The sequence below is a fragment of the Paenibacillus sp. J5 genome (assembly GCF_054955055.1).
Genome location: NZ_JBUEDD010000003.1, coordinates 1 through 115,343, shown reverse-complemented (window position 1 = coordinate 115,343; position 115,343 = coordinate 1). Strand labels below are relative to the sequence as shown.

Here is a 115,343-nt window from a genome sequence, read left to right as displayed (position 1 = left end):
TTATATTTTTTCTCATCGGGCTGATGATTCTTCCATAGTTTCGTCAGTGTCTGCTCGTCGAAGCCCGGTCCGTTGTCGCTCACCTCAATCATGATGCTCCCCTCCGCCTCTGCCGCACGAATGGCAATATGTCCCTTGTCCTTCATCGGCTCGATGGCATGATAGAGGGCATTCTCCACAATGGGCTGTACAATCAGCTTCTGCGTCATATAATCCCTCAGCTCTTGCGGCAGCTCAATCTCATAATCGAATTGATCCTCAAACCGGAACTTCTGAATGTTCAAATAGTGCCGCACATGCTCCAGCTCCATGCGGAGCGGGATCAGCTCCTTGTTCTCGCTGATGCTGATACGCAGCAGCTTGCCTAGCGAGATAACCATGCGGCTAATATCCTTGTTCCCCTGCAGGACAGCCATCGAGTTAATCGACTCCAATGAGTTGTAGATAAAATGCGGATTAATCTGCGCCACCAGCGCCTGGAGCTCAGCCTCCTTCTTCATCGCCTGCTCCCGCTCCACCTGCTGCAGCAGCTCGCTGATCTGCTTGCTCATCCGGTTGAAGCCCTCAACCAGCAGATTCGATTCATCATCCACCTGATCCTGGCGCGGGATGGGGATGAAGATGCGCTGCTCCACCCGCTTCATGCCGTTGACGGCGCTAATGATGGTGCGAACCAGACGTGTCACGAAGAAACGGTCGAACAATATCGCCGATAGGAGTGAGAACACGCCCAGCAGCAGCGCCATGTTGCGGATCGACAGCGATTCGGCCTGCAGCAGCTCATTAGGCGTAATGGCGACCAGGAACCATTGCTCGTTGTGTGAGGGCAGGAACGTGATGAGCGATTTGCTGTCTTGATACGTATCGACATAGTAGTTCTTCTCCTGCTCGTATTGGCCGGACAGGAACGGGAAATCCACCCGCTCGCCAATATGCTCGCCGGACTTGTTGAAGACGATGGAGCCCTGCTTGTTCACGAGCAGAATGTCGCCCTTATTCAATGTAGCCGCTTCCCAGAACACCTGGTCAAGCAGCTCAGGCTTAATATAGACCACCAGCTCGCCGATATTTTCCAGGGAATAGTAATCCTTGATGACCCGCGCCTGCACAAGCACCGGACGGCCGTCAACGGCCGAGCCATTCTCCCCTGGCCCCGACCAGACAGGGCGTCCCTGTGCCTCCTCCATCCGCTCGTACCATACGGCCTGCTCCAGAGCAACATCCGATGCCGAAGCATTGTATCCGTAGACCAGCTTGCCCTTCGCATACAACTGAAAGGACAGAATCATCGGGTGATTGATGAACAGGTTATTGATCTCCTGCCGCTGATCGTAGGTGAGCATGCGCTCAGGCTGCTTGAGCGACTGCTGGATGACAGGCTGAGTCATGGCGGAGCTGGAGATGGTCGTAATCTCATTGAGGGCGAACTTCAGCTTGCGATCCGTCTCCAGCAATGAGATCCAGTAGAAATCGCTCGACTTCTTCTCAATCGCACTGGAAAAATTAAAATAGCTCATCCCACCCATCGTCAAAACGGGGATGAACACGAGCAGAATGTTGGCCCATAATATTTTGCGGCGAAGCTTCAAGAGGTTCACTCCCCATGCTGAATAATGATGGCTGTGAGCGGCTGGCAATGCTCTGCTTAGGAGTGCCGAAGCCGCTAACGGCCATGTGCCATTGCCGGTACCATCTCGTGAGCTTAATATAGGTATTCAGCACAGGGATGTAAAATCCTGTATCCGGTATGCAAAAGAATCAGCTTTTGACGGCACCAGAGGTCAGGCCGGCAATAAACCAGCGGCTGAACATCAGGAACACGATCAGCAGCGGCAGCGTCGCGGAGAAGGTCGCCGACATAATCATGCCGTAATCCAGCCCGTCGCGGTTGGTGAAAAGCTGCTGCAGCGCGATCTGGATCGTGAAATGCTCGCTTTGCTTCAGTACGACAAGCGGCCAGAAGAAATCATTCCATGTGTTCATGAAGGTAAAGATGCCGAGCGTCGCCATCGCCGGCTTAATAACCGGAATGACGATATTCCAGAAGATGCGGAAATGGCCGCAGCCGTCCATCCGTCCTGCCTCCAGCAGCTCCGAATGCACCGAGGTGCTTATATACTGCCGCATCCAGAAGATACCGAAGGCATTGACCATCGCCGGCACGATCAGTGCCTTGAAGGAGTCGATCCATTGCAGCTTGGCCATAATGACGTAGGTCGGCAGCACGCTCAACTGCTGCGGCACGAACAAGGTTCCGATGACCAGCGCAAACAATATATTTTTGTAGGGAAAGTCGTATTTCGCAAAGGCATAGCCTGCCAGTGTACAGAAGAAGATGACGGATAGCGTCACCATCGAAGAGACGAACAGAGAGTTGCCAAGTGCCGCAAAAAACTCTGACCGCTCCAGTACACGCTCGAAATTGAGAAAGAACTGATCGCTAGGCGTCAGCAGCGGCGGAACATGAAACACACCGCTCCGGTCATTGGTCGCGATGACGAACATCCAGTAAAACGGGAAGACAGAGATCGCCGCTCCAATTGTCAGAAGAATATGATATGCCCAGCGTCCCGCCCGGCCATTGCCTGCTCCTTGTATAGGTGCTGTCTTCATGCTTTTTTACCTCCTGTATCTCCACCCATTCGGTTCGACACCCACATATTCAGCACCGAGAAGATGATGGTAATGATGAACAACAGCACCGCCGCGGCAGCCGCTGTACCGAAGAAGGAGTTGCGGAAGGCTTCGCTGTACAGATAGATCACCATCGTGATGCCTTCCTCACGTGTCGAGCCTGTTCCTGTCTGCCCAAGAAAGACATAGGGTTCGGTGAAGAGCTGCAGGCTGCCGATCGTCGACAGCAGCACAGTGAAGATAATGAACGGCTTGAGCAGCGGCAATGTAATATAGCCAAGCTGCTGCGAACGGCTCGCGCCATCCATGCGCGCCGCCTCATACAGATCCTGCGAGATGCTCTGCAGGCCCGACAGATAAATGATCGTATTGTAGCCGGTCCAGCGCCACATGATCATCGTCGCAATGGCGATCTTGACGCCCCACCAGCCCGAGTTCCACGGAACACCCTCAAGCCCCAGGATGCCGAGCAGCCAGTTCGCCATTCCGTTGTTGCCGAAGAAGGTGCTGAATAGCAGTGTGACGGCAACGATGGATGTAATATTAGGCATAAAGTACAAGATACGAAACCCCTTCTTGAAGCGGGTTAGCGTCGAATTGAGCATAACAGCCAGCAGCAGCGCCACGATTAACTGTGGCACAGTGCCCATCAGGCTGATGACCATCGTATTCATGAAGGAGATCCAGAAGGTCGGGTCGCTGGTGACCAGATCATAGTTTTTCATACCGACATACTTCATCGGCCCCAGAGCATCCCACTTGAAGAAGGACAGATAGATCGTGAACAGAATCGGATAGAGACCGAAGATGGCAAATAGTAAGAAGAAGGGAGAAATGAATAAATAGGCCGTGATGTTGCTGCGCCTGCGCTCTGTCAGCACAGGTCTTGACAGTCGCACCGGAGCCTCGGCTGGTATAGGCTTGGGCATTGTCGCACCTCCACAAGCGCCAACGCTGCGGCCGCCCCGTGGACGGTGAAGCAGCGTTCCGCTACTCAAGTAGTGTTGAGATAAATACTTCTAATTCGCAAGGAGCTCCCTGCGAATTAGAAGGTGTATGGTTGCCGGCAATCTCGCCGGCATGTGGCGTCATCCGGGGCAGACTGCTGCTGGCAGCCTGCCGCCGTCTGGTGAGCGCTAGCCGGGCTAAGCCTGAGCGAAGCCCGGGAGAGCCCGGCTGGTATAGCAACCCGGGCTCCTGTTACGCTTTAGCTGCGCTCTGCCAGCTTCTTCGCTTTCTCGACAGCCGCTTTCCATTCCGCTTCCGGATCTGCTTTTTTCTCCATGACATTCTGCAGGGCATCCTTGAAGTACGTATCGGTCTGGTCGTGCAGCGGGCCGTAGTAGACCGGCTTGACGCGGTTAGCTGCCTTGCCGAACTCGACCGCTGTTGCCTGACCGCCGAAGAATTCATCCTGGAAGCCAGTGAACGCCTCATCCGTGTACAGCTCTGGGATCGAAGGCATCAAGCCTTTGGTCTTGAACGATACCAGTTGATTCTCCTTGCCTGTAACCCACTTGATGAACTCGAACGCTTCCTTCGGATGCTTGCCTTCCTTCGGCAGTGTCAGGAATGCGCCACCCCAGTTACCGGAGCCTTCTGGAAGCTGGGCAATTTTCCATTTGCCCGATGAATCCGGGCCGTTGCCCTTAATGTTGCCTGCCATCCAAGCTGGTCCAAGCATGACGCCGAAGGCGCCGTCATTTGTCGCTTGACCCCACTCTGGAGACCATAGCGCCCAGTTGCCGATCCAGCCTTCCTGGATACCCTTGACCGTGAAGTCATAGGCTTTGCGGACTTGAGGATTGGTGTCTCCGATGAAGGAGCCATCTTCCTTACTGAAATAGATGACGTCAGTGGCCTGATCACGCAGCGCGTTGAAGGTCAGATCCTTCAGATCAGCGAACGGCTTGCCTGTCTTCTCCTTGAACGCCTTACCGACCGCAGCGAATTTGTCCCACGTATCGATCGCAGCGCTGAACCCATCAGGATCAACCGGCAGGCCCGCTTGCTCAATCTGATCCACACGGTAATAGGCAACTGTCGGGCCAATGTCAGTCGGCAGGCCAATCTGGAAGCTGCCATCGATCGAGGACGCTTGCTTCCACTTCCAGTCCAGGTATTGGCTCTGCAGATCCTGAGCGCCCAGCTCATTCAGGTTGTGGAATTTATCCTCAGCCGTAATGAAGCGCTCCATGAAGCCGATCTCCAGCATGAAGATGTCTGGTGCGCCGGAGTTGGCAGACAGCGCTGTCGTCAGATTGTTATGATGCGCCGTCTGGTCGCCCGTGGTTTGGTACTTGATCTGCACGTTTGGATGAGTTGCATTCCACTCCTTCACGAGATCCTCGTACCCCGGAGTGCCGAGAATCCAGAAGGACAGCTCGATCTTCTCGTCGCTCCCCTTGCTGCCCGTGTCATCTGTCTTCGGTGTATTGGTGTCTCCGTTAGCAGGCGGTGTATTGGTGCCTCCGCCTCCGCTGCCGCTGCTGCATGCAGCGAGACCGAAGATTAACGTCAGGCTCAGCAGCATGACTAGCCATGGTTTCTTTGTTTGCATGAATCGTAACCCCTTTTCCGATATGATTTCGCTTTCAGTTACCACTTTAAAGGAAATCGGCCGCAATGATGAGGAGGCAATATTACGAATTAAGGTGGAAATTATTACGGTAGGAAATGGAATTCATGGATTAGAACTGAAATCATAGCATGATTGTCTACCATGATACGCGTTAACGACGTTGTTGAAATATTAACTGTCATGTATATTATTTATATGAACCTTAATGTTGGAGGGTCGTATGAAAATTGATATTTCCCAGCACTCGCTCCCTGTCTATGAGGCGCTGGCAAGCAATGTACGGATCGAGATGATTCGGCTGCTCACTCATAAGCAGATGAACATCAAGGAGCTTGCCGATGCGCTCAAGCTGAGCAGCGCAATCATGACGATGCATGTGAAAAAGCTGGAACGGGCGGGCATCATCAAAACCTCTATGCGGCCGGGCAAGGGAGCCGCACGCAAGGTATGCACCCTCGTCACCGATTATATCGAGATTATATTCCCGCCCAAGCTGGAGACGCTGCCGCGCGAATGCCATGTCACGGAGGTTTCTGTCGGCCATTATACCGACTTCGAGGTCGTGCCGACCTGCGGCCTGGCAACTACGGTCAAGGTCATCGGCATCTTCGATGAGCCGCGCTGCTTCCTGGAGCCCGAACGCTTCAATGCCAAAATATTATGGCTGGGACAAGGGTATATCGAATACAAAATACCGAACTATCTGACACGCAATGAGGAGCCGCAGGAATTGGAGATTACGATGGAGATTTCATCGGAGGCGCCGTTCGCCAATGATAATTGGCCATCGGATATTACTTTTTTTCTCAATGGCATCCGGCTCGGCACCTGGACAAGCCCTGGCGACTTCGGAGGGGGCAACCGCGGGCGCTACACGCCCGATTGGTGGTGGGGAGAGATTAACCAGTATGGGTTGCTGAAGATGCTCAAGATTAACCATGAAGGCACCTTCATCGATGGACAGCGGATCTCGGATGTGACGCTCGGTCAGCTCCAGATTGAGAACAAGCAATGGACGTTCCGGCTGGGCGTGCTGAAGGATGCGGAAAACGTCGGCGGGCTGACGATCTTCGGCTCCGGCTTCGGCAACTATAATCAGGATATAGTGTTCAAGCTCTATTATGAGAAGCGGCAAAGTGGCGAGGAAGAGGCGTGAGGGATGTAACAGGGGCAGGCAGGGCAGTGGGCAGTACAGTGCTTTGTCTTGTCTGCCCTGTCAAGCCTTAGCCAAAACATTTCATTCTAATGCCCCTGTATAGGACACCCCGGTTTATACCTTTAACCTTCAATTTTAGTAACAACTTCAGATTTGATCTGTTCCAAAACAACGTCGAATTTCAATCCACTAATTCGGTCATCAATATGAAGCGGTTCAGCAATAAATAGCATACTATCCCCATTGTTAGCTTTAATTGTTTTGTTCAGATCAGCCATGTTATACATCAACTGAACACTTCGATCTGCTTCAATCTCGATTTGGAATGGGGCAGAGGATGGGGAATAAATATCTGTTCCTGGAACTTTCTTTAGGAACAAGACATATTGTTTATTGGGATCAGGCTCCAAGTAATGGGGCTCATCTATGTCCGCTTGAAATGCAATTCCTTGAACGGTCGCTGTGTGCCGGGAGAAATGGGGAATATATACTTCGATTGCGGCAGGGGTTGAACCTAGAAGATTGTCTTCAACTACGAATCGGTAGGTGTTTCCTTCTGAATGGTAAGTCCCACTTTCGTTTGTGTTTCTAATCGTTTGAACCTGGTTTTCATAGTGTCCACTAACAACAAAATCTGAAATTCCGACAAGTCCCTTCAAATCCCCAAAGGTAGCACGGTCAGCAGTGATTGTAGTGGAGTAGTGCTGGGAGACATTCTGCCCCGAATTCATTTCAGAATTATAGTAGAAGAGTAGTAGGATAGCTACACAAAGGATGCCAACGGCCATAATCCCTTTTTTGTTTTTCAACTGTGTTACCATTACCTTTCCCCCTTCAGAATGCGTAGATTGCATTGACGCCATTAATATCATCAGACTTCGGGGTATAGATGGAAGTCCGATCCCGATTGGAACTCATGAGATAGGCAATAACGACAACGGAAGTATGGTCAAGCCCTAACCCATGACCCAATTCGTGCCCGGCGGTGCTCCTCCTTACCGTAGCATTTGTATCAATGTTGTCGTTATAAGCATTTAATCTAGCCTGGATGCTTATAAATTTGTTATTACTATTAAATGAGTAATTGCATCTGCCATAAAGGGACTGATCATAGTCGCCAAACGTCCCCACTACATTTGGAGACAACGTATTGGAAGGAGAAAGATTGAATTTGATTTTGGACTGGGCAGCATTCCAGTCTGCAACAGCGGTATCAAAGGCGGTGTTATATTTGGTTTTACCGGATATTTCGTAGCGTAGCTTCACCTCAGCCGCTACCCCAATACTTTTTGGCCAACTGATCCCAAGGGTGTTGTACGCGGTTACCGTATCAAACGGAATGGATGACAACAATGTTGCAGCAAGGATGGTAAAAAATAACACCTTTTTCTTTAATACCAATCTCATCTTTTCCCCTCCCATTTTAGTCTATTAGTAGATTAACAATAAAAGTAATTTTTGTAAATAAATTATTTATTGCGCCAGTACGAACGCCCTATCTACGGAAGCTTCTTCCCCCATAACGCACTGCCCTCACTATCCAGACCAGTAAACACCAACGTCGGGCGCTTCAGCTCCCAATCCCAGGCAGCCAGCACCTGCACCTCCACTGGCGACTCATGCGCCGATCCATCGGCAGCTTCCCCCTGCATCGATAAGGACAGCGTTCGCTTACCGTCATAGCTCCAGCTCAGCTCCCCGTACTCGCTGGCGGCGCCGCCAGCCTCATGCAGCGTGACCTTATAGGATGGGACGACCCCGTCCATATACTTCGCATGGGCTACCAGCTCCCAATCTCCATATAGCTCCTGCTCCGGGATGTCCTGCTCGCGCTCCCCGGCATAGCGCTCCGGCGATACAGTCGGCCAGCCATCTGCTGTCCAGACCAGCTTGCGCACATGCAGATACATCCAGTTCTTATCCGCCTCAGGACGGGCATGATGAATCAGATAATCTGCGCCATTCTCATCCTGCAACACCGAATTATGTCCAGGAGCCAGCCAGACATCTCCAGCAGAGAAGCGATAACCGCCGATCAGCTTATTGCCAATCTCATACTGCGGCCGATAGGCCACATCCTTCATATCCCGACCTGCCGCATCCAGGTACGGCCCGGTTATCTGCTCCGAGCGCCCGACGCGCACGTTATAATCCTGATAGAGCGAATCATAGGAGACGAAGAGATAATAGTATCCCGTATCTTCATTATAGATAATATACGGCCCTTCCACTGCGCCTTCCTCTGTTGCACGGTCGCGGGCGGCAATCTGTATGCCCACCCCCTCCTCCTTCAGCTTGCCTGTACCTTCATCAAGCGGCGCAATATGGATACCACCGAAGAAGGAGCCGTATACAAACCAATAGCCGCCCTGTGCATCGCGCACGATGTTCGGGTCGATGGCGTTAGGGCCATCCCCAGGCGCTGTCTTGATGACAGCTCCCTGGTCCGTCCACGGCCCTTCGGGCGAAGCGGAGGTGGCAACACCGATATAGGAGCGATTCGTACCGAAGGTCGATGCTGAATAATACAGATAGTAAGTATCGCCCAGCTTGGCAATGTCTGGCGCCCATAGATTGGTCGCCCCCGTCCAGTCAGCCGCCTCCCGCGGCACGCCCTCCAGTGCATAGCCCACCCACTCCCAGCGAATCAGATCGGCCGACTTGCGTACCATGATGCCTGCGCCGGGCGAGCCGCCCACCTTGACATCGGTTGAATAGAGGTAGTACATCTCTCCATCCTTGAAGATCGACGGGTCGTGGACATTACTGATCTTCCATTCCGTCTCCGTATCGATCGCAGGCACGTCAAGCATGGCATAGTCTGGCGGTGGATCAGGATACTGCACCTGAATCTGCGCTTCCATCTGTCCCCTCTCTCCTCCCTGGAACGAGCAGGCCGGCAGCAGCGCAATCACTACACATAATACCAGCAGCAGCCGCGCTCTGCTCCAGCCTGCACCCTTCCTGTAGCACGACGCTGCCCATTGCTGATGCTCCGCAGCCTGAAGGAGTGCGCCCCCACATTCGGCCGGGCGCTCTGCTCTCAAGCCCCTTTGATTGTTCTTCATTACTTCTCGCTCTCTAGTCATCCCCATCATCCCTTCACCCCCGAGATGGCGACCGACTCGATGATCCGCCGCTGGAAGACGAGGAAGACGATCAGCATCGGAAGCAGCGCAATGATCGACGCAGCCATTATGAGGGGATAATCGGTCTGGATGGCATACATGGCATTGAAGTTGGCGATGACCAGTTGCAGCGTCTGCTTGGTGGGCGTGTTCAGATAGATGATGGGGGCAAGATAATCGTTCCAGATCGCCATGAACCATAGAATGACCTGAGCCGCTACTGCGGGCGACATGAGCGGCAGGGCGATGCGGCTATACAGCCCAAAATAAGAGGTGCCGTCAATCTTGGCCGCTTCAATGATCGCATCCGGCACGCTCAGCAGATACTGGCGCAGGAAGAAGATCATGAACACATTGCCGAAGAAGCCCGGCAGGATCAGCGGCCATAGCGTATCCACCCAGCCCATCTCCGAGAACAGGATGAACTGCGGAATCATGACGACCGGATAGGGGATCATCACCGAGCCCAGCAGCCCGAGAAAGATGGCATTCTTATACGGAATACGCAGCTTGGAGAAGGAGAAGGCCGCCAGGCTGGAGGTGAACGCGCCAACCACGGTAACCGAGACGGCGACAATCAGACTATTGACGATTCCACTCAGCAGCGGTCCCTTCTCCCATATTTCCTGGTATTTGACCATAATGAACGGATCGGGAATCCATTCCGGGGGCAAGGCGAACACAGCCTCTCTCGTCTTGAAGGAGGTCGACAGCATCCAGGCCAGCGGCGCAATCATGAAGATCGCTCCCAGCGCCAGCAGCAGGAAGATGATCAGATGGGACACACGATATTGGGCTTTCATCCGTTCTACTCCTCTCCTGTCACCCCAGATCGCGGGATGAGCGCTCGTTCATTCTGAACTGTATCAATGTGACGATAAAAATAAACAGCCCCAGGATGACAGCCATCGCAGAGGCATAGCCCATCTGCAGGTTGCCGAATGCCTTTTGCCAGACGTAAAATACGACACTCGCAGAGCTGTACTCCGGCCCGCCCGTCGGGGTCATAATATTAATCTCGGTGAAGATCTGCGAGCCTCCGATAATATTGGTCACGATGATGAAGAAGGTAACCGGCCTCAGCATCGGCCAGGTGATCCGCCCAAGCACCTGCAGCGACCCCGCCCCATCCAGCTCGGCAGCTTCATAATAATCCTTAGGCACACTCTGCAGCGCTGCCAAATAAAGCAGCATCGTATAGCCGAGGTTTTTCCATACCATCATGATGATTAGAGCGGGCTTGACCGTATGCTTGTTCGCCAGCCAGTTCGGCCCCTCGATGCCAATGAGCTCCAGAAATTGATTCACCAATCCATAGTCGCCGTTATATGCCCAGCTCCACAGGATGGAGATCGCCGCCAGCGATGAAATGACGGGAATGTAGTAAATCACCCGAAAAGCCGTGGTTCCCGGTATCCCTCGGTTCAGCCCCATCGCCAGCAGCAACGCCAGCGCAAGACCGACCGGAATGCCCAGCATGAGATAGAAGGTGTTATACATCGCTCTATGGAATTGGTCATCTCCTAGCAAATCCGCATAGTTCGCCAGTCCGATCCCATCCATCCGCCCCAGTCCATCCCAGTCAGCAAAAGAGCCATAGAAGGAATACATCGCCGGGAACAAGCCAAATAGTAGAAAACCCAGAACCGGAGGCAGAATAAATAAATAGCCATATCGTGCTTCCTTCCGGTACAGATTGGACTTCGTCTTCATCGTCCACCTCGCTTACCCTTGTTCAGCGCGAGCAGTCAGCCGTGACATAGGGAGCCCTTCGCAATCCCGCCGCCCCCTAGTCATCTTCACTCTACTCGCCTGCATGCCTGTTGTCCGCACGCCTACCCTGCGACCCGCTCGGGGGCGTGGAGCTCGCCGCTATTTCTTCGCGCGCTTCTCCTGCTCAATCGCCTTGTCCAGCAGCGCCTGCATCTTCGGTTGCTGCTCCTTAACGTATTCCGCCGCCGTCTTCTTGCCATCCAGCACCGGCTGGATGTCGGTGAAGAACAACTGATACCATTCGCTGTTGTATGTAAGCTGTCCCGGCAACGCGCGGCCGTACTCATTGACGATCTGCAGGAATTCCTCCTTGTTCGCCGGCCTCGTGGAGCTGTCAGCCGCCCATTGCTCTGCCATATCGATCAGATTCGGAATCTGCACCTTGGCATCCACCAGCGCCTTCATGCCTTCCTCCGATGCAGTCAAGTAATAGACCAGCTCCGCCGCTTCCTCAGGGTGCTTCGTATTGGCCGATACGCCGATGCCCAAGGAGCCAGTCCATGTCGCTGACTTCCCTGTCGATCCCGCAGGATACGGAATCAGGTCATACTCGAACGGCAGTGTCTCATAGGTGCTCATATCCCATGGGCCTACCGGGAAGAAAGCCAGCTCCCCCTTCATCCAGCGCTGATACGTATCCAATGTTTGTGCGTCCTCGATGGACGGCGTAATCTTGTATACATTTTGCAGATCCGCGAACCACTGAAGCGCCTCTGCAAACTTGGGGTCGTCGATAGTCACCTTCGTTCTCGTCTCGTCGAGCCAATCCGCGCCATTGCTCCATACAAAGGCCTGCAGCGCCCAATTGACGTTAAAGCCCGTGCCATACTGGTCGATCTTGCCATCGCCGTTCGTGTCCTGTGTCAGTTGTTGATTGACCTGGACGAATTCCTCCCAGGTATACGGCTGATCCTTATCCGGCAACGGAATGCCCGCCTGCTCGAACATCGTCTTGTTGTAGCCGAGTGCGAACGGCCCCACATCCTTCGGCAGACCGTAGATGCTGCCCTGCCCGACCTTATCTCCGTCATAGCGGTAGTAGTTCACCCCATACGGCCAGATATTATCCAGGTTGAGCCTGCTATTGCCCTCGATGTAGCTCGTCATGTCAAGCAGCACGCCGCTCCCCGCATACGCTTTCAAATCGCCGGGCTCAAAATAAAATACGTCTGGCACATTCTTGCCCGTAATCGCCGCCTTCAGCTTGGTCGCATATTGATCAGCGGCAGTCACGATGATGTCAACCTTCACATCTGTACGCGACTGCTCGAATTGCTTGACCACGCTCTCATAGGCCTTCTGCTCATCCGGCCCGCCTCTGAACATGAAGGTCAGCTTCTTCTTCGCTCCCGTGTCCCCGGAGCTGCCGCTGCCTCCCGTGCTGCCATCTCCTCCGCTGCATGCGGATACAGCCCCTATCAACGCCAGCCACATCGCCCATACAGGCAGCCATCTTCTTGCTCTCATCCTCGCATCCATCCCCTCAATAAAATTCAGTTCCCCTACAATGGAGCCACCATGAGGCATGCCGCTCCCATATGCTCCTGCATCAGCCCTATCACACGGATGCCCCAGCACGTCAGCCACCCTGCGTGAAACCGCATACATTATACCGCTTGATATAGCCGCCCAGATTGCTTCGACAGCATGAAGCGCCTGCTGTCTGCTTCATACGCTCCCCTATCTTCTGGCACGGCTATTTTAGGTAGTATAAATATTATTAATTAATATCAATATTAACGTTAATCATATAGATAACCGTTTTCCTTGTCAACCCTTTTTATTCCTTTTTATCTTGAATGTGTGTCTGGCAGAGGGCGCCCAAATACCGGCATCCCATGCTCATCCCAGACGAATGTCTTGGCCCGCGCATGACGGTTCGGATCATACAGCGAGTCGCCGTCGATTTCCTTATAGCTTCTGGCGTGATACACGAGTACATCGGTCTTGTCATCCTCCGCGACTGTGAAGCAGTTATGTCCTGGCCCATACTGCCCGTGCTCCTCATCCGAGACGAATACCGGCTCCGCCGCCTTGCTCCATGAGGCCGGATCGAGCAGATCGCTGTTCTCATCCGCCCATAGCAATCCCATGCAATAATTATGGTCGGTTGCGCTGCCGGAGTAACTGATGAAGATGCGTCCGCCATGCCGAACCACGGCCGCCCCTTCATTCACCTTATATCCGATTCGTTCCCATGGGTACTCCGGCTTGGATAGCAGCACCTGCTTGCCGCCAAGCGTCCACGGGTTGCTCATCGGTGCGATATACAGGTTGGAATTGCCCTCGATGGCCGGGTCATTCTGCGCCCAGACCAGATAGTGCACTCCCTCGTGAACGAAGCTTGTCGCATCCAGGGAGAAGGACTCCCAATCCGTAACAATCTGCCCCTTCTCCTCCCATGCGCCCTCCAGCGGGTTGGCAGAGCTGTTCTCCAGCACATACATCCGGTGATCGAATATCCCCTGCTGTGTCTCGCTCGTCCATGCTGCCGCGAAGTAAATATACCACTTGCCCGACACATAATGAATCTCCGGAGCCCAGATGTTGGCGCTCATCTTGCCTATCTCATGCTTGCGCCAGCATACGACCGGCTCCGCCTCCGCCAAGCCATTGAGCGTCAGAGAACGCCGCAGCTCGATACGGTCATACTCAGGAACCGAGCCAGTAAAGTAATAATAACCGTCTGTATGCTTGTAGATCCAAGGGTCAGCGCGCTGCAGCACGAGCGGGTTGGAATACGGACTCTGTTGTGCAATAGGTGATCTTTTCATGGTTACCTCCAGCATATAGTTAATTAAAGTGTTATCCATTAATATATTAATTAATAATACTAGCGGATGGCCTTTTCTGCAAGAGCCGAATAACGGGGCAGTACACCTTCCAGCTCGCCGGTATCACAATTAAGATTCATTTAAGAAAAGGGCTTTACGATAATACACAGATAGCTCAACCTACCAAAAACATCCGAAGGAGGAAAACATGAACGTAAACAAATGGCTTAAAAAAACCCTTTCCGTCACCTTGGCACTTACCATGGCATTTGGCTTCGTTCCCGGCTTGGCCCGTCAGGAGGCAGATGCGGCAGCGAACGGAATTACACAGGCGTATGAGGAGGTGTTTGCAGGAGATCGAATTATCGATATCCATGTGACCGTCTCCGACGAGGATTGGGCAAGTATCTTGTCTAGTCCGCTGGATAAGGAATACAAAACTGCAACCGTAGAAATAGACGGGCAAACCATCGAAAATGTCGGCTTCTCGACAAAAGGCAATCTGACCCTGCGCTCTGTGGCGGCCATGAGTGATTCCGACCGGTACAGCTTCCGCTTAAAGTTCGACAAGTATGATAAGGAGCAGACGTGGCTGGGGCTGGATAAGCTGTCGCTGAACAACGGCTTCTCCGATCCCTCCTATTTGCGAGAGTATTTGCATTATGAAGCGCTAAGGGAGATCGGCATGGATGCTCCGCTTACAGTGTTCGCCAATCTATACATTAACGGCGAGCTGTTCGGCTTCTACACAGGCGTAGAATCGGTTGATGACAGCTATCTGGCCCGTACTGTAGGCGAAGATTACAGCACAGGGGTCTTATACGATACGGACGCCGGCAGCACGCTGCAATATGTCGAGGGCAGTGACTATGATACCATTACACGCGATCTGGGCATTAAGGATAACAAGGCTTCGCTCAAAAACTTCATCAAGGTGCTGAATGATATGCCTGACGGAGAAAAAGGCGATATTGAGGAGGTGCTGGATGTTGACTCCGCGCTGAAGTACATCGCTGCCAACTTTGTGTTTGGCAACTATGACAGCTACAATGGGGACAAAGCGCAAAACTATATGCTGTACGGGGATGCCGCAGGCAAATACACGGTCATTCCTTGGGATTTCAATATGTCCTTCAATGGCTACACTCCGATGAGCGGCAGCAATACGACCGCTGTAGCTGCACTGCTGGATGAGCCTGTGCTAGGCATCTCCATGGAAGACGCGCCGATGATCAACAACCTGCTAAAAGTGGCCGAATACAAGGAGCGCTACTTGGATTATGTCAATCAGCTTGTGGACTACCTCGAAAACATCGAAGACCGTGTTGGCGAGCTGGCAGATCTGATTCGTCCGTATGTGGAGGCAGATCCGACGAAGTTTTACACTATGGAGCAGTTCGAGGCCAATGTATCCTATTCCTCCGATAACAATGCAGGAGGCGGTAATGGCGGCGTAATGCCTGGAGACGGCACTGAGCCGGGGCGCACTCCGGGAGAAGCACCGCCGGATGGAACGATCCCGGACGGCGCGGCCCCTGGAGCGACTCCTCCCGAGGGTGTCGAGCCAGGCAGCATGACGCCGCCGGACGGATCGCCACCGGGGGGACAAGGCCCGGCGCCAGGCGGCAATGGCGGCGTAATGGCATCGAATTCGCTGCTGACCTTTGCCCTGAACCGGTTGGTGAATCTGCAGGAGCAGTTGGGACGCGACCTATCTGCACTGCCTGAGCCAAGCGGTTCCGAAGAATCGCCAGCTTCAGGCTCAGACAGCACAGATTCGACGGGTACAGATTCGGCAGGCACAGAGTCTTCCGGAGAGACAACGACATCACCGACCACGACGACCATCTATTATCCTTCTGCGCCTGTTGCAGCTACAGAATCCGATACGGAAACAGCGACCACGGTTGATTCAACCTTGGCCGGCAGCACAACGAGTACAACTGCAGCAGGTACAACAGCAACAACGACAACGACCGCAACAAACACAACAACGGCGGTTGCTGAGCCCTCTGCCTCTGCCCCGTCCAATTCCGGCGAGATTAAAATTATGATGAATGGCAGCATCATCAGCTTCAGCGATCAACAGCCGATTATGGACAACGGGCGTGTACTCGCCCCTGTGTACGGCATTGCACGGGCGCTGGGGGCAAAGCTGCAATGGGATGAGACCCGCCAGCAGGTCACCCTTACCGCAGGAGAGACGACCGTCGTTCTGACCATTGGCAGCAACACCGCCTACGTGAACGGCAAGGCAACACAGCTCGATGTAGCGGCCAAAACAGTGCAATATCGCACTGTCGTACCCGTTCGTTTCCTGGCTGAATCGCTAGGACTTCAACTGAAATGGCTGCAGAGCACGACTACAGTGCAACTGGCCAGCTAGGGCGTGTATGCAGACCCGCATAAGGGCATCTATCCCTGCCTTTTCGCCCCCTGCTGCGTAGCTTTTCGCAGATGCACCCCCGGTACGCCTGCGAAAAAGCGCCTGGCATGGAACGAAATTCGGCAACATCTGCTCCTCGGAGTTTGCATACACACCCTAACACAATCCCCCCAATGTGTGCCCATGCAGACATTGGGGGGATTACTTGTTAGGCAGCAGCACGCCTTTGTACCTCGCGCAGCTTCCATGGCGTCGTGCTCTAGTCCATGACGAAGACCGGTTGAACCAGTCGCTCCCCCGACCCGCTTAACGCTCAGCCGATCATAGCAGCGGCCTGGCGTTCAAGCTGCAGCAGCTCATGACGCACTCGAACCACCTCGCCAATTACGATCAATGCCGGGTTGTCAAGCCGAACCGCTGCAGCCAGTTGATGCATCGATTCCAGCACCCCTGTATAGACCCGCTCCTTGCCGGTTGTCCCGCGCTCGATCAGTGCGATCGGCGTCGAAGCAGGCTTGCCGTGCTTCAGCAATTCCTCGCCAATCTCCCGGATCTGGCTGACTCCCATATAGATCGCCAATGTATCGACACCGTGCGCCAGCAGATCCCAGCGAACCGGCTTCGTGCTGCCATGACATCGACTGCCTGTGACACAGGCGAAGGAGGCGGCATAGCCGCGATGCGTAAGCGGAATCGACGCCGATGCCGCAGCGCCTGCCGCAGAGGTAATCCCCGGTACAATCTCGCACAGGATGCCATGGGCAGACAACGCCAGCGCTTCCTCGCTTCCGCGCCCAAAGATAAGCGGATCGCCGCCCTTGAGCCGCACGACGTCCCGACCCTCCAACGCGTAGCTGACGAGCGTCCGATTGATCTGCTCCTGAGACATCGCATGGTGCCCCGGCGCCTTGCCGCAGTAGACACGCAGCGCATCTCCCCTGGCATACTGGAGCAGCTCGCTATTAACCAGCCGATCGTATAGAATGACATCTGCCCGCTCGATACAGCGCAGCGCCTTGATCGTAATCAATTCGGGATCGCCCGGGCCGGCGCCGACGATACTGACCTTGCCCGGTGCTACACTCGCCGATGTATCCGTTCCTCCAAGTCTCGCATGTTCCGTCCCTCCGAAACACGTCTGTTCTGCCCCTTCCACGCCCATAATCCGCACGATCGGCTTCAAGGTCCCCTGCCCCATGTGCATGTGTTCTCCACCGCCTCTCATAGGCTCTTCTCCACAGCCTGGAGCGGCTGCAGCGACTCCGTCTTGCGCCCCTCCTGACTGCTGCGGGCAATGGTCGCCGTCTTCGTATTATGGGACAGATAGAACAGCATACCTGTGAACAGCATGCCGCCGATAAAATTGCCCACCAACACCGGAAGCTGATTCCACAGCCACCAGTCGCCCATCGTAACATCCGCTCCGAGCATCATGCCTGCGGGGATGACGAACATATTGACCACCGCGTGCTCGAAGCCCTGAGCGAAAAAGGTGAGAATCGGCAGCCACATGGCTACAATTTTGCCTGCGGTAGACTTGGAGGTCATCGCCATCACAACGCCGAGCGTCACCATCCAGTTACATAGAATCGCCTTAATCACTACCAGCCCCATGCCGCTTGCCCCCATCGTCTTGTAGCCAAGCGTCTTGGTCTCGCTGATCTGGATCAGCATCTGAACTAGCGGGTGGCTCATATCCGTGCCCATCTTTGTAATCGTCAATCCGTACAGCACCGCATATACAGCGCAACCCAGCAGATGGCCGGCGATGACCCAGAAGTAGTTCGCCAGCATGCCGCCAAGCGATGCCCGGCGCTCTATCACAGCCAGCGGGATGAGCGCGAAGCTGCCGGTCACCAGCTCCAGGCCGAGGAGGACGATCATGACGAACCCGACCGGGAAGATGACCGCCCCCGTCAAGCCGATCGAGGTCTGGCTTGTCGCCGTAAAAGCTAGTGTGGTGGCACAGGCCAGAATGGCACCGGCCAAAAATCCCCGGACGAGCATCTGCTTCACGCTAAGCGCTGCCTTGCCGCCACCTGCCTCGATCATGGTGTCTAATAGCTCGGTTGGCTTAACATAGTCCATATCCATTCATCCCCTTGACAACAATGTATGAGGCCTTGAGTAGGTTACAGCTTGATAAATACGCTGCCACTAGCACGATCCACTTCAGTAGGGTACGTGGGAACACAGCCTTCATCCGGCTCATGTACCTGTCCTGTATGCAGATCGATACGCCAATCATGGAGCGGACAGTGCACCGATGAGCCGCAGACCATTCCCTCCGACAGCTTGCCGCCCTTATGCGGACAACGATTTTCCACAGCCCGAATGGTGCCGTCGCTTAAGCGAAATACCGCCAGCTCTGTATCCCCCACGTGCAGGATGCGTGCGCCCTTTGCGTCAATGTCCCCGATGTCTCCAATCTTCACCTTGTTACTCATGAGCGGCCTCCTAACCTGTCACTGGCTGCACATCTGCCAGCGGCTCGAAATTTTTACGCAGATGTTCGTGTTCAATAATTTCCCGCCATGGATCGCGCGTATGGCTCAGCGTCTTCTCGATGCGTGCTACCAGCGCAGCCCGGTCCTCTGGCTTCTCCAGCGCCGTCTTCACCGCATCGAGTCCGACACGCTCCACCCAATGCGCCGTCCGCTCGTTCCAGCTCGCATTCTCCCGGTAATATTGCAGGAAAGCTCCGGTCCATTCCACCACCTCATCCTCGGTCTTGACGGTGCAGAGCAGCTCTGAGGCTCTGACCTTGATGCCGCCATTGCCGCCAATATACAGCTCCCAGCCGCCATCGATCGCGATGACCCCCAGATCCTTGATCGTGGACTCCGCGCAGTTGCGGGGACAACCGGACACTGCCAGCTTCACCTTCGCCGGCGCGTCGAGACGCTCGAATGCCTTCTCCAGCCGTATGCCCATCCCGATCGAGTCCTGCGTTCCGAAGCGGCAGAACGTGTTGCCAACGCATGTCTTGACGGTACGAAGCATCTTACCGTAGGCATGCCCCGAAGGCATATCCAGCTCCTCCCATATCTTCGGCAGGTCTTCCTTCTTCACACCGAGCAGGTCGAGGCGCTGTCCCCCGGTGAATTTGACCATCGGCACATCGTATTTCTCCGCGACAGCCGCTATCTTCTTCAGATCGCTCGGAGAGGTCACACCGCCATAGATGCGGGGCACGACCGAGTAGGTACCGTCCTTCTGAATGTTGGCATGGTACCGCTCATTCGTGAATCTGGATTCCTTCTCATCCTGGTACTCACCCGGCCACAGCATACCCAGGTAGTAATTCAACGCCGGACGGCATTTGGAACAGCCCTCAGCAGTCCGCCATTCCATCACATGTATAACTTCCTTGACGGAGCGAAGCCCCATCGACTGGATGCCCTCCACGATCTCCTCGCGAGTATGCGTCGTACAGCCACAGATTCCCTCCTTCATCGGCTCGCCAGCCGCATCGCCGGCATAGAGCTGGAGCAGCCCCTCCACCAGTGGCTTACAGCCCCCGCAAGAGCCTGACGCCTTCGTACAAGCCTTGATGTCCGCCACCGTGTTGCAGCCCTTCTCCGTAATCGCCCCGGCGATCGCCGCCTTGGCGACCCCGTTGCAGCCGCAGACGATCTCGTCGTCTGGCATCGCCGCCAGCCGCGCTGTCATAGAGCCGCCGACATTGCTTGAACCGCCGCCATAAGCCGCGCCAAGCAACAGCTCCTGCTCGCGCCCCTCCACAGACTCGCCGCTGCGTATGAGCGAGAACAAGGAGGCGCCATCTGTGGTATCTCCGAACAGCACAGCCCCCATCAGCTTGCCGTCCCGCAGCACAAGCTTCTTATAATAGCCGTTCACTTCATCCTGGAACCGCAACGAGCGCGTTCCCGGCGCATCCCCATATTGTCCTGCGGAGAAGACATCGACACCGGACACCTTGAGCTTGGTTGAGGTGACCGAGCCTTTATAGCCAGCCGTCTCCACGCCTGCCAGCCGCTTGGCCAGCACCGCGCCCTGCTCATACAGCGGAGCAACCAGGCCATAGGAGATGCCGTTATGCTCGGCGCACTCGCCTACCGCATAGATATGAGGCTCACTCGTTTCCATGAAATCATTGACTACGATTCCGCGCTGAACCTCAATCCCTGCAGAGCGAGCCAATTGAACATTGGGCCGGATGCCGACTGCCATGACGACCAGATCGCAAGCGAGCTGACTGCCATCCTGAAACTTCAGCCCCTCCACGCGCTTCTTGCCTATGATGCCTGCCGTCTGCTTCTGCAGGAGAAACTTCATGCCCTGCGCCTCCAGCTCCCGCTGCAGCATCAGCGCCGCTGTCTGGTCAAGCTGCCGCTCCATGAGATAGGGGTTGATGTGAATAACGCTGACATCCATACCCAGATGAAGCAGGCCACGGGCTGCCTCCAGGCCAAGCAAGCCTCCGCCGATGACAGCCGCTCGCTTGTAGCGGCGCGAAGCCTCCATCATCGTCTCGCAGTCCTTGATGTCACGGAAGCCGATCACCCCTTCCTTATCCGCGCCGGTAATCGGCAGCATGAACGGATTGGAGCCTGTGGCAACAATTAACTCGTCATATCGCACCTCGCGACCGCGCGCAGAGCGCACGATTCGGCGGCCCTTGTCGATCTCAGTCACGGCATCTCCCGTGTACAGTTGGATACGGTGCTCCTTATACCAATCCCAATCGTTCATAATGATTTCCTGCATATTCGCGCCGCCTGCCAGTACGGAAGACAGCATAATGCGGTTGTAATTCGGATGAGGCTCTGCCCCAAACACTGTTATTTCATAAGCTTCCGGAGCCAGCTTGAGTACATTCTCCAGCATGCTGATTCCCGCCATCCCATTGCCTACCAGCACCAGTTGTTTCGCCATTCTCGCTTCCTCCCCCTCGTTGAAGCGTCCCGCTCTGCGGTACGTCGTCTCTGACTTCCTTCAGATATACAGCCTCAAGCACGCAAAAAGCCTGCTTCGCACACGGAACTTCATCATCCGCAGTGCTCGAAACAGGCTTCATTGCCAGTTCACCGGGCACGCCATTGTGCCCGTGAAGCTATGTGGTTAAAGTGGATGGCTTAACTATAATACACACCAAAACAATATGTCAATATATCTAACATTAAAAATCACTACCTATTCAAAAAACTGTGATTTGTGTTATATTAACTAACAAATACAATGGAGCTTCTGCGCTCCACGCTGCCGCCGCGATGCCACGCATCAGGCAGAACGCTTGCAGGTTGAGGAGGCTTGATTTCTTATGCGTTCTTTGTTTATTATACATCCACAGGACCAGGAAGCCACAGCCAGTCGGGATCAGACATCACGAGCAGAGCAGCCCGAGCACCGACTGGCAGCCTTCGGCTACCATGTCGTCATCTCCCGGAACGGAGCAGCTCTGGAACCGGCATCGCTTGATGCGGATGCTGTAATCCTGCATCTGCCGCTCGGGGAGATCGGCGCATGCAGCGCCAAGCTGAATGCATTACGTCCTCTTCCATTGCTATGGTGGTGCTCTTCTGTCACTGCCGCCGCCTCGGCTGCATTTTGCGAGGATGAGCTGCTAATAGACGGCATTCTGGCTCCCACAATGGGCGAGAGCGAGCTGCATTGGGCGCTGCATCTGGGCGCCAAGCACTTCATGCAGCGCCAGCAATGGGCACAAGAACGCACCGAGCTGCTCTCTCGGCTGGAGGAACGCAAATGGATTGATATGGCGAAGAGCATTCTGTGCAAGGTGAACGGCATTTCCGAGGCTGAAGCCTACGATATGCTGCGCAAGCGGGCCATGAACGACCGCAAGCGAATCGTCGATGTAGCGACCGCCATCGTGCAGGCGCATCACATATTAAAGGCCTAGTCGGTGTGATACGATGATATAGTAGAGAAATAAGGAGAGAAACAAGGAGGTCGGACATATGATCCACTGGCTCAAAGAGATCGGGCGCGGCAAGCGTGGCGCTCGTGATTTAACCTATGATGAAGCGTTGCAGGCTGCAGATGCCATCCTGACCGGCAAGGCTACCCCGGCGCAGATCGGCGCCTTCTTCCTCGCGGAACGCATCAAGATGGAGAGCGTCGAGGAGCTGGCAGCCTTCGCAGACATCTGCCGCAGCCATGCGGCGCGCACTGTTCACCCCGGCAGCCTCGACTGCGCCGGCCCTTACGATGGACGGGCGAAGTCCTTCATGGCCACATTCGCCACCGCCTTTGTGCTGGCGGCTGCAGGACAGCGCGTGACCCTGCACGGTATGCCCTCGCTTCCTCCCAAGTGGGGCGTGACACCTGTCGATTTGCTGCGCGAATTGGGCGTAGACGCCGCCACCTTGCCCATAGAGCAGGCAATACGCACAGCTACAGATACCGGCGTGCTGTTCGCATCCGCCGAGCAATGGTGTCCGCCGCTGCTCAGCCTGCGGAGCATCCGGGAAGAGCTGGGTATGCGTACCGTGCTGAATACAGCAGAAAAACTGGTCGATTACGGACAATCCCCCTACATCGTATTTGGCGTGTTCCACAATACGGTGTTCGAGCGCATGTCATCCCTGATCAGCCGACTCGGGTACGAGCGCGGGCTGATTGTGCAGGGCGCAGAAGGATCAGAGGACCTCTTCATCCATCGTCCGACGCGCACCTACCGGGTCGAGAACGGCGAGGCGCACCTGCAGGTCATCAACCCGGAGGCATACGGGCTGGAGCAAGAGCCGCCGGAGCTGGCGTGGGATGCGCCGCTGCAATTGGCGACCACACGGGAGGTACTGCAGGGGACAGCCCATATGGCGTTCGTCCATCAGGTGCTGCTGAATGCCGCCGTCCGCCTGGAGCTGACCGGGCGAGCCAGCTCGGTCGAGGAGGGCATCTACACATGCAAAGCACTGCTCGACAGCGGCGAGCCCTGGCGACTGTTCCAGCGTTGGCAGCAATCGCTGCAGCCCAAGACGGCGGCAGATGGTGTCGCACAGCAGGCGCTTCAACCGTAACTACCTAAGCGCCATAACGCTATTCGTTTCTTGGAGCGCATCATACCTATGCCTGTATACCGGGGACGGAACTCTAACACTGATTGTTGCCTGCTTTGATCCGCAGCCGACTGCACTGCCCTGTAGGGGCGATACAAGAACCCGCTTCACCACAGCATACGAAAGGCCGGCCAGAACGCATAGACTGCGATCCGTTGCCGGCCTTTCATCATGTGGTTATCGTGATGGGGACGGACTCGCTTGACCCTCCCCGGAGTAGCTCATACCCAGACCGCAATAGTCGCACTCGGTTACTTCGCCCGGGTGCAGCAGGCGCTGGGCTCCGCAGCCCTGACATTTCTGGATGCGCGGCGCCGCTGATTGTCCAGGCGGGCGCGACGCCGCGCCTGCCGCAGCACCTGCTCGCACACCTGCTGCTGACGCCTCCCCGGACGAATCGGTCGCTGCTGCGTTCTCTTCCTCCCCGGCATAGGACTCCGCTCTTGAACCGGGAGCGGATAGGCGTCCCATCCCTTCATCCTCCCCGAACAGCCCTACGACCTTAACTTCTGCATCCACATAACCCGGGGGGAGAAGTCGATGAAAAAACATGTAGCGCAGCTCGTGAATTACCCTCCATTCCCGTTCCACGCTCATTGATGCTTCCCCTGTCAGCTCACGCAAGGACACTCTGCCCCGCTGCAGCAGAACCTCCTCGAAGTGTATGGCCGCCCCCTCCAGCTTCCGATGCTGCTGCCTGGCAAGGACGAACAGCGCGACTGCCACACCCATCGCAAGTCCATAGACAGTCAGCACTCCTCCCAGGGCATCTCCCATGCGATAGCTATTCAGACTGAATAATGTGAACGTGACAATAACCATATACCCTAGCGTCCGCCAATCCTCCATGCGCAGATAGCTATATCTCCGATTGCTCAGGAAGCGTATTACCCAACCGACCAGCCCAACAGGGAAGATTAATAAAACCAGCAGCGTAGTTGACCCATTCTGCGCCTTGAGCACCGCCGTTGATAGTCTGCCGCGTCTAGCAGCGCGGTCTTTCTTATTCTGGACGGCGCACAGCGTACCATCGGGCTCGCGTTGCAGCCATACCTGATGCTCCTCCACTTGAATGGAGCAAGGAGGAAGCATACGCGCTACCGCCATATACTCCAGCTCATTCAAGAGGCGAATCGAGTTAGACTGGCCGCAAGCAGCCAGCCTGGACAGCGACACCCGCTCGTGTGCCTGAAGCAAGCGTGCATAGCTTTCTGCCCGCTTGTCTATACCGTGGTCCTCCCGCACACTGATTACGATCATGATCAGGCCGACCGCCAGATGAATCATCGGATCAAAGGCGGGCTCTAGAGGGAATGCCCTGTTCGTGTAGCCGAAGCTCCATACGAATACGATCAACGCGCCTACTGCCCAGTCCTTCGCTCTTAGATGCGGGTAATTGCTGCTATGCAGCAGCCGCAGCACCCACAGTCCAGCAGCAACCGGCGCTGCGAAGATCGCGATTATAGTAAGCAGCCATCCAGGAAGCCACGTCCGTACACGACGCACATCCTTCACATGAGTATCTGGTCTCACATGCCTCCTCCGTTCTTCCTCGCGGCATTTCTCTCGTTGGCAGCCTTATCCGCTATAACTTAGCTCCATGCCACAATACTCGCATTCCTTCACGTCGCCAGGATGGAGCAGCCGCTTCGCTCCGCAGCCCGGACATTCCTGATGGCGCGGAGCACGCGCGGCACCACCGCCGTTCGCTGCTCCCTGCGCCTCGGATGTGCCTTGCACACGTGGTGCATCCTGTCTGGCTCGATCTGAGCTGGCTGCCGTCTGTTCCATCTCGCTATTGTCGTACAGATAAGCCACCATTCGCGAGCTATCCACCTCTCCGACTGGAAGTAGCTGCCGCTGAAACATGTAATACAGCTCATTCATGACCGCTTCCGGGCTCATCTGCACTCGATTCCCCATCGCCGCAAGGCTGGGATAGGTCTCCTGTTCGAACATCTCCGCATATACCTTACTGCGGCCAATCAGCGCCTTCTCCTCCACCTTGGTTCTCCAGAACAGCAGTCCTCCCGTCCCTACTACCACAATGAGCAGGATGATCGTACCAACCATTGCAACATTGGCGATCAACATATACAAGACTGCTGCTGCTGCTGAGATGGCGGTTCCCATTCTGAGGTCTTGAATCTGTAGATAATTCCGCTTGTGATTCAACAGATAACGAGCGATGCACAAAATAATCGCAACTGGCCATAAGAAGAACAACAGCAGGATGATCGTATTCGAGAGGTTCTGATCCTTGACGACAGCCTGAGATTCACGAGCTCTGTTCACAGCACGCCCGCTCTCTGGAATCATCTGACTGCCCGGCTGGGAGAAGGCCGTGTCCAGCTCCACCCATGCCCGATCCTTCCGAAAATGAATAAATCCCCTCGGCAGCTTACCCGAGGCGAATAAATGCTCCAGTTCGTTCATCAGGCGCGTCATGCTGTATTCCCCATACTGGCTTAGCTCAGCGAGCGAGGCGCCTCCGCGCTCGGCTAACAGGTTGTAGTAGGACTTCACACGCTTCTCGTTCTCACTCTTCTGAATGATTCCCCTTAGCACCAACACGATGCCCAACGCAATATAGAGCCACATCGGGGCAATCAGCTTGTCGCCCATATCCATACTGGTATACGAGGCTCCCCAATAAATCAGAATGACGCCGCCCCAGATCCAATCCGACGCTCGCAGGCTTGCGTAGTTGCTGCTGCCGAGCATGCGCAGCACCCAGACCCCGAAGGCTACCGGTGCATAACCGATGGTCAGAATGATAAAAATCCAATGCAGCCGCCGACGTATATATCGAGCATCCTTGATAATCATGACTTTGCACCCTTCAATTCCATATTGCGCTGCGTCAAGCTGTGGCTGATGTCTTCAATCAACCCGTAGATATGTTGCATCGTCGGGTCTGGGTCCTCCTTGGTTGGCAGCAAGCGCACACTGTCGGATAGCAGACTGAGCTGCTCCAGCATGCGTCGCTCCGTGTCAGCAACGGCCGGATGGGAGATCGGATCGCTGAAGCGCAGCTCCTCCTCCAGCTTCGTCAGCCGCAGCCGCAGCGGCTCATGGGACGGATGCCTCCATGTATCGAGACTTTGCTTCACCTTCAGCACACTGAGCTGCATCTGCTTCCAGTCCTGCAGCGCTGCGCGCGTCTGCCCTTCGCTGCCTGCGGTATGCCTAGTGAACAGCCCGGTCACAATCAGCAGGATGACCGCTCCAATCAGGGTGATCAGATGAACCAACAGATACTTCATCGCAGACAGGTCAAGCCACAGGCCAAAGAACAGGATGTGGAACAGCACCACACCCCCATACAGTACGATGACCGCGCCTGAAGCCGCATAGCCAGGAACCATCCTCCCTGCTTGTCCGCCGCGGGCAAGCAATGTTAGCGTATAGAGCAGCGCCATCGTCTCCACTGCCCCCATCGCGCCCAGTGACAGCCACCATTGCGGCAGCAGCCACGCTTCCCTGAACAGCAGGAATACCCCCGTTGTCATCGCAAGCAGCAAGCCGTAGATCACCAAGACCCACAGCGCAGCATTCCCCCTCTTTTGCATCTATGCCCCTCCTCATCTCTCCATCTGGCTTTTCATCGCATCCGTTTCCGTTAGTCGAGCTTATGTCCACATTCCAGGCAGAATTTCTGTCCTCGCTGCACCTCATGTCCGCAAGCGCTGCAGCCCAGTTGGAGGCTTGAGCCGCACTCGATGCAGTGCTTGCCGCTATGCGTGATTGCAATGCCGCAGGATGGGCAGCGCACATTCAGCCCGCGACCGCACTTGGAGCAGCTTGCTGCCGATTCCGCATTATCGGTTCCGCAGCCGGGACAGGGATGGTACCGGTCGCCACAATGTCCGCAGAACTTGGAACCAGCCATCAATGGCTGACCGCAGTTGCTGCATGGATTCGCAGGCGGAGATGCCGCCTGCAGCGTAGTGCCGCAGCCGATGCAGAAGCGTGCCCCCTCCGGGTTGGACATCTGGCAGGAGGGACAGGGCCGTACAGGACGTCCCGGGTCCATCGACCCGGACAACTGTCCCATAGCCGAGCCGAATGCCCCGCCGACGCCATAGCCCATCCCCAGACCAAGCCCCGCCCCCATGAGCGCCGAGCTGCTGCCGCCTTCATTGCGGGCGGCTCCCTCCAGCGTATCGAAGGTACGCTCCTGTTGGTACGTGTAGCCGAGAATATCCATCTCCGCCCGCTTCGCCAGCGCATCCCGCAGCCTGGCCGTTCCCGGATCATCCTCTGGCGTATTGATCGACTCCACGTAGAAATGGGTGAGACGAATACCGAATTCGGCAAATGCCGGAACGAGGCGCTGCTCAATGTGCCGGGATATTTCTCCCATATATGCGCTGATCTCAAGCAGGCTGATCTGTCGATGAACGAGATAGCCTGAGATATACTCCAAAATATTGGACATCAGCACCCCGCGGAAATGCTTCACAATCGCGGAGGTATCGAATTGAGGGAGCGTGCCGTTCAGCTTGAGCAGAAACTTGCGCGCATCCTCTACCTGGATGCCGAATTGCCCGAAGGAACGGACAGAGATCATAATTTTGTAACGCGGGTCCTGAAGCTGCAGAGGCTGAGCCGTCCCCCATTTCACATCCAGATTGACCGCCTTGTTAATGAACCACACCTCTGCGGCAAAGGGCGAATCGCCCCCAAACGGCAGATTGACGAGGTTCGATAATATCGGTATGTTGGCTGTGCTCAGTGTATGCCGCCCTGCTGCCAGCAGGTCCAGCGCCTGGCCGTCCTTGAAAAACAACGCCTCCTGCGTCTCATTGACGATTAACTGCGTCCATGTGCCCAGCTCCGTCTCGGGATATTTCCAGGCTAGCACATCCGGTGCTCCATCATATTTCACCACTCTGATTATCGCCATGATAACTCCCCCATCTATATGTATTTACACGTATACAATCCTACTGTAATTCCTGTGAACACGCGGCTCTTAGGCCTATGCCCTTCTCACTCATGCCATGCTTGCCCTTGACCTGAATCGGACAGACCATCCATTCATCTTCTAATAAGTACGAATCTTCAGGATATAGGATTCATTTACTATTTCGAGACGACACCAGACTTTTCCTTTCGACATTATTCTTTTTGCAATCGCCCCCTGCCTCATCCCGCATGACCCACTACCTGTGCTTGTCCGTGTGCATCCAAATGGAAAGCCCGAGTCGCAACGACTCGGGCTTTCACCGTACAACAGGTCTTCCAGAAACAAGACGCTTCCATCCACAGATAACATCCATCTTCAACATCCGGGTGGTGCTCTGCCACAGACAAAGTCCCTTACCCCGTCAGCATTACCGCCTCATCCATTATGAGGGTCTCCTTTACGCTCTTGCGTCCAGCTTCGCATGACGCCATATCAGATCACTATCCAGACGACTCGCCGCATCGATAATACCGATATGGAAGGAGCCGCTCCCCCGCCCCGCAGACGCCTCCGCTGCCAGCTCTCCGGCGATGCCCATCGCCATAATCCCGCCTGCCGCCGCCAGAAGCGGATCATGCTCTACCGCGCAGAATGCACCGACCAGCGTCGAGCACATGCAGCCTGTGCCGGTAACCCCCGACAGCTCCGGCACACCGTTGCGGATCAGCACGGTGCGGCTGCCATCTGTAACCACATCGACCGGCCCCGTCAGCCCGATCACGCACCCGAGCTGCCGCCCCGCCAGCTCAGCCGACTCACGCGCCGCTGCCGCACTGCGAGCCAGGTCTGCCTCGGAGGCATCCACCCCTGCGGCCAGCGACTCCAGCCCCGCCGCGAAGCGGATCTCCGACAGATTGCCGCGCAGCACGCTAATCTTCACCTCTCGCAGCAGACGCTCCACCGTCTTGCCGCGCAGCGCCGAGGCCCCTGCTCCTACCGGGTCAAGCACGACCGGAATGTTCCGTTCATTAGCATACTTGCCCGCCAATAGCATCGATTCAACAGTACGATGGTTCAAGGTGCCCACGTTCAGCACGAGTGCGCCGGCAAGCGAGACGATGTCCTTCATCTCATCGGCCTCATCGGCCATGATGGGCGATGCGCCAATGGCCAGCGCGATGTTGGCGCAGTCATTTACCGTCACATAGTTGGTAATATGATGCACAATCGGCTTGGATGCACGCAGCGTCTCCAGAGAATGGGCAATGGCAGGTACGATATTCATATGCAATCCTTCCTCTCTCCTTAACTAGTGTCCTTCGCGTACCACATGACTGTACTCCATGTGACACCTATAGAACACGATAACTATCTATAGCATAGCGGGTACGAGCCCTATGTGACAATGATGCGCCGCACACCTCTTGAACATGCTCCTGCGAGCGAACAGCCGCGCAGAAATGACGAAGAGGAGCACTCCGCGCTGCGGATGTGCTCCTCCCATTCAAGCAAACTGACGGCCGAACCATGCAGCCGATGCGGCCACCTCGGATGCGGTCAGACGATGCCCCGCCGATTCCCAATGCACCGCCACCTCCGCGCCAGCTCCAGTCAGCAGCGTCGTCAGCTCCTCCGTCTCTGCCGGGGAACAGATCGGGTCATTGGTACCCGCCCCGATGAAGATCGGCACGCCGTGGAGCTGCGGCAGCTCCAGCCCTCTGAGCGGCACCATGGGATGATGGAGGATCGCACCAGCCAACGCATCGGCATAATGGAACAGCAGGCTGCCCGCAATATTCGCGCCATTGGAATAGCCGACGGCGACGAAGCGGCTGCGATCCAGGCCGTATTCTACAGCGGCCTCATCCAGGAATTGCTTCATCTCCCTGGTGCGCAGCTTCAGATCCTCGATATCGAATACCCCCTCCGCCAATCTGCGGAAAAATCTCGGCATCCCGTTCTCCGACACATTGCCCCGGACACTCAGCACCGCCGAGGACGGAGACAGCTCCTGTGCCAGCGACAGCAGATCACGCTCGGTGCCACCCGTCCCGTGGAACAGGACGAGCACCGGCGCCTGGACATCCCCAGGCTGATAGATATGCTTATGATTCATCATTGATCCCCCTCCAATACCCGTACCTCGAATGGCTCCAGATTGCTGACAATCGCCGCCCGTTGCGGCTCATACCACGGCGGCAGCATCAGCTTCCCGCCCAGTGTCTCGCTTGGCTCGTCACGGGCAAAGCCCGGCGGGTCAGTCGCAATCTCGAACAATATGTCTCCGCCCTCGCGGAAGTAGAGCGCATTGAAATATTGCCGATCAACAATTGGCGTTGGCTGCAGTCCGCCTGCTTGAACATGCTCCCGCCAAAGCTTATGGTCAGCGTCGTCCACCGCACGCCATGCGATGTGATGCACCGTACCAGCTCCGCCTACGCCGCGTGGCACCGGCCCCAGCTTGACATCAATCAGATTGCCCAGCTCTCCCGTGGCTCTGAAGCGTAGCATGTCGCCTTCCTCTGCTGTCCGCTCCAGCCCCATCACCTGCTCCAGCACGCGAGCCGTCTCCTGCGGAGCCGAGCTATACAGAATCGCGCCACCGAAGCCTTTGATCGCCTTGTCTGCGGGCACTCCACCGAAGGCCCATTCGCTAGCGGCTCCCTCCGCCCGTTCAACCAGCTCCAGTTGCAGACCATCCACATCCTCCAACTGTATATAGTGCTCGCCGAAGCGCTCCGACTTGCGGAACGTCACGCCCAGACGCTGCAGACGCTCCTCCCAGAAGGGCAGAGCCCCTACCGGAATCGCGTAGGTCGTAACGCCGACTTGACCGCTGCCTACCCTGCCCTGACGGGAATGAGGCCATGGAAAGAAGGTAATAATCGTACCCGGGCTGCCCGCCTGGTCGCCAAAGTACAGATGGTACACCTCCGGCGCATCAAAATTGATGGTCTGCTTCACCAGACGAAGCCCGAGAATACCCGCATAAAAATCTGTTGTTTTCTGTGCGCTTCTAACAAAAGCCGTAATATGGTGAATACCTGCTGTACGTTTCGTCATCGTATATTCCTCCCTGGAATGTGAATATAGCTGCTATCTTCTATCTTCTATCTTGCCCTCGGGCAGACATCAAAATGAATTGAAGCTGACAAATTCACGAGTCGGCTTGCGGTAGCCGCGAGGACGCTGGCTCGCCGTGTCCTCCTTGCCGAGTGCGATAATCAGAGCCGGAACGTAGTTGTCCGGTATATGAAGAGCCGCGCGCAGCGCCTCCGGGTCGAATCCGATCATCGGACAGGTGTCCCAGCCTCTGTCCTTGGCGATCAGCATGAACAGCATCGCCGACAGGCTGGCGTTGCGTATCGCTTCCTCACGCTTGAATACGTCGCCGCGCTGCTCATAGAATTGCTCGACCGAGCTGACCGTCATGTCGTACTCCTGCTTGTTGAGGATGCCCAGATGCATCAGACCCTCATTAATTCGGGCCGCATCCTTGTACGCTTCGGTGTTGCCGAGCACCACGATTACCGCCGATGCGCTCTTTACCTTATACTGCTTGCTGGCCGCCTCATACACCTGCAGCTTGACTTGCTCATCCTTCACCACCAGGTAATGCGCATGCTGCAAATTGAAGGCTGAAGGCGCGAACTTCGTCAAGCTTAGCATGTCCTCTATTTCCTTATCTGGTATCTCAATACCCGTAATAAATTTCGCGGCCGAACGGCGTCCCCGTACTAGCGTCTCAAAGCTGGATTCGTTAGAGATGGTCATGTCGATCTCTTCCTCTCATGAATGGAATGTGCTGAAGTGCAGGTGTTGAATGAAGGTATGGAACAAATGATTGTTCTGATGCGCGTGTATATTTTTGAGAATCTTAAAATTAAGATATAAGGCAAATGGTAGCGTCTATCGCCAGTCCTGCTGCAAGTGACTGCTTGCATGTCAGGCCAGCGATGCGCCTGCAACGACCGCCAGACTAGAAGCTCTCCTGCGCCGACTTCCCCAGCTTCTTGAGCAGCTTAGCCGCCTCCTGCTGCTCCTGCTCCGTCAAGCCAGATACCGCGCGCTGGATAATGTCCACATGGCCGGGGAATACTTCCTCAATGAATTGCTTCCCCTTCTCCGTAATCTCCGCATACGTGAGGCGGCGATCCACGGTACAGGCTCTGCGGCGGGCAAGCCCCTTGTTCTCCAGCTTATCGACCACATACGTAATGTTGCCGCTGCTCATCAGCACCTTCTCGCCGATCTGCTGTATGGGCTGCTCCCCCTTATGATACAGAAGCTCCAATACGCCGAATTCAGTGCGGTTCAGACCCATACTTTTAATGTCGCGGTCGACATGGGCATTCACCCACTGGCTGGCGCGGGACAGAGCAATAAACAGGCTCAGCGCTTCATTTCTGCTAGTCTCCACGACCACACCCCATTTCATTTGTATCATCTCGAATTGAATTATCTTGATTTAAAGATAAATCATTTCAAGACATATGTCAACCCCTAAATTTGCAATCCGGCAGTGACCTCGGCCGAATTACCGACTACCTCCTTGATTTGTTGAGTTGAATTAATTTAAACTTAACTCATCGATATTATTGGATATTAAAAGGAGAATCGAACGATGCTGCTTGCCATCGCTCGGGAGGCCGTCAGCCATAGCTTCTGACTTACGTTCCACTCGGTGTATGCTGTGCAGCAGGGTGGTAGCCTTACGCGAATGCCGCTTCGCAAAGTGTTCATAAGTCGACCGGATGTTCGAGACATCCGTGCGGAAGCACTTGCTGCGGATCAGGGGAAAGGAGTACGATGGTAAGGAAGGCAACGGCCTGGGGAATGAATCACAAAGCATGAAGGAGCTGAAGCGAATGTTCACGAAAATTGTCGTCGCGATTGACGGATCGGAAATGAGCCATAAGGTGCTGGATACCGCCTTTCATCTGGCTAAGGAGCAGCAGTCGGAGCTGAACGTTGTCTATGTCGGCAAGGAGGCGGGCGCGAGCACAGCGGCCTTCGTAGGCATGACGTATGTACCGGAGGATTATTTTACAACGATGATCGAGGAGCTAAAGCGGGAGGGCGAGCAGATTCTTCACCGGGCAGCAGCACTGGCGGAGCAGTCCGGCATCCAAGACCTCCGCACCTACTACATGACCGGGGACCCCGCTCAGATGATACTCGATTTCGCCCAGCAGCAGAGCTGCGATCTGATCATCGTCGGCAGCCGTGGTCTGAGCGGCATCAAGGAGCTGATGCTCGGCAGCGTCAGTCATAAAGTCTCTCAATATTCTAAATGTCCGGTGTTGATCGTAAGGTAACGATCTGTTCAATGGGGAGGATGGCTGAAGCGCCATTCTCCTTTTTGGCATGGACATCGAAAGGGCGTATCCTTACGTATCCCTCCCTTCCGGCTTGAATGTCAATGTCACTCGACAATAATTGCACTCGCCCATAGGAAAATATACCCATTCATTAATAAAACATAGTATAATACTACCATTCTACTGAAATGGAAAGGGTGTCCTTTACTTGAAACGTATTATAGCGCTATGTGTGGCTTGCTGTATCCTGTTAGGAGCGGCAAGCACCCTCCCAGCAACATCCGCCCAAGCGGCGGGAAATCCGGGAATTGTAGATATTGTGGATGACGAGAACATTCTGCTGAAGGATGGGAGCGTATGGATGAGTGTAGCCAACGGCTCCAAACTCAATAACGAGTTCAAACTCGTCGATATTGAGCCCGGCCTAAGAGGTTATCTCGGGCTGACTGAGGATGGCAAGATTGTGCAATGGGGCTCCAACACGGAGGGCAAGCTAACACTTGTACCCGGCGCAACTGGCGTCGTTCAACTGGCAGAGGGGTACTGGTTGAAATCAGATGGTACGGTCTGGACGGTGGAGGGTCAGGTGAAGGAGCGCAGCAACATTGTACGTATTGCGTCTTCGCACAACATTCTGCTCACGATTGATCGTGATGGTGCACTGCGCCTCGGCGGCTGGAAGGAGCCTCTAGGCCACATCACAGATTGGAGCAGCATTACAATGGCGGCTGTCAGCTGGGATGGGTCAAATCCCAGTGCTGCTATATTAGACAAGAACGGTGAAGTCACTCTGTATGATCCATTAAGTTTTGATGATAACCTGAAGGTTAAACCGAAATTGATCGCCTCCGGCATCAAGAGCATAGTGTATTCAGGACGGAATTTAATCCTGCTTAATAACGACGGCACGCTGTCCAAAATATCATATTTTGATCCAATAGAGCCTCTGGAAGGTATCGTTGGCGCAGAGAAGCTCGTATCACCTTATTACTATCGGTCTGAATATAACGCCGACTATTATTTTTTCTTGAAGCTCAAGAGTGGGCAATGGAAAATCGTAAGCAGCAGAGGTTCGGCAGACGTAGATCTCCCACATATATCCAAGTTTGAATTTTCTGTTGATACCGATCATATCCGCGTTGGGGGCAAAACTAAAGCAACCATCTATTTCTACCCATCCAACGGTTCCAAGGAACAGCTCCCGTTATCACAAGCAGATATCCGTATAGAGAAGCCGCATCTGTTCAAGGCGAATGCAGACGGCACGCTGCAGGCGACCGGGGTTGGGCAGAGCCAGGTAACCGTCATGATGGGAGGGTTGTCCCAAACCGTCACATTGACTGCGAGCCTTGACACCCCCCTTGATGGTGCCAAACAAATCAGCGGCGTCACCTACCTTCCACTGAAGAGCGTGTTTGAAGCGCTGGGCGGGAAGATCGCCTACAATGCTGCCAGCAAGTCGTTCCAAATCAAGGTAGGCAAGGACACGATCGTGCTGACTACGGGGAAGGCATCCGCCCAGGTGAATGGCAAGACCATCACGATGAACGGTGCTGTCCGAGTAGAGGACAGTCAGACCGTATTTCCCGCAGCATTGCTATCCAAGGCGCTCGGCGCCAAGCTGAAATGGGATGCATCATGGCATACTATGGAAGTGTCGATGGGGAACGGAAGCCTGTTGGTGTACAGCGACAAGACCTACCGACTGATCAAGCGGAAGGAGCAAGGCGACCTGTACAACTGGATTGGCAAAACGTTCTGGGCGAATCATTTTGAGGACAGGGAACGCTTCAGCAAGCTCACCATTACCGATATTGAACCCAACTACCGGGGACTATTCCAGATCATCTTCAAAACCGGCGGCGGCTACACGGTAGTGAGCGATCAATACAGCGAATCGTATATTACCAGCATGCTGAAGAGCAGCTACTACTTCCTTAATTACGATCCTTATAAGACATACAACTGGTCTAGCTCTACCTGGGCCACAATTAGAGCAGAAAAAATCTCTATCGGCATGACCAAGGAGCAGGTCAGGTTATCCTGGGGAGATCCGTACACGACAAGCGTGGCAACCTCCTCCCGAATAACGATCGAAACTTGGGGTTACCGTGACTTCACTTATGTCACCTTCACCAATGGCAGAGTATCATCTATCTATACGTAATGTATCCCATTCGGATGTAATCTTCACAGCGCACTAGCTCAGCAGCAGCATCTCTTACAAGGGATGGATTAGACCTGAGAAACGGGGCTCTCATTTCATGTTGAGGTGCTGACCAGCCTCTCGAAACGATGAGCCCCTTCTCCAATACAAGGTTGAATGGCAGACCACGAGAACACGTTCTATCTCATGCTGTACAGTAACCCGCCGCTCCATAGGACTGCCTGTTACGGGTAGTATAATATCCGCAGGAAAAGAGGGGGAATGCAGCCATGGCACTGTTACCCCAATGGCCGCTTGTGCCGCAATACTTGTCTGCTTATACCTTAAACTTTCCGATCAGTTGGTTCAAACGCTCGGCCATCACCGACAACGACTGTGCCGATGCCGTTATCTCCTGCATCGAGGAGAGCTGGCCTGATGCGGACTGCGCAACATGCTCCGTGCCCGCCGAAGCGCTAACGGCAATAGAGGAGACCACCGCGATGGAATGGGCAATCTGCTCCGTGCCCGCCGACATCTCCTCCGAGGCGGCAGACACTTCCTCAATCTGTCCGGCTACCTCACTCACCGACTGCTGAATATCTGCAAAGGTGTCGCCAGCAAGCCTTACGGCGGCGATTCCGTCTGCCACTTCGCGCTCCCCGGCTTCCATCAGTTCCGCCACCTGATTCATATCGTTCTGCATAGAGCCGATGAGGGCAGCGATCTGATCAGCAGAGGCGGCCGACTGCTCCGCCAGTTGGCGAACCTCGTTGGCGACCACCCCGAATCCCTTGCCGAGCTCGCCGACGCGGGCCGCTTCGATCGCGGCATTGAGCGCGAGCAGGTTCGTCTGTCGGGCAATACCTGTAATGACGCCCACTATGTCGCCTGCCTTGCGCGACCTCGTCCCCAGCCCTTCTACTGCCCGCGCCAGATTGGAGACGGTTGTTCCCACAGATTGCATCTGGCCAATAACTGCCTGCACGCGCAGGTTGCCATTGGAGGCCAGCTCCGCCGCGTGGACGGCCGTACCTGAAACCATCTCGGCATTGGCAGCAATATGCTGCACACTATCCGACAGTTCACCGAACGATTTGGAGTTTTCCTCAAGACTCTGAGCCTGCTTCTGCGCGCCCTGCGCCAACTGCTCGGCTGTCGCGGCAATCTGCTCTGCATTGCCGCGAATGTGCTCAGAGCCGGCGGTCAGTTCCTCTGCTGCAGCAGCTACATGCTCCACTCCTTGGCTAACTTCGCCAATCAGACGACGCAGGTTACCCGCCATCGTATTAAAGGAAAGCGCCAGCTCCCCTATCTCATCGCGATTGTTCACAGCCAGCGGCGGCGCGCTCAGCTCCCCTTCAGCGATCCGTTGAGCCGCCAAAGCCATGGAATGGATCGGCCGGGAAATCTGCCGGGAGATCAGATAAGCTATCGCGGCGCCGACGACTATGGCTACTAAGACCAGTACCGTCACAAGAGCAATACCGGCGGATGAATCCTGCTGCGATTGCTCCAGCGCCGTGTCCATCAGTTGCTTGTTCATCTGAGTCAGCTCCCTGATTTTCTCCAGCACGCCGCCAATGTAGGTTTGCAATTCCTCTGCCGCCTGAGCGATGCCCGACTGGTTGCCAGCCTGATCGTAGCGGTATAACTGCTCCAGCTTGCTCGTCATTGCGCTATGTATCTCCAGCAGTTGCTCTGCCAGCGTCCTCTGCTCCTCCAATGGCGCCAGGGAAATGTATGTCTCGCTGGAGGTTTGCAGCTCGTTCAGCATCGTCTTGATCTGCTCCGATAATTGCTCGCGAGCATCGCTCTCTTCGGTCATCACATATTTCAGAGCCAGCCGTTCGGTGTTAATAATGGCAGCCGTCATTCCTGACAACAGCTCTGATCCCGGAATCCACACCTCCTGTACCTCATTAGCCTGTATTCTCATATCCTGCATTCTACTTATAGCGATCCCACCTACGAGACCCATCAGCAGCAGTACACTCATAAATCCAGCCAACAGCTTCTTACCGACCGTCATTTTCATCGTTTGATTCCCCCAAGCAGATTGGATTAGCAGCTATATTCAGCCTCCATAGGCTGGTTAATTATACCTCCTACTTTAGTCTTATTACCTTAAACCAATCTGAAACGAGTATAGGGTCGATACATAATGACTGTTGCCCTCTTGCGCTGCTGGAAGCTCATTAGTCACTGGCTTCAGGTCATTCATTGAAATCATGGCACAAGCACACCAATAAGGCCGCTGCGCCTGAAGAAGTGTTCCTTCCTCAAGCACAACGGCCTCGATCTTGCGGCATCCATCCGGCTCAAGCAGCCTGTACAGTCCGCGACTTAATCCAAATATCCGGCGATCCCCTTCTTCACCAGAAAGTCCATCTCGCTCTCCAATATCGTTTCCACTGTCAGCTCGTCCAGCTTCATCCCCGGACGCGCAAGCACATAGTCGACCAACTCGTCGATGTCGATGTCGATCTCTCCCTTGCTGTCCTCCTGCCTGCTGTTGACGTAAGCCTGCTCATGCTGGAGCACCTGCTTTATATCGGCGGTGGAGGCCCCCGACTTGTCTGCTATAAATGCGATAAGCTCTTGCTCATTGTACTGCTCGCTCATTAGGCTCAGCTCCCTGGTTTAATGTATAGATGGGCGATATTGCTGGCGATAGTGATCCGGCGACATCCCCCAGAACTTTGAAAATATGCGATAAAACGGGCTGATGCTGGAAAAGCCCACATGAAAGCCGATGTCCGTCACCGTCTCCTCCGAATGTCTCAGCAGCCTCGCCGCCTCCTCCATACGCAAGCGCAGCACATATTGATAAGGCGTCTGGCCGGTACGGGACTTGAAGGAACGGATGAAGTGATAACGACTTTGCAAGGCTAAGGCCGCCAACGCATCAAGACTAACCTGCTCCCGATAACAATCATGAATATATTCCAGCACCCGCCGAATATGGACATCCTCGCTTCCCAGGCGCAGGCGGCTCCATTGATCCGCTTGCTGCGGCTCAGCGGCTCCTAGCAAGCGGCGAATATACTGTAGCGCCTCTGCTTCTTTTCCTCCAGCGCCATCTGCTCAGCCGGAGTCGGCCCGAACAGCCCGGCTGCCCAGTCATGGAAGAAGCTCGACAGCTCCTGCGGATTAAACTGCTGCCGCAAGGCATATTCTCGCCCTGCTCCTCCCTCCTCCTGATGCAGACCGCGCTCATTGGCGATGATGATGATCAGGCCGTCACCCGCTTCCAGTTGCAGAGAGTGCCGGTCACGCGGATGCAGGACTAGCCCTTCCCCCACACCAAGCACCCAGTGCCTGTTCTCATGCGTGAAGCTGCAGCGCCCCCGCACAGGAACCGTAATCTGGAACTGCTGCTCATGCAGATGGGGCACATTCTCAAAGCGATTCTCGATTCGGTGCAGCTCTAGCTGCGACAGCTCGATCTTCATATGCATCCTTCATCACCTTCGTTCATTATAGCAAATATTGCTCTCATTCCAAGCAACTTTCGTAATGCAACGAGGGGTGTGGCGCTGTACGATGAGGGAAATAAAATATCATAGAACAGGATGTTGTCACATGAACAAGCTCGTACCCCCTGCATCCACAGCACATGAATCTGCTGCTGCGAGCGAAGCGCCCCGTATAACGGATCAGAATGCTGCGTCCGTATCAGCCAGCGCACCCGAGGCTGTCCCGGCCGCTGCGATGACGGTGCTGCTGGGTGTCAGCACCGCTCACCTGCTTAATGATGCGATGCAGTCCGTTGTACCGGCTGTCTTCCCGCTGTTCCAGCAAAGCCTGCAGCTAAGCTTCACCCAGATCGGCTGGATCGCCTTCACCCTTAATCTGACTGCTTCGATCCTGCAACCGTTGATTGGCGCCTATACCGATCGCAGACCGACACCCGCTCTGCTCCCGGCTGGCATGCTGTTTACGCTCCTGGGCATGGTCTGCCTTGCGCTTGCTCCCTCCTTCGGCATGCTGCTGCTCGCCGCAGCGCTGATCGGAGTCGGCTCCTCCGTGCTGCACCCGGAGTCATCCCGGGTCGCACATCTGGCCGCAGGCCAGAAGAAGGGGCTGGCACAGTCGATCTTCCAGGTCGGCGGCAATACAGGACAAGCACTGGCGCCGCTCATGGTGGTATTCATTGTGATGCCGCTCGGCCAGCGGGGCTTCCTATGGTTCACGCTCCTGGCAGTCATCGGCATCGTCGTCCAGTCGGTTATCGCCAGATGGTACGCCGGAGCGCTGCAGCGGTCGGCGCAGCGTCGGAGAAGCAGGACGCCTGGCAAGCTGGCTCCCAAGCCGCTTAGCAAGCGTTTCACCATTTACGCCATGTCGATTCTTATATTAATGTTATTTTCGAAATTCGTATATTTGGCTAGCATGACCGGTTATTATGCCTTTTATTACATGGAACGTTATGACTTGCCGCTGTCCGCCGCACAGATCTGTCTATTCGCGCTGCAATTCGCAGGCATGGCAGGCACGTTGCTAGGGGGGCCGCTCGCCGATCGCTTCGGTCGGCAGAGGATGATCTGGTTCTCCATATTGGGAACCGCCCCATTTTCCTTGCTGCTGCCCTATGCCGGCCCGACGGCCTCGGTGCTGCTCTGCATCGTGATTGGACTCATCCTGATGTCCGGGTTCTCCGTGATCATCGTCTATGCCCAGGAGCTGCTGCCAGGCCATATCGGCACTGTTGCCGGCCTGCTCTTCGGCCTCTCCTTCGGTCTGGGCGGACTCGGCTCCGTGCTGATGGGCTGGTTAATGGATATTCACGGGGTAACCATCATGATTCAATGGTGCGCCTATCTCCCTCTGCTCGGGCTGTTCGCGTTGCTGCTCCCCAAGGATAGCGAGCTCATCCGGCAAGAGTAGCCGCAGGGCGGACGAGGCTGCCTGTTCGGATTCATCAGATGTTCAGGCTATTACGCCAATTACTACGCATATTACGGGGATTACGGCTATCAGGGCGAGGCCCACAGCCTCAGACGGCTCAAGGCATAGAGAGCGCGGCTTCCAGCATGTCGAGGCCGCGCTCCCTTCCTTGTTACACTTCAATAATAATCGGTACAATCATCGGCCTCCGCCCTGTCTCCCTGTACAAGTAGTGACCCAGCTTCTCCTTCAAGCTCTGCTTCATCATGCTCCACGAGATAGACTTATCCCCGAGCAACGACTGCACGGCCTCTCCTGCAAGAGCATAAATATCTCGCATCAGCTCTTGGGAGTCCCTGACATAGACGAAGCCCCTCGTAATAATATCCGGGCCGGACAGTACCTCTCGTTCATCCTTGCTCAGCGTGACGATCATGATCAGGATGCCGTCAGCAGCCAACTGCTTGCGGTCGCGCAGGACGATGCTGCCCACATCACCGATGCCCAGGCCATCCACCAGCGTATTGCCTGACGGGATGTGATCTCCAAGCTGTGCACGACCCTCCTGCAGCTCCACGGTCTCTCCATTGTCCAGAATAAAGATATGCTCCGGCTTCACACCGACGGATTCCGCCAGCAGCTTGTGCCTGTATAGCATCCGGTATTCGCCATGCACCGGGATGAAGTACTCAGGCTGCATCAGGCTCAGCATCAGCTTCAGCTCCTCCTGGCAGCCATGCCCCGACACATGCAGGCCTGTATCGCCTCCATAGATCACTTTGGCACCCAGCATGTACAGGTTATCAATCACCTTGGATACGTTCTTGGTGTTGCCGGGAATCGCATTCGCCGCCAGAATGACGGTATCGCCGGGTAGAATGTCCAGTTGCCGGTGCGTCGAGCTGGCGAGCCGGGCAAGAGCAGCAAGCGGCTCCCCTTGGCTGCCGGTACATAGAACAGCTATCTGCTCGGGAGCATAGCGCTCCGTCTCGTCCGGCTCGATGATGAGCTGATCTGGCACTCTCAGATATCCTAGCTGCCGTGCCACCTGAACGACATTGACCATGCTGCGACCCAGCAGTACTAGCTTGCGGTTCGTGTGTACAGCAGCATCCACAATCTGCTGGACACGATTGACATTCGAAGCGAAGGTCGAGATGAATACCTGCTGTGTTGCTTGCTGGAACGCCTCCAGGATATGCGCGCCAACTACACGCTCTGATGGCGTGAAGCCGGGCCGTTCGGCATTGGTGCTCTCAGATAGCAGCAGGGTGACACCCTGCTTGCCGATCTCTGCCATCCGGTGCAGATCCGGGTATTGCCGGTTCGCGGGTGACAGGTCAAACTTGAAATCTCCGGTATGTACGACCGTGCCTGCCGGTGTCCGCAGGACGATGCCCAGACAGTCCGGGATACTGTGATTCGTCTGGAAGAACTCCACCTGGATCGCACCAAGCGAGAGCCTGGAATGCGGCTCAATACGGTTCAGCTCCGTCCGCTCCACCAGCTTATGCTCCACCAGCTTCACCTCGATCAGGCCAAGCGTCAGGCGGGAAGCGTAGATCGGCACGTTCAACTGCTTGAGCAGATACGGGATGCCTCCGATATGGTCTTCATGACCATGCGTGACCAGCAGCGCTCGTACCTTTTGCACATTCTCCAGCACATATTTCACATCCGGGATAATCAGGTCGATCCCCGGCAAGCTCTCATTCGGAAATTTGGAGCCGCAATCGATAAGGACAATATCCTCCCCGTATTGCACCATATACATATTTTTGCCGATTTCATGAACACCGCCCAGGGCGGATACGATTAGCTTCCCTTTCGTTCGTCTCATGTGTGCCCCCTGTTGTTCGCGTTATACCGTAGTCCTCCTTAATATTAGGGAAACCGTTTCATTTCATACATGACCCTCTAACTTGCGCCTACTTCCACGAAGCCCTCTCTTGTCCATAGCGGCTTCTGCTCAGCGTGCCCTGTCATTCTGGTGGGAGAGCATCGTGTATAATGGAAGACGAGACGTTAAAATTTTACCTGAATAGTTAATATTCTTTCATGTTCATTCGATTGTAAACGCTTTAAAATCTAAACTATACACACTGCACAGCAGAGCTCCCGCCTAGAGGCCCGCAATGTGCTAACAGTGAAACCTGAAACTCGACTTATTCAGCGTCTATAACTGCCAAATGACACGTGAATGGTTCATATAGACGATGTGGTGCCTGGCATTCTTCATAGCCTGTTGCAAAGGAGGTACGAACAACGATGAACAGCCTACTAGACTTCCGCGCACCGAAGGCGATGCTCGCACTCCTGGTGCTGGTGCTTGCCTGTACCGCCTGCCTGCCTGGCGGCGGCTCTTCATTGCCCAAGCCGGTGGACAAGGCCTCGACAGAGCGAAGAATTACGGCATACATGGCGAAAAATCCGCTCGTCGAATCGTTGAAGGCGCATCTGCCGGAGTTCGAGCAGGCGACAGGCATTAAGGTCGATCTACAGAGCCTGACCGATGTCCAGCTCAGTCAGAAGCTGTCCGTGCAGCTATCGGTAGCCAGTCCGACGCCTGATGTCTTCATGATCCGTCCACTGGAGGAAATCCAGCTATTTGATAAGAACGGGTGGCTTGCAGAGCTGAGCGACTATACGGCAGAGGACCCGCTGTATGATGTAGCGGATTTCTCCAGTACAGCTATGGATTCGGTGACCATCGGCGGCAAGCTGCTGTCGATTCCTCTATCAACCGAGCAGCAGATTCTGTATTACCGCAAAGATCTCCTCGCGCAAGCCGGGCTGGAGGTGCCCAAGACACTGGACGAGCTGGCTGCAGCGGCAGCAAGGCTGCACCGTCCGCAAGAGGGGGTCTATGGCTTTGTCGCCCGCGGTCAGGCGAATGCGCTCGTGACGCAGCTCTCCTCCTTCATCTACTCAGAGGGAGGAGATTTTCAGCAAGGGAACACGGCCACTCTCCACTCCGCCGAGACGATCCGGGGTATGAAGCGCTACATCGACCTGCTGCGGAGCTATGGCCCTGCGGAGGTGCTCAAGATGAGTTGGCCGCAGGCAGCGGAATTTTTCTCCCAGGGCAAAGCCGCCTTCTTCACCGATGCCAGCGCCACCTATTCCCTGTTCACGAGCGGACGGTCTCTCTACGCAGACAAGATCGGCTACGCGCTATTTCCAGCGGGATCGGCAGGAAGCAAGCCCTACAGCACGACCGCATGGAGCATCAGCCTCAATCCGAAGTCCGCTCAGCCGGAAGCATCATGGGCATTCATCCGCTGGGCCTCCAGCAAGGAGCAGGTGCTGGAAGCGCAAAAGATCGGCAACCCCGGCGCACGCAATTCGCTATGGACGATTCCCGAGGGAGTGTCTGGCTTTCCGGCTGAGCTGATCCCGATCATTAACGGCTCCATCCGTAGCGGCATCAGCCATGATCGGCCCAAGGTCATTCATGTGAAGGAGGCACGGGACATCATCGGCAACATCGTCGTGCGCGGTATCCTCGGAGAGGATATTCAACATGCAGCGGAGCGGGCCAACGAGCAATTCCAGACTTTAATCGATCGCGAACAGCGGGAGCGGGAGTGGGCGCAGGAGTGAGAGCCGTCATCATCATGACATTATGGCGCTTCACTCCAGCCGCCAACATCACCAGGGGGGAACAGCATGCGCAGACGAAATCTGCTTCCTATGAATACCTTTGCCAAGGTGACGCTGATGATCATCTTTATAGTGGCGCTGATTATTATGCTCTACAGCTATTCACACCGCGTCAGCCTGCAGGTCGTCGAGCAGGCGGTGGAGCAGGGGCAGAGCAACCGGCTGGCCTTTGTCATGAGTCAGCTAGAGATGACGGTTGGGCAACTGGCCAAGTTCGCAGTGGTGGCTGGCAGCGACGATAGCATCCGGGACTATCTGTATGAACGGGAGCGCAGCACGCCGCTCCAGCGGGTCGAGCGTCAGACACGCATTACCGATATGCTCAATATGCAGGTATCCACCAGCAGTTGGGACAACCAGATTGTGCTCTTTATTAAGGATGCCCAGGAAGCGTTATCGACGGACTACTCCGTCATGTACAACAGTGATTATGTCGCCCGCACCCCCAAGCAGCGCTGGCAGTTGCAGGAGGCCGACGGGCAGCTTAGCTATTTCAGTTGGATGCGCGAATCACTGTATGATCCGCAACTGGTGGTCGAGGTCCGCTTCGCCAGCCAGAATATGATCAATATGCTGGATCATCTGAAGCAGGGCTCGACAGGCGAGCCCTTCCTGTATTTCCCCGGGGCGGCTCCACTGGCCAACAGCTCCGCCGACAAGGCCGCTGTAGCAGGCGCAGCCGCTGGCCTGAACAGGCTGGAGCTCGGCAAGCAAGGCAGTCACACCTTCTCCTGGGACAGCCGCAAATATGTCATCAACTACATTCGCTCGGACAGCCTGGGGTGGTACCTGGTCGACTTCACCCGGCTGGATGAGGTGTACTCGCCCATTACGCTCAGCCGTAATGTATTCTATCTGTCAGTCGGGCTGTTGCTGGCCCTCATCTTGCTGCTGATGCTAATCCTGTATCGCAATGTTCAGCGCCCGATCTCTCTGCTGCTGCAGGGCGTGCGGCGCATCAGCCACGGCAACTATGCGACCCGGCTGGAGCAGCAGGCCGGTCATGAGTTCAGTTATCTGTTCAATAGCTTCAACAAGATGGCGGAGCAGATCGAGGAGCTGATTGAGAAGGTATACAAGGAGACGCTGCGCTCCAAGGAAGCGACCCTGAAGCAGCTTCAATCGCAGATCAATCCGCATTTCCTGTATAATTGCCTGTTCTATATTAAGAACATGGCGAGTCTTGGGGATAAGGAAGCCGTCATCGCCATGTCGCTCAGCCTCGGCGAGTACTACCGCTACACGACACGTCTGGAGAGGTCGACTGCGCCCCTTAGCGAGGAGATCAGACTGCTGGACAACTATCTGCAGATTCAGACGTTGAGATTGCAGCGGCTGACCTACGAGATTGAAGTTCCTGACGAGATGATGGAGCTGGAGATGCCGCGGCTGCTGCTGCAGCCGGTCGTAGAGAACGCGGTTATCCATGGGGTGGAGAGCAGTCTGGAATTTGCCATTATCCATATCTGGGGAGAGCGCAACGGGAGAGCATATCGCCTTGTCATCGATAATAAGGGCGCAGGCGTGCCACAGGCGGTTATTGCCGAGCTCCAGCGCCGGATGAGCGTTGAGCCTGCGGAGCATCACGGGTTCGGGCTGTGGAATATCCACCAACGGCTCATTCACCGCTACGGCGAAGGAGCAGGGCTGCGCTTCTCCGAGTCTCCGCTAGGCGGCCTCCGGGTCGAGCTGTTGTGGGAGGAGGATACGATGACAGATGCTTCACAAGGAGATAAGGACGATAACCGTTGAATGATAGCGTTGAATGATAGCGTTGAATAACAGCACCAGCATCGAAGGCATCCGTATACTAGCACCTAATAGCCCTATATAGAACAGGAGGCGGCCCATATGTTTCGTTTAATGATTGTTGATGATGAGAGCAGCGTAGTGGACGGCCTGGCAGACACGATCGCGTGGGAGCGTATCGGGATCAGCACGGTATTGAAGGCCTACTCCGGCATTGAAGCATTGGAGCTGCTGCAGACCCACTCGATCGACATCGTCATCTCGGACATCTGCATGCCGCAGATGGGCGGCCTGGAGCTGCTGCAGATGATTCGCACCCATTGGCGCAGGATCAAGACGATCGTACTGTCAGGCCACGCCGAGTTCGATTATGCGAAGGAAGCGATGGCACTCGGAACAAGCGACTATCTGTTGAAGCCCGTAAGCGATAATGAGCTGCTGGAGCGTGTGGGGCAGAGTGTCAGCCAGCTACTGCTGGAGCAGGAGTCAAGCGCTACATTGGAGCGCGCCCGGCTGGCGCTGCAGGCCAATCTGCCGATGCTGCGCAGCGAGCTGCTGAATCAACTGCTGCAGGGCATGAAGTATGCGCCTGACAAGCTGGCAGAGCAGCTATCTCTGCTCCATCTGGAGCAGGTGCTGGGCAGACCGGCTGCGCTTATGATCGCGCGACTGGAGGATCGGCTGGCAGAGCAAAATTACTATCATACCTCGATCATGGAATACGCGATCGGCAATATGGCGGAGGAAATATTCAGCGATCGCTTCTCCCTCTGGCCGTGCAAGGATGTCCATGGCTATCTCGTATTTCTGGTGATTCCACAGGAGACGAAGCAGCCCCATGATGCAGCGGAGGCAGGTACAGAGGAGCAGCTCAAGCATCTGGCGGCGCAGCTACAGTTGAACGTCAACCGCTATCTCAAGGGCACCATCTCTGTACTGATCGGCGGCTGGGGTACCTTCCCCGAGGATGTGGGCAAGCTGTACCAGGATGCGCTGCTCTCGATGCGACGGCATATCGGCAGTCAGAGCGACCTGTTCGTCTATGTATCCGAGGAGGAGGAGCAGTTGCCTGTGCGGGCATTACAGAAGCTGTACGAGCCGCCGCTGCTCGTTCATCTGATGGAGTCCGGTAGTTGGGTGCAGGCCGAGCAGAAGCTGCTGGCCATTATGGAGGAGCTTACCCGCGAGCGAACCAGCTCGCAGGAGCATGTGCAGGAAGCGTTATTCTTCATCTATGCCTCCTTCAGCACCTATGCTCATAAGAATGGGCGGGAGCTGAGCGCCATGCTTGGCAGCGGCCTGGCCAATATCTCCGGCATGCTGCCTGGCTGTACGATGACCAGTCTGAAGAACTGGTCCTTGCAGGCTCTCTCCATGGTTCGCCAGTCGACAGAGAACACCGCGCGCAGCGACCGCAGCCATGTCGTGGGACGCATCCAGCGGTTTATACGCGAGCATCTGGCCGAGGATATATCGCTGCAAGCGATCGCGGACTACATGTATATGCATCCGGTTCATATCTCCAGAGTATTCAAGCTGGAGACCGGCATTAATGTCAGCGACTACGTGCTGCGACTGAAGATGGAGAAGGCCGTGGAGCTGCTCGCTGATCACAAGCTCAAAAATTTCGAGGTGGCGCTCAAGCTCGGCTATCAGAACCCGAATTATTTCTTCAAGGTGTTCAAGAAGTATTACTCCGTCACGCCGCAGGAATACCGGATCAATCTGGAGGCGAAGGGGTGACGCCTCGTTCTCGTCCGCTGCCTGAATGAGGAATAATTATGCATGTGCAAGCTTGTGGCTTCTCCTCAGGTCAATTATACAAATAAGTTCAGAAGAGATATAATGAGACGAAACCCATATTTCATTAGAGGAGCCAATTACATGCAATTACTCAACAAGATCGCCCTGGTTACGGGGGGCGGCACCGGCATTGGCAGAGCGACAAGTCTTCTGCTGGCGAAGCGGGGAGCAACTGTAGTCGTGAACTATTCTCGCTCGCAGTCTGATGCGGAGGAAACCGTGCAGCACATTCTCAGCGAGGGCGGTCAAGCGATCGCCATACAAGCCGACGTATCCCAGGATACGGATGTCCGCAGGATGATCGATACGATCGCCCAGCAATTCGGAACGGTGGACATGCTCGTTAACAACGCCAGTATTACGAGCCATATTCCCATGAGCAATCTGGAGGATGTGACCGGAGAGGTGTGGGATGAGCTGTTCGATGTTAATGTGAAAGGGATGTTCTATTGCGCGCGGGCAGTAGCGCCGCTCATGAAGGAAAATAAACAGGGCGCCATCGTTAATCTGGGCAGTATTGCAGGGCAGACCGGGCTAGGCTCTTCACTCCCCTACGCCGTATCGAAGGCTGCGGTCCATGGCCTGACGAAATCACTGGCTCGGGCTCTAGCCCCCGATATTCGCGTCAACTGCATCGTGCCCGGAGCGGTCGAGACGAGATGGTGGGCCGGAAGAGAGGAGCAGATGAAGAAGCTCGCTCCACATCTTCTGTTGCAGCAGATTGCAACACCTGAGGATATTGCCTCCATGATCTGCTCCGCTCTGGAGCAGGAATCGATGACGGGGCAGATTATTACGGTAGATAGCGGCCAAACGTTGTAGCGCTGTGGCGTCAGGTTGATTCCAGCTACATCCAAGCATACCTGCTACACCAGAGGTTATGCTTGGATGAGCGTTATAGTGCGGGGTCTTTGATTACAAAACAGGAAGCTTAGCCTCTTCCCTCTCTCGCTGAATTCACAACGTACAATTCCCCCAGGATATGCTCAATGCGATAGGAATCCTCTGGCAGCTCCGCGGCAATCAGCCCCGCAACCTCACTGGACTCGACTCCGTACATCACTTCGATTTCCTTCGAGAACAACAGCGGGCTCTCCTCCATCCACTTCGCCAGGGGGCGAACCGGCTTCGGCTTCACCTGGTTCTTCAAGAGCTGCTCCAGAGCGTCCACGTAGGTTTCCAATGTCCGAGCGCCAACAATCTTCACTCCTTTGCCCTCCTCATCCATCATGATGATGGTTGGGAAGCCTCTGACGCCGAGTCTGGCTACAAGGTCAAAATCTTGCTCCAGCAGATTCTGCGCCTCTTCGAGCTCGGATTGTTCCACTATCTGCGCCCCATTCAGCCCCATCTGGTTGACGAGCTCCATGAGTACCTGCGTTTCCCCGATATTGAGATTAAAGGCAAATACGGCCTCTCTCGCTCTCCGCAAAAATTCATTCTCTCTTCCCTCATGACGGGTCTGAATCACTTTAAAAACTCGGGATGGCGGGTACGAGGATTGGATAGGATTCGTCCCCCATAACGTTCCGTCGATCGGCATGCGCGAATGCTCGCCTACTTCCTTCCAATGATGCTCCACATCGGCAGGGTTTCGAATCCCATTCGAAGCATCGCTGAACCCATGCCAGTTGGCCAGCAGGCCGCCCATGACCGTATGGACATTAAAATAGGCACCATACTGTTGAATGAAGCGATGGAGCACAGGCTCAAGTGCCCAGCAATGCGAGCAGATCGGGTCCGTCACGTAATACAGCGTTATTTTCTTCATCCTCTGCTCCAGCTCGAAGGCCTGGATGGGCTCCTCATCGACCACGCCACAGACACCTGTCTCCAAATCACACATCATATTGTCATTACTCATTCTCTGCATCACCTTTCCGAAGTTGTATGTCGTGCTAGTCGTGCTATCGGTTCAGCAGCTACTGGCTTGGCCAATAGACAACATCAGCTCGGCTACTATCCTGCTTATGATACAATTATAGAACTTAGATAAAATAGAACAAGTATGATCATTATTATGACTAAGTATCTAATAAGATACTAATGGAGAGTTGAGACATGATATACGAGCTTACAATGGAGTCGCTATACCCGGCTACAATTCGTCAGGCATGTATACATTCGTCAGGTTTCCTGACTGATAGTACGGATAGTCCATCTTGGCTTGCACCTTTCTCGCCACCTCCGCATTCGTCAAGGATTCAATCAGATATAAGCCCAGATCGATAGAGGCCGAGACCCCGCCGCCTGTGTAAGTATTCTCATCACGCACGACACGTGCTTTAACTACCTCGGCGCAGTATGGCTCCAGCAGCTCATATGCTGACGGGTTCGTTGTCGCCCTCTTGCCCTCCAAAAACCCTGCCGCCCCCAGAAGCAACGCACCTGTGCAGACCGATACTTTGTACGGTACATCACGGGCCGTGCGAAGCCACGACACAAACTCCGTATCGTCTCTCATGGCTCTAGTCGGCATCCCGCCGGGGATAAAGATCAGATCATACCCCGATAGATCAGGGCATACGTGCTGTATTTTGATCGTCATCCCTCGGTCATCTGTAATCTCCTCCTGGTTCGCACACAGATCCCACGAGACCCCTTCCATCACGTTAAGAATGCTCAGCCAGGATACCGCTTCATGGAAACCAACAAAGTCTAACGTCGTCATCTTCTCAAACAAAATGTAAGCCATCCTCATCAGGAACACCTGCCCTTTCATTCGTGGAACTAAAATAAGTATCCGATCGAGGATCAGATACTTTGCCCAGGCATACGGCTTATGAAATATGTGCTCCCCCGTAGTGGCCTACGTTATGCCAGTCACACATACCTTTGTTACACCAGACTCCCATGCGGCGAGGGCCGCGCCATCCGTTGACGGGATTATTGGATCACGGCTGCATGTTCTACATTCTGTACCCTCGCAGCCACGATGCACAGCAAGGCTCCTGCCCCTATGCATCACACATCACACATCATCCATCGGACAGACCTCTATCGGGGGTCTCCGTACAAGCTCGGATTTGGGAAACCCGATCTCCCAAGTCTTTGCCCTGCAGTATCTGCAGGAACAGTGAATCTTCCCCTTGGCAAACCTGCCGACAGCCTTCACTTCCCATCCAAACCGCGCAACGATCTTGCACTTTCTCCTGATCACCCGTTGCCGATGATGCCTGTAATACGCTCGAGTCCGATTACCAGATGCCTTCTTCATTCCACCACACCCCTTGGGAAAAGGCCCCGCCTGCAAAGGAGCCAAGGGACTGCGCATCCCTTACAGGCAAGGCATGATGGGGCTTCCAGCATAGTGCAGCATAAGAATCACCTCAATCTGTATTTACTTATTCACTATAACGGCCTGGATTTTTGTGGAATATAGTAATATATTGATTATGATACCACAATGAAGATCACTTGTCCGTTCACGAGTGGATAAAAACGCCTAGGGGGAGTATGATGAGACTGTATTTGTTATGGTATTCCATATTTTATACCGTTTTAGTGCTGATTATGTTCTGCGTATCTTCGTTGAGGATTGACCTCATTACATTAAGTGAGCCGTATCTATTGTCAACGGAACAGAAATATTACTATGCTATAGTTCATCCCTTGATCATATCAGTCGTGGCTACAGGTCTGGGAACGTTGTTATTCCGAAAAGTTTCTGTTAGATTCCGTCTCTTGTTTTCCATCGTATGTCTGCTGCTGTTGTTCGTTGCTTATTATGTTACTGTATTCCTTAATCAATGATAGATAAATGCGCAAGTTTCGGGGCTGAGCCAGTCTTGGAGCTATCTACAGTGGGGTGTTTTATAAATGCAGGGTGTTGGAATAAGCGGTCTAGTGTTAATATTGGTGGTTATTATTGTCATTGTATATATTATCAAGCTGGTTTTCCGAACTGCAATTAACAAATCTGAGTTCAAAAGATCCGTTGATAACGATCTCAAACAGATAAAAAAAGACATTGAGAACATTAATGAAGCCCTAAATCCAAAGGGAAAGAAATAAGTGAGTTTAATTATCTGAATCATCTAGGCCGATTATTTCATTATCCCAATACTTCAATATTTCTGTAATTATAGCCTCTTGATATTTGACATAAATATAATTTTCTTCGAACTTCAAGATCCTTCTACCAGTACTGCCTATGTCTATCGAAAAACAAATAAATCGAGCGGAATAGGCTACTGGAAAAGGAGCATACTCCACAACACCGATTTCTTTAATATTTGTCCATTTCAAAACTTTTTTCACTTTATGTGAACAAAATGCTACACCCTCACTTCCTATAAATATTTTTTTATCTAATATAGTAAAATAATAATATGATGACAACGAAAATAACCATAAAAATGATATCACCGTTTTTGTAACCATGCTTACTTCAATTAAAAATAATATTAATATAGGAATGAAAGATATTAAAACTAAATATAACCCAAAGGAAATAATTGTTTTATTATTCACAAATAAAAATCTCTTAATAAGAATCCCCCCTCATTTTCTATTTACAGATAGTCGTTTTTAGTACAACCCCGTAGATTCGAACAAGGAATAGCCAGCCATAGGTACTAGCTGACAGTATTGATTTAACAGCCCGGCGTCCTCTCTCATCACCAGCGCATTGCCGCGCAGATAACTCGCCTTCCCAACCACCGTTCCATTGCTTTGAACGGTTTCCTCCGCTACGAGGTGCGCTCCATTATAATATGTCTGGGATGTGAAGCCACCATGGAAGAACTGTCACATTTAGCTTGACAACATGTCACTTAAATAAGTTATAAAAAAATCCCTTCTTGCGTTGCCCATTAATATGACTATAAAATTGTTCTCTTGGTAAGCATTTAACATTCATCGTGCCATAACGTTTGAGAAAAGCATTGTATTTTTCTTGATACATACTATTAATAAAGTTCAAGAAATCATCTTTACTCAATATATTTACACGCCTACCATCATGATCCTTCAATACTATTGAAAAAATATGGTTATTGATTGATAGAGAGGAATGCAATCTTGCTTTCCAAACACTGAGATCACTATTTTAGCTCAGTTTCCAAAAGAGGAAAAAATATTAATTATGAAGTTAATCAGAAACGGCGAAAGCTATTAAACATAGTGCAGGAGGAGTCTGCTTACACGCCGCAATTAGATCGCGTTCATCAGCTACGTGTAAAATGGCAGAAAGACTGCCCGTATCATAAGACTTTCTCCAATAGCTAAATAGATTCCGATCGGCAAGTCCTTAGTCGAGTCAGTTCAATCCTCAGACCGTTAAAGCGGTAACCATAAGCACTGAATCTACAACGAGCGTGAGCAAGGTCAATAGGAGTAGAGCCCTTTCTATTTCGTGCTGCCCAACATCAATAGTTGTCGCGCCTTCACCTGCTTCTCCTGTCCGGTGCTTAGTCCTCGTGCATGGATCTCTATGAGCAGCAGGTCAAGGAATTCCTTCTCAAGCTGTAGTTCGACGTCATCCTCATATACCGTCATTAGCTCCTGATCTGTGAGTGATTTCATAGGGTTCTCGCCTCATTTTAGTTTCATCGGTTATGTATCATTTTCTTGTTCTGGCATTCTTCACCAAGGTCATTCTTCGGGAATGGCGCAGCCACGAATAATAGCTTCTCAAATCTCGCAGCTCCAACGATTCCGATAGTCTGCCCAGGAAGGTAATGATCAACATCTTGTGCAGAGGGTTGCCGATCAGGTCCCTCTCTTGTTCGGATACGGCAAAGTTCACAACCATGAGAAGATCATCATCGACGATATAGACGTCTTCATCGTGCCGGTAATACGGTTCAATCTGACCACGCTTCAGCCGATCCCATTTGAAATGGCCTATCTCCTCAAGCCCCGCCCTTCCACTGTCCACCCGGGAAATCCAGCGATTCTGCGCATGGTGGGTAATGATGATGTCGACAATTTTTTTATCGCCTAACTCGATATAATAGGGGTCATAGGTACTCCATCGGCTCATCGCTCTATCCTTCATCTGTTAACTTCCCCCTTTCGTCCTACGTGCCTCAAATTCAATTCCATATTTATGTAAATTATGATAAGGTTAACTGCGCCTGATGTCATCACATACTTTCGTTGCGTCAACACGCAACCAGTTGCGTGTTCATGCAAATATTGAAGAAAAATTTGCGTGAAGACGAAAAAAAGATTGCATCTTAGCACACTGCTAAATTTATGCAATATTTCTTTATTTTTGGTAAAATAGAACTAGGGCGGTTAGAGCCAAAAAACATTCGATCGTTTTTCTTCCCCGCTTTTCGATGGATGATTAAATAAGCGATTCAGTGCGGCGGACTCTTCTTGTGATAATGACAGATTATTAATGAAAGAGCTTTCAAAATCACGTGCTTTGACGCTTTTTAATAAATGTACGGCACGGTGCAGCTTCGGGTTAAGCTGGATAGCAGGCATAGGAGGTCACCCCTTTCCCAGACGAGTACCTTGCAATACATATTATAACAAATATATTAATAGAGGGAAGTGTTATTGCGATGAAGAGCAAGCTTCTATTATGGCTAGGGATTCCGCTGTTTATTGTCTTGCAGGTGTGGTGCTCATTCCTTACATTCTATTTTCCCTATCACGGGATTTATCTGGAGCTAACTCCCCAGCAGCAATGGATAGTCAAGGAGCTACCTCCAGAAGGCGCTGGTTTTAGACTAGGAATTCAGGTTGGGGACATCGTCCAACAGGTGGACGGCAGACCTCCCGACGAGTCTCCCTTCGTTACGAAGTGGCAAGCTGTTGAGCAAGCACACACACTGGTGATTATGAGAGACGGGGCAGAGCAGTCTATCGATGTCACTAACGTTAGCGCTATTACTGAGGATATTATTCCAGCAATAGAGGAATTCGTATGCTTGTTTATGGCGATTTTGCTACTGATAAAAATGCGCCAGTCTCCATCCGCCAGATGGCTTGCAGCCGTCTTTATGACCATGGCGCTCATCTATATGAGTTATGGTGCTTCTATTCGAGGGGATATTTTGGGTAAGCTTATCATTACCAACTTGATGATGATGCTGCCAATCGTGTTTTATCATTTCCTGGTCGTCTTCTTCGAGGAGAAGGGCGACATACGGCTACCCAGACGAATCTTGTCGTTCATGTATGCACTTGCCGCCACAGGATTTTTAATCCGATTCTTGTACTTATATCCTACGACGGCCTATGAAATCCATCTTTATAATCCGTCCGTTACCTTAGGTTTTTTCCTGCTCGGATTTTTGTTCAATATGTACATCTTAACGATGCTGTATGTCAGATTCCGCAAGCAACAATCTCACATGTCCAGCATCATCAAGAGTGTATGACTAGCGTGTATGGTCTCATTTTTACCGGTAATCTGTTTTTCGTTTCTCCCTAAATTGATTAAAGGTATTCAAGCTTTAGATTTCATATACACAAGTTGGATTATCCTGCTTTTCCCGATTTCATTTGCTTATATGATCGCTACGGACAAGTTATACGATTTCGACCTTATGATTCGCCGAATTCTGTCCGCTGGCCTGCTGGCCATTATTCCGGTCAGCTTGCTTACAGGGAGTTATGTAGGTTTAATCCATACTACAGCGGATAAGAAGCAGATTCTGTTCCTATTCACTGCTTCACTGCTTCTGATTACATGGGTGCTCTATTCAGCCGAGTATTGGACCACACGCTTTGAATCCGTGCTGTTCCCAAGGAAACACGTCCTGAACACGGCATTGAAGAACATCTCCAAGAAACTCGGAACAATCTCCAGCCTCCGCGAGCTGAAGGATATTATTCTCGCTGAGATTGTGGACACTCTTCATGTGACAGGAGCCGCTGTCGTGTTCCGATACAGGAACGATACGGAAATCATCTACGCGGGAGAAGTCGATACGGCTCAGATCAGGCAGCTTGCAGACGCCTCCCCGAGGCCTATTGATCCGTACTATACATTTATCGAGATGAACAGCCATGAAGAGTATACGAGCTATCTGGTCATCACGCGGAAGAAATCCAATACGATGCTGGGCAAGGAGGAGCTGCATTGGCTGCAACTGATCACCTCCTATCTGGAGGTGAGTCTGGAGAATGTGCTGCTGATCCGCAAGCTGACCAGAAGACTCCAACAACTCGCCTCCCAACTGCCTGTGGAGGACACGGCGCCAGATATTCAGTGGTTCCGCAAGGTGATGTTCGAATTGCAGGAGGAGGAGCGGATTCGGATTGCCACCGATCTTCATGACACGACGATGCAGGACCTGTTCTTCCTCAAGAAACGGTTAATTGCGTTAGGAGAACAGGGTCTCTTGCACGGGGGCAGTCAGCAAGAGCTGAATTCAATGATCCAATTTGTCGAGATGATTAATGTCGGTTTGCGCGAGAGCTGCTTCGAGCTGAATCCCCATCTGCTGCAAGAGGTCGGCTTGCTGCGGACGCTTGAGATGTATGTGGAGAAGGAATCGTATACCGCTCCATTTCAACTGGAGCTCCACGCCGGGCACATGCCAGGCATGGAGAGCAAGGACCTGCTGACCAAGCGGCATCTCTTCCGCATCGTGCAGGAATTGATCAACAATGCCAAGAAACACGCCCAGGCCTCTACCGTCTCCTTCCAGATCGGCGAAGCCAGTGGAAGCTTCTGTCTCACCTATGAGGATGACGGGATAGGGTTCGATGATAACAAGGTTCGTCAAGCAGGAATCGGAGCCTCCGGGATGGGGTTGGAGCAGATCCGAGGCCGAATCTTGCATATGGGCGGACAATTGGAGTTGGTTACCGCGGCCGGGCAAGGAACGAAGATCATCATTACCGTACCGATAGAAGGAGCGATGTCTGCATGAATCAAGTGATGAAGGCACATACAGGTATAGACATGACCAGAAGGTTGGCGTGAAGAACTGAAATGTAGAAGGTATATCCTGATTATGGTATGCTTACAAGAAATAAGGAGACGGATGGCCGTCCGACTCCCGTACAACATTTTTGGGTGGGAAACCTCCAGTAAACCTAGAGAAACTAATCCGCACCGTGGCGCTAACCTGGGCGGGTTATTTTCGTTGCCTGAGAATCCTTACGTATCATGGACTCAGGCTAATACAAAATGCTCCTTCACGAAGAGATTATCTTCTCCATCCATCCATCGCAGAGTTGATAGGATTTCGGTTTCTTACTCACGAGTTCAACGTATCCCTCTTGCACAAGGTAGTCCATGGCGTTATTAATCTTGTGTCTGGACCTATTGGTATAATTCATCACATCTTGCACCGATACGATATGATTCTCTGTTATGAATACATTGATCGTCAGTATCGAATATAATATCTCTCTTGCATCACCGTAACCCTTCCATTTATCCTGTTTCATATATTCCCTGATCCTCTCAAGCTTGAGCAGACTAATTTCGAGATCATCAATGATACTCCGTTGCCCGGCAGAGAGCAATTCCAGCATATGAATTAAATAGAAGGTCACTTCCCCTTGGTTCAAGGGGAAGGCTATGTCTTCTAATGCCCTGTAGTACGTGGATTTATCTTGGTTCACTGCATAAGAAAATGTGATTGCTGAATATTTCTCCAGATAGCGTGACAGATAGCTCCCCACTAATAGCCGCCCTGTGCGCCCATTGCCATCATAGAATGGGTGAATATATTCATAATAATAATGGGCAACCATATACCGATATAATGGAGGATGAGACTCGTCCTTCAGATAATGAATGAGCGCTTCAAGAGACGCCGTAATGTCCTTTTCAGAGCCTACACCAATGTGCGTTGTAACCTGACCATCGTTGATCTCAACACGGCCTCTTCTGAACAGCTCGCCATCCGGTTTATCCTCTGCTTCAATTTCATCGGCTACCAACTGATCGTAGAGGCTCCTGAAATCCTGTATCTTGTCAAATGGCTTGATGTGATCTATATAGAGGTACGTCTTGACGAGACCGGTAAATCTTTTATGTTTAGCTTCCGGTTTTCTGACTTCACGTAGTGCTTCCTGCAGCTCCTTCTTCGTACTGCGCACACCTTCAATTTCATTATTGCTCTGAGCCTCATTAACAATGAGCTTATGGAAATAAGGCTCCACTACAAAGTCAGGAAGCTTGCTAATAAGTGAAGAGATTTCAGAGCTGTTCAATAAGACCTCATTATTTAAGCTCATTAGGTCATGTGTATTTACATAAAACAGTTCAAATGATTCCGATGTATGGTGTCCTTTTCTGAAGCCCTTAATGAATAGGGAGGTTAGATAGCTGCCATAACCATTTCTTCTTTTGTGCAATTCTTCGGTGAACGATTCAGGATCTAATTTATAAAAAAGCTTAGCTAATTTTTGATACGTCATCGTGTTCACCACCCTATTTTCAAAAATCGGGATATTTTTTAATTATAGTTCCAATATACCCCCAATTCAAATGAAATATTCACGTTTTTGAGAACATTGTTAATGCGGGATTCGTGAAAGTACAAACAAGAGGATTAGAGATTATTACGACAAAAAAAGAAAAGAGGCCAAGCCATACAAGGTTGTCGTAATCGCTTGCGCCAACAAGCTTCTCCATCACGTGTACACCATCCTTAGTAAAAGCCAGCCCTACAAAAACTACAACCATATTTACTCATAACCTTCACGCAAATGATGGACAAGTATTAGCTGGTTTTTGTGTTCTAAGACTTTTTCTATTCTTTTCTAGAAGAATTCATTTTCAGAGTTTATAAAAGTATCTAGTTATGCTACTCTGGAAAAAATCGGATTAGTACTCATAAATTATATTGAGGGGTGTATCACAATAGCATTTGATACTAAAAAAGTAAAATTGTATAGTAAACAGACTTCTAAGAAACAGTTAACCAGTAGCGATAGCTTTATTTTAGAACAATTATCTGAAACATTGCATGAAACAGAACAGCTAGTACAGACCTTTAATCTGGGTGATAGTATTCCCTTCTTGATTTGGAATAACTTATTGAATAAACACACACTTAATGGATCAAAAAAAGATACCTATCAAAAGAATGCAAATGGTATCCCCATTCGGTTTGCAAGAGGTAGAAAAGTTACAATCGATTTCGGGTACGGTATTGATCGAGAATTGTTTCAACCCCATCCTGCTATTGTACTTGCTGACTATCAGGAATTGATGGCGGTCGTTCCTACAACATCAGATGATGGATCTGTGTTTCATGATGAGGTAAAGAAAGCTATCATTCGTGTTCCAAGTGACGCTGTCGAAAACTCTGCCAGCTACCCGATATTTCCAAGAAATACGGTTATAAATCTGCATCAAATCAGAGTTGTGTCCAAAAATAGAATAATATCGGATTTAAGATGTAACGTGAAAGACTATAGGGTTCCAGACCACATCATTGACGAGCTCAATGAATATTTTCCATTCCCGGTACTAAAGCATAAAGACCATTTACTTAGAGCGATTGAAATGAAATTAGCACAACTACTTTCACCTGATTCCTTGCATGAAATCAAGCGACTACAAAATCAAGTCGAAAACCTAAATTATATAATCGCCAAGCTTACTCATGAATTGTCAAGAAAAGAGGCGGCAACTGGCAACGAATAAATTTGTATAGAAAAGTTATTGTTGACACATCAAAATATTATTGATAGTATAAATTTAAGTATTATCCTATATTCCCCGCCAACAATGTTGGTTGTGGTGATCTTCTGCACGTGTTTTATATTTTACATGTATCGCCGTTACCTGAGGGTAATTGTGCAGATTCTAAAAAGCCCCTTTTGGGGCTTTTTTCCTTTTGGTCGAAGCCTCATTTAGTCGAAAGCATAAATCCTAAACTACAAGCTGATTCCTGAACTTTACAGGAGTCAGCTTGTTTAATTCCTATTGTGCGCTTCAGCCCCGGCCAGGGTGTCCTTCATGTATCGGTTCTAGACGCCCATTTTCCCCAAATCTGTTGATTTCACATCTACAATATCATTAATTTGGAATTTGCATTATAATTGAGGCTAATTCACCACTCAGAGAAGGGGATCATGATGAGAAATAAATGGATGAATGGATTATCTTTGCTGTTATTATGGTTTGCCAGTATACCTTTTTCAGCCGCTGTATCTGCTGAAGCTCCGCGAGTTCCCATCAAAGATATTCAGACGCATTATTGGAGCACAGCCGCTCAAAGCAAGCTTCAACCCAAGCAAGATAGCGATATGTGGAATGAAGAAGATTCAAAATTCGGGTTACGCAGCTATCCGGGTTTACGTTATTTCCTCAGTGAATTGACAGTCTCTGCACCTGCGAATTTTTTGCTTTATGAAAATGGAGAGCTATGGTTCTCTACAGATGTTAATTTTAGTGAAAACAGCTTCTCCAAAATAATGAGCAATGTGAAGTCCATATCACAAATTACCGTTCCCTTCTACAAATCGCGGGAGCTCGTGGAGACCAAAATTAGTAACAATCAATTTAGTCAATATGAACCTCGTGTTGACTCCGAACAGATAGAGACAGTACAGCTATCGACGATCCTGACTAACGATGGTGCGCTATATATTATGGGCGGTCCTAGTGAGATTCCACTGACAAACAGGAACTTAACTATCGAAAATTCGGATATAGAATCACGACAATATAGTGGCAACTCTCTTTATAATAGGGATATTCTAACCACGATATCGATAGACATGATCTTCCCATTCAGTTATCAAGCAAGCCCTAATACATTCATCAAGATCGCTGACAATATAGACTATATTGATCCCTACTACTACTATTCTGAAACGTTACATCATGGCATCGGCGCATCGAGAGAATCACAAGAAGAAACCGGAGAGAAAGGATTCTTCATTGATAAGTCGGGCAAAGCCTACCTTGGTTTTCCGGGACAGACCAGCTCCAATACGTTAGCGAATCAGAATCTGGTGAATTATATCCCCTACGATAAAATTATGTTGCTAGAAGATGGCACACTTTATCGTGATAATACTAAAGTCAGTCATAATATTAAAGATTTCACATCCAAATTATATTTATTAAATGATGGAACCCTATATGATTATGAGCATCATCTGGTTGATCGAGATGTGAAGGCTATTTACAAATCCTTATATCATGCAGATGGAGAGCTCTATCTGTACGATTATGATTATTATATCAAATCCGATGATAGCCTTTGGGGTGGAGACTGGACGGGTTACAGCAAACTAATGGATGATGTCGCCGGCATCTTCCAGGTGTATGCAGTCAGAACGAATGGTGATGCTTACGCAATTGAAGAGAGTGCGAACGGTTCACTCTTGCCTAAGAAAATAATGAATGGAAACGGGTTAACACCCGCACCAGCAGCTAAGGTGCATGCGGGGAGAATATTCAAGGATGCCTCCAACTGGGCACTTGTTGATCTGCGTTCAGCTAGGACCTCCGGACTTACACTTCCGGTTCAGGATTTAAGCTATAACCAGGCCATAACCCGTGAGAAGTTCTGTGAAATTACAGTTAAACTATATGAGCAATTAGCCCAGAAATCAGCACCTTTATCCAGTAAGAATACTTTCGAGGATACGAACAATCCTGAAATACTGAAAGCCTATGAATTAGGCATTGTTAAGGGCACTTCAGAGACTATGTTCTCTCCTCAAGCTAAAATTACACGTGAAGAAGTAGCCACAATGTTAAAGCGCACTGTAGATAAAGCAGGGAAATCATTACAACAAGGCAGTGCTAAAAAGTTCTCCGACCAGGCTCAGATTTCTAGCTGGGCACGGGATGCTGTAAGCGCCATGTCTGCCGCGAATATTGTGAAGGGGCTGAGTGAAGCTACATTTGCCCCAAAACAGAATACGACGATTGAGCAGGCTGTTATTATGGCTAATCGATTAGTGAAGTAGCTTGTAATACGAGTACCCCATTCCTCCACGCCACCCTTCCCCATATCAGCTATGCTGCATTAATCGTGAAGCCGGGCTTAGCCCCGGCTTCCTTTTTTATAAACAACGGATATAAGGTTACATGCAACCCCAATAATCATTAAGATGATTCCAATCATTACATAAGGGTCAAGTTCTTCGATAATGAAGAAGGACAGACCTGCAGCAAACAAGAGTATTCCCATATACATCAGCCATTTCCCTATCGCGACGTTATTCATTTTGTTCTCCCCTCTCTACTCTACTAAATTAACATTCCAGCTTACATTTTTACCACTTATAGTATAGCCGATCTGGGTTATTGAACAAAATCCATTGCCTGTGCCCCTTCCCCCAACACGCTAATATCCTACCCTAATGTTAAGTCTATCTCCTATCTTACCGTCCTCTAGCGCCCTACAATAAAAGAGCAAGATCATTGTAAGCGAATTCAAGGAGGGCATACAGATGAATACATGGTGGGCCAGATCAACAACCTTTGCGCTGATTCTGACATTGCTGGCGGGCTGCTCAAGCGGCGGCGGGACTAGCACGGGCAGCAGCGAGACGCCGGGGAACAGCTCCTCCAGCAGCGGCGAGAAGAAAAGCCTGACCTTCTGGATGAAGAAGCAGATGTTCGACGCGCAGAACAAAATGATCGAGGAACGCGCCAAGCAGTTCGGCGAGGAAAATCAAGTCAATGTCAACATCGAATTTATCGCCTATGAGGATTTCTATCCGAAATGGTCGGCAGCCATCGAGTCGAGCACACCACCAGATGTCTCATTCTTCGGCTACCAGGAGGTCGGGCAATTCTACGGCCGCGATGTGCTGGAGGATGTGAGCGATCTGGTCGCCAAGGTGGAGCAGTCTAACGGCGAGATTCAGAGCAGCCTCAAGCAGGCCATCTCCTTCGAGGGCAAGCAATACGCGGTGCCGTTCTGGACGGAATCGACAGCGCTCTACTACCGCAAGGATCTGCTCCAAGCCGCAGGCTACAGCGAGCCGCCCAAGACCTGGGATGAATTCCGCGAGATGGCGGCGAAGCTGACCGATACCTCCAAGGGCATCTATGGCGCTGGCATGGGCTACGGCAAGGGCAATTCCGATGCCGAATGGCTGACACGCGCCATCATCTGGTCGTTCGGCGGGTCGCTCGACACCAAGGACGGCTCCACCGTCATCGTCAACACGCCGGAGACGGTCAAGGCGGTACAGTTCATCCGTGATATCTTCAAGCAAGACGGCAGCACTCCGCCTAGCTCCATCGGCTGGGATGACAGCGGCAACAACAAGTCGTACCTGAGCGGCCAGTCCGCGATGATCTTCAATGTCGGCAGCCTGATCGGCACACTGAAGAACGATAACCCTGAGCTGTACGAGAAGACAGGCATCGCCATGCTCCCTGCTGGCCCTGCCGGAACGTTCATCCCAGGCATCAGCAACAATCTGGGCATCTTCAAGGCTTCCGCCAACAAGGAGCTGGCTCGTGAATTCATCGCGTACATGACCAACATCGACTGGTATGGCGAATGGGTACTGAACGGCGCCCCGCTGACCGGCCCGATCTATACGAAGCTGGCTGACGAGGCCGTATGGAAGGAAGAGAAGAACAAGGGCTTCGTCGACTCCATCCAGAACTTTGCGTTCCTCGGCTTCCCAGGCGCCTACAATCCGAAGGCCGGGGAAGTATACAATCTGCGGTATGTCAATGACATGTTCCAGAAGATGCTGCTGGAGGATAGCTACACCCCGGAGACAGCGGTGAAGGATCTGCAAGCGAGCATCGAGAGCGTATACAGCAAGTAGAACGTAAGTTCACCCTGGCAAGACGTCTCGCAACCGTTCCATAGCAGACGTCATTCATAAGTCCGATTACAAGTGAATTCACAGCGATTCATAGCATTCTTGGCATTCTTAGCAACTCATAGCATAGCAATTCATAGCAATTCATAAGGCGGTGCTACTCATGAGACATTCATCCGGCAGCAAGCTGGCTTACGTTCTGATGAGCCCCGTACTGATCTATTTGTTAGCGGTGATGGCCCTCCCCTTCGGGTGGGCCGTCTATCTTAGCCTGACAAACAAGACAGTCGGCGTTCCAGAGGTTTTCGTCGGCATGCAAAACTATATCGATCTCGCCAAGGACTCCCTGTTCTGGCGGGCCGTCTGGAACACCTTCGTGTTCACCATGATTGCGGTCATTCTAAAGGCCGTATTCGGCATGATCATGGCACTCGTGCTGAATGAGAAGATCGTGGCGCGCAATCTGTTCCGGGTGCTGCTGTTTCTGCCGTGGACGATTCCGACCATCGTATCGGTGTTCACCTGGCAATGGATCTACTCCGATGTCGGCGGCGTGCTGAACTTCCTGCTGATGAAGAGCGGACTCATCAGCCAGCCGGTCGGATGGCTGGCTGCACCCGATCTGGCGATGCTGTCGGTCATTATGGTCAATGTATGGCGCGGCATCCCGTTTATGGGCATCGCCATCCTGGCGGGTCTGCAGACCGTGTCCACCGAGATCTATGAGGCAGCGATGCTCGATGGAGCCGGAGCGATCAAACGCTTCTTCTATATGACCCTGCCCTCGATCAAGGAGGTCACCATACTCGCCTCTGTTATTACGACGATCTGGACGCTCAATGATTTTGAGATTATATGGCTGCTTACCCGCGGCGGGCCGAACAACGGCACACAGGTACTGTCCACGCTCAGCTACACCGTAGGCTTCCTGAACATGAATCTCGGCAAGGCCATCGCGATCTCCATCATCACGTTGCCGCCGCTGATCATGCTCATCAACTATGTCACCAAGCGCTCGCTGTCATCTGACAACTAAAGGAGGGATCATCACGATGAAAAATTCGGCAGGCAAGCAGATTGTTGTCTACACTACACTCGTTCTATTGCTCGTATTTGCGTTGTTTCCATTGTATTGGATGATCGTCACCTCCTTTAAGTCCAATGGCGAGATCTATTCCATGACCCCGTCCTTCTGGCCGGAGAGCTTCTCGGGAACTGCCTATGACAAGCTGATTCACGAGAAGGACTTTCTCATCAATATCAAAAACAGCCTGATCGTCTCGCTGGTCGTCTCCCTGTTCTCGATCATCGTCAGCATGCTGGCAGCCTATGCCATCTCCAAGCTGCATTTTCGGGGCAAAGGGCTGATCTCCAAGAGCATTCTATATGCCTACCTGATGCCTAGAGCGGTGCTGTTCATCCCGCTGTACATGGTCGTTACGCTGCTCGGCGCAAGCAATTCCATCTACGGGCTGATGCTCATCTATCCGACCATCACGATTCCGTATGCAACCTGGATGCTGATCTCGTATTTCAAGTCGATTCCGACCGAGATTGAGGAGGCCGCAATGATCGACGGCTGCTCACGGGTGAGCACGATGCTGAAAATTATCTTCCCGCTGTCGGCGCCCGGCATTGCCGCCACCTTCATCTTCTCCTTCACCCTCTGCTGGAGTGAATACCTGTATGCGCTGGTCGTTATTACGAAGGGGACGGACAAGACGATTACGCTCGGGCTTTCGGATATGATCGTGGGGGATGTATTTGCCTGGGGGCCGCTCATGGGCGGCTCGATTATCGCATCGGTTCCGGTCATCATTATGTATCTGTTCACATCAAAATATATGGTCAGCGGCATGACCGTGGGAGGCGTGAAATAAGATGGCAGCAGCAAAAATATTGGTTACGGCGACGAACTATTCGGTCTTATGCAAGGAAGCCAAGCAACGGCTTGAGGAGCAGGGCTGCGAGGTGATCGAGAACAAGGTCGGACGTCCCCATACGTTCGAGGAGCTGAAGGAGCTGGTAGGAGACGTGGATGCTGTAATTGCCGGGGTCGACACATGGGATGAGTCGGTTTTCCGTCTGGCGCCGCGGCTCAAGGTCATCGCACGCTTCGGCGTTGGCGTAGATAATATTGATCTGCAGCAGGCACGCGCGCATGGCATTCAGGTGACGAATGTACCGGGCGGCAACGCCAATGCGGTCGCCGAGATCGCTGTGGGTCTGATCCTCTCCATGCTGCGCGGCATCCCGCTGCTGAACCAGTCCACCAAGCAAGGCGGCTGGGACCGGTTCGTCGGTCGTGAGCTGGCTGGACGCACCGTCGGCCTGCTGGGCTTCGGCAATATCGCTCAGCTTGTAGCGCGTAAGCTGCAGAGCTTCGACGTGAGGCTGCTCGCCTATGATAAGTATCCCAATCTGAAGCAAGCTGCGGCCTGCCATGTGGATATGGTGGATGCCGAGCTGCTGCTGCGGACGAGCGATGTCGTCAGCATGCACCTGCCCAGCCTGCCGGACACCTATCATATGATGAGCGACGCCCAGTTTGCCATGATGAAGCCAGAGGCGTACTTCCTGAATACCGCCCGCGGGCCGGTCGTCGACGAGCAGGCACTCTATCGGGCGTTGCAGAGCGGGCAGATCGCAGGGGCCGCCATCGATGTATACGAGACGGAGCCCGTTCAGGCCGATAACCCGCTGCTGGGCGTAGCGCATCTGATTACGACGCCGCACACCGCAGCCGAGACCTACGAAACCTACAGCCGTGTCAGCCTGGTCACAGCGCAAGCCGTGCTGGATGTGCTGAGTGGGCGTACACCGCAGCATCTGCTCAACCCCTAGAACGATACTGAATCTATGGAGGAATACGAGGATGAAATCAACTATGCCTAACGGCATCTGGCCGGTTATGCTGACACCGTTCACTGAAGACAATAAGGTAGCTTATGAAGCGCTTGGCAAATTGGTGGAGTGGTATATTGAAGGTGGAGTAGATGGACTGTTCGCCGTCTGCCAGTCGAGCGAGATGTTCATGCTCAGTCTGGAGGAGCGGCTGGAGATTGCCCGCTTCGTCAAGCAGACCGCTGCTGGACGAGTGCCCGTCATCGCCTCCGGCCATATCTCCGACAGCTTCGAGGATCAGGTTCATGAGCTGAGCGAGATGGCGAATACCGGCATCGATGCGCTCGTGCTTATCACGAACCGACTGGCACGCGAGGACGAATCCGATCACGTATGGCTGACGAATCTGGAGAGGCTGCTGGCGCATATCCCGGACTCGATCCCGCTCGGGCTGTATGAATGCCCCGCTCCCTATCGCCGTCTGACCACACCGGAAGCGCTGCGCTACTGTGCAGACACTGGTCGCTTCCTGTTCGTTAAGGATGTGAGCTGCGATCTGGAGCTGCTGGAGGCCAAGCTCCAGGCCGTTCGGGGCACCGACTTGAAAATATTTAACGCCAATACAGCAACGCTGCTGGAGAGCTTCAAGCTGGGCGCCTATGGCTTCAGCGGGGTCATGGGCAACTTCCATCCGCAGCTCTACGCCTGGCTATACCGCAACTGGGCGGGCGAGCCGGAGGATGCCGCCAGGCTGATGGACTTTCTGAGCATCGCCTCTATGATTGAGAAGCAGCTCTATCCGGTCAATGCCAAATATCATCTGATGCTGGAGGGGGTGCTAAGCAACTTCCACTGCCGCTCCAAGGATTCCAGCACCTTCAACGCGACCCATCAATTAGAGGTGGCACAGCTACGACGACTGACAGCAGCCTATCTAGAGCGTTATCCGTTGGAGTAACCAAGCAGTCCAGACAGTCAAGCAGTCAAGCAGCGCAGCAGGCAGCATAGGCAGCGACGGCGAGGTTCGATTACACCGGACTGGACAAGCTGTATGTATTATGGCTTGATACGCCCAACCCCCAGAATGCAGTACGATCACACATTCTTGGGGGTTGAGCTTTGTGAGGCTTCACTTGAGCGTGAGCTTCCTGGGCGGCCGCCCCCTCTCACACGAATGCCGAAGCCTTACGATGTGAGTGCCGCGTCACCGTTCGCCCTCTCTATTCATAATGCTCCGCAGTAGCCGCTGAATACAATACCAGGCCAACTGTAATGACGACCCAGACCAGCGGAAGCGCATGATACACAGCCAGCTTCACCCTGGACGGCGTAGACGCCTTCACTTCCTTGCTCAGCCCGAACCAGGAGATCAGTATTAACAGAGGATAAGACATCCAGAACACTAGAAAGGCATAGCTGCCCATCGCGTTGCCACTTCCCCCAACACTGACCCAGACGCTGCTGAGAGCGATCGCCCAGACCATGAGCATAGCCAGCGCCAGCGCCTGCCCCATCAGCCCGGGCACGGTAAGCCTCCGAAACATAAGCAATCCTCCCCTATAGCTAAGTCGCACCTTACATCGGTTGCTACCCTTCATTATACAGGATATGCGCCAGCAGCAACATACACCTGGCTCGTGGATTAGGAGGAGCTGAACCTAGAGAGCAGACACATCGTTATACCGTGCACACGCCCCCTCCCTTATAGCCTGAGACATCCAGAGAGCCCTGCCCTTGCATTCCCGCGCCACATCTTCAAGAAGGCATCCTGTCCACAACCGATGTTCGGCACGATCTGCTGAGCTTGGAGATCGAAGATATGACGTGCGTTATGGCAGGATCGGCTTGTAGATCGCCCCCAGACGATCGAGCTCGTTAGCCGCCTTGCCGAAGAAGCCGACGATCTGCCAGCCCGCAGGGGCGGCGAATGTCTGGGAGCTTGCCGTCTGAATGCCACCAGATCGTGTACGGCCCAGATTCGTCGTCACCGCCAGATAGAAGATGCGCTCTCCTCCATTACGCAGCCCCTTGGATACCGTCACTTGCGCTATATACTCGCCGGGTAACAGGTTCAGCGACTGGAAGCCTGAAGTGCTGACCCCGCCTGCTGTGAGCACCGTTCCATCAGAGTAGGTGAGTCGCAGCCCGTCCACACGGTTGCCGCTGGAGATCGCCACCTCGGTCAGCGAAGCCTGCGAGGGCAGAGCATTCAGATGATTGAACGCGGTTCCGCCTGTTCCCCCAAACGCAGCGCTCAGTTGCACAACAGGGCTTGCCGTATATTGAAACACAGCCGAGATCGGATAGTGGTCGGAGAGCTGAGCCCCCTGTTCATCCGTAAATTTCGTATCCTCCAGCTTATAGGACAAGGCGGTCAACTGGATCGCCTGCGAGCTTCTGTACATGATCTTGTCCACGACCTCGTAATTCGGGCCATTTCGATCGCTTGCATCCATTAGTGACGGTCCATCTGGGGGAATGACACCGCCACGGCGCAGCTCCACCCAGACATCCGTCAAGCCTTGCTCATGCAGCAGCTCCTCCAGCACATCCTCACTGCGCGTATATCGACAGTTGGTATCTCCCATGACGATGACGGCATTGCCGTCCGAATAGACGGACATGAATTGCTTCATTTGCCGAATATTATCCCTGCGCGCCTCCAGCGAGCCGCTGTCACTGCCTGCGTCCGCATGCAAATTGTAAATGTCGATGACGATGCCGGGGGCTAGCTCATGTCGACCGACCGTGAAGCCCTTGGGCGTCAACTGATCACTTCCATTGTCGAAGAAGCCGTGCGATTTATTCCATTTGATTCGCTGGAAATCATCAAACGGGAAAACGGACATCCGATTCAGACCGCTTCCGAAGCCTGCCCCTCCGCTATGTGCCGATAGATAAGGATGTGTCACCGAAGAGATCAGCTCACTATGATAATTGAAATCCTCCTGTACAGCGACAATATCATAATCATTGAGGAGCGGACTGATCTTAGGTGTATGAACTGCCGGATTGCCGCTCGACAGCAGGTCGGGCAGACCTGCAACATTCATGCTGAGTACCGAAAAAGTTGAAGCAGAAGCAACAGTAGAAGCCGATGCCGATGCCATGGTGCCGAGCAGGGTACTGACAACGAGCCATAGTGCCAGAGCGGCACAGCTTGTACGAAATTTTCTCAATTTCATATCCCTCTTTTCCTATTGAACTGTACTTCATGGAACTTCGTTCATCCAGGTCGCACCTCATCTGCCGATTCGATTCTGTCAGCCTTCTTCATCTCACAGCTCACTACCCTGCCTTAGCCATAATGCTCACCTCCCTTCAAGACGACGAAGGGCTGGCAACATCAACTGCCGTATCGCAGCTATCCGTTCCCAGCCCTGTCTGTTCTATGAAGTGTCGTTCATGTGGTACCGGTTGCGTCGCTTCAGTCTTCTGAGGACAGTTGCAGGCGACCCGTCAATTGATGCTGATGCTGCTGCAGACGGCTGACCTCAGCACCCGCCAGCAGCATGATGCCGATGCCGTGGTTATCATTCGTCACTGTGCGCAGCTCCTCCGTATAGTAATCCGCCGTGAAGGAATATCGCGAGCCGCTGCATACCCCGTATACATTGCCCTCGCGACTGATCGCGTGCCGCAGCAAGCCCTGCCAGCCGCGCAGCGCCGCCGCCGCGAACCGTCCCGGCTCCTGCAGCCATCCATGGCATACGCCTCTGGCGAAGGCATAGACAAACATCGCGGTGCAGGACGCTTCCTCATAGGCCGCTGGTTCATGGAGCACCTGCCGCCATAACCCGCTGTCCGCCTGAACCTCTGCATAGCCCGCGCACAGCTCGTTGAACATTGTGAGCAGCTCGCCACGCAGCGGATGATCCTGCGGCGCCAGCTCCAGTACCTCGGACAGGGAGAATACCGTCCAGCCATTCCCTCTGCCCCAAGGTATGCGGGTGGGCGTGCCATATTTGAAATCATATACATGACTCATCAGCCGATGCTCCGGCATATACAGGTAGTTGCGATACAATATGAACTGCCGCATGGCATCATCCAGCATCGCCCGATCACCAGTCAGCTTATAGTAGCGCAGCATGAACGGTGTGCTCATATACAGATCATCCGCCCACATCGAACGCTCCGAATATTCGCCCGCGCAGATGCGATAGAATGCTCCATCCTCCCTCCGCTCCAGCCCGTAGCGGATGAAGTGCGCAATCCGACTCGCGATGCGCACCGCATCGATCTGCTTCGAGGCAGCCGTTGGCGGTGGGGTTCCATCCTCCGCAGAGGCTTGCCCGCGGCACCGCTCGCCGTGCATCAGATCGACTAGCATCGACCCGCTGCCAGCCCTCTCTGCACGCTTGCCCTCGTGTTCCACCATGTCCGTACCCAACTGCGCTTCACGGCGCTGCTCCAGCAGCAGCGATTCCAGCATGGCGGAGCCGAAGGAGCCGCAGTTGTCGAGCATTTTGACCAGCACTAGCTGCTGGTTAATGGACGGGAAGCCATACTGCTCGCGGTCCCAGAAGGCATACTCGTCGTAAGCCGTGCAGGACTCGATATGCTGTCTCGCATAATGAATCCAGCCATCCTCGCCTAGCATTCGCCCCGCCTTGAGCAGACCGTACATCGTAACCCCAAGCGGATAATCCCAGCGACCGAAATTGGTCGCCCCGCTCGTCGTCCATTTGTTGCTCAGCATGGCATTCTCATAATAAGGGCGCACCCACGTCCCAGGACGATTCACCTGCCAGTAACGGCCTGCCCCCCGGGCATATGAGGCGCCTGCCTCAACTGAATCGTCTGCACGATCTGCGCGGGATGTATGACCTGCTTGTTCTGCACGAGACGCATGGTCTTCACAGGATGTATGATCTGCTTGTTCTGCACGAGATGCCTGGTCTCCACGGGATGCATGGCCTGCTTGGTCTGCATGGTTTGCACCGTCTGTGCGGTCTGTGCGGCCGATACGTTCTGCCGCATCGACCCTGTCAGTCGTATCGACCGTGTCGATCGTGCCACCAAGCGGCGACGCCGCGGCAGGGTGGGTACGATCATAATGAACACGAGCCGTCTGCTGTAACTGTACAGGGTCAGCGACAAAGCCTGGATCGAACGGCCCCAGATAGAGCCATGCGCCCGGCGCGCCGTGAACCGGGAGCGGCAGCGCCCACTCCACGACCGATTCAGCGATGCCCGTCCCCTGAATAGTACGAGCTTCGATCGTCCAGCTCCAGCCTGTCTCACCGCAGCCGACCTCCACCATAATCGGCTGTTCCCTGCCAGCTACCGTCAGCTCGGCGCTGTACTCGATCAGGCCTTGCCCGTCTGCGGCAGATGTGGTGAAAACGTCCAGCTCCACGTCACCTGCCCAGATACGTACTGGCGCGGCGCTCCGCCCTTGCAGCACAACCGTCTGCCCGGCACCTGGCAGCAGGCTGCGCAGCTTCGACCAGGCGTAGCCCTTCATCGCGGGGCGTCTGCCGAACAGCCGCTCCATGACCGGGAGCTGCTGCTGCGCCTCTGTCCATCCCAGCTCCGGGAACCAGCGCAGGCCGCTTCCTGCCTCCTGCTGCTGCAGAAGCGCTGGATCGCCTGCATCCAGCGCATCCTGCACCGTCGGCTCCGAGTAGACCCAGCCTGCCTGTCCCTTACGCTCGGCGAACGGCGCCAGCACGTTCAATATCCGCACCTTGGCCTCGTCCGCTCCGATACGGCAGCCAAAGCCGGCGGTCGTCCGTCTCGTCTGGAGCAACAGTGTATTCCAGCCTGTACGCAGTACCACTGACACCCGAACGTACCGATCCTGCTGGACTTCATCGACCGCATTGGAGCGATAGATCAATTCCCCGTTCAGGCAGAGCCTGACTGGACTATAACAGCAGACCAGCAGATCGAGACTGCGCTCGTTGTCGCTCCATACAAGCCCCGCCGCGTACACTCTGGCATCGGGAGCAGCCTCGGGGAAGCGGGCGGCGAAGTCCATCTCATACAGCCCGTCCTCCCCCTGCACGATTCCTGTTGCCGCGAAGGCTCGCAGTACGAACGGGAGCGGCGGATTGCTGCCGATATACCGATCGGCAATCACCTTGACCGCCGCCTTGGCATCATCGCCGATCCGGTAATATAGACTGTCCATTTCATCCAAGTAGCCTGACATTCTGAGTTCCTCCCCTGATGTAGTGGTCGCAGTGCTGCTGTCCACTCTAGCGCGCCTTCATAGCCGCGATCTTGCCGCTCATAATCTGATAGCTCTGCTCGATCTCCTCGCGGGTGCACGGCGCGCGCAGCTCGTAGACCTTGATCGGTGCCGCCTCAATGACGGGCAAGAAGACGTCGAACGAGTCCAGATCGCCGCTGTGTACATACGGACACCAATGATCGACGATTTCCACCGTCTCATGGATGTGCACGCCCAGCACCTTATCCTTCATCCGCTGAATTTCCACCGCATTATTATAGAGCCCCATTCGCTCCATCATCATGCCATGCCCGATGTCATACCACAGATAGACCGGTGCTCCAGACAGACCCGTTATAATCTCATCCGCCTCCTGCAGCGTCGGAATCTGATTGCAGCGCGAGCGTGTCTCAATCCCGATCTTGATGTCCAGGTTATTGCGGGCGATATATCCGCTCACCTCCTCCAGACAATCGCGGATACGCCGCACATGGACAGGAGCCAGCTCCTTGCGCCGCTCCAGCATCTCCTGCCATAGCTGCTGGTAACGCGGCGAGTCCTTGCCTTCCTCTCGCCACAGCTTTTTGAGCACGGCATCAATATTATGGTCAAATGGCACCTCGCCCGGATGGACAACCACGCCCTTCGCCCCCAGACGATCCGCATGCTGCACCGAGCCGATTAGCAGCTCCGTAGCGCGCTTGCGCTTGTCCAGATCATCGAAGCCGAGCATCACGGAGTCGGTATCATAATCCTTATCGTCGATGAACGGAAACACATTATGCACACTGGAGATGCCGATCTCACCGCGCTCCACCATTGGAGCAATCTCCGCCAGCATCTCCGCCGTCACATTATAGTTCAGCTCCACCAGCCCGAAGCCGAGGCTCTTGATCTCTTCTATCATCTCCCGGCCGCTCGTATGGCGGCGCAGGTTCCACATCGTCGAGAAGGAATACCCGGTTTTTGTTGTCATGTTCCTTTCCTCTCCTTACCTCATGATCTTCCAGAAGGTGCACGCGGAAGCCGCCCCTGCCGATGCTCAGCGCATCAATCCATTATGCCATTCCCGCAGCTCCAGCCCATCTCCATCGCACCGCGCGCAGCTCCCAAGCGTGCGGAATTGCTGCATGACGGCGGTCGGTCGAACCATCATGCTGTCTGACCCTATCGCAGCCTCATCATGAAACCATGGGCGAACCGCCAGCGGCGGGCCTGGAGGGGCTGCAGCCGCTAGTGACTACTTCAATCGAATGCGGAGCTCGGCGTCAAACGGCGTGACCAGATTCACCAGCAATGTCCTGCCTGCGCTGACGGCAAGACTGCTCATATCCGGCTGACCATGCTCCTTCCTTCCTCCACTCAGCTCGATCGTCTGCCCCCCAGCGGTGTAGCGCACCGTTCCACCCAGCCAATAGAGGCGTCCATTCCCGGCATCCTCGAATTGTCCGCCCTCAAGCTCGCCTTCGCCTAGCCACAGGGCGACCTGATACACCACATCTTCATGATCATCGGAACGCATCGCGAGCACCCATTCGCGCTCCTCCACCAGCTTCGCGGTGACCGCCAGCTCATGCCGCTGCACATGGGTCAGCTCACGGTACTGATGTGGAAGCAGATACCATGGACTGATCGGCTCCCGTGCCGACGCTGGAAGCTGCTGCACATCGATGGGGCCATTATATCCCTTATGCATCACGGCTCCCATATGGAAGCCGTCCTCCGCCTCCTCCAGCCGCTGCATCTCCACTGGCCCAGGCATGAACAGCGAGGAGATGCCGATGCCGAGCACCCGCGCTTCGCCGTGGCGCAGGGCAAACATCGTCTTCGAGTGCGCCATGAGCGTAGCAGAGGAGATACCGCTGCGCCACCTCACGACCGGCGCCCCGAAGGCGGTATGCAGGCTCGTATGCTGCACCTGCATATGGTGACCGGCCTCCTGCATGCGAGCCAGATGGTCGGCATGCGGATACTGACGGTTGAACAGCTTCATATAGTGCTCCGGCAACGCGCTCCGCTCTACGCCCTCCACTTCACACGGGAAGGCCAGGTAGCCAAGCAAGGCATGATTATTAATCGGGCCGAGGCGAGCCAGCCTCTCTGCCGCCAGATCATACATCGATGCAAAGCGGGGATTGCCGTCAAGCGCTGCCATCCATCTATAACTGAGGAAATACTCGGACAAGTCATACCGTTGCCCCAGATCCTGGCGGCCGGAGTAGTCGGTGACCACCTCCCCGTCATAATGGATCATGTAGGCCATCATCTCCAGATTGCGCCTCACCGGCTCCAGCAGCTCTGGACGCCCCAAGTAACGGGCGGTATAGATCAGCATAATATTGCTGACCGTATTGTAGATACCGTTGCTTCGCTCCGTCCACTCTCCGTCCTCGGTGCAGTCCATCCCCTCCGCGAGCCATTGCTCCGCCCGCTCCAGCAACGCCGGGTCGGCATACAACTGATGCAGCGCACCCAGTGCCGCCGTCATGACCCAACGGTGGTTCGGCGTATGGCAGCCCCCTGTCAGAAAAGCAGGGATGGAACGCTTCAGGAACTCCCGCAGCTTCTCCACAACCGGCTGTGCAGCTTCCCAGCCGCTGCGCTCCAGCACCTGCACGATCTGGACGAGTCCGGTCACCAGAAAGCCTGTATCCGGGGGCGAGTGGAAGTTCGTCCATCCGGGCGAGATGGTACCGTCCGCATGCTGCTTGCGCAGTAAATAATCGGCCGCACGCTCCAGAGCCGCAAGCAGCTCCAGGCTGTGATAATACTTCGACTCCTTCGTTACCAGCGAGGCGGCCATGGAGGCCATATAAGCTCCGGTGCCTACGTGGCTCGGGCTGGGAATGCCAACATGCGAGTGCACGATGCCCCCTTCATGCCTTGCTCCCGGCTCCCTGACCTGCTGCTGCATCGCCTCCGCGACCACGTCGTCATTCCTGTCTATAAGCTTGCGATAGATTTCCATCCTACTGTACACTCCTTCTCTTGCCGCTGCTTCGACCTGCTTGCGCCTTGATCCGGTCGCTGGGCACTCCTCTTGATGTTCAACATAAGGCGGACAACACTTAACACTTATGCATTCTGGCGTGTAATATAATCCTCATCATAAACTTATCTCAAGCTTATACGTCGTCCTTCCCGATCAGATGCGGTCGCCGCCTCATTCAGCTCCGTCAGCATCCGCATGTCGTCATAGGTAATATCAGGCGGCGTGCCATGCAGCACCTGATCCGCCCATTGCTCCAGCGGGCTGCGAAGCTTCGCCGGAAGCTCCGTTACGGTCATCCACTGGTTGCCGCCTTCATGCACGCTCCTCAGCCTGACCGCTCCATTCTCAATCAGAAGCACGCCCTCCGTGCCATGCAGCTCCAGATGAAAGGAGTTGTTCGAGACGAATCCCGCTTCAATAATCCCTAGCAGGCCGCCCTCGTAGTCGACGATGAGAGCCGCGTGATCTTCAACCTCTCGGCCGTATACCTTCTCCAGCCTGGCGTAGACCCCCTGCGGACGCCCGCCCAGCCGATTAACGAGACAGATGGGATGCGCGCCGAGGTCCATCAGCGCTCCGCCTCCGCATAAGCCGTGGTCGAAGAAATACGCCGGCAGGATGCCATACGGACTTCCCTCCCGCGGCACACCGCCGGGATGAGCCAGGCGGCAGCGCAGCAGCGTCAGCTTGCCCAGCCAGCCACGCTCCAGCACCGATTGGGCGTAGACATAATAAGGCTCAGCGAGCCGCTTCAGCGCGAGCTGCAAGGTTGAGCCGCTGAGCGTTGCGGCATGGAAGATTTCGTCGATCTCCTCGACCTTCAGCGCCAGTACCTTCTCGCTGAATATATGCTTGCCATGGCGCGCTGCCTGCATCAAGATGGGGTAATGCATCACCGTCGGCGCACTGACGATCACGCCATCAATGTCAGGGTCAGCCAGCACCTCCTCCAGCTCCGCATAGAACGGAACCCCCAGCTCCTGCGCCCAGCTCCTGCCGCGCGTCTCCTCCTCATCCCATACCGCGGCGATATGAATAGCGGGATGCGACGCCGCCTGTCTGGCGTAGTCGTCAGCATGCACATGCCAACGGCTCAGCAATGCCGTGCGGATCATATTCTTCTCCTCCTCTTCCTCTCCAGCCTCTGTCACCCTTGCAGCCGAATGGCTTCCCCCAGCTCCGCCGAACGGTACAGCTCCTCGACGATACGTTGTAGCGCCGTCCCCTCCGCGGCATGGCTCAGAGGCGGAGGCCCGCCCAGGCAACTGTCCACGAACGCAGCGAGCTCCGCATCCCGCGGCTTGCCCGCCTTGAGGCCGACAGGCTGCACATCGACCAGCGTGCCGTGCTTCTCCTGATACAGCTTGAGCGGGAACACATCCGCTCCGCCCTGGTCGCCTGCCAGAGACACCTGCATCGTCTTATCTGGCCCGACGTTGACCGCGAAGGCCGTCTCCAGCAGCAGGCTTGCACCGTTCTTGAACACGATCATGCCGACAGCCAGATCCTCCACCGAGAACTGCTCCCAGTCCCAGTCGCCGACTCCCGGCCGGTTGCCCAGCTTCTGATAGGTCGATGCCATCACCCGATCCACCTCAGGATAACCCATCAGATAGAGAGCCGTATCCAGCATGTGTACCCCGATATCGCACAGCGCGCCCCCGCCCTGCAGCTCCTTGCTGGTGAATACGCCCCAGGCCGGAATGCCGCGCCTTCGAACCGCAGTGACCTTCGCCATGTAGATCTCGCCCAGTTCCCCGGCTTCTATATAGCGCCGAAGCACCTGCATCTCCTCCGCATAGCGGTAATGAAAGCCATAGGTGAGCAGGCGATTACAGCGCTGCGCCGTCTGCTCCATCCGCAGCGCTTCCTCATAGCTCATCGCTGGCGGCTTCTCACACAGCACATGACAGCCCGCCTCCAATGCCGCTATCGCAGCGCTCGCATGGAACTTGTTCGGCGTGCAGATGCTGACCGCATCCAGTTGCGCCTCCTTCAGCATCGCCTCATAGCTGTCATAGACCCCGGAAATGCCAAAACGGGCAGCGCACGCCTCAGCCTTAGCGCGGTTCACATCCGCCACAGCAGCCAGCTCAACCCGGTCTTCATGCCTCTTATAGTTAGGAATGTGGACGCCTGACGCGATACTGCCCGCTCCAATAACCCCCACTCGCAATCTTCTGCTCATCGTTTTCCTCCGTTCTATGCGCGATGAAACGTATCCCACGTTCCGGCAGTGTCCATCAGACCCCGCAGCTCTCCTGCTCCCCCTCCCGATGCCCTCAAGGCAGGGTGCCCCCGCGATCCACAGGCTGTAGCCTGCACCGTCAGGGGCTATCCCTTACCCTGGCGACCGCTACAGCGGCCACCGGTCTGTCATGTTCCGGGGGGAAGGGGCTTGCAGGCCCCAAGCAAACTACTTGCCGAGCTTGGCATACTCCTCCTCATATTCCTTGGCGATCTCGCCTCCCCCGCGGGTACGCCATTCCTTGACCGTGTTGCGCCACTCCTCTTCACTGCCGCCCATTACAAACTTGACATTGGCGTCCTCCAGCATCGTCTGGAGCTGCGCCCCGCGCTCTGCAAAGGTCTCTGACAACAGCGGCAGGGACGGATCAGCAACCAGATGCTGATCATTCTCGGCGATCACATCGATCTCTCGTTGCTGTAAGCGCGTCTTGTCGCCCTGCAGCGCAATATCAACCGGCGGGAGGGTAGACAGCGGCGCCGAATACGCCCCTACCTCCTTGCCATACTTATCCAGATCGATATACTCCGGCTTTCCGTCCACCAGCTTGTAATGGACACCCTCGATTCCCCATTGCAGCAGATTAGCCCCTTCTTCGCCAGCCAGATCATCGAAGAACTTCAGCACCCTAAGCAGATGCTCCTCTGTCTTCACGCTCGACTTCGGAATCAGGTAGAAGCCGTTATGGCCACCCTCCATATAGACCCGCTTGCCATGGTCTCCCTCCAGGATGCTGAAGAAATTAATCTTCCCATCCGGGTTGTTGGCCTGTACTCCCTCTTCCAGCCCCGGCGCTGACCCGGTCACATCGATCCGCACGCCTGCCTTGCCCTGCTCGATGGCCCCCGTCCACTCTGGGCGGTCAATGACCGCAAAGTCGCGGTTCATCAGCTTCTCCTCATACAGCTTCTTCTCGAACTTGAGGGCATTGAGATATTCCTCTGTCTCGACATCCTTGATGAATTTGCCGTCCTCTACCTTCCAGTTGTTCGGCGCGCCGAAGAATGATGCGAACCAATAACCAACTTCCTTGGAGGTCAGCCCATACGTATCCTGCTTGCCATTGCCATCCGGGTCATCATGGGTGAAGGCCTTAAGCATGGCGTACAGATCGTCGATCGTCTTCGGCTCCTGCAGCTTCAGCTTCTCCGCCCAGTCCTCGCGATACTGGAATGCTCTGCGGGCAAGCGGACGCACGCGCGGGATGCCATATACCTTGCCCTCGTAGGCGATATTCTCATAGATAAGCGGGTTAATCTTCGAGAGATTCGGGAACTGCTCCAGATAAGGGCCGATCTCCCAGAACATATCCGACTCGATCGCATTCACCACATAAGGCAGCTTCTGGTGCCGTCTTGGGATCGGAATCGCATCCGGCAGCTCACCCGAGGCGATCAACACCGGCAGCTTCTCCTCGAATGCCGAGCCAGGTAGCTGCTGGATCTTGAGCTTCGTATTCGTAATCTCCTCAATCCTCCGCTGCACCTCATTGCCCTCCGCGGGAAATTCCACGCCATCGAAGTTGAACATTAAGGACAGTACCAGCGGCTCCTGCTCCTTCTCCTTTGACGCATTATCCGAACCTCCAGACGCCTCCTGCTTCGTTCCCCCTCCAGCATTTGTACTGCCAGTACTGCCGCTTGTACTGTTGCCCGAGCACGCCGCCAGCAGCGAGAACGTCAGCGCCATACAGAGGCACCATGCTATTTTCCGGTTTAACCGTTGCTTACTCAATAATAACCCCTCATTTCCTGTAATGTTATGAAATCTATACATGATACACGCATGGCCGGGAGCCTAGAGCGGCACCCGATTCATGCCATGTCGCTATCCCTTGACCGAGCCTAACAGCACTCCCTTGGCGAAATGCTTCTGCAGGAATGGATAGACGAGCAAGATCGGCACCGTCGACACTACAATTACCGCCATCTTGATGGAATTGGAATAGTACACCACCTGCTCCACCTCGGTGGAGTCGCCTATCGCCCCGCTAGCCATAATGACGACCTGGCGCAGAATGACCTGTACCGGCCATTTGGAGGCATCTGAAATATACAGGATAGCGCTGAAATACTGGTTCCATATGCCGACCGCGTAGAACAGCCCGAACGCCGCCATCGCCGGCAGAGACAGCGGGAGCACGATGCGGAAGAAGATGCCGACCTCATGGCTGCCATCCATCTTCGCTGACTCCTTGAGCTCCTCCGGGATCGCCTGGAAGAAGTTCTTCAAGATAATCAGATAAAATGCGCTAATCGCATTCGGAATCATCAGTGCCCATAGCGTATCGAGCAGCCCCGTGGACTTGACGACGAAGTACGTTGGAATCATCCCACCGCTGAACAGCATCGTGAATAGCACCATCAGCAGCACCACCTGTCTGCCCGGCAACTGCTTATGGGACACGGCATAAGCCATCAGCGAGGTCAGACACAGTTGGATCAGCGTTCCCACCACCGTAATATAGACCGAGACGAGCAGACTGCGGGTGAAGGTATCCGCCGAGAAGATATAGATGTACGCCTCCAGAGAGAAGTCCTTCGGCCAGAGTGCCGGCACGGAGGAGAAGGAGGAGCTGAGACAATAGATGAAGGGCAGGATCGTCAGAATGCCGAATAGCCCGAGCACCGATACATTGATCGTATCGAACAGCCGACTGCCGAAGCTTCTGTCTTTGACCATGTCTAGTACACCCCTTCTTCCCCAAATTTCTTCGCAAGCGTGTTCGCGATAACGACCAGTACCAGACCAACCGCCGATTTGAACAATCCGACTGCGGCGCTATAGCTGAATTGGCCCTGGAGGAGGCCAACACGGTAGACGTATGTATCGAACACCTCGCCCACCTCGCGGTTCATCGCATTAAGCATCAGGAAGATCTGCTCAAAGCCCAGATCAATGAAGTTGCCCAGCCGCAGGATGAGCAGCACGACGATAACACTCTGAATCGAAGGCAGTGTAATATGCCAGAGCAGCCGCCAGCGCCCTGCACCATCCATACGCGCCGCCTCATACAATTGCGGATTCACCCCGGCCAGAGCCGCGAGAAAGATAATGGTTCCCCAGCCGACATCCTTCCAGATAATCTGGATAATGATCATCGGGCGGAACCACGCTTCGCTCATCAGGAATGGGATCGGCTCGAAGCCCAGCGCCTGCAGCATCGAATTGATCGCTCCACCCTCTGTTGTCAACAGCACGTAGCAGATACCGACCACCACGACCCAAGAGAGAAAATGCGGCACATAAACCAACTGCTGTATCGTCCGCTTGAACAGCTCCACTCGCACCTCATTGAGCATCAGAGCCAGAATAATCGTTAACGGGAAAAAAATGAGCAAATCCAGCGAAGCAATATATAAGGTGTTGCGCAGCAATTGCCAGAACTCCGGCTCGCTGAAGAAGCGCTCAAAGTGTCGAAGCCCCACCCATTTGCTGTCTAGCAGCCCTTGATGCGGCATGTAACGTTGGAAGGCCATCATAATGCCCCACATCGGCAAATATTTGTACACGATAAAATAGATTAGTCCCGGCAGCAGAAACACATACAACCAGCGTTCCTTCCACATTCGCTTGAGCAGCGGCTTGCGAGCCGCAACCGGAAGCGGTCGTTCCTCCAGCACCATAGGTGCATGCGCCTGATCCATGTCATCCTCTCCTTTACCCAGCATAAGTAAGCGCATTCATAAATTGTAGTTGTCGTATGCTTCCCCCTGTTGCAAAAAACGCAGTGCTGTGGAACGCAACGCAGCCTCCTCTGCCTGTTGATCCAGCCTGTAGAGCATGAACCGTGTACACGATCTGACTCCCCTACCGGGTGATCTGGTCTAATTGAATCATCCAAGCCATGATGAGCGTACTACCTCACAGCTTGCACGAGAGAGGAAAGCGATTACCTTATTGAATTCTAATATATTCCTATAACTTCGTCAATATACAATGAAAGCATTTACAAAAATATTTCTCTTTTCGCCCGTTCTCATGGGATAAATGTCACGAATAGAAAGAAAATAACAGGAATCACAGCAAATTTAGCTTCACTCTGCTTCCTAAGAAATACCCTTTGTTTCGCTTGGATTGGACGGAAATAAGAGAAAGCGATTAACTAGAAATGGGCATATTGCCTAGATCCGCGCGTCATAGAGACATTAATAACAGAGCCTATGCAAACTTTGCTACTAGCGATACAGCATATACTGTAAACCAGCTCTCATCGAGATCATAGATAAGAAATGGTTTGGCTACTAGATCAGATTGAAAATCGACCGCCTTTTTAAGGCTCAAAAGCACTTTCAGCCGATAGTGGACGTATTTCCAATGATTTTATTAAATTATCAACTTTTACCGCTTTTCACACGTCTATATGGGTAACCATGATATAGAATAGAAATTAACTTGACAGGCTTTAAACAGGACAAGGGCGGTTCACGCCGCAACGCCAACGGCCAGGGAATAAAGCGTCGCAGTGAACCGAAGTGTAGACCGTCATGACCCTTCTTGCCGCCCGATTGCCGCTTGCGTATGTTCGTGAAGGTCGATGAAATAATCAATCTTGTTAGGTCGACAAAAATAGTAAAATTCCAACAAAATATGTACTTTACTTGAAATTACTTATTTAGTATTATTATCTATAAAGAGTAAATTTTTAAACTAATTTACATCACTTAAAAACAGATTGTCCTTTTCAACGGACTAACGCAAGTTTTACCAAATTTAAAATCCGTTCGAGCGTATTTCTCTGAACTTTTCAGCATTCTAAAAAACGATAATCAGTGATTTCCTTGAAGGGCGTTTCTAGACAAATTAAGAGACACCTAAGTAGAAACATTTTCAGCATAAAATATTTAACAACGAAGGGAAGTTGAATTATATGAACATTAAATCACTACTAGGAGTAAGTATTTGTATCACTTTAATTGCAGTGATAACTGTTCATGCCTCTAATCCTACAATCCAAACTTCACCAAAAATGAATGAGATGACAGACCAGACCGAATATCCAACTAATGAACAGGGTGAAACTTATGGATATGGACCTTTTCCTGCAGGTCAAAAAGGGCCTGATTTAATTAGGGCAGAAGGTGAAGATGGAGTTGTTGGATATGTTAAATCTACAGATTTAGAACCATCAATGTCGTCACCAGAAGAAGCTATTGCTTATAGCAAATTGATGGAAAAGCTTGGTCATCAATCAATACCACTATATAAAGAAGACGGTAAAACTATTATTGGTGAATTTGTAATTTCTTCTCCCCAACGGTGATAAGTAAAATTTATCATAAAACTAGTTTATAGGGGGTTTTAATAATCAAATGGAATAATATAGGTACTAAAGTAGTAGGAATTTGTGCTGTGTTATCGTTCTTAGTAACATCAACAGTTTATGCACTTACTAGAGTAGAATCGCCATTGGAGTCAGAAACAGTTAATGGATATAAATATAATTACTCATCAAGGTTAGATCTGAATTCACTCACTCAAAATACCAATTATGTCAGGGCGTGGACGGCAATCTTTGTAGACGGGGGGAAAACCGTACCCACAGGTTATATGGGTGGACAGGCTCGTTTATACACTTCAACCGGGGATTTGAAAAGTTCTAGTTTAGTATTATATTCTACTAGTGCAGCTCTTAATCTCACAATACTAGGAGAGCGATATTGGACAGAAGATACATATTATTCGCAAGCTAAAGTTCAATTTTACAATGGTGATGGTTATGTTGGCTTTGATGCCAATAAATCTCCTAATATTGTTCTATCAAATTCAAGTTCAAGCGTATCTTCAGAAACTAATCAATTGCCATATAACTTAGATCTTCAGGAAGAATATGGTGTAAATAAATACGGGCAAACTTATGGTTCCGCTTTATTAGAATCTAAAATAGGAGAAGAACCAGATTTAGTTTCTGCAGTGGGAACCAATGGAATTCAAGGGTATGTCAAAGTTGAAGAATTATTTCCACTACCTACTAGTCTTCAAGTGGGTAATATCAACAGTAATGACGTAATCTCTTTATATGATCAAGATGGTAAAACAGTTATTGGAGAATTCGCGCTGAAAGGCGAAATTGTTGAATTCGGTAAATAATAAACACATTAATTAATAACTCTGCTCAAATCCGAAATATCATCGACTACTGAATCCCCCCTCGACAGTCTGCCTGATAGGAGCAAGGCTCAGTTAGAAGTCCTGCTTGTATACTCTCCACTGCTGCGCAGCGTTTGGGAATGGAAGGAGGCCTTTTCTCAGTGGTATGACTGTTCATCCAATATCGGCATGGCTCGTCAGGGTTTTACCCGCTGGGTGGAGCAAGGTGGTAACATAGATCATGATGCCGTGCGAAGCACCTTGAAGTGGAACCCTAGCCTCCTGACTCTGGCAAGCAGGCGGCTCTCATGATAAGCTGCACGACAAAAGCCCTGTTTCGATTAGAAACAAGGCTGTTTGTCTTCAGTCTGATCGCCCATTAGGGCGGCTTCAGCTTGCCTATTCGGTTCGATTATCCTGTAGAGAAGTCGGTTGTTTCAAGCGATCGAGCGATCAGGCATTTGGCGTGGCCGGGCCGGACGACCCGCGCACGATCAGCTCTGGCAGCAGCACCACGCGCTGCTTCGCCTTCTTCTCCTGGTTGATCTCCTGCGTGATCAGATCGACGACCTGATGTCCCATCTGCTGGATGGGCTGAGCCACTGTCGACATAGGCGGATCGGTCATGGAGGCGAGGATGGTATTATCGAAGCCAACCACGGACAGCTCTTGAGGAATGCGGATGCCCAGCTCCCGCGCAGCCTGCATCGCTCCAATCGCCAGGATGTCGTTGCAGGCGAAGATGGCGCTCGGACGTGGATGGGCAGCGAGAGCCTGCAACGCCATCTGCTTACCTCCCTGAACGGAGAAATCGCTCACGTATATTAAGGAGGAATCATAGCGGATGGCCGCCTCCCCAAGCGCTTGCCGATAACCGCGAATCCGCTCCTTGCTGCTGCTGACCGTCAGACTCTCGGCAAGCACAGCAATCCGTTTGTGTCCGCCCTCAGCCAGATATGCGGCCGCGCTGTAGCCGCCTGCGTAGTCATCGACGACCACCGAGCTGGCAGCAAGCGTCGATTGCTCGCGGGCAATCAAGGCGACCGGCATATGCTGCTCGATCAGCTCCTTGAGCAGCGCCTCATTGCGGACACCGGTAGCGACGATGATGCCGTCAGCGCTTTTTTGGCGGAGAAGCTGGATATACTTATTCTCCTTATCCGCATTGTTGTCTGTATTGCAGATGACCAGATTGAAGCCCAGCTCATGGGAACGATCCTCGACATGCCGCGCCAGCTCCGCAAAGAACGGGTTGACGAGATCGGGAATGAGCAGGCCGATCGTGTAGGTCTTCTTGCCCGTCAGCGCCGAGGCCAACATATTGGGCTGGTAATTAATCTCTTCGCTAATCCGCAGGATGCGCTGCCGCGTGCTCTCGCTAATGCGGCCCTTGCCGTTGAACACCTTGGACACGGTTGCAATCGATACCCCGGCCAGCTTGGCAATATCATAGATCGTCGGTTTCATCGCTATATCCCCATCTTTATCTCTTGTTGGCGCTCCCCCGCGTACACGCAGCTTATCCGCCTTGTCAGATAGGGGAAAGCGGTTTATCTGCAACCATTATAGCATATTCTTCCGCGATTATGCCTACCTCCATGAAGCCCTTCCATTTAAAGCTATGAATTATGCCCCACTCCAAAGCTGCCCGCTCGGGCACGGGTGACCCGTCACATGCGGCGCGGTCAATGCCGCTGCTCCTGTACAAATCAATTAGGTTCTGAAACCGGAGCATTCAGGTTGCTGTTGGCATACGCGGTGATAAATACGAGATTGGCTGTAGAGCCTACCGTATGTTCGTTGGTCGTCCACTCCACAGCGCAATCCATGAAGTTCTTGGCAGGGAATATCGAGATGCCGGGATTGTTGTACCGATTAGGTCCAAGCGGCATTACACCTTTTATTATCCCTGGTCTGCTGTCCTGATTCAACAGTCCGTACACCGTTTGGAGGCTATCCTCACCATACCCTGTTACATAGCTTTTTCTTAGCGGATTAGCGCCTAAAATATAGTGGATGGCGGAGTTAGCCATGTTCCTGATCGTATCATCATACTTGCCAAGCAACCAGGAGCCGATTAATGCTTCGTTGGCTGTTCCGAGAATCATATTATTGCTGCCCCAATAATAGTTGCCTTCGTATAAGGTATGATTCCATGCATTAGTTTCATATCGGTTAATTTCCTTATTGATCCAGACCGTGAACTTGTCATGATACCATTGCTCGGCAGCCTGATTCCGGTTATTCGCTTTCATATAGTGGAAGAACGCATAATGCCAGGGGCCTACCCAATCTCCTGTTGAATTCTCGAAGACAGCTTGCGCTTCCGTATAGTGGCTCAAATAATAATGATGATACTTCGCCTCACCCGTCACTCTATACATAGCTGCAGAGGCTACAAGTCTTGAATCCCGGTCCTGATCAGCACTGTAGCCCGGGCCTTTAATATTATGGGGATGCTGTTCCAGATAACTCCACCCCTTCTTGGCGGCCTCCAGACAAGCCGCGGCAAAAGCTTGATCATATGGCGCATACGTGATGGAGGCATGAGCCAGAGCAGCCACAGCCATAGCGGTATCATTGGTAGGCTTCACATCGACGGCACCGCCGTACACATCCTTCACAAGCCGTTTGGTTATTTGCCCATCGTCGGGGAATGACTCTACCTTTCCATAGAAGCCTCCGGTCAGCGGGTCCTGCATATGCAGAAGCCATTCTATTTCCCATCTGGCTTCATCCAGCACATCCGGTATGCCATTGCCGCTCTCCGGGATATTGAACTGGTTGTCGGCATAGGTCTCCGGGAAGAGGTCATGCGACCATAACAGAGTGTCGATCGCTGATGCGCCAGCAACGGTATATTTGCCTTTGTCACCGGCGTCGAACCATCCCTTGGACACATTCTTGATCCTTGAAGAATTCGATTCAAACTGAGCGACCGTATCCATCGGGGTAAGATCAGCTCTGTAGAAATCGGGGGCATATTGCGGTAGAAGCGCCGTCCCCGAGCGCTGGTAATAATAATATCTGGAAGCATCCACCAACAAAGACTGATATACCTCATCCTCAATTGTAAAGCGGGGAGAGCCCTCTATACCCGGCGCACTGACGGTCATATAATAATCCCCCGAGTCCTGGAGATCTGTAAATACAGCCTTCAGAACCCTCTCCCCGGAATCCATATCATAATTTTTGACCAACACTAACTGTCCGCTATACACAACGGTATCATCAGAAGCTCTCCTGACCTGAAACGGGGTTCCCACATCAGCGGTCAACTCATCTTCAAAGCCTGAGACATAAGCATACTTCTCCGCATCATTCCGGAAGCCTACCTGATTCACCTTGATCGCCGGGAATGCGGGCTCCTTGTCGGGGGAAGTCAGCTTGAGCTGATTAATCCATACCTTAAATGGCGCATTGTTTACCTTGTCCAGATAGATAGCTTTGGCGTTGTATTCATCCAGATCAACCGACGGATCATCATAAATATCTTTGAGCGGAATTTTGACATGCTGCCACTGCGTGGTGACGTTTACATAATCCGAAATGGGTTTTAGCACCTTGCGTTCCACACCTGACGGGCGTCTGGCTACATGGTCGTCGCCGCCAATCATGAATTGCTCCCCACCATTCTGGCCCTTGACGTTAAATTCCAGATAACCGTTTGGGACATAGTTATGAATATCATGGTTTGCCCACTCATTCATAACAAGAATGGAAACCATCCAGTCCACATTGCTCGTCACATTAAACCTCAAGGACGGCAAATTTTCATAAGTCACTCCCCAATCTACAGGCAAATTTCCGTCTACCGTCTCCAGCCCGCCGCTGCTTCCCGACCATCCTCCTCTGTGAGCATCCTTAAATACATAATAGTCAGGAAGATCCCTCCAGCCCGTCGGAGCGCCATAGCTTGCATAGACCTCGGACGACGAGATTGCAGGAGCCAACACAACTGCGATGCTTAAGACAAGAGATATCCATCTTTTCACTTTCAAAACCACCTCCATAAATTTTGTAAATAAAACTATATTTTATCATTTATATGTATTCAATGGTATACTTTTTCATGCAAAGGTGGGTTAAACACCCCGAGTTAAGTGGTACTATTTTTCTCGAAGTTAATCTTCCAAATTTCACAGGAGACCATAGAGTTACCATAACTAACAGTTGCTCCCTCATGCCCATTTGAGCTGCTCACGAACGACATGAATGGTCGTGGCCAAAGGCGGTGAGATTGCCCTTGAACGGGTTTTCAGACACGACCTAGAGAAGAATTTGCTCATTTATAGTTAGAACAGAACTTGTCGAGCAAGAAAACAGCATGCTTGAACTTTTATTCGCTCTACTTAACATTACATTATGTAATTTATAATTGACATTTAGTCATATAAAGTGCTACATTGTTTTATGAAAGGAGTCGAGGCAGCTTGAAAAATAAAAAGATGAAGATTGCCAGGGTCGAAGCTGACGTATCACAGGAGCGTTTAGCCGAAATCGTCGGTGTTACAAGGCAAACCATCAATTTAATTGAGTCTGGAAGCTACAATCCAAGCCTTAAACTATGTATTGAAATATGCAAGGCGCTCAACAAAACATTGGATGATTTATTTTGGGGGGAATGAGCATGCGTGGTGAGAAGTCAGTAAGAGAAGCAAAGATGGTGATGACTGTATCAATAATCGTCGGTCTCATCCTGTTAGCAGTCGGTTTTTTATCCAACGCTGTGGATAATCCATTCATTTCAGACAGCAAGCCATTGTTGGCCTTGTCGCTGTTACCGTTGAGCATGGCGTTCGTTTCATTCCTGAAGGTATCAAGAATAAAGAATTCGCCCGAGTTGATGAGGAAGCTCTTGATTAAAGAGAACGACGAACGGCTCGTGGCACTCAATAATGCGGCTGATGCAATTACGTTGAAAATACTCCAAGGAGCCTTGTTTTTGGCCTATTTTCTCTACACATTTATGTTTCCCGAGAAAATTTTCGAGTCGGTCGGATGGTGGATGCTGTTAACTCTCTTATTAGGCTCTATGTTACTGCAAGGAATCTTCCGCCATCGGATATGTAAAACAAAGGCGAGTGACGGAGTAGATTGACCCCCGTTTCCAGCACATAAATTGATTTTCACTAGGAAAGGACATTGATATTAATTCCTCATTAAAGTTTGCGCTAATTACAGGAGCATAAGGGAATCGGGGTCGAAACTGTCGGACCTGATTGCAAGAAATCAGCTTACAGCTACCCGATTCCCCAGAGCACAGCGCTCCACACTTTCCAGTGCATCATGGGCGAGTGGAAACTTCCGCTTTATTCTTCAAATCTCGCTTCACCACATCAAGCACTTTGTGGACAGGATGCTTTCAACGGGAAAGCCTGCGAGATCGCTGGACGCTGAGTCATTTCTTAAAAACATTCGAAGAAATTATTGGCGAGTACAGAATTAACTTGCCCCCCTCATTCAGATCCGGATCATATCCAGTGCATACTTGAAACGATGAATACAGAGCCGATGCAACTGGGCAACCGGGTGCTTCTCCGACCGAATCCATCCAACCTTCATCGGCCGCTGGACAAACGGTTCAATCTCCACCAGCGTCAACGGCTCTGGAATACGCTCATACTGGCCGAGAAAGGAAAAATCATGGCCGATGGTTAACCCCATATTTTCCTTTAACGCCGTATAGATCGATTCGGCATTATTAGTCGTGAACAGGGTAGACAGCTTGCCCCATTCCGCACTGTACCTGGAGACCATATCCTCGACAAACCTGTCGCGGAACAGCACAAACTCATAATTGGCGAGCTCCCGTGGGTGAATGGTGCGGCTCTGAGCCGCGGGCGATTGCTTATGGGCGCATACGACCAGCTTGCTATCCACCATCGGCTCGAATACGAGTCCCGCCGCCTGCTCCACCTCCTCCGCATACATAACAGCCAACCCCAGCCCGATCCGGTTGGAGCGCACATCCTGTATGATGGCCTCAGATACTTGCTCGTCGATGTGAATACGCAAGCGAGGATACTCCTTCTTGATCGTGGATAGAGCCTGGACCAGAATCGGCATCAGCCCGGGGAACACCGAGATCGTCAATTCTCCGCTGAACATGCTTTGCTCGAATTCCGCGTATTCCTTCATCTCATTTATCGCATGCAGCGCCTCAAGCGCCTTATGAACCACCTTGCGTCCATGCTCAGTCACCTTCGCGCCCGTGTGAGTCCGGTGGAAGAGCGGAATACCAAGCTCCTCCTCCAGCTTCGCAACCGACTGCGACAAGGCGGACTGTGTAATATGCAATTGCTGTGCCGCTGCAGACAGCGACCCCGACTTGGCGATCTCCACGATATATTCCAGTTGTTCAATATGCATTGTCTGCCCCCATTAGCAAGATTAATATTACTATCAATAAGGTTAATTATAATTTATACCCTACTACGGATACAATGAAGGTGTAGGACAAACATCAGGGAGGGCGATCAAATATGAAGGCTGCTGTATTTCATGCTGCAAAAGATGTCCGTGTCGAGCAAGTCGAGCTTCCGGCAACACCTGCCGACAAGGTGAAAGTCAAGGTCGCATACGCCGGGATCTGCGGAAGCGATCTGCATGCATACCATCACGGAATCGGAGTCCAGATCGGGACGCCCCATCCGCTTAGCGGGAAAATGGCCCCGCTAACATTGGGACATGAATTCTCAGGTGTGATCGAGGAGGTCGGCCAGGAGGTCAGCGGCTGGCAAGTAGGGGATCGGGTAACGATCGAGCCGCTGATCTACTGTGGCGCCTGCGCCAACTGTCGCTCTGGCAATTACAACCGTTGCGACCAGGTCGGCTTTGTCGGTCTGAATGATAATGGGGGCTTCGCCGAGTACGTTCTGCTGGAGCCGCGCACACTGCACAAGCTGCCGGACAATGTCTCCTTCGAGGAAGCTGCGCTGGCAGAGCCTACTGCGGTGGCGCTGCACGCTGTGCGAGAGAGCAAGCTCAAGGTAGGCAATGATGTCGCCGTCTTCGGCGTAGGGCCGATCGGCCTGCTTACCATTCTGGCCGCCCAGTCTGCGGGAGCCGCCCGCGTCTATGCCGTCGATGTGTCCGCGGAGCGGCTGGAGCTGGCCGCCCGACTGGGCGCGATTCCGATCAACAGTCTGCAACAGGACGCGGCCTCGGTCATCCTCGGCGAGACAGGCGGTGTAGCTGTCGCATATGAAGCAGCAGGCGTACAAGCAACATTGACGAGCGCTCTGTCTGTGGTGAAGAAGGGCGGAGAGGTGATGGTCATCGCCGCTTATGCCGCGCCTGTCCAACTGAACATGATGGAGCTGATGATCAAGGAGGCGAGCGTCACCTCGATTCTCGCTTATCGTCACATCTTCGCCGATGTACTGGCGCTCATCTCATCCGGCAAGCTGGATGTGAAGCAGGTCATCACGAAGAAGATCACACTGGATCAGATCGTCGAGGATGGCTTCGAGCTGCTCGTTCAAGATAAGAGCCAAGCCAAAATCCTGGTTCAAGTGAACGAGCTGTAAACCCGACAAGACAATAGCTGCGTCAGTCCGACAAGCTACCGGAATAGAACAGGCCTAAGCAGCCAAGCGCCCAGAGCGCGCGGCCGCTTAGGCCTGTTTCTATATATGGACAGCTCTATGAAGCTGCTCCACGCTTCTGGAAGCCGACCTAAACTTTAGATCATATTGATAAAAGAAGGAAATTTGTCGTTATTTATCGAAGTTAAATCTATGTCTTATGCACTACATAGGTACCCTCGATCTAACGAGCAAAGACCTGTGCCCAGGAAACAAAACAGGAGTTGAAGATGGCCCATGCCCCTGGAAAATATCAAACGCGCATTACTATGCAAGCATTGTCAGGAATGTTACATCCTCAGAGCCGACTACTTCTGCAATATCGACGGCTGCGATTGCACAGAGGAGAAGGAATTCGAGACGATTCTCGATCTCTATGCCTTTCTCTACCGCAGCCTGGACAATATGAATTATACGGACTATCAGACGCTTGTGCAGAAGGAGCCTGACAAGGTGGAGAGAGCCTGCTTCCAGCTCGAGGATCGCTGGAATCATCATGCCGATCATCTTTCAGAAATGTATCGTGAAAAAATCTTTATAGCCTTACAAGAAAACACCCGCAGGTTATTTCTAGAGGAGCTGGAGCACAAAGAGTCATTAGAGGATGTACTCCTATTTATGATCCAATTTCTATTGCTATTAGACAAGCACTTAGTGGAATTAAAAAATGATTACATCGCATATGGGGAAGAGCATGAATTCCCTATCCAGACCCGTTATGGATTGCTAATATATAAGCAAGACGATGTTGTCATTCAGGAGGCCATAAGGGAGCACCCAGCATCCGGTCATATTCCTGATCCGAATTACTTGCTCCTGCGGCGATGTGTCCGCAACTTATTCGCTGTTCAGTCCCGCTACCCCTACTATCAGGTCAGACACCAGTATCTATCTACTCCTAAGCTTTCAGGCGAGGACAGACTGAGGCTAACACTCGGACTTCTCCCCGGGAACTTCGATATAGACAAGGACTACATCCTCAAGGTCGACGACCAGCCGACAAACGAAGGGCTTCTTCCCTTTTACTTTCAAGGCGCTCGCGATCCTGTGGTGTACTGCGAGCACGTAATGGAGCCTTTCAAGATGATGCTTGTGGAGAAGCCTCACATTATCGTTCTTCCCGAGCTGTTTACCCCTCCAGATTTGAGAGAGGCACTCGTTGAAGAGATGATGGATCATCCTGCACCTCATCTGGCTTTCATGCTTGCCGGCACCTTCCATGAGGAAGTCGACGGGCAGATATATAACCTGGGGCATGTCGTGAATGGGCGCGGAGAGGAATTGCTTGAGGTCAACAAAATGAATTTATTTAAAATACCAAGCAACCCTACGTACAAGGGCGAACTAGCCTATTTTAACACTTATGGCGGGATAGAAAAAAATGCCTATGACCACCGTGAAATCACCTTGTATGAAACTTTGCTGGGACGCATAGCATTCACCATCTGTGTTGATTTCATTAACGACAATTATCAAGAGGTTCTAAGAGATCGCCAGGTGGATCTGGTCTTTGTAATGGCTATGACGCCGAATCCCGCAGGGGGAAAGTTTCTGAGGAAAATGCAAGACCTTGCAGAGCGCAACAATTGCATAGTGGTCTTGTGCAACAATCTTGGCCTGCCGGATAATCCAGAGCCCCCCGCAGCCCGAGCCGTCGTTTCTTTGCCAGGGTTCAAGCAGGTCTATCAAACAGACCAATCGATACTCGTCATCACCCTTAACGATATTATCCATCAGCTTGCCTCGAAGCATTGGAAAAAGTTGTAGATGCCCCATGGTTGACGTATAATTAAAGTGTACAATAAATGTACAAAAGGAGTGGTGCATATGACTGACAAATGGTTAGAGGCACTTGACATCTGGAGGAAATCCCAACATTCGAATGCACAAAAAGCGAACGCTTATCTCAAATATCTGCTGAAGCACACGTTGGAGAACTCCGCTGGTGCCGATGCTTCGACTCTGGATGGATGGCGATATGGACTGGAGCAGACACTTCACAACAAGCTCCCCCAGGATTGGGACAGCTACAATCTGGGCATAGCCAAATCCATCATCTATTTCCTACAATTTCAGACATCTGAAAAGATGAATAGCTACAACGTGGAGACGCTTCAGCCGCTGGAGAAGAAGATTATGAGCCGGTTGGCTCAATCTCCGAGAAGAACTCCGACTCAGCTGATGGACGAATTAGTAATCTCAAGGCAACAGGCAAGCAATCTGCTCCGGTCATTGCGACTCAAGAGCATGGTGGATTATATCGAAATTGGCAAGAACAGATGGTATTCATTAACTGCGATTGGGCATACAGCGTATGAACGATTTAAAGGACATGGAGAATCTTCCGCAAGCTCGAACATGTTTGCAGGGATACCCGAAAGAAAAAACAATACAAAACACACGTCCCGAAATTCAAGTGCGCGCTTAGAATCCAAGCCCGTTAAAAAGGATGATCCCATCCACAATTATATTTTTTTATATAATTTCGAGGCCGATCTGATCAAGTCATCAGATGAGCATCATCAACATGAGTCCCCTCGTACCAAACATCGAACACTTCAGGAGGCCTATTAACCGTGAGCAGAACCGTGCAAACAGAGCAGTTCCGACTGCTGAATCAATGGTATCTAGCGCTGGCTGAACAAGAGAAGCAATTTGTTCTTTATAGCCTGCACGAAGGCTATAAAGAGATGATGGCATTCATCGAATTGGAGCAGCCTGATCTCAAGGATGTATTTGATTATGTATTGGCACTGCTCCGCCAATGGGGAAGAGACATCTCCTTGAAGCAGTTGCAGGCACGAATGAGAAGATATAAGCTCGACGAGGAGCTTATTAGGGAATTATCCGAGCTGGCTTACCGCTCCTTGCTGCTATACCGTTATGCAGCATTTTTGCGTGAGTCGTCCGAGGCGGACTTTGAACATATAGTCTCTAAGATCATGATCGACAACTATGTGGAGCGAAGATATAATTCGTATTCCCTCTGTGCCGAATATCTGGGGATTACCGATGAGGATGCCACCCGTGACAGCTATGAAATCGTGATGAAGCTTGTTGAATATCATTATAAACAGTTGGATACGCTTGAAGAACTAGGCGAGTTCATGGAGCAGGAGTTGGCTTTCTCGTCAAGACAGATCGAGATTTTCGCCCAGCAGCTCATCACATACCGTGACGCCATCGACCGATTTATTATGTTCAAAAGACTACGATCGCTAGAATCTAAAATAGCGAAGCTGCAGATCGAGGCTTGAGCCGGATCATCTGGCTGCCGCCGCGGATAGGAATCGTAAAGAGCCACGGCAATATTGCACTTCGCACCTCACGCAGCTCCTAGCGCGCGGTGCATTGCAGCATGACGGCGGTCGGGGAAGCGGCTCAAGCTCAGTTCGGTGTGCAATGCCGCTGCCCCCGATTGGGCCTGACCGCAGGAGCAGGACACATGTGCCCGCCGAGCTACTCCGCTTCCGGGAGCTCGCGTAGCTGACCTGCGCTGCGAATGTGGCGCACGCCATCCCTACATAGCCCGAGCGGCTCCCACTGGCAGTCGGCGCATAGTCTGCCGACATCCTCCGGCTGCAGCCGTGCCGAGGCAGCCAGCGTCAGTGCGCGCCAACGCACGCGCAGGCCGGGCGCGGTGCCCAGCGCATGCAGAATGTCACGATCCTTGCGATCCACGCTCGCATTCAGACAGTGCTGCGGCTGATCGGGCGGAAACGCGCGGCAGATATGATCCGGGCCTTCGATCAGCTCGACAACCGTATCCGGCTCCGTGCGCAGCGTCTCATAGATCGCCGACATGTTCGTACAGAAATCCTCGGAGTAGCCTTTTCCCCGATAGCCAAGCAGACATAACACATGATGCCCTCTTAATTGAATCGCCGTCATCGCCTTCTCTCCTTTCAAATGTTAACCATCATCCGACGTGAGGTTAATATACTTTTTCTTCTGATTGTACCACTCTCCTCTTCCGACACCAAGTGAAGCGATCCGGTCGGCCTTCCATACTGCCTGCTGGCAGTGCTCGGCACACAATTGGAGGCCACCATCAGCTCTCGATGAATCCTTTCAAATGGGCGTTGCAAGCCGCCCACAAACCGCATATAATAGACTTGAAAAGGTTTTCAGATTATCTGTTCAACTATTTATGCTAAGGAAGGCGTGCAGTGATGAAGACGACAATCCGTGACGTGGCACAACATGCCAATGTATCCATCAGCACCGTCTCCCGCGTCATGAACGCTCCCGACACTGTCGTGCCGGAGAAGCGTCAGCGGGTGCTCGAGGCCATCGCAGCGCTGCAGTACCAGCCCAATGCATTTGCCAGAGGCTTGATCTACAAGAAATCCGATACGCTCGGCGTCATGATTCCCGATATTGAGAACCCTTACTACGCCGGGCTAATCCGCGGTATGCAGGATGCGGCGGTGAAGCTGAACCACTCTCTGATGATCTGCAATACCGATCGCGACAAGCAGCGAACGGTTGACTACGTGCAGATCTTCTTCGAGAAGCAGGTGGACGGCATCATATTCACCAGCGACTCGCTCCATGAAGCCTATTATGAGGAGATGCAGCGTTATCGGCTGCCCTTCGTTCTGGCCTCCACCAATTCGTCGGAGTACGACATCCCATCCGTCGACATCGATGACGAGCAAGCAGCATACGAGGCTGTCCGTTATCTGATTAACAGCGGACACCGGAGCATCGGCATGGTCAATCTGCCGCTTGGCCGCACCATCTCAGGCCAGCCCCGCTATGACGGCTTTGCGCGTGCGCTTCGCGAGGCCGAGTTGTCCCACTGCTGCGATTGGGTGGAATATGCGGAGCACCGCTATCAGGATGCTTATGAGGCCACCGGCCGACTATTCGCACAGCACCCTGACATGACAGCACTGTTTGCTGCATCGGATGAATTCGCGATGGGAGCCATCTCCTTCTTGCGCGACAATGGGCGCTCCGTTCCTGAGGATCTGTCCGTGGTCGGCTTTGATAACATACGTATGGCCGAGATGTTCATCCCGAAGCTCACCACCATCGATCAACCCACCTACCAGATCGGCTATCGTGCCGTCCAAAAGCTGCATGAGCTGATTACACATGGCAAAGTTCGGGTATTAAGAGAGAAACTGCCCCATAAACTGATTATTAGAGAGTCCTCCCGCAATCGTTAGTCAGCCTCGTGTCATCCGAATGATCACACGAAAGCTGTCTTCGAGATATCTGAAAAGCTTTTCAGAACTGTTGGAAACGCTTTATGTGGACTACTTCACAATTTAAAGGAGGTGATGTCTCCCTAGCAGCTCTCAAGCACTCCTATACTCTTGACCGATTCAAAATGAATGCATGCAGCATGCCAATTTTTAGAAGGAAAGGGTTGAGGTCGAATGCAATACCCACGAAAAAGAAATAGAATGCTCGTCTTTACCTTTATTACAGCGCTCGCGATGACGGTCACTGCTTGTGGAGGAGGCAACAACAGCACTCCCCCGGAGGCGCAGAAGCCAGACGCAGGCACGGGGAATACCAATACAGGAAGTAGTGTAACAGCCCCAGCGGATAGCGAATCGGCGCTTGCGCAAGCATTGAAGGGTGAATTCAAGGGCACCAAGGTGACCATGTTCGGACCATTTACCGACGCGGATGAGGTGAAGTTCACCGAGAGCATTAAGGCCTTCGAGGAGCAGACCGGAATCGATATTGCCTATGAAGGCTCCAAGGAGTTCGAGGCCACCATCTCCGTCCGGGTGAATGGCGGCAATGCGCCGGATATTGCAGATTTCCCTCAGCCGGGATTACTGAAGAGCTTTGCTAAAGACGGCAAGGTCATTGATGTCACGAGCTTCCTGAGCGATGAGCATCTGAAGAAGCAATACAACCAAAGCTGGCTGGATATGGCTACGATGCCGGGACCAAGCGGCGATGTGATGGCAGGAGTCTGGGCACGCAGCAGTGTGAAAAGTCTGGTCTGGTACAACAAGAAGCAGTTCGACGAGGCCGGCTATACGGTTCCGAAGACTTGGGATGAATTGCTGGCGCTCACCGAGCAGATTGCCCAGGACGGCGACCCGGCATGGAGCATCGGCATCGAGAGCGGTACGGCGACCGGATGGCCGGCCACAGACTGGATGGAGGATATTATGCTGCGCACCACGTCCCCGGAAAACTATGATAAATGGGTAAATGGCGAGCTGCCATTTACAGATCCGATCGTGAAGAATGCTGCCGAGAAGATGTCCGAGATCTGGTTCAATGAGGATTATGTATACGGCGGACGCAAGTCGATCGCCACCACCTCCTTCGGAGACGCGGTGAAGCCGTTGTTCGATAACCCGCCCAAGGCATGGCTGCATCGCCAGGCCGGCTTCATCACCAGCTTCTTCCCTGAAGGGCTGACCGCCGAAGATTATGACTGGTTCCCCTTCCCGTCCATTGACGCACAGTACGGCACTCCGGCGCTCATCTCCGGTGATATCTACGCCATGTTCAACGACAGGCCAGAGGTTCGCGCGGTGATGGAGTTCTTCACGACCGCCGAATCGCTCAAAACCTGGATTCAGAGCGGCGGCGTCACCGCACCGATGAATGATGCCGATCCATCCTGGTATCCGAGCGAGCAGGAGCGCCGGATGGCAGAGTTCGTCCAGACGGCTGATGCGATCCGCTTCGATGGCTCTGATCTGATGCCAGGAGCGGTTGGAGCCGGGACATTCTGGAAGGGGATGACCGACTATATTAGCGGTACCGTCGATCTGGATACGGCACTCAAGGAAATTCAAGGTGGCTGGAAGTAAGCATCGCTGCCAGGCACTGGCCGCACTCGCTGTATCCGCCATATGCCCAGCATTCTGATGACCTGAGGGCATACGGCGATGCACGGGGCGGAGGAGCACTGAAGCCACAGGCTGCCGCCCGCCGCGCTCACGTTCAGGCAGATTGCTTCGGACGCATAATACGGGTGCGGCGCAGCGCGCGGCTCGGGCTTACCGCCTAAGGCATGGCGCTGCGGCGCAGGGTCCATGGCACGCGACCGGCAGGGCGCCTCGGCGCTGGAGCTGGCAGTCGGTACCGGGGCATGACGCTGGGCTTCGGCGCCACTGGCTGCGGCCTGGGCTTTGGAGTCGGTGACCTGTGCCTGTATCCCGCGGTGTAGCCCGTGGCCTGCGACTCGCGGCTTGTAGCGGTGAACTACAGTGGAGGCACCTAGACATGAAGGAGGGATTGTAATGGAGCTGCAAGCCAACAAGGGCAATGCTCTGCGTCTGCTGTTCTTATCCGTGCTTGTGCCTGCCATCAATATCGTGGCTCATTGGCTGATCTTTATGTTCTTTCGCAATTCGGGGCTCCCCCCGATCGCCAATGCGCTGCTGGCGGTAGCATGGGGCGCACTCGGCATTTACTCCATATATTACACACTTAACTGGGTCGTCGAGCAATACCCGGAGCAATGGAGACGGAGAATATTGCCCTTTATCTTTGTCGGGCCGGCCGTGCTGCTGCTCGGCTGGCTGCTTGTCCTGCCGACGCTGCGCACGCTGTACCTCAGCTTCTTCGATGCCAGCTCGACTGGTTTCGTCGGATTGGCCAACTATGCCGCCGTCTTCACTGACAGGCTGCTCGTCATGGCGCTGCGCAACAACCTGCTATGGGTCTTCTTCGGCACACTCGCCTGCGTCAGTCTAGGACTGCTCATCGCGATTCTCGCGGATCGCAGCAGCTTCGAGAGGCTGGCCAAAGGGCTGATCTTCATGCCGATGGCGATCTCCTTCGTGGCAGCAGGGGTGATCTGGAAGTTCATTTACTACTACCAGCCAGGACAGGAGCAGATCGGCCTGCTCAACGCCATCGTCGTGGCGCTGGGCGGCGAGCCGCAGGCATGGCTCAGCATGATCCAGCCGTGGAACAATCTGTTCCTGATCGCCATTCTGATCTGGATGCAGACAGGCTTTGCAATGGTGATCTTCTCGGCAGCGATCAAGAGCATACCGGAGAGCATCCTGGAGGCTGCCCGCATGGACGGGGCCGGAGAGATCAAGATATTCTTCAGCATTATGATTCCGTACATCTCTACGACACTGCTGTCGGTAACCACCACGATCGTCGTCTTTACCTTGAAAATTTTTGACGTTGTTATGATTATGACCGGCGGACAGTACGAGACCGATGTCGTCGCCACCCAGTTCTACCGCCAGCTCTTCATGTACCAAAATGCAGGCTATGGCTCAACGCTCGCCATCGTGCTGCTCATCGCCGTCATCCCGGTTATTATCATCAATCTCCGCCAATTCCGCAGAGAGGGGGGCTTCTGATGCTCAGGCGCAAGGGACTACGCAAATCCAAATGGCTCGTCAACACCGTGCTCGCCATCATCTGCCTGATCTGGACCATTCCAACTCTGGGTCTGTTGGTCTCCTCCATCCGTCCGGCAGCCGACATCTTGTCGACTGGCTGGTGGAAGGTCGTCCCGCACCGTGCGTGGACGACAGCCGAGCAGCTTCAGCTACCGCGCGAGACCGATCTGCGCGGGCCGATCGAGGTGGGAGGGGTAACCTATACCGATGATCAGCTACGGTCCGGCGTAGAGCAGGACGGGAAACGGTTGATCTGGGAAAATCGACGCGCCCGGCTGCTTAATGTACAGGAGAAGGGATGGATCGCTAATACCCAGTTTACAACCCAGAATTACGAGACCGTGCTCGGCGGCAAAAGCTATTCGATTACGATGCCAGACGGCAGCACGAAGACGGAGAAGGGCAGCGGCATGAGCCGATCCTTCTGGAATACGGTAGCCGTCACCGTCCCCGCGACGATCATACCGATCTTCATCGCCTCGTTCGCGGCGTATGCCTTTGCCTGGCTGCGCTTCCCAGGAAGAAGGACGTTATTCGTCGTCATCATCGCTCTGCTGGTCGTACCGTTGCAGGTGGCGCTCATCCCGATTTTGCGGGACTATACAGCACTTGGCCTGAACGGCACCTACTTCGGCATCTGGCTTGCGCATACCGCCTTTGGCCTGCCGCTCATCACGTATTTCATGTATACCTCGATCAGCCAATTGCCCAGAGATCTGTTCGAGTCGGCCTTCATGGACGGAGCCAGCAACTTCACCATATTCAGCAAGCTGATCCTGCCGCTGTCCGTGCCTTCGCTCGCCTCGATCAGTATCTTTCAATTTCTATGGGTGTGGAACGATTATCTCGTCTCGCTCATCTTCCTCGGCAGTCAGCCGGAGGTGCAGGTGCTATCGATGAATATTGCCAATCTCGTCGGCTCGCGCGGCAATGACTGGCATTTGCTGACGGCAGCGGCGTTTGTCTCCATGCTGATGCCGTTGACCGTATTCTTCGCTCTGCAAAAATATTTTGTCCGCGGCATGCTCGGCGGCTCGGTCAAAGGGTAACCCGGAAGGAGAGAGAACGATGGCAGAAGCCTGGTGGAAGGAATCCGTCGTATATCAGGTCTATTGGCGCAGCTTCCGCGACACTAACGGCGATGGAATCGGGGATCTGCAAGGCGTCATTGAGAAACTGGATTATATTCGCTCGCTAGGCGTGACGATGCTGTGGATCAACCCGTTCAATGAATCGCCCGACAAGGATAACGGCTATGATGTGTCCGATTACTATGCTGTGATGAGCAAGGCAGGCACGATGGCAGACTTTGAGCGCCTGCTCGCAGAGACACATAAGCGCGGGATGAAGCTGATGATGGATGTGGTGCTCAACCACACCTCCGACCAGCATCCCTGGTTCACTTCCGCCCGCTCCAGCCGTACCCATCCCAAGCGGGATTGGTATGTATGGCGGGACGGGAGACAGATTGGAGCCGACCAGGTGGCACGGGCGGCCCCTCGCCGAGCGCAGGAGGCCCGTAGCGGAGCTCTTGGCGGAACAGAGAGCGCCGCAAGATCGGCAACAGCAGGAGCGGGGGCGGAGTGTCAGACTCAGCCTGCCCCACCCTCTAATTGGCGTTCCTACTTCACCCCCTCCTGCTGGGAGTGGGATGCGCAGACCGGGCAATATTACATGCACTCCTTCGCCACGGAGCAGCCGGATCTCAATTGGGCCAATCCCGAGGTGCGCCAGGAAATGTACCGCATGCTCCGGTTCTGGCTGGACAAGGGGGTCGATGGACTCCGCCTGGACGCGCTGGCTCTGCTGGCGAAGCCCGAGTATTTCATGGACGCGGACGATCCGAGCGACATCCGCTATTTGACACATCATCCCCGCCTTCATGACTACCTGCAGGAGATGCACCGCGAGGTGTTCGCGCATTACGACATCATGACGGTCGGCGAAATTGCCTTTGCTACACCCGAGATTGGTGTGCAATTCGTGGACGAGGCACGCAAGGAGCTGAATACGCTCTTTCACTTTGAGGTGGCAGATGAAATGCCGACATGGGATCTCCCGCGCTTCAAGCGCATCCAGCGGCGGTGGGAGGCGGCGTTGCAGGGGCGAGGCTTCGGCTCGCAATTTCTGAACAACCATGACCATACGCGACAGGTGACGCGCTACGGCGATGATGGCCGCTTCCGCAAGGCATCTGCCAAGCTGCTAGCCACGATGCTCCACACGCTTCCCGGCATCCCCTATATCTACCAGGGGGAGGAGATTGGCATGACGGGGGTACGCTACGAGACGATCGATGACTACCATGATATAGCGATGATGAACAGCTATGCTGAGGAGATCGGCAAGGGCCGCGACCCGGTGGAGGTGCTTCGCGCCCTGCAGCCGCTAAGCCGCGACAACTCCCGTTCCCCGATGCAATGGAGTGCGGAGCGATATGCAGGCTTTAGCACCGCCGAGCCGTGGATGAAGGTGAATCCGAACTATGTAGAGATTCATGTTGAAGAAGCCGAGCGAGACCCTGACTCTGTGCTGGCCTATTACCGCCGCTTAACCTCGCTGCGAAGGCAGCACCCTGTCATGGTCTACGGCAGCTTCACCGATCTTAGCGGCGATGATCCTCAATTATATGTATACGAACGCGAGCATGAAGGGATACGCTGGCTGGTCGCACTGAACCATGGGGAGCATACACGCAGCTTCACGCTGCCGAAGGAAGAAGCGGCGAAGCAATCTGCAGCCGCAGCCTGGCGGCTCGTCCTGGGCAACTACGAGGAAGCCCGTACAGACGCAACTCCAGGCGATGCCATCACGCTGAGAGCTTATGAGGCGCGGATCTATGAGAACTGCAGCCTGGATGCGAATGTGGAGAGCTAGCCAAATACGGAGATAAGATGTGCGGGGGATTCCTAGTTTACAGCCAAGTCAAGCAGAGCGATGTTGCTCGGTTTGACTTGGCTGCTTCAGTTGTATACAGCGCTGCTACGTTCAGCCTGGACATACCGCTACACATAGATGACTCCCTGCAGGGCAAGCCACTTCTTTTCCTTCCACATCTCATGATTCAGGGAAGCTCGTTCCACTGCCTTCTCCAGCTTCGCAACAGCAGGAGGGCAAACACAAATTATTTTCTATGTCCACCCTTTACAAGTCCTCAGCTTTATAGTTCTTACATAAGTTGACATAGTTTTATCATCCATGTATTCTAAATATTAGGTAAATATTACGATAAAAACTAGATTGCGAGTGTTTTACACGATGAATAATGTCGATTCTTTAGTCGTAGAAGAGGGATTGAAACATGCATTAATTGATGTCGATAATACACTGGTGAAGGCGAATATTACGGAGCTGTACTTTTTACTGAACCGAAATCGGATGCAGCGGAGATGGCAGTGGTATTTGTGGTGCGCCTATTTCGCAGTGGCTTGGGCACCGCTATACATGATGCTCGATGCCTTGAACAGAGAATGGTTTCAGCGAGCTTTTTACAAGCGCTATCATGAATTCTCCATAGAGCAGATCGAGGCTGGAGCAGAGCAGCTATATCGGCAGAAATGTCAGCATAGTCTGATTGTACCTACCGACCAGCTTATTAAACCTGTACACAAGTGAATTTAGAGACTCTGCGGGATTTCAAGTATCGCTATGCTGCTTCCTATCCCTCCTCTTCGCTGCTGGCAGGAACCTTCCTGTTCTTCAACAGGCGGCTTTTGCTGTCGTCATCTCTAATCGACGTTCATTCTGGATGAGACGGATCGGGCGAACCTATACTCTATTTCCATGCGAATGCATACACAGTACATCTCCATAGAAGGGAGAAGTGAGAGCAGTGGTTGTCACTTTTATCATTTTATGGTCCTTAACTTATCTGATGCTCAAATACGATTGGCAGACGACCTCCACCCGATGGGCGGCTCTTATTACCTTCTTCGGCGGGTGCGGAGGCTTCGCCCGCGCCTGGTTGGAAATCTTCGCCCCTTACTTGGATACCCACGGCTTGGGTGGCGTGTGGCTGGACACTATTACGCTGCCTATATATAATTCAGGCTCCTTTCTGAACACAGTGGGCCTGCCCTATGCGTTCTTACTGTTCGCATGCAGCTACTCCGGCAAATTCAGCACCCCCCTGCTCTATCTGACAGGCTGCCTGGCTGCTATACCGTTGCCCATCATGCTGTGTATCACACCTGCGGAATGGATGATCGCCCATAACTACATGCTGCTGCTCAGTTGGGTGGGACCTTACATTCTTACAGGAACAGGCTTGCTGGTACACACCTACCTCACCGAGCAAAGAGCAGTCCATAAGGACAGGCATCGCATGATTTTGTATCTTTCACTTCCACCAGTGCTATTCCAGTTCGTGACCAACTACATCCTGCGCGCATTGGATATTCATACCGCTTGGCGCCTTAACGTTGTGACCATCTCGATCCTGTTGCTGATCTATCTCATCTTGGCCTATCGGCGAAGCCTGTTCGGATTGCAGGTCAAATTCGAGAGAGCTCGTATTGGCCGAACGCTGCAATCCTTCACATCAGGCAACACATTGCTGCAGCATACCATTAAGAATGAAACAGCAAAAATACTCATGCTATCCGAACAGTTGAGCTTTACAGCGAGCGAGCAGCAATGGGCGGAGATCAGGCCGCCGATTCAGCATATTCAGGATTCCGCCCGCCACCTGCTCCACATGATGGAGAGGCTGCAGCATCATGCCCAGGGCATCGTGTTACAGCAGGAACGAATCACCCTGCAGCAGCTCATCGATCAGACCCTGATTTCAGCCCAGCCTTATCAGGCTGCCAAGGAGATTGTTATTCAGCAGCAATTGACGGAAGGAATCATCCTGATCTGTGACCCGATCCACATGAGGGAGGTACTGCATAATATCCTGCTCAATGCGATCGAGGCCTCAAGCAAGCAGGGGCGCCTCCTGATCGCCGCTTCCGTAACGAATCAGAAATTTCAATTAGCGATTACCGACTGGGGCACCGGGATCGCCAGACAGCATCTAAAATTAGTATACGACCCCTTCTTTACAACCAAATCTCTAAAAACCAATTATGGCCTGGGCTTGACTTACTGCCATAAGGTCATCGATTCCCATGGCGGGACGATGCATATAAGCAGCAGAGAGAATATCGGAACGACCGTTCAAATACAGTGGCCGTTATCCAAGGTGTGGGGGAAGAACCATTCTGTAAAGGAGCATGCCCATGAGCCGGATCAAGGTATTGCTGGTTGAGGACGACCCTGTATGGGCCGAAGGCATCCGGCAGTTGCTATTACGGGAAACTGACATGGAATTATTGAATATTGCCTCAACGCCTGAACAAGCGATGGAGGTATACAGACAAGCTGACATCGTGCTGATGGATCTGAATCTGACAGGCAGCCAGTTGGATGGTATGGAAGTGGCCGCAGCGATGCTCAGAGCACAGCCCACCAAAATCATTATGCTTACTGCTGTCACGGAGAAGGATATCATTCTCGACGCTTTTAATACCGGGGCGGCGCAATATGTATCCAAGGCGGATTACTTGTATCTGCCTCATATGATACGCAGCGTTATGTACGCCAACGTTGCACTTAATCTGCTGGTTCATGATTATTCGCGCCTCAAGACAGAGCAGCTGTTAGCCACACTCACACCCGCTGAGCGGGAGCTGTTGCCACTGCTGGAGCAAGGCCATTCTTCACGAACGATAGGGGAGAAATTATATAAAGCTCATAGTACCATCAAAAACCAATTAGGCAGTATCCTGAAAAAACTGAACGTTCGCTCCCGAGAGCAAGCCTTGGAGAAGATCAAGCTTGCCTCCTCAGACCGATCAACCTATATTGAAGACACGTTCTAATGAAGCGGCCGTTACTCCAAGCATCGGGAGTAGCGGCCACAAGCAGGTTCATTCGGCTCCGCATGAGGGGATCGACATACCGCATGCCGTGATTTCCCTCTGTTCCGGTGCTATTACTGTGCCCGAATTTCCAGTAACTCGTATTCGACGACGCCAGCCGGCGCATCTACACGCACCACATCGCCGACCCGTCTGCCGATCAGTTCCTTGCCAAGCGGGCTCTCGTAAGAAATTTTATTGTCCGCTACATCGGCTTCAGCCGGGCCGACAATCTGATACGACAGCTTCTCGGCAAATTCAATGTCATTGAGCACTACGGTAGAGCCAACCTGCACCTTACTCAGGTCGATCTCGTCAGCATCAACCACTTTGGCTTTATTCAGCATCTTCTCCAGTTGAGTAATCCGCGTCTCCATGAAGGCCTGGTCTTCCTTGGCGGAGTGGTATTCGCTGTTCTCCTTCAGATCGCCATAGCTGATGGCAAGCTTAATCCTGGCCGCGAGCTCCTTGCGCTTCACATATTTCAGATCGTCCAGCTCTGCCTGCAGCTTTTCCAGCCCTTCCCGAGTCAAAATCACTTCATCTTTTGCCATATCTCAATCCGTCCTTCTCTATAATGTACACAAGTGTACTTATATTCTACGTGGAACGCTGGCAGAAGTACAGTCTATGTCCTACTGCCGACCTATTCTTGCAAGCAATTGCCATATAGAGTGCAACAAATCGCTCCGCATCGTGTATAATTTTTAAGCAGAATCATTTTCACCTTAACGAAGCCACCCTATACATTCCCTATTACGGTTTATGGAGCATATCAATGAAAAAAATACTAATCAGACTCGGAGCTGGCATCGTGCTGTTTTCTTTGCTGCTCGTATCCGGGTTTTTAATAACCATTACTGTGACGGACTATGTACCAGAGGAAATCGTTGAACTAGACATCATCAATAATCTGGCGGAACGAACTCTCGGCACGGGCGAGTCCTTTACGATTACATCCTTTAATATTGGCTATGCGGGTCTTGACCGCAATCAGGACTTCTTCATGGACGGCGGCACCGCCTCCCGCTCCAGCAGCGACATGCAGACGCGCACGAATCTGGCCGCAATCACCGCCTTCCTGTCGGCAGCAGCGTCAGACATCTATATGCTTCAGGAGGTCGACCGCAACTCCTCCCGCAGCTTCTACATGGATCAGGCCGATGCGATCTCACAGGCGCTGAATAGCTATAGCTACGCTTTCGCCTACAATTACAAAGTCGCCTGGGTACCGGTGCCGTTGCTTGATCCTATGGGCAAAGCGTACAGTGGACTGATGACGCTCTCCATGCTGAGCAGCACCTCAGCCCGTCGCTTTGATCTGCCCGGCAAGGAAAGCTGGCCGCTGCAGCAGCTAGACCTCGACCGGGCATTCATAGAGAGCCGCTTCCCGGTCGATAACGGGAAGGAGCTGGTACTCGTCAATCTGCATTTGTCCGCATTTGACAAAGAGGGGTATATTCGTGAACAGCAGTTAGCGTATCTGTCCAGCTACATGAAGCAAGAGGAGGCTCGAGGCAACTATCTCGTTATTGGCGGGGATTGGAATCATTCCCTTCCCGGCACGGACCCCTCTACGTTCCCGACCTCCCAGCAATGGCCGGAATGGCTACAGCCATTCCCGGAATCATTCCAGTCGCCAGGCTTCCAATGGGCCACCGATCCGTTGACGCCTACAGTGCGAACACTGGATGTGGCCTATACAGAGGGGGTCAATTTTCAGGCTGTCATTGACGGCTTTCTTGTCTCGCCCAATGTCGAGATCATCTCTGTACAGACTACCCCGCTCGGCTACGAGCATAGTGATCATAATCCGGTGACCGTGGAATTGAAGTTGAAGTGACCCGGTACAAGTGTATACGGCTGTCTCTGGCGGTCTAAGCTTCGTTTCTCGTATGTTAACAAAGCGGGGCGCCCTAGAGCGTCCCGCTTTCAATGAAGCGATATGTAAAGCCGACGATCGCGCCTGCGACAAAGAACACGGACACACGCATCCACCGTCCCGTATGGTCTGAATCCATTATTAAAAAGATCAATACAACCCCTAGTATACTTAACTTTAATAGGGTACCCTCAACTAATGGAAAAGAGAGACCCAGCACCAAAGAAATCCAGCGTGCCCACACTAGAGCAATCTTCATAACTATCCTCCCTCCTTCTTGACATCCAGCCAGATGACATAGGTACCCGCCAGACGATCATGTAAAGCCTGTTTATATGGGTGCATAGAAGGAAGCACGAAGCCCAATGGAATCAGGAATGTAACCAGTCGACCCGGGACTTCACGTAATAGTGCATCCTCCCACGCTAGCCTAGTGGAGTCAGTCGACACAACACATATGCCCGTAATCATCTTGCCTAGTGTCTGACCATATACCCAAGTAAACACCCAAAAATACAACCATGCCGTCCATAGCTTGAGTATAATAGCCATCCACCCATCCACTATATCATTCAGTATAACACCATACAAAATATAGGTAAATGATGTTATAAATAGAACATCAACCAAAAAAGAGGTCAACCTAATGCCGAGTCCCGCAAAATGAATTTTATTATCGCTCACGCAATTGCTCCCCATCGATTATTGGTAAATATATTTGAGCTCCGTCGTGCTCCCTAGCAGAGCTTCCTTTAGACCCTCGATTTCTCCCTTCAGATTCAAAGGACCGGCAAGGCTAAATGAGCTCCATAGCGGGTTGCTGCGTTCATAAGTTACGATGGTTGCTTCAGCAAGCTCTAAGGCTTCCTTCAAATCTTGTGTGGCCTCTTCTAAATCTCCGAGTTTATCCACAAGACCATACTTCTGAGCCTGCTCCCCTGATAAAATACGCCCGTCAGCAACTTCTGTGACTTGCGTGTCATTTAGCCCGCGCCCCCCCGCGACTATGCGTGCAAAACGCTGAAAGCTCTCCTCCACCACACTCTGATAAATTTCTCTTGTGTCGTCAGTCACCTCGCGGAGCGGATTGCCCATCGCTTTGTTTTTCCCGCTCGCAATGATAATCTGCTCATATCCGATGCGGTCAGCCAATTCCTTATAGTTTGTCAATGCCATCACAACTCCGATGCTCCCGGTAATCGTCGAAGGATTAGCATAGATCTTATCAGCAGGAGCCGATATATAATACCCACCTGAGGTTGCCACGGCACCCATACTTGCATATACGAGGCGACCGCTCTCTTGGAGCTGGATCATCCTTCTATAGATGAGGTCGGAGGCTACAACATCCCCTCCTGGAGAATTAACATGCACAACCACTCCTTTAACCTGTGGATCATTCATCGCCAATTTAAGCTGCTGTACCGTATCATTGCTTCCCTTCGCCGAAGTGATCTCCCCTTCAATGAATATCTGGGCGATTTTATAGCCGCCTCTTCCTTCGACTACCCGTTCTTCCCATCCTTGGGACAGCGGCTCTGAGCCCCCCCGGATCAAGAAGCAGAAACCAGCCAGTAGCGCCGTAACCGTAACGGTCAACAATGCTGCAATCATTTTTTTCACATGGACCCTCTTTTCATATTCATATGCCCATCCTTCAACCACTACCTCGACCACACTTTCCCATTCCAGATGAGATCATTGCGTTTGAGTGCAATATCACCAAACAACATCGGTACAGGAAGCAGTTCTCCCTGCTCCACTCTGGCTGCATGGATATGAAGATGCGGTTCGCTGCTGTTACCTGAATTACCCACTTTGGCAATCGGTTGCATCGCTTCCACCCAATCTCCCTCTCTTACAAGTGCGCTCCCCTGCTGGATGTGTAACAAATAGATGTGGTAATCCCCGAACTGAATGACGATGGCGTTATTCGCACTTTTCCTACTGGCTGTAAAGCCTCTATTATGGTCAATCCCGTTATCGTCACTCTGATCATAGACCTGAATGACCTCTCCAGATGCTGGGCTATAGACTGTCTCCCCAAATATAGGATAGCAATCCGTATTGCTATGACAGCCAACCAGTGGTTGTCTTCTTCCCCAATGATTTAAAGCTATGATGTCAACAGCATACTTCTGGTTATCATGTGCGTAATGATAATTGAGACTCACATGATTACCCCCATGCAGCACTGTGTACGGACCACCTCGCAGAGGAAACACCAGATGAACAGCAGACGCCCCAGACGAATCCTCGCGTATCAACGGAATCATGAACAGCAAAGCAGAGGCATGGTACATAGCCGCTAGCAAGTATAGCCCACTCCCCCAAGTCCGCAGCCTTCTGAATGAAGGATGACTATGAGACGGGGTACGTTTTCTGAATCTGCTGTACGACACAACCACCGTTATAATCGTTATTATGATTGTCATATATCTGAAGTAGTAGCTAAGAGCGGACCACTCCATAAATACAAAGTTAGAGACGGTCCAACTCAAAGTGAATACGCTATGTGCCCACCAAGAGACTCGAGATCGAAAGGGGTACCTCCACAATAGAATACACAGCACGGCAGGTAGCAGAATAAGGCGGAACCAGACAATCAGCATCCAGATCGATTCCTCCATGCCTGATTAACCTGCTTGCGGTTGAAGGGTTCGCCTGGCCTGGTGAACGAACTGCTCATCAAGCAGCAACCCCCGAATAAACAGATCCAACTTGGCATTCAGCCATGTTCTGTCTGTTGGATTAAAATTATGCATAAACAAGGCCACCTCAACCGTTCGGCCCTGTCGATCTTCAGCATACACGACCTCATTTATAATAGAGATGGTGGAGCCGCCTTTGTGGCACATATAGTTGAAGGGAGAGCCCTCCCGAAGTTTTCGTTCCATAATGGATCTAAATAATTGCCGTGCCTTCGGAGGTAACAGGGTTTCGTCACCATATATCCGCTTCATGAGCTGTGCATATTCTCTTGCAGTGCTTCTAGGGAGCTTCTCTGACACCGCTCTTTGCACATGCTGCTGTCGAGTAATTTTATGGTGGGATGGCGGGATAACACGCTGATCCCCATCCTTTTGAATTTGCAGGTGAAGCTCACATGCGATCTCTCCAATGGCTGAAGCCGACATCTCCCGGAGTCTCTCCGCCAGCAAAGCTGCCGATGTCGGATCGCTCTGATTAAGGTAGGCAGGTATAGTAAATGCGATGGATAACGGAAATAACTTGTCATGTGATTGAAGACCCAGACGGATCAAGGTCTGATTGATCTGGTGAATCCCAAGGACACTCAGAAGGTAATCTGTATTGGCATTGGAGCTGAATTGTATCATCCCCTTGGCTACCTCAAGCAATGTCACCTTATCAGCGGGCGCATCCGCACTCTCTCTTAACGAGTTCAGCCAAGCATCATGCGCTCCGCCATCTGAATCAGGGATATAATATTGCATTAACTTTTGAACCGTCACCTCCTCATGGGGGTCGATCTGTCCGGAGGCGGCCTGTCTCGAAAACTCTACTGCCACCATGATCTTGCAGACGCTTGCCAGGGGCATACGGCGGTCGGCATGGTAGCTGATCAATTCTTCCCCATCCTTAATCAGGCATAACGATACCTGGTCGGGATGCTGCTGTAGATAAGACAGAACATCGTGTTCTGTCTTTGCCTGATCACGCCTCTTCATCACATAGGCCAGTATTACAAATGCAATCATTCCTATAACAGCCGTGATGCCCATAAGGATAAGAATCTTCATGTGGTCACCTCGTGTATATAATTTGACAGGAGTCCTCATCACAGTGGTTCACAGGAACCAGCGATCTTCGGGATGCGATATAGTCATACACAATATGACCGATTCGCAACTTATCCGCCACCGTTAATGCAGGCACTAGCAACCACAGCTGCGGGAGACGTAACGTCATCTGAATGAAGGAATGGATTCCACTGCGAACAATATACGGTTCACTCAATGACATGCTGTGCATCCTCTGTTCTAGTTCAGCAGGGGCGATGCCGTATGTCTGTGCGTCGGCGTCCCGAAAATTAACCCAATGCAACAACCGGAAGTAATCCATACGTTGGAAGCTATTCTTGATACCCCTGCACATCGGACACCATCCATCAAAAAACACAGCAATGCGATGCGAGCTTAGACGAGCATAACCCCACCTGCGGGTTCTTCTCCTGACTGGAAGTTCCATGCTCCGCCACTGTGTCACTATCCATTTTCCCAATCGCTTATATTCCTGATCTGTGAAGACAAGCAGTTCCAATATAATCATGACGAATGAGAAGGATAGAAGCCCCATGTTCATTGCAATCCCGATATGAAATGCTACCATGATGCCTACAATAATTGGCTTCGCCCGCTTATTCATAATAGTAAAAGGGAATGCAAACTTAGCCAGAATGCTGGCATAGGACATCACAATTGTCAGTTCCAAGAAATTTTCCGTCAGGCTCCGAAACATCGGACGACTGAATTCCCTTACTTGCGCTATGTAATACATGGATGTTCCATTCTGCCATAGCTCACCCATTAGCTGATACATTCCCGAAAACAGGTAGAGAATACACAACTGAATAATACAGCATACAACCGCGAAATTATGCAGCAGTGTACCCAAGACATGCCGGAAGGAGCCCTCTCTTGATGAACGCCTACTGGCAGCCAAAGAGTCTATAGAAAAATAAGCACTGCAATTCGCAAATAGCAGGAAGAACAGGCAAATAATGAATATATTATCTCCGCCGTCGCTGATTTGAAACATTCGCACATACAACGAATAGTAGAAAACAAAATTAATGACGGAGATAATCCTCCCTTTATATCCAAGGAGATAGAGGAAAGCCACCACAATCCCCGCATGATAAATGAAGTCAAAATAGGTCAACGAGGAGTGGAAATTATATAAAGAAAAGGTCCCTTTGATAAAATCAGCAGGATAGTCGTTAACGCCTTGTGCACTATACAGAAAGTAACGTTGATGATAAAAAATGAGGTAATGATACAACAATAACAATCCTGCCGCAATCCGAAACAGACTCGTTCCGACTAGAAATCGTTCAGTCGAAACCAGATTATAATATCGGGATAACATTCTCAGTAATCTCCCTCCATTCGTATAGAGTCTGTTGCTCTATCTGCTGATGATTTGAATCTTTTCTTTTGGAATAAGGCACCGCCGCGATCTGTCCCACCTTGAACTGAACCATGACAGGTCGTTCGGTTCGGAATACAGAGTACGCATAACTGGAAGCATAGCGATACAACGCCTCCTCTGCCCGATTCACGGTGGTATCCTCCTTCAGAACATCCTCCCGCTTCAAATCCCCTAATCTCTCCTCAGTTTTACTCAGCAGCCGGTATGTGAGATCATCCTTGCCGCCCAGATTCAGATGATGAATATAGCCGGTATGCACCCTCACCAGCCGATTATAAGGAGAAAATAGCGTCTGGTCATTTCTATCCAGCATTGGAGCGGCAACATCGAACCACTCACTTTCGGCAAGCTGAGAATCGCCTTCTTTCACATATCTCACCTTGACATATAATCTAAGATTATGCGAGACAGGATCTGGGGCAAATAAATGCCAATTCTGTTGGAATAAATGACTCGTATATCTATCTGTGAATGCCTTGTATCGGAGCGAAATCGGGTTCACAGGTCCTGCATGAAGCGCGATAATCAAGAAATGGATAACAACCGCCAATGTCAGAATCATAGTAATCGCGTATAAGCCTGCGCGTCTGGCAGACATCTCTACACCCCCCCCGAATTTGATGTAGAAAGGGAACAGAGAGCGCGCACCCTGTACCCTTTCTTACACTAAAGATTACATCGTATATAAAACAATGCTCTCTCTCTACCTATCAAATATGACATCTAGTTGTCCGGAATGGTTGTCCGAAGTTGTTTCAGTCCCTAGCGCCCAGAAGGAAGCATTACGAGTTACCTCAGACAATTGAGTCGTATTATTTTTATATGCTTCCTTGGCATAGAACACTGCTTTTTGTGCAACTTTCGTCGCTCCTTTAGCCACTGCTCCCCATACGGCCTCTGGTGTGGCCTCACTAGAATGGGCTACGAGTGTGCCCGTTTGCTGGGAGGCAACTGCTGGCTGAGCTAAACTTGTTGTGCCTGACTGATAGACAGCAACAGAAGAGAATGCAACTATACCAAGTGACAATGTCAGTACCAATAACTTTTTCTTCAAAATATCCTTCCTCTCTTTGTAATTAGCAAATATTATTGATTACGTTTGTTAATCGTATACTGGGCGCCCATTTGTCTAGTCGACTACTGTATATTATAGGAATTTAATTGTCATTTTGTAAGTACTATCTTTTATAGTACCCCCATAGCATCAAGTAACCGCTCAACACAAATAAACCCTAAAACAAGACGCTTGAGGTCAGTATTGTAGGTTGCAGAAGCCTCTTATTCCATGGAATAAGCCATAGGGATTATCCACACTTAGCAAGATTATGATAGGTTGTCTGATTTACTGTTGACAATCCTCATATAACTAGAACCGTTACTTACTAGAATGCATATACTGCCTTGTGCTTAATTGAAGGGTGGAGGTTAAGGACAACCTATGCCGCTCTTGTGCGCCGAGCAGAGCATGCGATTGTTCCCATGCCTTCCGAAGGGTAACCACCTTTCACTTCAGTTAGAGCGCACTCCCTATCGTCCACCACTGCACGGGGACTGGCAAGGGGAGGATCATGCAGCCAGAACAGGTCGGTGCGTGCACCGAATCAGGCTTCCAGTTGTTGGCTGTAACGCAAAGGAGGAATAACTTCATGGCTATTGTGAATTTGGTTGTGAACGGTGGCTTCGAGACGGGGTCTTTCCCGCCTTGGAATGCTTCTAATGCTATCGTTACAAGTGCCTATGCCCATACCGGCTCCTTCTCAGCCCAATTGCAAGGAGGAGCAACCACAGCTTTTATTAACCAATTCATACCTGTGATGAGCGGCCAAATTCTAGAGTTTCAGGTCTACCTGTCTAGAGTTGGCCCAAGTCCTGCTTCTACGGTTACGCTTCAGTTGTTCTATTATGACAATGCATTTAATCAGATCGGACAAGAGTTTCTGATTAATGTTCCCGGAACCGATATACCTGACGTCACACAATCGGGATGGCTGCTGGTCTCCCGAGCGGTGGGGCCGGTTCCTGCGGGAGCCACACAAGCATTTTTGTTAATTAATACGGTTCCGCAGGCGGGCAGCGCCAATATTCTGGTTGATGATGTCGCGTTATTATTCAATGAAGGTGGTGCCACGGGGCCGACGGGGCCAACAGGGGCTACAGGTAGCACCGGACCGACGGGCGCTACGGGCAGCACGGGCGCTACTGGAGCCACTGGGGCTACGGGTGCGACGGGCGCTACCGGTGCGACGGGCGCTACCGGTGACACCGGGGCTACTGGTGCTACAGGCGACACGGGTGCTACTGGGGCCACTGGAGCCACGGGTGCTACGGGTGCTACGGGTGCTACTGGCGACACGGGCGCTACTGGAGCCACAGGTGACACCGGGGCTACGGGCGACACGGGCGCTACGGGTGCCACAGGCGCTACGGGCGACACGGGCGCTACGGGTG

General features: G+C 52.7%; 98 protein-coding genes, 2 pseudogenes and 1 riboswitch (1 of these 101 running past the window's edge). Of the genes and pseudogenes, 39 read left to right on the top strand and 61 right to left on the bottom strand.

All coding sequences use genetic code 11. The features are described 5' to 3' along the window. From ACY1JZ_RS05810 to ACY1JZ_RS05795, 4 genes are all read right to left on the bottom strand, one after another. On the bottom strand, positions 1–1,589 hold the 5' portion of the coding sequence (locus ACY1JZ_RS05810; protein WP_462628454.1) for a cache domain-containing sensor histidine kinase. Its footprint begins 175 nt before the window's first position; only the first 1,589 of its 1,764 coding nucleotides appear in the window; it begins with the start codon at positions 1,587–1,589; the stop codon falls past the left edge of the window. Between the two features lie 169 nt (positions 1,590–1,758). After that, entirely contained in the window at positions 1,759–2,613 is an 855-nt protein-coding gene (locus ACY1JZ_RS05805) for a carbohydrate ABC transporter permease (RefSeq protein ID WP_270166643.1), read from the bottom strand. Next, on the bottom strand, positions 2,610–3,563 hold the full coding sequence (locus tag ACY1JZ_RS05800; RefSeq protein WP_270166644.1) for a carbohydrate ABC transporter permease: 954 nt from the start codon (positions 3,561–3,563) through the stop codon (positions 2,610–2,612). Before ACY1JZ_RS05800 ends, ACY1JZ_RS05805 begins: the two co-directional genes overlap by 4 nt. 278 nt (positions 3,564–3,841) lie before the next feature. After that, complete coding sequence (locus ACY1JZ_RS05795) at positions 3,842–5,194, bottom strand: ABC transporter substrate-binding protein (RefSeq protein WP_462628453.1); 1,353 nt, start codon at positions 5,192–5,194, stop codon at positions 3,842–3,844. A 241-nt stretch (positions 5,195–5,435) separates the two neighbouring features. Between ACY1JZ_RS05795 and ACY1JZ_RS05790 the strand changes: the two genes are divergently transcribed. Then, entirely contained in the window at positions 5,436–6,371 is a 936-nt protein-coding gene (locus tag ACY1JZ_RS05790) for an ArsR/SmtB family transcription factor (RefSeq protein WP_270166646.1), read from the top strand. Between the two features lie 122 nt (positions 6,372–6,493). On the opposite strand, the gene ACY1JZ_RS05785 is transcribed toward ACY1JZ_RS05790, so the two are convergent. The 7 genes from ACY1JZ_RS05785 to ACY1JZ_RS05755 all read right to left on the bottom strand — a co-directional run bounded on the left by ACY1JZ_RS05785 (position 6,494) and on the right by ACY1JZ_RS05755 (position 14,046). Further along, positions 6,494–7,192 carry a hypothetical protein gene (locus ACY1JZ_RS05785; RefSeq protein ID WP_462628452.1) on the bottom strand — a complete coding sequence of 233 codons (699 nt, stop codon included), beginning with the start codon at positions 7,190–7,192 and terminating at the stop codon, positions 6,494–6,496. A gap of 13 nt (positions 7,193–7,205) precedes the next feature. Continuing rightward, on the bottom strand, positions 7,206–7,778 hold the full coding sequence (locus tag ACY1JZ_RS05780) for a matrixin family metalloprotease (RefSeq protein ID WP_462628451.1): 573 nt from the start codon (positions 7,776–7,778) through the stop codon (positions 7,206–7,208). Between the two features lie 92 nt (positions 7,779–7,870). Continuing rightward, positions 7,871–9,235 (bottom strand): arabinan endo-1,5-alpha-L-arabinosidase, encoded by a 1,365-nt coding sequence (locus ACY1JZ_RS05775; RefSeq protein ID WP_462628708.1) that lies wholly within the window; start codon positions 9,233–9,235, stop codon positions 7,871–7,873. A gap of 230 nt (positions 9,236–9,465) precedes the next feature. Continuing rightward, positions 9,466–10,302 carry a carbohydrate ABC transporter permease gene (locus ACY1JZ_RS05770; RefSeq protein WP_462628450.1) on the bottom strand — a complete coding sequence of 279 codons (837 nt, stop codon included), beginning with the start codon at positions 10,300–10,302 and terminating at the stop codon, positions 9,466–9,468. A 19-nt stretch (positions 10,303–10,321) separates the two neighbouring features. Next, positions 10,322–11,212, bottom strand: coding sequence for a carbohydrate ABC transporter permease (locus ACY1JZ_RS05765; protein WP_462628449.1), 891 nt, complete (start codon positions 11,210–11,212; stop codon positions 10,322–10,324). A gap of 159 nt (positions 11,213–11,371) precedes the next feature. After that, positions 11,372–12,706: an ABC transporter substrate-binding protein gene (locus ACY1JZ_RS05760; protein WP_462628707.1), complete on the bottom strand. Its 1,335-nt coding sequence runs from the start codon at positions 12,704–12,706 to the stop codon at positions 11,372–11,374. Between the two features lie 356 nt (positions 12,707–13,062). Continuing rightward, positions 13,063–14,046 carry a glycoside hydrolase family 43 protein gene (locus ACY1JZ_RS05755; RefSeq protein WP_462628448.1) on the bottom strand — a complete coding sequence of 328 codons (984 nt, stop codon included), beginning with the start codon at positions 14,044–14,046 and terminating at the stop codon, positions 13,063–13,065. Positions 14,047–14,254: 208 nt separating this feature from the next. On the opposite strand from ACY1JZ_RS05755, the gene ACY1JZ_RS05750 reads away from it, so the two are divergent. Then, positions 14,255–16,432, top strand: a complete 2,178-nt coding sequence (locus ACY1JZ_RS05750) for a CotH kinase family protein (RefSeq protein ID WP_462628447.1) — start codon at positions 14,255–14,257, stop codon at positions 16,430–16,432. A 313-nt stretch (positions 16,433–16,745) separates the two neighbouring features. Here ACY1JZ_RS05750 and cobA read toward each other — a convergent pair whose 3' ends face one another. The 4 genes from cobA to nirB are packed head-to-tail and all read right to left on the bottom strand — an operon-like array spanning position 16,746 to position 21,331. Further along, on the bottom strand, positions 16,746–17,630 hold the full coding sequence (cobA, locus tag ACY1JZ_RS05745; protein WP_462628446.1) for a uroporphyrinogen-III C-methyltransferase: 885 nt from the start codon (positions 17,628–17,630) through the stop codon (positions 16,746–16,748). A gap of 23 nt (positions 17,631–17,653) precedes the next feature. Then, entirely contained in the window at positions 17,654–18,520 is an 867-nt protein-coding gene (locus ACY1JZ_RS05740; RefSeq protein ID WP_462628445.1) for a formate/nitrite transporter family protein, read from the bottom strand. A gap of 44 nt (positions 18,521–18,564) precedes the next feature. Then, positions 18,565–18,879 carry a nitrite reductase small subunit NirD gene (gene nirD / locus ACY1JZ_RS05735; protein ID WP_462628444.1) on the bottom strand — a complete coding sequence of 105 codons (315 nt, stop codon included), beginning with the start codon at positions 18,877–18,879 and terminating at the stop codon, positions 18,565–18,567. Positions 18,880–18,889: 10 nt separating this feature from the next. Beyond that, positions 18,890–21,331 carry a nitrite reductase large subunit NirB gene (gene nirB / locus ACY1JZ_RS05730; RefSeq protein ID WP_462628443.1) on the bottom strand — a complete coding sequence of 814 codons (2,442 nt, stop codon included), beginning with the start codon at positions 21,329–21,331 and terminating at the stop codon, positions 18,890–18,892. Positions 21,332–21,716: 385 nt separating this feature from the next. Here nirB and ACY1JZ_RS05725 point away from each other — a divergent pair, with 385 nt between their 5' ends. Continuing rightward, entirely contained in the window at positions 21,717–22,316 is a 600-nt protein-coding gene (locus ACY1JZ_RS05725; protein ID WP_462628442.1) for an ANTAR domain-containing response regulator, read from the top strand. A gap of 58 nt (positions 22,317–22,374) precedes the next feature. Further along, positions 22,375–23,436: an anthranilate phosphoribosyltransferase gene (locus ACY1JZ_RS05720; protein ID WP_462628441.1), complete on the top strand. Its 1,062-nt coding sequence runs from the start codon at positions 22,375–22,377 to the stop codon at positions 23,434–23,436. Between the two features lie 216 nt (positions 23,437–23,652). Here ACY1JZ_RS05720 and ACY1JZ_RS05715 read toward each other — a convergent pair whose 3' ends face one another. From ACY1JZ_RS05715 to ACY1JZ_RS05675, 9 genes are all read right to left on the bottom strand, one after another. Then, on the bottom strand, positions 23,653–25,008 hold the full coding sequence (locus tag ACY1JZ_RS05715) for a hypothetical protein (protein WP_462628440.1): 1,356 nt from the start codon (positions 25,006–25,008) through the stop codon (positions 23,653–23,655). 45 nt (positions 25,009–25,053) lie between these two features. Continuing rightward, complete coding sequence (locus ACY1JZ_RS05710) at positions 25,054–26,304, bottom strand: hypothetical protein (RefSeq protein ID WP_462628439.1); 1,251 nt, start codon at positions 26,302–26,304, stop codon at positions 25,054–25,056. Continuing rightward, positions 26,301–27,047, bottom strand: coding sequence for a hypothetical protein (locus ACY1JZ_RS05705; protein WP_462628438.1), 747 nt, complete (start codon positions 27,045–27,047; stop codon positions 26,301–26,303). The genes ACY1JZ_RS05710 and ACY1JZ_RS05705 overlap by 4 nt, the downstream gene beginning before the upstream one ends. Before the next feature lie 50 nt (positions 27,048–27,097). Then, the gene (locus tag ACY1JZ_RS05700; protein WP_462628437.1) at positions 27,098–28,384 is read right to left on the bottom strand and encodes an SPFH domain-containing protein; all 1,287 of its coding nucleotides are present in this window, start codon (positions 28,382–28,384) and stop codon (positions 27,098–27,100) included. 460 nt (positions 28,385–28,844) lie between these two features. Further along, positions 28,845–29,672: a hydroxyethylthiazole kinase gene (thiM, locus tag ACY1JZ_RS05695; RefSeq protein WP_462628436.1), complete on the bottom strand. Its 828-nt coding sequence runs from the start codon at positions 29,670–29,672 to the stop codon at positions 28,845–28,847. 219 nt (positions 29,673–29,891) lie between these two features. After that, positions 29,892–30,503 (bottom strand): alpha/beta hydrolase, encoded by a 612-nt coding sequence (locus ACY1JZ_RS05690; protein WP_462628706.1) that lies wholly within the window; start codon positions 30,501–30,503, stop codon positions 29,892–29,894. Continuing rightward, entirely contained in the window at positions 30,503–31,450 is a 948-nt protein-coding gene (locus ACY1JZ_RS05685) for a ring-cleaving dioxygenase (RefSeq protein WP_270166671.1), read from the bottom strand. Before ACY1JZ_RS05685 ends, ACY1JZ_RS05690 begins: the two co-directional genes overlap by 1 nt. 69 nt (positions 31,451–31,519) lie before the next feature. Further along, positions 31,520–32,161 (bottom strand): nitroreductase family protein, encoded by a 642-nt coding sequence (locus ACY1JZ_RS05680; protein ID WP_462628435.1) that lies wholly within the window; start codon positions 32,159–32,161, stop codon positions 31,520–31,522. Positions 32,162–32,366: 205 nt separating this feature from the next. After that, on the bottom strand, positions 32,367–32,807 hold the full coding sequence (locus tag ACY1JZ_RS05675) for a MarR family winged helix-turn-helix transcriptional regulator (protein WP_462628434.1): 441 nt from the start codon (positions 32,805–32,807) through the stop codon (positions 32,367–32,369). Positions 32,808–33,255: 448 nt separating this feature from the next. On the opposite strand from ACY1JZ_RS05675, the gene ACY1JZ_RS05670 reads away from it, so the two are divergent. Together ACY1JZ_RS05670 and ACY1JZ_RS05665 are read left to right on the top strand one after the other, a co-directional pair. Continuing rightward, positions 33,256–33,705 carry a universal stress protein gene (locus ACY1JZ_RS05670; protein WP_270166674.1) on the top strand — a complete coding sequence of 150 codons (450 nt, stop codon included), beginning with the start codon at positions 33,256–33,258 and terminating at the stop codon, positions 33,703–33,705. Between the two features lie 364 nt (positions 33,706–34,069). Further along, a pseudogene (locus ACY1JZ_RS05665) lies at positions 34,070–35,347 on the top strand (copper amine oxidase N-terminal domain-containing protein); the annotation flags it as partial. Between the two features lie 844 nt (positions 35,348–36,191). Here ACY1JZ_RS05665 and ACY1JZ_RS05660 read toward each other — a convergent pair. The 4 genes from ACY1JZ_RS05660 to ACY1JZ_RS05645 form a co-directional block, all read right to left on the bottom strand. After that, positions 36,192–37,892 carry a methyl-accepting chemotaxis protein gene (locus ACY1JZ_RS05660; RefSeq protein WP_462628433.1) on the bottom strand — a complete coding sequence of 567 codons (1,701 nt, stop codon included), beginning with the start codon at positions 37,890–37,892 and terminating at the stop codon, positions 36,192–36,194. Positions 37,893–38,200: 308 nt separating this feature from the next. Further along, complete coding sequence (locus ACY1JZ_RS05655) at positions 38,201–38,479, bottom strand: hypothetical protein (protein WP_462628432.1); 279 nt, start codon at positions 38,477–38,479, stop codon at positions 38,201–38,203. Between the two features lie 18 nt (positions 38,480–38,497). Further along, a complete protein-coding gene (locus ACY1JZ_RS05650; protein ID WP_462628431.1) occupies positions 38,498–38,890 on the bottom strand; it encodes a helix-turn-helix domain-containing protein in 393 nt (130 codons plus the stop codon). After that, complete coding sequence (locus ACY1JZ_RS05645; protein WP_462628430.1) at positions 38,884–39,315, bottom strand: AraC family ligand binding domain-containing protein; 432 nt, start codon at positions 39,313–39,315, stop codon at positions 38,884–38,886. Before ACY1JZ_RS05645 ends, ACY1JZ_RS05650 begins: the two co-directional genes overlap by 7 nt. 253 nt (positions 39,316–39,568) lie before the next feature. Here ACY1JZ_RS05645 and ACY1JZ_RS05640 point away from each other — a divergent pair, with 253 nt between their 5' ends. Continuing rightward, positions 39,569–40,744: an MFS transporter gene (locus ACY1JZ_RS05640; protein WP_462628705.1), complete on the top strand. Its 1,176-nt coding sequence runs from the start codon at positions 39,569–39,571 to the stop codon at positions 40,742–40,744. Positions 40,745–40,916: 172 nt separating this feature from the next. Here the strand turns inward: ACY1JZ_RS05640 and ACY1JZ_RS05635 are convergent, their stop codons facing one another. Then, positions 40,917–42,584: a ribonuclease J gene (locus ACY1JZ_RS05635; RefSeq protein ID WP_462628429.1), complete on the bottom strand. Its 1,668-nt coding sequence runs from the start codon at positions 42,582–42,584 to the stop codon at positions 40,917–40,919. A gap of 428 nt (positions 42,585–43,012) precedes the next feature. On the opposite strand from ACY1JZ_RS05635, the gene ACY1JZ_RS05630 reads away from it, so the two are divergent. The 4 genes from ACY1JZ_RS05630 to ACY1JZ_RS05615 all read left to right on the top strand — a co-directional run bounded on the left by ACY1JZ_RS05630 (position 43,013) and on the right by ACY1JZ_RS05615 (position 48,781). After that, positions 43,013–44,347, top strand: a complete 1,335-nt coding sequence (locus tag ACY1JZ_RS05630; protein WP_462628428.1) for an ABC transporter substrate-binding protein — start codon at positions 43,013–43,015, stop codon at positions 44,345–44,347. A 66-nt stretch (positions 44,348–44,413) separates the two neighbouring features. Continuing rightward, entirely contained in the window at positions 44,414–46,159 is a 1,746-nt protein-coding gene (locus tag ACY1JZ_RS05625; RefSeq protein WP_462628427.1) for a sensor histidine kinase, read from the top strand. 99 nt (positions 46,160–46,258) lie between these two features. Next, positions 46,259–47,899 (top strand): response regulator transcription factor, encoded by a 1,641-nt coding sequence (locus tag ACY1JZ_RS05620; protein WP_462628426.1) that lies wholly within the window; start codon positions 46,259–46,261, stop codon positions 47,897–47,899. 141 nt (positions 47,900–48,040) lie between these two features. Next, positions 48,041–48,781, top strand: a complete 741-nt coding sequence (locus ACY1JZ_RS05615) for an SDR family NAD(P)-dependent oxidoreductase (RefSeq protein WP_462628425.1) — start codon at positions 48,041–48,043, stop codon at positions 48,779–48,781. A gap of 109 nt (positions 48,782–48,890) precedes the next feature. On the opposite strand, the gene ACY1JZ_RS05610 is transcribed toward ACY1JZ_RS05615, so the two are convergent. From ACY1JZ_RS05610 to ACY1JZ_RS05585, 6 genes are all read right to left on the bottom strand, one after another. Beyond that, a complete protein-coding gene (locus ACY1JZ_RS05610) occupies positions 48,891–49,823 on the bottom strand; it encodes a DsbA family protein (RefSeq protein ID WP_462628424.1) in 933 nt (310 codons plus the stop codon). Between the two features lie 234 nt (positions 49,824–50,057). Next, on the bottom strand, positions 50,058–50,660 hold the full coding sequence (locus ACY1JZ_RS05605) for a DJ-1/PfpI family protein (protein WP_462628423.1): 603 nt from the start codon (positions 50,658–50,660) through the stop codon (positions 50,058–50,060). Positions 50,661–50,717: 57 nt separating this feature from the next. Continuing rightward, positions 50,718–50,796: riboswitch (ZMP/ZTP riboswitch) on the bottom strand. A 1,183-nt stretch (positions 50,797–51,979) separates the two neighbouring features. Then, positions 51,980–52,432 carry a hypothetical protein gene (locus tag ACY1JZ_RS05600; RefSeq protein ID WP_462628422.1) on the bottom strand — a complete coding sequence of 151 codons (453 nt, stop codon included), beginning with the start codon at positions 52,430–52,432 and terminating at the stop codon, positions 51,980–51,982. 876 nt (positions 52,433–53,308) lie between these two features. Then, entirely contained in the window at positions 53,309–53,485 is a 177-nt protein-coding gene (sda, locus tag ACY1JZ_RS05595) for a sporulation histidine kinase inhibitor Sda (RefSeq protein ID WP_270166703.1), read from the bottom strand. A gap of 37 nt (positions 53,486–53,522) precedes the next feature. After that, positions 53,523–53,960 (bottom strand): hypothetical protein, encoded by a 438-nt coding sequence (locus tag ACY1JZ_RS05590; protein WP_270166705.1) that lies wholly within the window; start codon positions 53,958–53,960, stop codon positions 53,523–53,525. A 242-nt stretch (positions 53,961–54,202) separates the two neighbouring features. Further along, complete coding sequence (locus ACY1JZ_RS05585; protein WP_270166707.1) at positions 54,203–54,397, bottom strand: hypothetical protein; 195 nt, start codon at positions 54,395–54,397, stop codon at positions 54,203–54,205. An 80-nt stretch (positions 54,398–54,477) separates the two neighbouring features. Between ACY1JZ_RS05585 and ACY1JZ_RS05580 the strand changes: the two genes are divergently transcribed. Together ACY1JZ_RS05580 and ACY1JZ_RS05575 are read left to right on the top strand one after the other, a co-directional pair. Continuing rightward, positions 54,478–55,299, top strand: coding sequence for a hypothetical protein (locus ACY1JZ_RS05580; protein WP_462628421.1), 822 nt, complete (start codon positions 54,478–54,480; stop codon positions 55,297–55,299). Positions 55,300–55,467: 168 nt separating this feature from the next. Continuing rightward, positions 55,468–56,799, top strand: coding sequence for a sensor histidine kinase (locus ACY1JZ_RS05575; RefSeq protein ID WP_462628420.1), 1,332 nt, complete (start codon positions 55,468–55,470; stop codon positions 56,797–56,799). Positions 56,800–57,067: 268 nt separating this feature from the next. Here ACY1JZ_RS05575 and ACY1JZ_RS05570 read toward each other — a convergent pair whose 3' ends face one another. Next, a complete protein-coding gene (locus ACY1JZ_RS05570) occupies positions 57,068–58,300 on the bottom strand; it encodes a Fic family protein (RefSeq protein ID WP_462628419.1) in 1,233 nt (410 codons plus the stop codon). Positions 58,301–58,772: 472 nt separating this feature from the next. Here ACY1JZ_RS05570 and ACY1JZ_RS05565 point away from each other — a divergent pair, with 472 nt between their 5' ends. Both ACY1JZ_RS05565 and ACY1JZ_RS05560 read left to right on the top strand, forming a co-directional pair. Further along, positions 58,773–59,534: a putative type II toxin-antitoxin system PemK/MazF family toxin gene (locus tag ACY1JZ_RS05565; RefSeq protein ID WP_270166713.1), complete on the top strand. Its 762-nt coding sequence runs from the start codon at positions 58,773–58,775 to the stop codon at positions 59,532–59,534. Positions 59,535–59,968: 434 nt separating this feature from the next. Continuing rightward, positions 59,969–61,816 carry an S-layer homology domain-containing protein gene (locus ACY1JZ_RS05560; protein ID WP_270166715.1) on the top strand — a complete coding sequence of 616 codons (1,848 nt, stop codon included), beginning with the start codon at positions 59,969–59,971 and terminating at the stop codon, positions 61,814–61,816. 77 nt (positions 61,817–61,893) lie between these two features. Here ACY1JZ_RS05560 and ACY1JZ_RS05555 read toward each other — a convergent pair whose 3' ends face one another. Beyond that, on the bottom strand, positions 61,894–62,076 hold the full coding sequence (locus ACY1JZ_RS05555; protein WP_462628418.1) for a hypothetical protein: 183 nt from the start codon (positions 62,074–62,076) through the stop codon (positions 61,894–61,896). A 226-nt stretch (positions 62,077–62,302) separates the two neighbouring features. Here ACY1JZ_RS05555 and ACY1JZ_RS05550 point away from each other — a divergent pair, with 226 nt between their 5' ends. From ACY1JZ_RS05550 to ACY1JZ_RS05530, 5 genes are all read left to right on the top strand, one after another. Beyond that, entirely contained in the window at positions 62,303–63,643 is a 1,341-nt protein-coding gene (locus ACY1JZ_RS05550; protein WP_462628417.1) for an ABC transporter substrate-binding protein, read from the top strand. Positions 63,644–63,803: 160 nt separating this feature from the next. After that, positions 63,804–64,676 (top strand): carbohydrate ABC transporter permease, encoded by an 873-nt coding sequence (locus tag ACY1JZ_RS05545; protein WP_462628416.1) that lies wholly within the window; start codon positions 63,804–63,806, stop codon positions 64,674–64,676. Between the two features lie 16 nt (positions 64,677–64,692). After that, a complete protein-coding gene (locus ACY1JZ_RS05540; protein WP_270166722.1) occupies positions 64,693–65,520 on the top strand; it encodes a carbohydrate ABC transporter permease in 828 nt (275 codons plus the stop codon). 1 nt (position 65,521) lies between these two features. After that, positions 65,522–66,484 carry a phosphoglycerate dehydrogenase gene (locus ACY1JZ_RS05535; RefSeq protein WP_462628415.1) on the top strand — a complete coding sequence of 321 codons (963 nt, stop codon included), beginning with the start codon at positions 65,522–65,524 and terminating at the stop codon, positions 66,482–66,484. A 31-nt stretch (positions 66,485–66,515) separates the two neighbouring features. Then, entirely contained in the window at positions 66,516–67,442 is a 927-nt protein-coding gene (locus ACY1JZ_RS05530) for a dihydrodipicolinate synthase family protein (RefSeq protein WP_462628414.1), read from the top strand. A gap of 262 nt (positions 67,443–67,704) precedes the next feature. Here the strand turns inward: ACY1JZ_RS05530 and ACY1JZ_RS05525 are convergent, their stop codons facing one another. The 10 genes from ACY1JZ_RS05525 to ACY1JZ_RS05480 all read right to left on the bottom strand — a co-directional run bounded on the left by ACY1JZ_RS05525 (position 67,705) and on the right by ACY1JZ_RS05480 (position 81,552). Beyond that, entirely contained in the window at positions 67,705–68,028 is a 324-nt protein-coding gene (locus tag ACY1JZ_RS05525) for a hypothetical protein (protein WP_462628413.1), read from the bottom strand. A 285-nt stretch (positions 68,029–68,313) separates the two neighbouring features. Further along, complete coding sequence (locus ACY1JZ_RS05520) at positions 68,314–69,669, bottom strand: jacalin-like lectin (protein WP_462628412.1); 1,356 nt, start codon at positions 69,667–69,669, stop codon at positions 68,314–68,316. Positions 69,670–69,911: 242 nt separating this feature from the next. Then, a complete protein-coding gene (locus tag ACY1JZ_RS05515) occupies positions 69,912–72,644 on the bottom strand; it encodes a glycoside hydrolase family 88/105 protein (protein WP_462628411.1) in 2,733 nt (910 codons plus the stop codon). A gap of 46 nt (positions 72,645–72,690) precedes the next feature. Then, positions 72,691–73,641 (bottom strand): sugar phosphate isomerase/epimerase family protein, encoded by a 951-nt coding sequence (locus ACY1JZ_RS05510; RefSeq protein WP_462628410.1) that lies wholly within the window; start codon positions 73,639–73,641, stop codon positions 72,691–72,693. A 264-nt stretch (positions 73,642–73,905) separates the two neighbouring features. Further along, the gene (locus ACY1JZ_RS05505; RefSeq protein WP_462628409.1) at positions 73,906–75,633 is read right to left on the bottom strand and encodes a prenyltransferase/squalene oxidase repeat-containing protein; all 1,728 of its coding nucleotides are present in this window, start codon (positions 75,631–75,633) and stop codon (positions 73,906–73,908) included. A gap of 146 nt (positions 75,634–75,779) precedes the next feature. Beyond that, positions 75,780–76,772 carry a Gfo/Idh/MocA family protein gene (locus ACY1JZ_RS05500; protein WP_462628408.1) on the bottom strand — a complete coding sequence of 331 codons (993 nt, stop codon included), beginning with the start codon at positions 76,770–76,772 and terminating at the stop codon, positions 75,780–75,782. A 32-nt stretch (positions 76,773–76,804) separates the two neighbouring features. Further along, the gene (locus ACY1JZ_RS05495; RefSeq protein ID WP_462628407.1) at positions 76,805–77,845 is read right to left on the bottom strand and encodes a Gfo/Idh/MocA family protein; all 1,041 of its coding nucleotides are present in this window, start codon (positions 77,843–77,845) and stop codon (positions 76,805–76,807) included. 228 nt (positions 77,846–78,073) lie between these two features. After that, a complete protein-coding gene (locus tag ACY1JZ_RS05490; RefSeq protein ID WP_462628406.1) occupies positions 78,074–79,594 on the bottom strand; it encodes an extracellular solute-binding protein in 1,521 nt (506 codons plus the stop codon). A gap of 138 nt (positions 79,595–79,732) precedes the next feature. Next, the gene (locus tag ACY1JZ_RS05485; protein ID WP_462628405.1) at positions 79,733–80,587 is read right to left on the bottom strand and encodes a carbohydrate ABC transporter permease; all 855 of its coding nucleotides are present in this window, start codon (positions 80,585–80,587) and stop codon (positions 79,733–79,735) included. 2 nt (positions 80,588–80,589) lie between these two features. Further along, the gene (locus tag ACY1JZ_RS05480; RefSeq protein ID WP_442954802.1) at positions 80,590–81,552 is read right to left on the bottom strand and encodes an ABC transporter permease; all 963 of its coding nucleotides are present in this window, start codon (positions 81,550–81,552) and stop codon (positions 80,590–80,592) included. 1,223 nt (positions 81,553–82,775) lie between these two features. Here ACY1JZ_RS05480 and ACY1JZ_RS05475 point away from each other — a divergent pair. The 3 genes and pseudogenes from ACY1JZ_RS05475 to ACY1JZ_RS05465 all read left to right on the top strand — a co-directional run. Then, a complete protein-coding gene (locus tag ACY1JZ_RS05475; RefSeq protein ID WP_462628404.1) occupies positions 82,776–83,168 on the top strand; it encodes a hypothetical protein in 393 nt (130 codons plus the stop codon). Between the two features lie 146 nt (positions 83,169–83,314). Further along, on the top strand, positions 83,315–83,995 hold the full coding sequence (locus tag ACY1JZ_RS05470; RefSeq protein ID WP_462628403.1) for a peptidase: 681 nt from the start codon (positions 83,315–83,317) through the stop codon (positions 83,993–83,995). Between the two features lie 40 nt (positions 83,996–84,035). Next, positions 84,036–84,262, top strand: a pseudogene (locus tag ACY1JZ_RS05465) (ISL3 family transposase); the annotation flags it as partial. Positions 84,263–84,448: 186 nt separating this feature from the next. Here ACY1JZ_RS05465 and ACY1JZ_RS05460 read toward each other — a convergent pair. Beyond that, complete coding sequence (locus tag ACY1JZ_RS05460) at positions 84,449–85,462, bottom strand: LacI family DNA-binding transcriptional regulator (protein ID WP_270166746.1); 1,014 nt, start codon at positions 85,460–85,462, stop codon at positions 84,449–84,451. 242 nt (positions 85,463–85,704) lie between these two features. After that, positions 85,705–87,990 (bottom strand): glycoside hydrolase family 9 protein, encoded by a 2,286-nt coding sequence (locus tag ACY1JZ_RS05455; RefSeq protein WP_462628402.1) that lies wholly within the window; start codon positions 87,988–87,990, stop codon positions 85,705–85,707. 438 nt (positions 87,991–88,428) lie between these two features. Here ACY1JZ_RS05455 and ACY1JZ_RS05450 point away from each other — a divergent pair, with 438 nt between their 5' ends. Further along, positions 88,429–88,623, top strand: coding sequence for a helix-turn-helix transcriptional regulator (locus tag ACY1JZ_RS05450; protein ID WP_462628401.1), 195 nt, complete (start codon positions 88,429–88,431; stop codon positions 88,621–88,623). 2 nt (positions 88,624–88,625) lie between these two features. Continuing rightward, the gene (locus ACY1JZ_RS05445; protein ID WP_462628400.1) at positions 88,626–89,096 is read left to right on the top strand and encodes a hypothetical protein; all 471 of its coding nucleotides are present in this window, start codon (positions 88,626–88,628) and stop codon (positions 89,094–89,096) included. Between the two features lie 362 nt (positions 89,097–89,458). Here the strand turns inward: ACY1JZ_RS05445 and ACY1JZ_RS05440 are convergent, their stop codons facing one another. Beyond that, positions 89,459–90,367, bottom strand: a complete 909-nt coding sequence (locus tag ACY1JZ_RS05440; RefSeq protein WP_462628399.1) for a LysR family transcriptional regulator — start codon at positions 90,365–90,367, stop codon at positions 89,459–89,461. A 113-nt stretch (positions 90,368–90,480) separates the two neighbouring features. On the opposite strand from ACY1JZ_RS05440, the gene ACY1JZ_RS05435 reads away from it, so the two are divergent. The 4 genes from ACY1JZ_RS05435 (at position 90,481) to ACY1JZ_RS05420 (ending at position 94,841) form a co-directional block, all read left to right on the top strand. Continuing rightward, positions 90,481–91,527 carry a 2,3-butanediol dehydrogenase gene (locus ACY1JZ_RS05435; RefSeq protein WP_462628398.1) on the top strand — a complete coding sequence of 349 codons (1,047 nt, stop codon included), beginning with the start codon at positions 90,481–90,483 and terminating at the stop codon, positions 91,525–91,527. Between the two features lie 294 nt (positions 91,528–91,821). Then, entirely contained in the window at positions 91,822–93,351 is a 1,530-nt protein-coding gene (locus ACY1JZ_RS05430; protein ID WP_462628397.1) for a nitrilase-related carbon-nitrogen hydrolase, read from the top strand. Between the two features lie 60 nt (positions 93,352–93,411). Then, positions 93,412–94,158, top strand: coding sequence for a helix-turn-helix domain-containing protein (locus tag ACY1JZ_RS05425; RefSeq protein WP_462628396.1), 747 nt, complete (start codon positions 93,412–93,414; stop codon positions 94,156–94,158). Between the two features lie 2 nt (positions 94,159–94,160). After that, positions 94,161–94,841, top strand: a complete 681-nt coding sequence (locus ACY1JZ_RS05420; protein WP_462628395.1) for a hypothetical protein — start codon at positions 94,161–94,163, stop codon at positions 94,839–94,841. 202 nt (positions 94,842–95,043) lie between these two features. On the opposite strand, the gene ACY1JZ_RS05415 is transcribed toward ACY1JZ_RS05420, so the two are convergent. After that, entirely contained in the window at positions 95,044–95,475 is a 432-nt protein-coding gene (locus ACY1JZ_RS05415; protein WP_462628394.1) for a DUF1284 domain-containing protein, read from the bottom strand. Between the two features lie 281 nt (positions 95,476–95,756). Between ACY1JZ_RS05415 and ACY1JZ_RS05410 the strand changes: the two genes are divergently transcribed. After that, positions 95,757–96,761: a LacI family DNA-binding transcriptional regulator gene (locus ACY1JZ_RS05410; RefSeq protein ID WP_462628704.1), complete on the top strand. Its 1,005-nt coding sequence runs from the start codon at positions 95,757–95,759 to the stop codon at positions 96,759–96,761. Positions 96,762–96,974: 213 nt separating this feature from the next. Beyond that, positions 96,975–98,381, top strand: a complete 1,407-nt coding sequence (locus tag ACY1JZ_RS05405; protein WP_462628393.1) for an ABC transporter substrate-binding protein — start codon at positions 96,975–96,977, stop codon at positions 98,379–98,381. On the opposite strand, the gene ACY1JZ_RS05400 is transcribed toward ACY1JZ_RS05405, so the two are convergent. Continuing rightward, a complete protein-coding gene (locus ACY1JZ_RS05400; protein ID WP_462628392.1) occupies positions 98,363–98,839 on the bottom strand; it encodes a hypothetical protein in 477 nt (158 codons plus the stop codon). The genes ACY1JZ_RS05405 and ACY1JZ_RS05400 overlap by 19 nt on opposite strands. Here ACY1JZ_RS05400 and ACY1JZ_RS05395 point away from each other — a divergent pair. The 6 genes from ACY1JZ_RS05395 (at position 98,814) to ACY1JZ_RS05370 (ending at position 105,802) form a co-directional block, all read left to right on the top strand. Then, the gene (locus tag ACY1JZ_RS05395; RefSeq protein ID WP_270166766.1) at positions 98,814–99,896 is read left to right on the top strand and encodes a carbohydrate ABC transporter permease; all 1,083 of its coding nucleotides are present in this window, start codon (positions 98,814–98,816) and stop codon (positions 99,894–99,896) included. The genes ACY1JZ_RS05400 and ACY1JZ_RS05395 overlap by 26 nt on opposite strands. After that, positions 99,896–100,987, top strand: a complete 1,092-nt coding sequence (locus tag ACY1JZ_RS05390) for a carbohydrate ABC transporter permease (protein ID WP_462628391.1) — start codon at positions 99,896–99,898, stop codon at positions 100,985–100,987. The genes ACY1JZ_RS05395 and ACY1JZ_RS05390 overlap by 1 nt, the downstream gene beginning before the upstream one ends. Before the next feature lie 19 nt (positions 100,988–101,006). Further along, positions 101,007–102,815, top strand: a complete 1,809-nt coding sequence (locus tag ACY1JZ_RS05385) for a glycoside hydrolase family 13 protein (protein WP_462628390.1) — start codon at positions 101,007–101,009, stop codon at positions 102,813–102,815. Positions 102,816–103,232: 417 nt separating this feature from the next. Further along, positions 103,233–103,553, top strand: coding sequence for an HAD family hydrolase (locus tag ACY1JZ_RS05380; protein ID WP_462628389.1), 321 nt, complete (start codon positions 103,233–103,235; stop codon positions 103,551–103,553). A gap of 217 nt (positions 103,554–103,770) precedes the next feature. Continuing rightward, complete coding sequence (locus ACY1JZ_RS05375) at positions 103,771–105,189, top strand: sensor histidine kinase (protein WP_462628388.1); 1,419 nt, start codon at positions 103,771–103,773, stop codon at positions 105,187–105,189. Beyond that, positions 105,161–105,802, top strand: coding sequence for a response regulator transcription factor (locus tag ACY1JZ_RS05370; protein WP_462628387.1), 642 nt, complete (start codon positions 105,161–105,163; stop codon positions 105,800–105,802). The genes ACY1JZ_RS05375 and ACY1JZ_RS05370 overlap by 29 nt, the downstream gene beginning before the upstream one ends. A gap of 113 nt (positions 105,803–105,915) precedes the next feature. On the opposite strand, the gene greA is transcribed toward ACY1JZ_RS05370, so the two are convergent. Beyond that, positions 105,916–106,395, bottom strand: coding sequence for a transcription elongation factor GreA (gene greA, locus ACY1JZ_RS05365; protein ID WP_462628386.1), 480 nt, complete (start codon positions 106,393–106,395; stop codon positions 105,916–105,918). Between the two features lie 224 nt (positions 106,396–106,619). Between greA and ACY1JZ_RS05360 the strand changes: the two genes are divergently transcribed. Beyond that, entirely contained in the window at positions 106,620–107,684 is a 1,065-nt protein-coding gene (locus tag ACY1JZ_RS05360) for an endonuclease/exonuclease/phosphatase family protein (protein ID WP_270166775.1), read from the top strand. A 73-nt stretch (positions 107,685–107,757) separates the two neighbouring features. Here the strand turns inward: ACY1JZ_RS05360 and ACY1JZ_RS05355 are convergent, their stop codons facing one another. The 8 genes from ACY1JZ_RS05355 to ACY1JZ_RS05320 form a co-directional block, all read right to left on the bottom strand. Further along, positions 107,758–107,982, bottom strand: coding sequence for a hypothetical protein (locus ACY1JZ_RS05355; RefSeq protein ID WP_462628385.1), 225 nt, complete (start codon positions 107,980–107,982; stop codon positions 107,758–107,760). A gap of 2 nt (positions 107,983–107,984) precedes the next feature. Next, the gene (locus ACY1JZ_RS05350) at positions 107,985–108,422 is read right to left on the bottom strand and encodes an RDD family protein (RefSeq protein WP_462628384.1); all 438 of its coding nucleotides are present in this window, start codon (positions 108,420–108,422) and stop codon (positions 107,985–107,987) included. Positions 108,423–108,425: 3 nt separating this feature from the next. Beyond that, entirely contained in the window at positions 108,426–109,337 is a 912-nt protein-coding gene (gene sppA, locus ACY1JZ_RS05345; protein ID WP_462628703.1) for a signal peptide peptidase SppA, read from the bottom strand. A 50-nt stretch (positions 109,338–109,387) separates the two neighbouring features. Further along, a complete protein-coding gene (locus ACY1JZ_RS05340) occupies positions 109,388–109,897 on the bottom strand; it encodes a M23 family metallopeptidase (protein WP_462628383.1) in 510 nt (169 codons plus the stop codon). 462 nt (positions 109,898–110,359) lie between these two features. Then, the gene (locus tag ACY1JZ_RS05335) at positions 110,360–111,484 is read right to left on the bottom strand and encodes a serine hydrolase (protein WP_462628382.1); all 1,125 of its coding nucleotides are present in this window, start codon (positions 111,482–111,484) and stop codon (positions 110,360–110,362) included. A 4-nt stretch (positions 111,485–111,488) separates the two neighbouring features. Beyond that, a complete protein-coding gene (locus tag ACY1JZ_RS05330; protein ID WP_462628381.1) occupies positions 111,489–112,832 on the bottom strand; it encodes a DCC1-like thiol-disulfide oxidoreductase family protein in 1,344 nt (447 codons plus the stop codon). Continuing rightward, a complete protein-coding gene (locus tag ACY1JZ_RS05325; RefSeq protein ID WP_462628702.1) occupies positions 112,813–113,457 on the bottom strand; it encodes a DUF5819 family protein in 645 nt (214 codons plus the stop codon). Before ACY1JZ_RS05325 ends, ACY1JZ_RS05330 begins: the two co-directional genes overlap by 20 nt. Positions 113,458–113,598: 141 nt before the next feature. Continuing rightward, entirely contained in the window at positions 113,599–113,949 is a 351-nt protein-coding gene (locus ACY1JZ_RS05320; RefSeq protein WP_462628380.1) for a hypothetical protein, read from the bottom strand. A gap of 592 nt (positions 113,950–114,541) precedes the next feature. Here ACY1JZ_RS05320 and ACY1JZ_RS05315 point away from each other — a divergent pair. Beyond that, positions 114,542–115,343 (top strand): NTTRR-F1 domain (locus ACY1JZ_RS05315; RefSeq protein WP_462628379.1); only part of this gene is annotated, 802 nt, incomplete at its 3' end.

What these genes read in the sequence shown, in the direction of transcription:
- thiM (WP_462628436.1), bottom strand. Translation starts at nt 29,672, where the DNA reads ATGAATATCGTACCTGCCATTGCCCATTCTCTGGAGACGCTGCGTGCA.
- ACY1JZ_RS05480 (WP_442954802.1), bottom strand. Translation starts at nt 81,552, where the DNA reads ATGGATCAGGCGCATGCACCTATGGTGCTGGAGGAACGACCGCTTCCG.
- ACY1JZ_RS05640 (WP_462628705.1), top strand. Translation starts at nt 39,569, where the DNA reads ATGACGGTGCTGCTGGGTGTCAGCACCGCTCACCTGCTTAATGATGCG.
- greA (WP_462628386.1), bottom strand. Translation starts at nt 106,395, where the DNA reads ATGGCAAAAGATGAAGTGATTTTGACTCGGGAAGGGCTGGAAAAGCTG.
- ACY1JZ_RS05635 (WP_462628429.1), bottom strand. Translation starts at nt 42,584, where the DNA reads ATGAGACGAACGAAAGGGAAGCTAATCGTATCCGCCCTGGGCGGTGTT.
- ACY1JZ_RS05770 (WP_462628450.1), bottom strand. Translation starts at nt 10,302, where the DNA reads ATGAAAGCCCAATATCGTGTGTCCCATCTGATCATCTTCCTGCTGCTG.
- ACY1JZ_RS05435 (WP_462628398.1), top strand. Translation starts at nt 90,481, where the DNA reads ATGAAGGCTGCTGTATTTCATGCTGCAAAAGATGTCCGTGTCGAGCAA.
- ACY1JZ_RS05410 (WP_462628704.1), top strand. Translation starts at nt 95,757, where the DNA reads ATGAAGACGACAATCCGTGACGTGGCACAACATGCCAATGTATCCATC.
- ACY1JZ_RS05765 (WP_462628449.1), bottom strand. Translation starts at nt 11,212, where the DNA reads ATGAAGACGAAGTCCAATCTGTACCGGAAGGAAGCACGATATGGCTAT.
- ACY1JZ_RS05670 (WP_270166674.1), top strand. Translation starts at nt 33,256, where the DNA reads ATGTTCACGAAAATTGTCGTCGCGATTGACGGATCGGAAATGAGCCAT.
- ACY1JZ_RS05385 (WP_462628390.1), top strand. Translation starts at nt 101,007, where the DNA reads ATGGCAGAAGCCTGGTGGAAGGAATCCGTCGTATATCAGGTCTATTGG.
- ACY1JZ_RS05570 (WP_462628419.1), bottom strand. Translation starts at nt 58,300, where the DNA reads ATGACGTATCAAAAATTAGCTAAGCTTTTTTATAAATTAGATCCTGAA.
- ACY1JZ_RS05430 (WP_462628397.1), top strand. Translation starts at nt 91,822, where the DNA reads ATGCCCCTGGAAAATATCAAACGCGCATTACTATGCAAGCATTGTCAG.
- ACY1JZ_RS05805 (WP_270166643.1), bottom strand. Translation starts at nt 2,613, where the DNA reads ATGAAGACAGCACCTATACAAGGAGCAGGCAATGGCCGGGCGGGACGC.
- nirB (WP_462628443.1), bottom strand. Translation starts at nt 21,331, where the DNA reads ATGGCGAAACAACTGGTGCTGGTAGGCAATGGGATGGCGGGAATCAGC.
- ACY1JZ_RS05760 (WP_462628707.1), bottom strand. Translation starts at nt 12,706, where the DNA reads ATGTGGCTGGCGTTGATAGGGGCTGTATCCGCATGCAGCGGAGGAGAT.
- ACY1JZ_RS05645 (WP_462628430.1), bottom strand. Translation starts at nt 39,315, where the DNA reads ATGCATATGAAGATCGAGCTGTCGCAGCTAGAGCTGCACCGAATCGAG.
- ACY1JZ_RS05520 (WP_462628412.1), bottom strand. Translation starts at nt 69,669, where the DNA reads ATGAAATTGAGAAAATTTCGTACAAGCTGTGCCGCTCTGGCACTATGG.
- sda (WP_270166703.1), bottom strand. Translation starts at nt 53,485, where the DNA reads ATGAAATCACTCACAGATCAGGAGCTAATGACGGTATATGAGGATGAC.
- ACY1JZ_RS05445 (WP_462628400.1), top strand. Translation starts at nt 88,626, where the DNA reads ATGCGTGGTGAGAAGTCAGTAAGAGAAGCAAAGATGGTGATGACTGTA.
- ACY1JZ_RS05440 (WP_462628399.1), bottom strand. Translation starts at nt 90,367, where the DNA reads ATGCATATTGAACAACTGGAATATATCGTGGAGATCGCCAAGTCGGGG.
- ACY1JZ_RS05415 (WP_462628394.1), bottom strand. Translation starts at nt 95,475, where the DNA reads ATGACGGCGATTCAATTAAGAGGGCATCATGTGTTATGTCTGCTTGGC.
- sppA (WP_462628703.1), bottom strand. Translation starts at nt 109,337, where the DNA reads ATGATTGCAGCATTGTTGACCGTTACGGTTACGGCGCTACTGGCTGGT.
- ACY1JZ_RS05610 (WP_462628424.1), bottom strand. Translation starts at nt 49,823, where the DNA reads ATGAGTAATGACAATATGATGTGTGATTTGGAGACAGGTGTCTGTGGC.
- ACY1JZ_RS05720 (WP_462628441.1), top strand. Translation starts at nt 22,375, where the DNA reads ATGATCCACTGGCTCAAAGAGATCGGGCGCGGCAAGCGTGGCGCTCGT.
- ACY1JZ_RS05630 (WP_462628428.1), top strand. Translation starts at nt 43,013, where the DNA reads ATGAACAGCCTACTAGACTTCCGCGCACCGAAGGCGATGCTCGCACTC.
- ACY1JZ_RS05350 (WP_462628384.1), bottom strand. Translation starts at nt 108,422, where the DNA reads ATGGGGAGCAATTGCGTGAGCGATAATAAAATTCATTTTGCGGGACTC.
- ACY1JZ_RS05545 (WP_462628416.1), top strand. Translation starts at nt 63,804, where the DNA reads ATGAGACATTCATCCGGCAGCAAGCTGGCTTACGTTCTGATGAGCCCC.
- ACY1JZ_RS05620 (WP_462628426.1), top strand. Translation starts at nt 46,259, where the DNA reads ATGTTTCGTTTAATGATTGTTGATGATGAGAGCAGCGTAGTGGACGGC.
- ACY1JZ_RS05725 (WP_462628442.1), top strand. Translation starts at nt 21,717, where the DNA reads ATGCGTTCTTTGTTTATTATACATCCACAGGACCAGGAAGCCACAGCC.
- ACY1JZ_RS05680 (WP_462628435.1), bottom strand. Translation starts at nt 32,161, where the DNA reads ATGACCATCTCTAACGAATCCAGCTTTGAGACGCTAGTACGGGGACGC.
- ACY1JZ_RS05530 (WP_462628414.1), top strand. Translation starts at nt 66,516, where the DNA reads ATGAAATCAACTATGCCTAACGGCATCTGGCCGGTTATGCTGACACCG.
- ACY1JZ_RS05685 (WP_270166671.1), bottom strand. Translation starts at nt 31,450, where the DNA reads ATGACGAAACGTACAGCAGGTATTCACCATATTACGGCTTTTGTTAGA.
- ACY1JZ_RS05475 (WP_462628404.1), top strand. Translation starts at nt 82,776, where the DNA reads ATGAACATTAAATCACTACTAGGAGTAAGTATTTGTATCACTTTAATT.
- ACY1JZ_RS05775 (WP_462628708.1), bottom strand. Translation starts at nt 9,235, where the DNA reads ATGGAAGCGCAGATTCAGGTGCAGTATCCTGATCCACCGCCAGACTAT.
- ACY1JZ_RS05750 (WP_462628447.1), top strand. Translation starts at nt 14,255, where the DNA reads ATGAACGTAAACAAATGGCTTAAAAAAACCCTTTCCGTCACCTTGGCA.
- cobA (WP_462628446.1), bottom strand. Translation starts at nt 17,630, where the DNA reads ATGGGGCAGGGGACCTTGAAGCCGATCGTGCGGATTATGGGCGTGGAA.
- ACY1JZ_RS05525 (WP_462628413.1), bottom strand. Translation starts at nt 68,028, where the DNA reads ATGTTTCGGAGGCTTACCGTGCCCGGGCTGATGGGGCAGGCGCTGGCG.
- ACY1JZ_RS05550 (WP_462628417.1), top strand. Translation starts at nt 62,303, where the DNA reads ATGAATACATGGTGGGCCAGATCAACAACCTTTGCGCTGATTCTGACA.
- ACY1JZ_RS05390 (WP_462628391.1), top strand. Translation starts at nt 99,896, where the DNA reads ATGCTCAGGCGCAAGGGACTACGCAAATCCAAATGGCTCGTCAACACC.
- ACY1JZ_RS05500 (WP_462628408.1), bottom strand. Translation starts at nt 76,772, where the DNA reads ATGATCCGCACGGCATTGCTGAGCCGTTGGCATGTGCATGCTGACGAC.
- ACY1JZ_RS05485 (WP_462628405.1), bottom strand. Translation starts at nt 80,587, where the DNA reads ATGGTCAAAGACAGAAGCTTCGGCAGTCGGCTGTTCGATACGATCAAT.
- ACY1JZ_RS05515 (WP_462628411.1), bottom strand. Translation starts at nt 72,644, where the DNA reads ATGTCAGGCTACTTGGATGAAATGGACAGTCTATATTACCGGATCGGC.
- ACY1JZ_RS05740 (WP_462628445.1), bottom strand. Translation starts at nt 18,520, where the DNA reads ATGGACTATGTTAAGCCAACCGAGCTATTAGACACCATGATCGAGGCA.
- ACY1JZ_RS05405 (WP_462628393.1), top strand. Translation starts at nt 96,975, where the DNA reads ATGCAATACCCACGAAAAAGAAATAGAATGCTCGTCTTTACCTTTATT.
- ACY1JZ_RS05780 (WP_462628451.1), bottom strand. Translation starts at nt 7,778, where the DNA reads ATGAGATTGGTATTAAAGAAAAAGGTGTTATTTTTTACCATCCTTGCT.
- nirD (WP_462628444.1), bottom strand. Translation starts at nt 18,879, where the DNA reads ATGAGTAACAAGGTGAAGATTGGAGACATCGGGGACATTGACGCAAAG.
- ACY1JZ_RS05505 (WP_462628409.1), bottom strand. Translation starts at nt 75,633, where the DNA reads ATGGAAATCTATCGCAAGCTTATAGACAGGAATGACGACGTGGTCGCG.
- ACY1JZ_RS05495 (WP_462628407.1), bottom strand. Translation starts at nt 77,845, where the DNA reads ATGAGCAGAAGATTGCGAGTGGGGGTTATTGGAGCGGGCAGTATCGCG.
- ACY1JZ_RS05580 (WP_462628421.1), top strand. Translation starts at nt 54,478, where the DNA reads ATGAAGAGCAAGCTTCTATTATGGCTAGGGATTCCGCTGTTTATTGTC.
- ACY1JZ_RS05575 (WP_462628420.1), top strand. Translation starts at nt 55,468, where the DNA reads ATGATTCGCCGAATTCTGTCCGCTGGCCTGCTGGCCATTATTCCGGTC.
- ACY1JZ_RS05605 (WP_462628423.1), bottom strand. Translation starts at nt 50,660, where the DNA reads ATGAGGATGGCTTACATTTTGTTTGAGAAGATGACGACGTTAGACTTT.
- ACY1JZ_RS05585 (WP_270166707.1), bottom strand. Translation starts at nt 54,397, where the DNA reads ATGCCTGCTATCCAGCTTAACCCGAAGCTGCACCGTGCCGTACATTTA.
- ACY1JZ_RS05705 (WP_462628438.1), bottom strand. Translation starts at nt 27,047, where the DNA reads ATGCAAAAGAGGGGGAATGCTGCGCTGTGGGTCTTGGTGATCTACGGC.
- ACY1JZ_RS05655 (WP_462628432.1), bottom strand. Translation starts at nt 38,479, where the DNA reads ATGAGCGAGCAGTACAATGAGCAAGAGCTTATCGCATTTATAGCAGAC.
- ACY1JZ_RS05615 (WP_462628425.1), top strand. Translation starts at nt 48,041, where the DNA reads ATGCAATTACTCAACAAGATCGCCCTGGTTACGGGGGGCGGCACCGGC.
- ACY1JZ_RS05700 (WP_462628437.1), bottom strand. Translation starts at nt 28,384, where the DNA reads ATGGCGATAATCAGAGTGGTGAAATATGATGGAGCACCGGATGTGCTA.
- ACY1JZ_RS05795 (WP_462628453.1), bottom strand. Translation starts at nt 5,194, where the DNA reads ATGCAAACAAAGAAACCATGGCTAGTCATGCTGCTGAGCCTGACGTTA.
- ACY1JZ_RS05590 (WP_270166705.1), bottom strand. Translation starts at nt 53,960, where the DNA reads ATGAAGGATAGAGCGATGAGCCGATGGAGTACCTATGACCCCTATTAT.
- ACY1JZ_RS05355 (WP_462628385.1), bottom strand. Translation starts at nt 107,982, where the DNA reads ATGAAGATTGCTCTAGTGTGGGCACGCTGGATTTCTTTGGTGCTGGGT.
- ACY1JZ_RS05335 (WP_462628382.1), bottom strand. Translation starts at nt 111,484, where the DNA reads ATGAAGATTCTTATCCTTATGGGCATCACGGCTGTTATAGGAATGATT.
- ACY1JZ_RS05660 (WP_462628433.1), bottom strand. Translation starts at nt 37,892, where the DNA reads ATGAAAATGACGGTCGGTAAGAAGCTGTTGGCTGGATTTATGAGTGTA.
- ACY1JZ_RS05535 (WP_462628415.1), top strand. Translation starts at nt 65,522, where the DNA reads ATGGCAGCAGCAAAAATATTGGTTACGGCGACGAACTATTCGGTCTTA.
- ACY1JZ_RS05490 (WP_462628406.1), bottom strand. Translation starts at nt 79,594, where the DNA reads ATGGCGCTGACGTTCTCGCTGCTGGCGGCGTGCTCGGGCAACAGTACA.
- ACY1JZ_RS05560 (WP_270166715.1), top strand. Translation starts at nt 59,969, where the DNA reads ATGAGAAATAAATGGATGAATGGATTATCTTTGCTGTTATTATGGTTT.
- ACY1JZ_RS05510 (WP_462628410.1), bottom strand. Translation starts at nt 73,641, where the DNA reads ATGACAACAAAAACCGGGTATTCCTTCTCGACGATGTGGAACCTGCGC.
- ACY1JZ_RS05555 (WP_462628418.1), bottom strand. Translation starts at nt 62,076, where the DNA reads ATGAATAACGTCGCGATAGGGAAATGGCTGATGTATATGGGAATACTC.
- ACY1JZ_RS05330 (WP_462628381.1), bottom strand. Translation starts at nt 112,832, where the DNA reads ATGTTATCCCGATATTATAATCTGGTTTCGACTGAACGATTTCTAGTC.
- ACY1JZ_RS05625 (WP_462628427.1), top strand. Translation starts at nt 44,414, where the DNA reads ATGCGCAGACGAAATCTGCTTCCTATGAATACCTTTGCCAAGGTGACG.
- ACY1JZ_RS05360 (WP_270166775.1), top strand. Translation starts at nt 106,620, where the DNA reads ATGAAAAAAATACTAATCAGACTCGGAGCTGGCATCGTGCTGTTTTCT.
- ACY1JZ_RS05460 (WP_270166746.1), bottom strand. Translation starts at nt 85,462, where the DNA reads ATGAAACCGACGATCTATGATATTGCCAAGCTGGCCGGGGTATCGATT.
- ACY1JZ_RS05425 (WP_462628396.1), top strand. Translation starts at nt 93,412, where the DNA reads ATGACTGACAAATGGTTAGAGGCACTTGACATCTGGAGGAAATCCCAA.
- ACY1JZ_RS05790 (WP_270166646.1), top strand. Translation starts at nt 5,436, where the DNA reads ATGAAAATTGATATTTCCCAGCACTCGCTCCCTGTCTATGAGGCGCTG.
- ACY1JZ_RS05785 (WP_462628452.1), bottom strand. Translation starts at nt 7,192, where the DNA reads ATGGTAACACAGTTGAAAAACAAAAAAGGGATTATGGCCGTTGGCATC.
- ACY1JZ_RS05540 (WP_270166722.1), top strand. Translation starts at nt 64,693, where the DNA reads ATGAAAAATTCGGCAGGCAAGCAGATTGTTGTCTACACTACACTCGTT.
- ACY1JZ_RS05755 (WP_462628448.1), bottom strand. Translation starts at nt 14,046, where the DNA reads ATGAAAAGATCACCTATTGCACAACAGAGTCCGTATTCCAACCCGCTC.
- ACY1JZ_RS05710 (WP_462628439.1), bottom strand. Translation starts at nt 26,304, where the DNA reads ATGATTATCAAGGATGCTCGATATATACGTCGGCGGCTGCATTGGATT.
- ACY1JZ_RS05325 (WP_462628702.1), bottom strand. Translation starts at nt 113,457, where the DNA reads ATGATTCTGACATTGGCGGTTGTTATCCATTTCTTGATTATCGCGCTT.
- ACY1JZ_RS05690 (WP_462628706.1), bottom strand. Translation starts at nt 30,503, where the DNA reads ATGAATCATAAGCATATCTATCAGCCTGGGGATGTCCAGGCGCCGGTG.
- ACY1JZ_RS05800 (WP_270166644.1), bottom strand. Translation starts at nt 3,563, where the DNA reads ATGCCCAAGCCTATACCAGCCGAGGCTCCGGTGCGACTGTCAAGACCT.
- ACY1JZ_RS05370 (WP_462628387.1), top strand. Translation starts at nt 105,161, where the DNA reads ATGAGCCGGATCAAGGTATTGCTGGTTGAGGACGACCCTGTATGGGCC.
- ACY1JZ_RS05395 (WP_270166766.1), top strand. Translation starts at nt 98,814, where the DNA reads ATGGAGCTGCAAGCCAACAAGGGCAATGCTCTGCGTCTGCTGTTCTTA.